This window comes from Novosphingobium sp. BL-S-33 (assembly GCF_056857025.1).
This window is the reverse complement of sequence record NZ_CM166474.1, coordinates 3,082,125-3,193,940: the sequence shown is the minus strand read 5'-3', so window position 1 is coordinate 3,193,940 and position 111,816 is coordinate 3,082,125. Positions and strand designations below refer to the sequence as shown.

Below are 111,816 nucleotides of genomic sequence, written 5' to 3'. Positions count from 1 at the left end.
CGCCAGCGTATCGACGATCGCGGAAATGTCCGGTCCTCGGCGTTCTCCGGAAAGGATCGAACCGAGCTGCGAGGCCGCCAACGGCTGAACGAGCGAGGCCACGAGAGTCATCGCTTCCACACCCAGTCCGGGATCGACCTCACCCAGCTTCTGCGACAGTAATCTGCCGATGTGACGCGGGTCGCGGACCGGGCTGGCCGTCCCTATCCGAATCGCCTGACTGTGGCCGTCGACTCGCTGAAAATAGAGATCAAGCGTGCGCGCACCGATTCCCTCCCGCACCATGAGCGCGGTAATGTCGTCGGCAAGGTCGCCGATTACATGCACGAAGGCCTCGGCAGTGCCGATCGGCTCGAGCAGTCCGCGCCGCACGCGTGGAAGCTCAACGGGAAAAACCGGTTCGATCGGTTCGGGGATCTGCCCGAGTGCCTGGTCGAGGCGTTTGTAAAGCTGGCGACCGAAGCGCTTGGCGAGCGGTGCGCGAGGCGCCGCGATCAACTGCTCCACCCGTTCGAAGCCCATGCGGCGCAGTTCCTCCGACACACCCGGCTCGATCCGTATTGCCGAGACTGGAAGGGTGGAAAGCGCGGCACGCGCGCCGCCTGGCTCGATGACGCTGGGACGACCGGACGGAACGAGGCGTGCGACAGCATGGGCGCATCCGGCCGTATCCGCCACTGCAGCCTGGCAAGCCACGCCAGAGGCCGCAATGCGTCGCATCATGTCCTTGAGCATCGGCTTCTCGCCGTCGAAACGGTGCGCGCAGCCCGTAACATCTATCCAGATGCCGTCAGGCGGATCGGCAGCGACGACCGGCGAGTACCGGCGTCCTGCCCATAGCGCCAGACGGCGCAATCCTTCGAGGTCCTCCTCGTGGGCAGCGTCCGCAACTTCGAGTTCGGGCACCAATGCTCGCGCTCTTGTCACTGTCATGCCCGGGAACACGCCGAGCCGCCGTGCAGCCGCGTCAACGGCGGCAATTACACGCCGGCCGTGATCGGGATGAGCCGTGACGAGGGGAGCGGCTTCGCCTTCAGGCGGCCTCCCGGCCTTGCGCCGGATGCGATCCGTTGGCCAGGTCGGCAGGTATAGCGAGACGACCCTGCGCATCGCATCCCTCCAAAATCCAGAGTTTCGGTTCTCCGCCGCGAACGCGTTCCAGCGCGACCTGCCAGCGGGGACGGGCGAGGCTCGGAATGCCGAGTCGCTCGCTGGGTGCCGCCTTGATCCGCCAGCGGGTCATCGCGGCGGTCCCATCGGCTACAGCATCAGCCGGTAAGCCCCGGCGAAACACGAATGCCGGAACGCCCGATTCCTCGGCTGCAAGCTGCAAGCGGCGTGACGCGGTGAGGGACATTTTCCTTAGCTCGCCAACAACGCCGCCAAGACCGGGATGGCGCAAGCACTCCTCCATGGCGATCAGCACATTCGTGTCGCTGCCCGCCTCGATGAAGATGACGCGGTCCGGATGAAGTCCGGCAAGGTGGAGGGCCGGCGCGAACAAGTCGCGCCAGTGCATGCACCAGAACACAGTGCCTTCCATCCGCGCGAGAATTCCGGCGAGAAAGACGGTCGCTGCCGCGTCGTCGGCCAGTTCGCGGCTGCCCGCCACTTCGTGGAGCGCGCCAGTTGCAAGGCCGCCGTCGGGGAGGCTCTGGTCGACGGCGTCGATGTGGAAGGGCAGGGCAGGATGCCGCGAGGAGACGCCCTCGATCTGCGCAATGCGCTCACGCAGTTCGTGGAGGACGGTGGAATTGGCCATGGCACGGTTGAGACTCGGGTAGGAGGATTTTTGTTCCCTATATGTTCGCTCTTTTCCGACCTCAGAGTCAACGCAAGTTGGAGTTCCGAATTTTCCGTCCGGGGGAAAGCCGGTGTATGGGAGGTGCAGAACTCGAACGCGGCGGCACGGAGCCCACGATGTGTAACTTGTACACGCAGCGCCTCAATCCAGCTGATATCGCAGCGCATTTCGGGGTCTCGGCGATCCCCAATTCCAATGCTGACGGCGAAACCTTTCCTGGAAAACCCGGAATGGTGGTTCGGGAAGAAAATGGTTCGCGCCTGATGCAGACGATGACGTGGGGCTTTCCGCTGCGCCTCAAGTCGATGGCACCCACTTCCAAACCGATTCCCGTCAACAATATCGCGGACCTCCGCAAGAACATGTGGGTCGGTCTGGCCCGCAAGCCGCAGTGGCGTTGCCTTATCCCGCTCACCGGATTTGCCGAAGCGGAAGGACAGAAGGGCAAGAAGACCCGAACCTGGTTCAACATCAGGGGGCAGGAGATTTTTGCCTGGGGCGGGCTCTGGCGTGAAAGCGACGAATGGGGGCCGGTCTATTCGGGAGCCATGACCGATTGCAACGAGGCGATCCAGCCCGTTCATGATCGCATGCCCGTGCTCCTCATGCCGGACGAGTACGATACCTGGCTGCAAGGCAGCTTCGAAGATCTGATGGCCTTCCAGGAAAGGAAGTTCCCGGATGAATTGATTGAGATGGTGCGCACGGACGAACTGTGGTCGGCCAGGAAGGCGCCGGCATCGCCAGCAAATACGTTGCTCTGAGGTACAGGCGAAGTCGCGCGCCACCGTGGGACTCAGTCTGATATTCTGGCGCGGGCAACAGCATTGCCACGGTGCATTGTCGCTCCCCGCGCCACTTTCGCCATGACTAATCCAGTGGCTTGATCGGCCCTTCGGGGATCTCAAGCAATCGCGCGACGCCGCTCTTGTGAGCAATCTCGACGATTTCCGCCTCCCACTTCATGAACCAGGCGGCCTTTTCCTCCTCGAGTTCGTAGCCGTCATAGATGCGCTCCATCCCGACTTTGAGGTGGTTCAGCATCGCTTCGGCAGTCTCGTAATCGACCTTGAGGCGCTTGGTATTGCTCCGGGCAGTGCGCCTGAAATCGTGCGGCACGAAATGATCGATCTCGCGTCCTGCAATCTTAGCCATCAAAGCGAGCGCGCGCTTCTTTGCGGGATACCAGCCGTTCGTGCGGGGGCCCGCGATGCGGGGAGAGGGAAATACCCATTCCCCTTCCGACGAGATCAGATGGCGGCCCCATGGACCCAACTGGATCGAATGCGGAGCACTGTTCTTCGATCGGGCTGCGGGGATCGTCCATACGCCTTCCTCGATCTCGTCCGATCGCGCGCGGATAACTTCTGAGAATCGGGCGGCGGTCAGAAGCCAGAGCAGCATACCTCGCCGGAAATCGCGTTCTTCCTCCTTTGCCACCGCTTCCAGGAACCACCCGATTTCCTCGAGGCTGAGCTTTCTGCTCCGGGGTGTTTCAGGAAACCGAAGATCGGCAAGGCGGCGCGAAGGATCGACTTCAAGGCCGACGATGAGTCCGCGCAGGCTGGCGGCCCACCCGAAAAACACCTTGAGTTCGGCCGCGAGCCGGTTGGCCCGGACCTTGGCGGTACGGCCTTTCGCCAGCACGAGATTGATCAGATCCCTTTCCGTGACCGCGTAGATCGACTTCTTTGCGAGCCGAGGCGCGATGTCGCAGCGATAAATGTAGAGCTTGTCCTGGATCGTACGCGGCTTGTTTTTGCGCTTTGACCGGGAGCCGCGACCTTCGCGGGTGGCTTCCATGTAAAGTTCGTGCGCGCGGGCGACGGTCATCGAATCGCGCGTATCAGCGAGTCGTCTCGCTTCGCGGGGATCGATCCCGGCCTCGACCTCATCATTGAGCCCCTTGGCCCAGTTGCGGGCATCGGCGATGGTATGTGCAGGGTACGTGCCGAGGCGCATCCGGACGAGTTCGCCGTCGCCCGATATGCGGCGCGCGTAACGCCATACCTTCTTGCCGCTCGGCAGCACTTCGAGGCTCAAACCCGGATACAAAGGGTCCCTGATTGAACCCTTGTTCAGCGTGTCGAGCGATGCAGGTGAAAAGGCGATTTTCCGTGTCATTTACCGACTCCGTGGCCGGCCCCGAATCGCAAAAAATCATGATACAAATCGTGATACAAATGCCGTCTAAACCGGTCCTGCCGAGGCAAACCGGGTCTAGCTGGTGGGCAAGGGCCCTTCACGATTTTTAGTAGGATGATCAATGCGATCTGGCCGAATCATGAGGATTCGGCTGGCTGGGGCGGCAGGATTCGAACCTGCGAATGCCGGTACCAAAAACCGGTGCCTTACCACTTGGCGACGCCCCAGCAGGGAATGCGCGCTTAGCGGCTAATGTCGGTGCTGAAAAGGGCTTTTGGGAGAAGTTTTCCGCAGGCTCGTGCACGAAGGCGCGCAAGCGCGGGGAGTAGTGGCACTTCCCCGCGCTTGCTGCGCTTTTACTTGGCTAGCACCGCGTCGATATCGGCGGCTGAGTGCCGTTCGCGGACGAAGCCGTCGCCGTTGCGGTTGACGATGCGGCCGCGCTGGATGCCTTTGCGGGCGGCGAGATCCTCGCCCCAGCGAACGAGATTCGCATAGCTCGGTACGTCGAGGAAAGTTGCCGCGTCGCCATAGGCGTCGCCGCGCAGGAAGCCGCCGAACCAGCCGTAGCAGGCGATGTCTGCGATCGTGTAGTCGTCACCCGCCAGATAGCGGGTCTCGGCGAGGCGCTTGTCGGCGACGTCGAGGATGCGCTTGGTTTCCATCGCGTAGCGGTTGATGGGGTATTCGTACTTCTCCGGCGCGTAGGCGTAGAAGTGGCCGAAACCGCCGCCGATCATCGGCGCTGTGCCCATCTGCCACATGAGCCAGGACATGCATTCGGCGCGCGCCGGCTGGCTGGAGGGCAGGAATTTGCCGAACTTTTCGGCAAGGTGGAACAGGATCGAGCCGGATTCGAAGACGCGGACCGGCTCATTGCCCGAGCAATCGAGCAGGGCGGGGATCTTCGAATTGGGATTGATCGCAACGAAGTCCGACCCGAACTGGTCGCCATTGCCGATGTCGATCAGCCATGCATCGTACTCGGCTTCGGCCACGCCGGCGGCCAGCAGCTCTTCCAGCATGATCGTCACCTTCTGCCCATTCGGCGTGCCGAGCGAGTAGAGCTGCAACGGATGCTGGCCGCGCGGCAGTGTCTGCTCGTGCGTGGCGCCGGACACCGGGCGGTTGGTCTTGGCCCATTCGCCGCCGTTCTCCTTGTCCCAGGTCCAGACTTTCGGCGGTTCGTAGGTGGTTTTGAGCATGGAGGAACTCCGTGAGTGTCGTTCCCGGTCAGGTAGGGTCGGCGATGGCCCGCTACAACCCTTCGACCGGTCTTCGCCGAGCGCTCAGGTAATTGAAATAAGATAAATAAATCAAATTCGTAATCCGAAAGTATGAGGAACTTGCCTATGGGTCAGGCGTTGACAGGCAATGCTCAGGTTGGGCAAGCAGGTCAGGCATGATTCAATCGATTGAAAATGAGCTCTCCGGCCGTTCCGGGGAGACCAGCCGCCAGTCGCGTCGCCGCAACAAGGGGTTCGAAGAAACCCACCTCGTACTGATCGAGACCGCAGTGAAACTGGTCTCGGCAAAGGGAATGGAAGCACTTTCACTTTCGGAAGTCGCGCGTGAGGCCGGTGTGAACCGGACCACCATCTATTATCACTTCGCGGACCGCGAGGCGTTGATTAATGCCATACGCAAATGGTCTGCGCAGCAACTTACCGCGGTGCTCTCGTCCACGGACACGGCCGAGCACCGGGGGCGCAGCGTAATCCGCTATGTGCTTGAGAATCCGGAAGTCGTGGCGCTGTGGACGGAAGATTTCCTGTCCCCGGGCCGGATCTCGGACCGCTATGCGATGTTCGATGGCCTGGCCGATGAATTGCGCGTCCATTTCGAGACCGAGCCCATGGCCGAGGGCTTGGATGCCGAGGTCTTCGCCACGTTCATGCTGACGTGGGTACTGGCAGGCGCGCGCGTCTATCGGAACAGCGTTCAGCCCGAATCTTCGCTTGATGAGGCGGTTGAGCGGCTGACAGGCACGCATATGGCGATCCTGCGCCTATGCGGTCTTGTAAAAGGCTGAAGGCCAGCAATTGCTGGCCCGCGATTTTCAAACGATCGCTTACGGAAACAGGCAGGGGCGTTACCCCTGCCTGCATGCGTTTACTTGCAGTCGATCTTGCGGATCCAGCCGTGGGTATCCGCCGCTTCGCCGCGCTGGATTGAAACCAGGCGGTTCTTGAGCTTGGAGGTCACCTGACCGGGGCCGCCCGAGCCGATGATGAAATCGCCATCGCGGCCGGAAACCTTGCCGACCGGCGTCACGACCGCCGCAGTGCCGCAGGCGAAGGTTTCGATCAGCTTGCCGGAGGCAGCGTCGGCGCGCCATTCTTCGAGGCTGTAACGGCCTTCCTCGACCTTGAGGCCTTCCTCGCGTGCCAGTTGCAGCAGGCTGTCGCGGGTAATGCCGGGCAGGATCGTGCCGGTGAGGGCGGGGGTGAGCAGGGTGCTATCCTCGAACACGAAGTAGAGGTTCATGCCGCCCAGTTCCTCGATCCACTTGTGCTCGGCAGCATCGAGGAAGACGACCTGGTCATGGCCGCGCGCGATGGCTTCGGCCTGCGGCACGAGGCTGGCGGCGTAGTTGCCGCCGCACTTGGCCGCACCGGTGCCGCCGGGGGCAGCGCGGGTATAGTCCGAAACCCAGATCGAGACCGCCGGGGCGCCCGACTTGAAATAATTGCCCGCCGGGCTGGCGATGACGATGAACTTGTACTGCTTGGCCGGGCGCACGCCGAGGAACGCCTCGGTGGCGATCATGAAGGGGCGCAGATAGAGCGAGGCGCCTTCGGCACCCGGGATCCATGCGCTGTCTGCCTGGACGAGCCGCTCGATCGCCTCGATGAACAGCTCTTCGGGCACTTCGGGCATCGCGAGGCGCTGGGCCGAGGTGTTGAAGCGCGCGGCATTGGCGGCGGGGCGGAACAGCGCAACGGCGCCGTCGGCCTGCTTGTACGCCTTGAGGCCTTCGAAGATCTCCTGCGCGTAGTGCAGCACGGCCGCCGCCGGATCGAGCGCGAGCGGCTGGCGGGGGCCTACCACTGCGTCATGCCAGCCCTTGCCCTCGGTCCACTCTACAGTGACCATATGGTCCGAGAAGTGCATGCCGAAACCGGGGTTCGCAAGGATCGCCTCGCGCGTTTCGGCGCTGGTCGGCGCGGGGTGGGGCAGAGTGCTGAAAGTCAGGCCGGCATCGGCGAGCGTCGCCATCGAACGAAATCCTCTAGACTGCGATTGCCTGCGCTCTCTGAACGAAAATTACGCGCAGCGCAACCATATAGTAATTTTGATACGCGGTGTTGTTGCTTTAGCGCGAATTGAGGGCGGAAAGCCGGTAGACTCGCGCAGGAAGCCAGAGCGTGAATGCTCCTAGCGCCTGCTCGCGCGAAAGGGCCAGTGCGAAATGCGCCGGGCGGCTTGCTTCGGGTGATGTTGAGGAGTGCGGCGCGTTCTGGGGCTCAGCGATGTGCAAAGCCGGGAATGCGCCCAAATGAGAAGGGCCGCCCCGGAAATCCGGTGCGGCCCTTCGCATGGTCAGCGGCCGGGAAGTGCCGCCAGCGAAAGCCTTTATCGCTAATTCAACTCAGCGATAATGCCTCGCGACGGAAATTGCCGACCTCTCTGCTGAACCATGAGACATCGGATCACCTCCTTTCGCGCTGTTGAGCCAAAGTACGCCGTGTTACCGGCTGGGGCTTCGGTCCATCCCGGGCGCGTTTCCCAGGGTCCCTCGGCCCTGTTCAAATGTGTGTCTGATTCCGCAGCGCACAACAAGACTTGTATTCGTTTTTTTTGGGATCATTATCGGTGCTTCGGGCTAGTTTTCCCCAGCCTTCGATCCGCTCCGGAACGCGATTGTTGGGGCGCTGGATTGCGGCCTGAAAGCACCCGATTTTAGCTCCGGACAGGCTCTTCAGGCGCCCTGAAAGGCGCCTCGCGAGTCCCGTTCAAAAGTGCACGTTTAGAGAGCGTTCAGCGCCAATCTCAGCGGCAGTCTTCGACCACGCGGGAGACTTCGGTCCAGCTCGGTATATAGAGCGTGGCAGTGCCCGCCGTTTCGATGGCGAAGCGGCCCTTGCTGAAGGCCATGGCATCCAGCAGCGCATCACGCGCCGGCACGTCCACTGCCAGGCCCCCGGCCACGGGCGAGGCGGTTAGGGCGCGCGCAACATCGGATGTGCGCACGGTGAGGGAACCGGGCGCGGATGCAGCATTCCCTGCGCGGATCAGCGTGACCGTTCCCGCCGGCCTGTTGCAGCGCATCGTGAAGAGCCCACCCGCGAACGTGGCAGTGCCCGGCGCGGTCATGCTCCAGTCGCCCGGGGTCTGCGGAGCGTCGCGCCAGTCGGCGGGCGGCGGGGCGGGCCGTGTGACCGGAGCCGGCGCGGGGCGCGGCGCGGGCGCGGGTGGCTGGGGCGCGGACACGCAGGCCGCGAGCAGCGCCAGCGCGGTCAGCGGGGCGCTTGCGACAAGTTTGCGGGGGAACGACGAGACGGCTGCGAGCCGGCGCGGATTTGCCTTCATGCCCCCGGTATGGAATGAGGCGCGCTCCTTCTCAAGTGCACAAAGCCAATGACCGACCCGTCCGAGCCCCGACATATCGAAAACAAGCCCGCCGACAGCAAGCGCCCGGCAAAGGCGCGCGTCGACCAAATGCTGGTCGATCGCGGCCTTGCCGAAAGCCGCACGCGGGCGCAGGCGCTGGTGTTGGCGGGCCTTGTGTTTTCCGGTGAGACCAAGATCGCCAAGCCGGGGCAAAGCCTCAAGAGCGACGCGCCGCTGGAGGTGCGTGGGCGCGATCATCCCTGGGTCTCGCGCGGCGGGATCAAGCTGGCCCATGCCATCGAGCATTTCGATCTCGATCCCACGGGCGCCATCGCCATGGATGTCGGCAGTTCGACCGGCGGCTTTACCGACGTGCTGCTGACCAAGGGCGCGGAGCATGTCTTCGCGGTGGATTCTGGCACCAACCAGCTGGCGTGGAAGCTGCGGCAGGACCCCCGCGTGACCGTGCTGGAGCAGACGAGCGCGCGGATCCTGACGCCTGAGCAGATCGATCGTCCGTGCAATTGGGTGGTCTGCGACGCCAGCTTCATCTCGCTCGCCAAAGTGCTGGAAGTGCCGCTGCGCCTTGCTGCGCCGCAGTGCCGCGTGGTCGCGCTCATCAAGCCGCAGTTCGAAGTGGGTCGCAGCGAAGTGGGCAAGGGCGGCGTCGTGCGCGATCCCGTGCTGCATGAGCGGGTCTGCGGCGAAGTGCGGGATTGGCTGGAAAGCGATGGCTGGACGATTCAGGGCATCGTGGAAAGCCCGATCAAGGGCCCGGAAGGAAACGTCGAATTTCTGGTTTCCGCATCGCGCGGCTAAGCGCGGTGAGCACCGGATCGATGGATCGGCCGACTTTTGCGCTCCACGCGCATTGCGTGTTTGCCCGAGTCGTACCACAAACCGCCGCACTTGATGGTTTTTCCTGATTCGGGGGTTTGCCAGGAAATGAACCCAATTGCCTCACCGGCCCAGTTGCGTGCCAGCCTCTTGCGCTGGTCGCTGGTGCTCGTGCCGTTGATCGTGTTGCTGGGCTTTCTTTCGGGCAAGATCGCGGACAGCGGGCCGGGCAATGCCTGGTTCGACGCACTTGCCAAACCCGGGATCTATCCGCCGCCGATCACGTTCGCGATCGTCTGGACCGCGCTTTATGCCCTGATGGGGCTGGCGCTGGCGATGGTCTGCGCCGCGCGAGGCGCACGGGGGCGCGCGGCGGCGGTCGTGGCCTTCGTGGTCCAGTTCGCGCTCAATCTCGCCTGGAGCCCGATCTTCTTCGCGCTTCACCAGATGACCGTCGGGCTCGTCGTGCTGGGGCTGATGATCGTGGCGGTGATCGTGACGATGCTGTTCTTCGCCCGCGTGCGGCCGGTGGCGGCACTGCTGCTGGTGCCGTATCTCGCGTGGATCTGCTTCGCCAGTTACCTCAACTTCGCTTTCCTCCAGCTCAATCGCGACATGGACGGCGTTGAAGGCCCGCGCGCGGTGGAGCGTTTCGAAATCTGACGGACTGCCTCTTGCGCAGTTTGGCTCAAGCGACCAAATAGCCCCCATGCAAAGCGAAAACCCCTTCGTCGCCGATTTCGTCAAGATGATGAACAGCGCCGCCGGCACGCTCGCCGGCGTCGGCCGCGAAGCGCGCGACAATGCGCGCGAGCGCTTCCGGGAGTTCATGGGCGACATGGACTTCGTCAGCCGCGAGGAATTCGAGGCCGTGAAGGAACTGGCCGCCACCGCGCGTGGCGAGATCGAGGACCTCAAGGCCCGCATCGCCAAGCTCGAAGGCAAGTCGGGCGAGTGATCGCCCGCCGGGGGAGCGTCCTGTGAGGGTGCCCCCTTCCACCTTGTTTCGCGTTTCCTGAAGCTCCACAAGCCGCAGCCATGCAGTTGCGCGCTTCCGCTATCGTCTGTGCGACGCGGTCTCACGGTGAAACCGCCGTCATCGCCCGGCTGCTCACCGAAGAGGCCGGGATCGTTGCCGCCTATGTCGCCGGAGGGCGCGGGCGGCAGCTTCGCCCGCTGCTGATCCCCGGTAATGTGGTGGAAATCGACTTGCGGTCGCGCAGCGAGGACCAGCTTCCTTTCGCGCGCGTCGAACTGCTCGAATCTCGTGGGCCTTGGCTCAGCGAGCCGCTCCCGGCCGCCGCGATTTCGTGGGTTACCGCGCTCGCCGCAACTGCGCTTCCCGAGCGGCAGGCCTTTCCCGCGCTTTATCAGGCGCTCACCGCGCTGCTCGATGCGATCTGCGTCGCGCCGTCCGCGCGGGGCTGGGTCATGCCCTTGCTTTCGTTCGAAGTCCTGCTGCTGCGCGAGCTTGGCTATGGGGTTCCGGTCGGCCGCCCGAACGACGACGACTGGGGGGCGATGCTTGACGTTTTCGACCGCCTCGGGCCCGAGCTTGCGCGCTATCCGCTTGCCGAACGGCGCGGAGACGCTATGGGGGCGCGCGTCCTTCTGCGCGAGCGGCTGGGGCGAATTCACGGCTAAACGCCCAACGGAGAACGTACATGCGCATTGCGGTATTTGCAGGAGACGGGATCGGTCCCGAGGTCACCGAGCAGGCAGTGCGTGTTCTTAAGGCGCTTGAACTTCCCGGCCTCGAACTCGTCGAAGGCGATGTCGGCGGCGTTGCCTATCGCAAGCACGGCCACCCGCTGCCCGCAGAAACGCTGGAGATCGCGCGCTCGGCCGAGGCGATCCTGTTCGGCGCCGTGGGCGATTTCTCGTGCGATCACCTTGAGCGTCACTTGCGTCCCGAACAGGCTATTCTCGGCCTGCGCAAGGAACTGGGCCTCTTTGCCAATCTGCGCCCGGCGCGCGTGTTTCCGGGCCTGGAAGACCTGACCACGCTGCGCGAGGAAGTTGCGGCGAAGATCGACCTGCTGATCGTGCGCGAGCTGAACGGCGACGTGTACTTCGGCGAGAAGGGCATCCGCACGCTGGAAGACGGCCGCCGTCAGGGCTGGGACATGATGTCCTACGCCGAAGACGAAGTGCGCCGCATCGCCCATGCCGGTTTCCAGGCGGCGATGACCCGTTCGAAGAAGCTCTGCTCGGTGGACAAGGCCAACGTCCTCGAAACCTCGCAGCTCTGGCGCGATGTGGTGATCGAGGTTGCCAAGGAATATCCCGAAGTCGAACTCAGCCACATGTACGTCGACAATGCGGCGATGCAGCTGGTGAAGAACCCCGGCCAGTTCGACGTGATCGTTACCGGCAACCTGTTCGGTGACATCCTTTCCGACCAGGCCTCGATGTGCGTGGGCTCGATCGGCCTGCTCGCTTCGGCCAGTCTTGCCGAAGGCTCTTATGGCCTTTATGAGCCGATCCACGGTTCGGCGCCTGACATCGCCGGCAAGGGTCTTGCCAATCCGATGGCGACGATCCTTTCGGCGGCGATGCTGCTGCGCCACTCGCTCGGTCTCGAAGCCGAGGCCGTGCGGATCGAGGCGGCAGTGGCGAAGACGCTGGCCGACGGGATCAAGGGCGGCGACCTTGGCGGCTCGGCAGGCACCCGCGAGATCGGGGATGCCGTGCTTGCGCGGCTCTGATCGCGGATAAGGTTTCTTCAGGTTTACCAAGTAAAACAGGGCGCATGAACATCACCCGTTCCGATCTTGCCGAGGCCGTAGACGTCGCCGCAGCTCAGGCCTCCAAGCCGCTTGAGCTGGCCGTCGTCCTGCCGACGTACAATGAGCGCAAGAACATCGCGACGATGATCGACCGGCTCGACAAGGCGCTCAAGGGCGTCGTGTGGGAAGCGATCTTCGTCGACGACAACAGCCCCGATGGCACCTCGGACGAGGCGCGGAATCTGGCGCTGCGCGATCCGCGCGTGCGCTGCATCCAGCGCATCGGCCGCCGCGGCCTTGCCAGCGCCGCGATCGAGGGCATGTGCTCCACGGCGGCGCCGGTGGTTGCGGTGATGGATGCGGACCACCAGCACGATCCCGAACTGCTGCCGCAGATGCTGAAGGCCGTAAGCTCGGGCGAATACGACCTCGCCTATGCCTCGCGCTTCGCAGAAGGCGCCAGCACCGAGGCCTGGGGCCGTCCGGACCGCGTAAAGGCGTCGGGCTTTGCCAACAAGATTGCCAACAAGGTCACGGGCGTCGATCTCAGCGACCCCATGAGCGGCTTCTTCATGCTCCAGACCAAGATCCTGCGGGCTGACGCGCATCGGCTTTCGGGTGTGGGCTTCAAGATTCTGCTCGATATTCTCGCCACGGTCGATGCACCGTTGCGGGTCAAGGAATTTCCCCTGAACTTCGCCGCGCGCGCGGAAGGCGAAAGCAAGCTGGACAGGACGGTCGTGTTCGAATTCCTCGTTGGTCTTTACGACAAGTGGCTCGGCCGCTTCATCCCCACCCGCTTCGCGCTGTTCGGCACGGTCGGCGGCCTGGGCGCGGTTCTGCACATGAGCGTGCTGGCACTGGTGCTGCACCTGTTCGGCGCCGAATTCGCGATGAGCCACTATCCGAAGGAAACTGCCTTCATCGTCGGCCAGACGATCGCGGCCATCGTCGCGATGACGTTCAACTTCGTGCTCAACAACGAACTGACGTATGCGGACAAGCGCCTGCGCGGGTTCGGCCCGCTGGTGCGTGGCTGGGCGCAGTTCGCGCTGACTTGCGCCTTCGGCATGGTCGCCAACATCGGCGCGTCCACGGCGCTGGTGCGCATCGGCTTCCATGACTATGCGGCGGCGATCATCGGCATCGTGCTGGCTTCGGTCTGGAACTTCGCGCTGTCGTCGAAGTTCGTCTGGGGCAAGTACTGACGATCGACTCGGCCGCTATCGTTACAGTCATCACCATGAACGCGCGCCGCTGGTCGGCGCGCGTTTGTCGTTGTGGGTACTTGATCGACAATAAACTGGCGTTCGCCGGAAACGCTTTGATCGGTGCGAAGCTCTGGCGTCTCTCCCCGCCATAGAACCGGGTAGGGAGAATTTCATGATCTTTCACGTTTCCACCGACGCCCGCGATCCGCAGCGGGTTGCCGAAGTGCTGGCCGAACTGCTGGGCGGCGAGGCGACGCCGTTTCCGCCGGTTGCCGAGGGCAGCTGGGTTGCCCTCGCGGGCGATGAGCGCAACACGCTGGTCGAGGTCTATCCGCGCGGAACCCAGCTTATGGAAGCGCCGGGGAAGGGGGACTTTCTGGGCGTGCCGGGCGATGGCGGGCTCAGTGCCACGCATTTCGCGATGGCGACCAACCTCGGCCCGGCGCAAGTCTTCCTGATCGCCGCGCGCGAGGGTTGGCCTGCCAAGTACTGCAAGCGTGGCGGGGCCTTCGGCGTGATCGAGCTATGGATGGAGGGCGACCGTGTGGTCGAGGTGCTGACGCCCGAAATGCAGGCGGAATACCTTGCCGCCGTCACGCTGCCCAACTGGAAGGCGGCACTGGCGCAAGGCGCAGGCGCGCAACGGGCGTTGGCGTGAGCGAGGCGGGCGGATAAGGGCAGGAGGTCATATTCCAGCCCTGTCCGTGCCCGTTTATCGCCAGCTCGGCAGCCACATCCAGAAGTTGTAGGTCTCTTCGGTCGGCAGCGGCAGGGCCGAGATGATCGGAAAGAACAGCACGAACATCCCCAGCGTCACTGCCATCGACAGCGTGGCGAGGTGGCGCCAGCGATCCTTGCGCTGCCACAGCGCCTCCAGGGCAAAAGCCAGCGGTGCCATCAGGAAGGCGCCGGGCAGCAGGTAGTGGTAATAGAACTGCACCGGCTTGCCGTTCACCGCCCACATCATCAGCGTGGCCGCGTAGAGCATCAGGAAGACGCCGATGTCGCCCCGGCGGCGGAACAGCGCGGCCCACAGGCCCCAGAAGAACGCGACAAGCCCCGCCAGCATCGAGAATGGATTGCCAAGCATGACGATGCCGCGATGGGCGCCGTCGACGTTCTTGAACAGGTACCAGATCACCCGCCAGTCGACCGCCCACTGGTACCAGAAGCTGCGGTAGGGGTGCGGCTTCTTCACGCTGTCCTGCAAACGGACCATCAACTCGTGCTGGCCGATGAAATCGAACGGCGAAAGCGTCAGGCGCGAATAGAACATCGCCGGGGTATAGGTCGCCCAATAGACCGCGATCGGCAGCAGGCCCAGCCAGAAGGCCGCCTCAACCAGCGAGACACCGGGGATCGGCCCGGCATTGCGCTTGCCGATGAACTTCCAGCCGGTTTCCTTCATGCGCAGCACAAGGAAGCACAGGCCCGGCATGATCAGCGCTGGTGCGCTGCTCCACTTGGCGCCCAGCGACAGTCCCAGCGCAATACCGGCGGCGGCAAGGCGTCCGCGCGCGGCGCCGGTGCTTCTGGTGTTCAGCGCGGCGGCGAATTGCCACAGGCCGATCATGCAGAGCGCGGCTTCCACCATATCGAGCATGGCGATGCGGCTCTGCACGAACCACATGAAGTTGGTCGCCAGCAGAACGATCGCCGCGATCGTCGCCACGCGCCGGTGCGAGGCATGCCAGACCAGCCGGCCGAATGCGAAGAGGCCCGCCGTGCCGAACAGCACCGGCCCCAATCGCCATCCCAGCGGTCGATCGCCGATGAAGTGGATGGAGGCGGCAATCACTTCCTTGGCGAACAGCGGATGCTCGCGATTCGTCGGAATCAGGCTGAGCATTTTCAGCGCAGCCGGGACGTAGTGAACCTCGTCGAAGTAATAGATGCTGGGCGTCGTGATCCGCCATAGCGCGAGAGCCAGGAAAAGCCCGGTTACGGCAAGGCACCAGCCGAGCGGGTCACGATTGTTGCGGGAAGCGGTCGGCATCGGAGGCGCGGAATAAGGGGGAAGCGTGTGGACTGCAAGCGCGCCATTTGCGCCGGGCGGACGGGCGCGGGCGCTTGCATCCATCCGCGCGCGATCCTAGAGGCTTGGGCCATGAAACGCACGACCGGACAGGACCGCACCAAGACCCGCAACTGGCGCCCCGCCACCCGCGCGATCCGCGGGGGAACCTGGCGCTCGGAAATGGGTGAGACCAGCGAAGCGCTGTTCCTCACCTCGGGCTATTCCTACGACGATGCCGCCACCGTTGCCGCCCGCTTCATGGGCGAGGACGACGGCATGACCTATTCGCGCCTCCAGAACCCGACGGTGCAGATGCTCGAAGAGCGCATCGCCCTGCTCGAAGGTGCCGAGGCGTGCCGCACGCAGGCATCGGGCATGGCGGCGATGACCGCCGCGCTGCTGTGCCAGCTTTCGGCGGGTGACCACATGGTTTCCGCCCGCGCCGCTTTCGGTTCGTGCCGCTGGCTGGGCGACAGCCTGCTGCCGCGCTTCGGCGTGGACGTGACGGTGGTGGACGCCACCGATCTTTCCGCGTGGGAAGCGGCGATCCGCCCCAACACCAAGGTGTTCTTCTTCGAAACCCCGGCGAACCCGACGATGGACGTCGCCGACCTTGCCGCCATTGCCGAAATCGCCAAGGCGCACGGCATCACCACCGTGGTCGACAATGCCTTCTGCAGCCCGGCGCTCCAGCGCCCGCTCGAATTCGGCATCGACGTGGTCGCCTATTCGGCCACCAAGCTGATGGACGGGCAGGGCCGCGTTCTGGCCGGTGCCGTCTGCGGTAGCGAGGAATTCATCAACGACAAGCTGCTGCCGTTCCAGCGCAACACCGGCCCGAACCTTTCGCCGTTCAACGCCTGGGTGGTGCTGAAGGGGCTTGAGACGCTGGACCTGCGTGCCAAGAAGCAGAGCGAGAATGCGCTCAAGGTCGGACAGTTCGTCGCCGGCCGCGTGCCGAAGATCCTGCACCCCTGGCTGGAGAGCCACCCGGCGCAGGCGCTGGCGATGAAGCAGATGGACGCCTGCGGCCCGATCTTCTCGTTCGTCCTCGATGGCGGCCGCGCGCAGGCGCACGCGCTGCTGGACGCGCTGGAACTGATCGATATTTCGAACAACATCGGCGACTCGCGTTCGCTGATGTGCCATCCTGCCTCGACGACGCACCACAACATGGGGCCGGAGGCACGCGAGGCCATGGGCATTTCGGAAGGCATGCTGCGCATCAACATCGGTCTGGAAGATCCGGATGACCTGATCGCGGATCTCGATCAGGCGCTGGCCAAGGCGGGTCTCTGAACCCGCCCGGGCTCGGGACCGACGCCGGGGCACTCCTCGCGGCGATCGTCGAATCAAGTGACGATGCCATTGTGGGCAAGTCGCTAGACGGGACGATCCTGAGCTGGAACCAGGCTGCCGAGCGCATTTTCGGCTGGAGTTCGGCCGAGATCGTCGGGATGAACGTGCGCACGCTGATCCCCGAGGACCGGCAGGCCGAGGAAGATGCGATCATCGCCAGCATCACGCGGGGCGAGCGCGTGCCCACGTTCGAAACCGTGCGGAAGCGGAAGGACGGCAGCGCCATCGATGTTGCCGTCACCGTTTCGCCGGTGCTCGACAGTGAAGGGCGGGTGGTCGCCGCCAGCAAGATCGCGCGCGACATCAGCCTCAAGAAGGAAACGCAGCGCCGGCTGGAAGAGAGCGAGGCGCGGCTGAGCCTGCTGGCGGACAACATGTCGCAACTCGCGTGGATCGCCGGGCGCGACGGTCGGGTCGTCTGGCGCAACAAACGCTGGTTCGATTATACCGGGACCACGCCCGAGGAGATGGAGGCCAGCGGCCGCCAGACGGTGCAGCATCCCGACTACAGCGAGGCGGTCAATGCCCGGTTCCGCGATCATCTCGCCTCGGGCGAAGACTGGGAGGATACTTTCCCGCTGCGCAGCGCGAACGGCGAATGGCGCTGGTTCCTCTCGCGCGCGACGCCGATCCGCGACGAAGCGCGGAGCATCCTCTATTGGTTCGGCACCAATACCGACGTGACCGAGATGCGCGATGCGGAGCAGCGCATCGAACTGCTGTTGCAGGAGGTCAATCATCGCAGCAAGAACATGCTGTCGATCATCCAGTCGCTCGCGCGCCGGACGGACAAGAACCGGCCGGACTTCATCGAACGGCTGGAGCAGCGCATTCGCAGCCTTGCCGCCAGTCAGGACTTGCTGGTGCGCCGCGCGTGGTCGAGCATTCCGGTGCGCGAGATGATCGATACCCAGTTGCAGACGCTGGTGGATTCGCACGTGCAAGTGCGCCTGGATGGCCCGGAAGTCCTGCTCTCCCCCGGCGCGGCAGAGGCGCTGGCCATGGCTATCCACGAGATGGGCACCAATGCGCTCAAGTACGGCGCGCTTTCGGTGCCGGATGGCCGGGTCGCGATCGAATGGTCGGTCGAACCGGCGCCGGATGGCGAAGCGCCCGGTTTCCGCATCGCCTGGCGCGAGCAGGGCGGCCCGCCGGTGTCGGCCCCGACACGCCCGGGATTCGGCACGCGGATCATCGTCGACGTGCCGCGCGTGAAGCTCAATGCGCAAGTGGAGACCGCTTACGATCCTTCCGGCTTTGCGTGGTACCTCGCATGCCCCGTCTCGGCGATTCTGTGATCCACTGATAATTTTCCAGCGATTTGCGGGAGCAAGGCATTGGGTCTAAGAGTTGTCCATAAGTCGTTAGCCGGTTAGGTTGGCTGCATCATGAAGCAACTCTTCCAGCATACCGCCATCACCGAGGGTGTGACTGTCCGCGTCGCGGTGAACTTTCTGCCCGAACAGTCCCGCATCGAAGCGGGCAAGTGGTTCTGGGTCTACCACATCCGCATCGAGAACGATTCGGACGATTCGCTTCAGCTTCTCACGCGCCACTGGCGGATTACCGACGCCAATGGAGATGTGAATCTGGTCGAAGGCGAAGGCGTGGTGGGTGAGCAGCCGCTGATCCGGCCCGGTCGCAGCCATGACTATGTCTCGGGATGTCCGCTGACGACGCCGCAGGGCTCGATGGAAGGCTACTATACCTTCGTGCGCAGCGACGGCACCGAGCTGGAGGCCCAGATTCCGTTCTTCCCGCTCGCCGCGCCCGCGAAGGTCGGCTGAACCTCGACTTCGCCCCATCTACTTCCCCGTTGCCGCAGCAACGCCAAGCGCTTAGGGAAGCGCCATGAAGCGCACGCACCTGCCTCTCAATGCCTTGCGCGTCTTTGATGCCGCGGCCCGCCACCTCTCCTTCACCCGCGCGGCAGACGAACTGGCGGTGACGCCGGCAGCAGTCGGCCAGCAGATCCGCGCGCTGGAGGACTTGCTTGGGGTCGTGCTGTTCCGCCGCACCAGCAAGGGCCTTGAACTGACCGATGAGGCGGGCGCCGGTCTCGCCGCGCTGCGCACCGGATTCCTGCATTTCGAGGACGCGGTGCAGGCCATGCAGGCCAGCCAGTCCAGCCATGTCTACACCATCGCCGCGCCGCGCGAGTTCTTCGCCGCCTGGCTGGCGCCGCGCCTTGCCGCGTTCCGGGCCGCGAATCCGGAAGTGCGCTATGTGCTCGTCGATGGCGAACTGACCGATTTTACCGAGGCCAATCTCGATCTGGCGGTGCGCTGGAGCGAGGGGCCGGGCGACCTTGAAGGCATCACGCTCGGCGCGCCCGAATGGGTCGAACTGGGCGAGGGCGACTGGATGGGCTGGCCGGGCGATCCCACGCCCGAGGGCCACGAAGGCGCCGATGAGGAAGAGGCCAAGCCGGCCATCCTGCTGGCCGATGCGGGGCAGGCGGTTGCCGCCGCGACATCCGGCCTTGGCCGCGTGCGCGTGCCGGCACTGCTGACTGAGGGACTTCCTGCCGGCACCAGTGTCAAAGTCGGCGCTGCCACATCCTGCCGCCGCGCTTACTGGCTGGTGGCTCCGCTTCCGCAGTGGCGCCAGAAGAAGGTCAAGGCGCTGGTCGCCGCGCTGACCGCCTGACGCGCCCTTTCGCAAGGGTTATGGCGAGACACAGGGGCGCGTGATAGCCTCCGGCGTGCACCACGCTGGAGACGGCCATGTCCTTGAGCGAAGTCCCCCCGGAAAATCAGGATTCCTGCTGCCGCACTTCGCGGCGTGACATCATCGGCGCCGTGGCCGCGCTGGCTGCGGCGCCGGCAATCGGCTTGGTTGCTGGGCCTGTCCGGGCGGCGGAGGCACCCTCCGGCGCCGCGCCAACTGAGACGATTACGCCTGATCAGGCGCTCAAGGAGATCATGGACGGCAATGCCCGCTTCATCGCGGGCGCGCCCAACGCGCATACCAAGGACCTTGCGATCATCAAGGCGCGGGCGGCGGAGGGGCAGTGGCCGATCGTGGGCGTGCTGTCTTGCGCGGATTCGCGGGTGCCGGTGGAAATGGTTTTCGATGAGCCCATCGGCCGCCTGTTCGTGACGCGCGTGGCGGGCAACATCACCACGCCGGAAATCATCGCCAGCCTCGAATACGGCGTCGCGGTGCTGGGCATAAAGGCCGTGGTGGTGATGGGCCATTCGAACTGCGGGGCGATCAAGGCGGCGATGGAGAACCCCGAGGTTCCGGGGCAGATCAGCGCGCTGTTCCCGGCGATCCTGCCCGCCGTCTACATGAGCGGCAGCGATGATCCGATGGTCGTCACTCGCCAGAATGCCGTGATCCATGCAGCGACGCTGATTAATTCGTCGCCCGTGGTCGAGGCTAAAGTGAAGGCAGGCGAACTCAAGGTCGTGCCGGCCGTCTACGACGTTGCGACCGGAAAAGTGGAAATGCTGCCGATCCCGCCGGCCATGCGGACCAAGTCGAAGTAGGCGCGGCAGATAGGCTGGGGCTCGGCATCAACCGAGCCCCAGCTCGCATCGTCAGATGCCGAGGTCCTCGATCGGACCGTCGAAGTTGCCGCCGAGCTTGTGGATCGCCGTGGCGAGCTTTTCCTGCGGCACACCCTTGAGGTAGCCGTCGATGATCCGCTGATAGTTGCTGATCATGCCTTCCACCTCATGCGAGAGGCGCATGAACTCGAACCCGCTGGCGTGCAGGCCCTTCTGCTGGATCGGGATGTTCGAATAGTCCTGCCGCGGAATCGGTGGGAAATCCGGGCTGTTGTAGGGCAGCACCACCGGCTCCATCACCGTTTCGAAGTCGGTGTCTTCGGGCATGTAGGTCAGCGACCAGATCTCGAAGAAGCAGCTTTCCGGACCCGTCGGACGGATGCGGTAGGCCGACATCGAGGTGAAGTAGGGCAGCAGGAAGTAGTGCGGGAAGAGGAACTCCACCGCCTTCACCGGATGCGTCTGAGACACTGCGCAAAGGTCCGGAACCGGCTCGCCACGCGCCTGCAACTGGGCCGAGATCTGGTGCATGACGATGCCCAGCCAGTGGAACATCGCCATGTTCTGGTCTTCGGGCAGCCCTTCCTCGACACCGATCAGGCCGCGCGCGATTTCCACTTCCTTCTCGTGGACCATGCCCGCCATGCCCTCGCTCAGGAGCGCCATGGATTTGACCTGCAGCTCCTGATTCTCGCGATAGGAGAGGTGCGGTTCGGCCATGATCGGTACCGGACCGCGCGGGCTGCGGTACATCGAATCGTACATCATCGGCGCGGCGTGTTGCAGCTGCGGGTGCGTCTGCATCACGTGGTAGCCTTCCATGAAGGCCTCCATCGCGACCTTCCAGTTGGCCGGGAGTTCGGCGCCGTAGCACCATTCCGCGCGCATCTTGTCGAGCCCGCGCGCTTCGAGATTGCCGGCAAGGGGGCCGATCGAATCGCGCACCGAAGGCGCGTCTTCGTCATGGTTGATCCACACGCAGCCGATGAAGGTCTCGGCGCGGCAGGGGATCAGGTTGATGTCGTCTTCCTGAAGCTGACGCTCGGAGAAGAGGTGCTTGCCGTAGACCTGGGTGGATTCGCCATCCATGTTCCAGCGCCAGCCGTGGAACGGGCAGACGAAGCCGGACTTCGCGCAGTTGCCGTGCGAATGGCCGGTGCCCCCCGCAAACGGCACGCCGCGATGGCGGCAGGCATTGTGGAAAGCCTTGATGCCGCTGGCCGTGCGCACGATGATGACGGACTTGCCGACATTCTCGTACTCGATCCAGTCGCCCACTTCGGGGATCTGCTCTTCACGGCAGGCCATCTGCCAGACGTGCGGCCACAAGTGGTCCAGCTCTGCCTGATAGAAATCGGCATCGTAGTAGCGCTTGACCGGGATCCGTTCCGGATCTTCGATCGGGTAGGGGACGGCTCTCAGGCCGCCGTCTGTAGATTTCAGCACTCCGACACCTCTCGGATTGTTCTTCATTCGTGTTGAACGAATGTACAACCCTGTGCGAGGCAGGCAATGGCCGGACGCGCAAGGCGCATCGCAGACGCGCTAAGTGGCGCATGAAGGCATGCGCCAGGCGTCCTTGGCACTCACTTGCGCAGCGGATCGAGCGCCGAAGCTCTCCTGACCGGGGCTGCGGGCCTGCCCGGCGACGTGCCGTCCATCGCCATCAGAGCGGCAATGCGCTTTTCGGTCGCCGGGTGGGTCGAGAACAAGTCGGAAACGCCGGTGGGCACGATATAGAGCTGCGCGGCGGCCGGATTGCGCTCCGAGGCGAAGCTGGGAATCGCTTGCGCCGGGCCCGCGATCTTGGCGAGCGCCGAGGCCAGCGCGCGCGGGTTGCCGCTGATTTCCGCGCTGGCGCGGTCGGCGCTGAACTCGCGGGTGCGGCTGATCGCCATCTGCACGATCATCGCCGCGAAAGGCGCCATGACCATCGCGGCGATGGCGATCAGCGGATTGGGCCGGTTTTCACTATTGCCGCCGAGATGGCCGCCGAAGAACATGCCGAAGTTGGCGATCATCGAGATCGCGCCGGCAATCGTTGCCACCATGGTCATGGTCAGCGTGTCGCGATTCTTCACGTGGCCCAGTTCGTGCGCCATCACTGCCGCCACTTCGTCGCGGGTCAGCATGTTCAGCAGGCCCGTCGTGGCGGCCACGGCGGCGTGATCGGGATTGCGGCCGGTGGCGAAGGCGTTCGGATTGGCGCTGTCGATCAGATAGACGCGCGGCATCGGCAGTTGCGCCCGGCGCGCGAGGTCGGCGACGATGCCGTAGAACTCGGGCGCGGAGCGGGCGTCCACCTCGCGCGCGTTGTGCATCTTGAGCACGATGGTGTCGGCGTTCCAGAAGGTGAACAGGTTCATGCCTGCCGCCGCGATCAGCGCGATCATCGCGCCGCCACCGCCGCCGAACACATAGCCGAGCCCCATCAACAGCGCCGTCAACGCCGCCAGCAGCATGGCCGTCTTGATACCGTTCACTTTCTTCGAACTCCTTGTGATTGCTGTCCCGAATCTAGATAGCGGGCGGCTGCTTTCAATATCCGGAACGGCCCGCTCCGGAGCGAGCCGCCCATCGCCTGCGCGAATTGCTCGATCCCGTGCGTGATCGGGTGTCCCCAAGCGCGCCAATCCCCCCTAGGACCGCCCCAAAGAGCTATTTGGGAGTTGAGTGGAATGGCGTTCAAGACACGCGTCACCGAGATGCTCGGTATCGAGCACCCGATCGTGCAGGGCGGCATGCAGGGCGTGGGACTGGCCGAACTGGCCAGCGCGGTGTCCAATGCAGGCGGTCTCGGCACGTTGACCGCGCTCACCCAACCGAGCCCGAAGGCGCTGCGCGAGGAAATCGAGCGCTGCCGGTCGATGACCGACAAGCCCTTCGCCGTGAACATCACCGTGTTCCCCACGCTGCTGCCGCCTGACTACAAGGCCTATGCCCAGGCGGCGATCGACGGCGGTGTGAAGATCATCGAGACGGCGGGCACCCAGCAAGTGCGCGAGATCTGGGAGATGGTGAAGCCGCACGGGATCACCGTGCTCCACAAGTGCACCGCCGTGCGTCATGCGCTTTCGGCCGAGAAGCACGGCTGCGACATCATCTCGATCGATGGCTTCGAATGCGCCGGTCATCCGGGAGAGGACGATATTCCCGGCCTGATCCTGATCCCCACGGCGGCGGACAAGGTGAAGATCCCGATGCTGGCGAGCGGCGGTTTCGGTGACGGTCGCGGCCTTGCCGCCGCGCTGGCGCTGGGGGCCGAGGGCATCAACATGGGCACGCGTTTCTGCGCCACGCAGGAAGCGCCGATCCATGACAATGTGAAGGCCAAGTACATCGAGAACGACGAGCGCGGCACCAACCTGATCTTCCGCAAGTTCAAGAACACCGCGCGCGTGGGCAAGAACGACGTGTCGGACGAAGTGGTCGAGATCTCGGCCCGCCCTGAAGCGACTTTCGACGACATCAAGCACCTTGTCGCAGGCGCCGTGGGCCGCGAACTGCTCCAGACCGGAGATCTCACCAAGGGGATCTTCTGGGCGGGCATGGTGCAGGGCCTGATCCACGACCTGCCGACCTGCAAGGAACTGATCGACAGGATCGTTGCCGATGCAGAGGAAATCGTCAAAGGCCGTCTCGGGAAGATGCTGGTCTAAAACAATACGGGCCTGAACGGAGCGCCGAACGTCATGACTTACGAGAAAGTCCTCTACAGCCTTGAGAACGGCGTCGCCCGGATCGCGATGAACGATCCGGCCACGCGCAACGCGGGCTCCGCGCAGATGGGCGAGGAACTGTTCCACGCGGTGACCCGCGCCTCGTTCGAGGCGCGGGCAGTGGTGCTGACGGGCGAGGGCAAGGCCTTCTGCTCGGGCGCCAACCTTGGCGATGCGGCAGACATGCTGGCCGATCCGCGCCGCGATGTCGGCACTTTGCTCGACCGCCACTTCAACCCGGTGATCGTGGCCATGCGTGACATGGCGCAGCCGGTGGTGACTGCCGTGCGCGGCGCGGCGGCGGGCGTGGGCGCGGGGCTGGCGATGGCGGGCGACCTGATCCTCTGCGCCGAGAGCGGGTTCTTCCTTCAGGCCTTCCGCCATGTCGGCCTGGTGCCCGATGGCGGTTCCTCGTGGCTGCTGACCCGCGCCGTGGGCCGCGTGCGGGCGATGGAGATGATGCTGCTGGGCGAGCGGCTTCCGGCGGCAAAGGCGCTGGAGTGGGGCCTCGTCAACCGCGTGGTGCCCGATGAGGACCTCGATGCAGCCGCGATGGCTCTGGCGGGCGAACTGGCGCAGGGACCGTGGTCGCTGCGGCGGATCAAGCAAGTGGCCTGGGCGGCGACCGACTGCACGCTGGAACAGGCTCTTACCAATGAGCGCCTCGGCCAGCGCGATGCCTCTCGGACCGAGGATTTCGTGGAGGGTGTGACCGCGTTTTCCGAAAAGCGCAGCCCGGTGTTCAAGGGCCGCTGACCGCAAGGTTACACCCAGGTTTACACAGTTTACACTGTCCAGAGGAAAAACCGTCACCTTGTGGCGGAAGCTGTCACCTTGCGAGGCGAAGTGTAACCTTGCGCGCCCTGCAAGGTGAAGCGGGGCGTGCAACAAAGAGGACGGGGCAGCAGGCATCGCCGGCAACATAACGCGGGCGGCAGTGTGTAGGAAAACGCCTTCCCGTCGTTGACGGCGGGGCGGGCAAAATAAGGCGGGCAGGGCGGCCACCGGGCAACCTGCGGGTTTCTCCCGATTTCGGGCAGCGATCTGGCGCGGATAGTTTGGCAGGTCTGGATAGTCCTGCGCATTCCGCGTCGGATATGCGCGCCGCAAGGTTCCTGCCATGCTCGACCTCGAAACCCTGTTCCGTCATGGTCCGCCGCGCCGAACGGCGCGCTTCGCGCGCGTCGCTCTGCCACCCTTTTCAACCCCGGTGCCGCGCGTTGCGCTGGTGCTGGTATTGGGCTGGCTGCCGCTCATCCTCATGACTCTCGCCACCCAGCCGCGCTTGCTGTCGGATCTGGGGTGGGACATCGCGGTGCACGCCCGCAGCGCGGTCGCGGCGCCGCTGCTGGTGGTGGCCTATGCCTCCTGCGGCAGGCGGCTCGGCCTGATCGCGGGAAATTTCGCGCACGCGGGCCTTCTGGACGAGAAGGGCCGCGAGGCCCTTCGGGCCGAACTGGCGATCAGCCACAGATTGCTCGATTCGCGTGTTGTCGAGGGGATCACAATCCTGCTCGCCGTGGTCATCGCGACGGCGACGTTCCGGGGCATGACGGGCTCCCCGAATATGGCGGCCTGGGCTTTGCAGGACGGCCGCCAGGGCACGCTTTCGATGGCCGGGGCGTGGCAGTTCGCCGTGAGTCTGCCGCTGCTGCTGACGCTCATGCTCGGCTGGCTGTGGCGGATCGCGATATGGGCCCGGTTGCTCATGCGCATTTCCCGGTTCGATCTCAATCTGATTGCATCGCATCCCGACCAATGCGGCGGCCTCGGCTTTCTCGGCCAGTCGCTGCGGGCCTTTGCCGCTTTCGGCATGGCGCTGGGCGCGATTGCGGCCGGGCGGCTGGCGCATGAGCATCTGGCGGGGAAGTCAAATTCGTTCAACGACGGGCTTCTGGCCGGCGGCAGCGTCGTCGTGGTGGCGATCCTGTGCGTCGGGCCGCTCTGTGCGTTTTCCGGCCGCATGATGGATACGTGGCGCCGGGGCTCGATGGTCTATGGCGCGCTGGCGATGCGGCTGGGCACGAAGCTGGAGGCGGCATGGCTGGAGCCGCTTCTGCCGGTTCGGCGGGGGGCGTCCGACGAAGTGCGAGCCAAGGAAGCGCAGCCGGGCGGCGACGATGCCGGAGAGCCTCAGGAGATCCTTAGCGCGCCGGATTTCTCGGCAGCGGCGGATCTCTACACGGTGGTCGCGAGCGTCCAGTCGATGCAGTTCATTCCGGTTGATACGCGCAGTGTCATCATGCTGGCGCTCGCGACGCTGCTACCATTCGTCGCGGCGCTTTTCCTGACGATGCCTTTCGATCTGGTCCTGCAAACGCTCAAGAGTCTGCTGATGTGAGATAGTCGGGGCGGGCCGCGTAAAATCGATTTGGCACGCGGAGGCGCGGAGGCGCAGAGAGGCGGATGCCGCACTGTTTCTCCGCGTCTCCGCGCCTCCGCGCGAACCAGTCTAGCGCCCCCCGCTGCATGGGAGGCGAAGATGGCGTAGGGACGGCCTCTTCAGTCGCCGAAAACCGCCTTGTTCAGATCGCTCCGGCTTCGCGCAATTTCGCCAGTTGCTCCTCGCCGATACCGATTTCGGCCAGCACTTCGGCGGTGTGTTCGCCCAGCATCGGCGGGGCCATGCGGATCGTTGCCGGGCTCTCCGACATCTTCGCAAGCGGGCTGGCGATCAGGTCGACCGAGCCGCTTTCGGCATAGGCATGCGGCGTGGTCGCGCGCAGTTCGCGGTGCTTGACCTGCTCGTCCTCCCACACGTCGGCCAGTTCGTTGTAACGCGCGGCGGGGATGCCGACGCCGTCCAGCATCTCCTGCATCCGGTTGACCGTGAAGCCTTCGCTCCATGTGTTGATGATGTCCATCAGCTCGGCACGGTTGGTCTTGCCGCGCTTGAGGTTGCTGTCGAAGCGCGGGTCGGTGAACAGTTCGGGCTGCTCCATCAGCACGGTGAGGCGGCGATAGTGTTCGTCGGTGCCGGCGGTCAGGTAGATGATGCCGTCGGAGCAGCGCATGAGGTCCGCCGGGCCGCCGCCGTTGCCGCCGTTGCCGAGGCGGGGAGGGGCCTGACCGCTGATCAGGTAGTCCTGCATGATGTGGCTGACCATCGCCACCGAACTGTCGAGCAGAGCAATGTCGATGAACTGCCCCTCGCCGGTGCGGTTGCGATATTGCAGCGCGCCGAGGATGGCGATCGCGGTGTTGTGGCCGGTCACGAAGTCGACCAGGCTCGGGCCGGTCTTGAGCGGGCCGCTGCCGGGCTGGCCTTCGGGAATGCCGGTCACGGCCATCATGCCGCCGGTGGCCTGAAACAGCCCGTCATAGCCGGGGCGTGCTGCCATCGGGCCGGTCTGGCCGAAGCCGGTGACCGAGCAATAGATCAGGCGCGGATTGATGGCTTTCAGGCTCTCGTAGTCGAGGCCGAAGCGGGCGAGATCTCCTACCTTGTAGTTCTCGATCAGCACGTCGGCGGACTTGATCAGTTCGCGCAGGATCTCCTGCCCCTCGGGCTTCGAGTGGTTGAGCGTGATCGAGCGCTTGTTGCGGTTGGATACGGTGAAGAAGCTGGAATGGCGGGTCTCGATCCCGTCCTTGCCCGGCACCCACGAAAAGCCGTAGCCGCGTCCGTCGTCGCCCACGCCGGGGCGCTCGATCTTGATGACGTCGGCGCCAAGGTCGCCCAGAATCTGCGCGCCGACCGGGGCGGCGAAGACGCGGCTCATGTCGATGACGCGGATGCCGTCTAGTGCGGCTTTCGAGGTGCTGTTGTTCGTGCTCATGATGGTGCGACGCTAGCCCCGGCCTCGGGAGCGGCCAAGGCGAGGGGAGGCGCTTATCGCAGCGACGATCAAGCATCGCTGCCCGCGCAGTCAGGCTTTATCCGGCGCCCCGAACGCGCTTAGCCGGGCGGGAAAGACGAACTTGAGAGGAATGCGATGAAAACGGCGATCATCACCGGCGCGGGCAGCGGCATCGGGCTCGAAACCGCGAAGATCCTCCATGCCGAAGGCTTCGCCATCGTCGGCGTCGGCCGCAGCAAGGACAAGCTGGCGACGCTGGAGGCGGAGATCGGCAATCCCGACCATGTGCTGGCGATCTCGGCCGACCTGACCGACCCGGCCGCGCCGGGGCAGATCGTGAAGGCCACGCTCGACCGCTTCGGCCGCATCGACGCGCTGGTCAACAATGCCGGTGTTGGCAGTCCCAAGCCGCTCGACGAGACCGACGACGAGACGCTGGACGATTTCCTCGACATCATGTTGGTCGCCCCGTTCCGGCTTTGCCGCGACGTGATCCCGCACCTTTCGGAAGGTTCGAGCGTGGTCAACGTGACCAGCACCTTCGCCCATATCGGCGGCCGTCGCGGCGGCGCCTATTCGGCGGCGAAGGGCGGCCTGAAGTCGCTGACCGAGCACATGGCCTGCGAATATGGCCCGCGCGGCATCCGTTCGAACTGCGTGGCCCCGGGCGTGACGATGACCGACATGGTGCGCCACCGCTTCGAGGACGAAGGCTTCAAGCGCGCCAACGTCGAGACCACGCCTTATCCGCGCCTTGCTCTGCCCGAGGATATCGCTTCGGTGATCGCGTTCCTCTGCCTGCCCGGCAGCGAGATGATCAATGGCCAGTCGATCGTGGTCGATGGCGGCTGGACGGCAACGAAGTACCTCAGCCCGCGCGTCACGCGCACCACTTGGGTCGAGCCTGAGCAGGGTTGAATGCGAGTATGGGGGTAGGCGCTAAATCAGCAACCTACCCCCTATGCCCGTCATCCCCGCGAAGGCGGGGATCCCGCTTGTTCTTTTTGGCACGCAGAGACGCAGAGAGGACGGTGGCTTGCTGCGCGGTTTCTCTGCGCCTCCGCGTCTCTGCGTGAAACAAGCAAAGCGGGGCCCCGCTTTCGCGGGGGCGACGAGCCTTTGAGTTGCTAGTTCACCGCCAATATTGAGCCGGTATTAATCCGCTGGACGGGTTCCTGCATCAGGGGCGCCGCCTCAGTCCCCGGTGCAGAGATGCCCGCCGCCCTGCCGTTTTGCGCGGTACAGCGCGGTGTCGGCCCGCACGAACAGCGCTTCCGGATCAAGCGATGCGCCCGGCAGGGCAAGCCCGATCCCCGCGCAGGCGCCGAGCGGCAGCAACTGTCCGTCCCACAAGACCGGGGCGAGCACGGCGGGCAATTGCAGCCGCAGCAGCCCTTCCGCACACGGCGTGCGCGGGCAAAGCAGCATGGCGAATTCGTCACCGCCGATGCGCGCGATCAGTGGCGCTTCGGGAAAGGCCTGTCGCAACCGCTGGGCAAAGGTGGCGAGGCAGGCGTCTCCGGCGGCATGGCCCCAGCGGTCGTTGAGCTGCTTGAACGAATCGAGGTCGAACAGCACCAGCGCGGTGATGTCATGCAGCCCGGCGTGGTCCTCGGGCAGATCGAGAAAACGGGCCTGGAACTGGGCGCGGTTGGCCAGGCCGGTAACCGGATCGTTCTCGGCCATGCGTCGCAGCCGTTCCCAGCGCGCGTGCTCTTCGGTCACGTCCTGTTTAGTGCCGTAGAGCGCCACCGTGCGGCCACTTTCCGTGCGCGCAGCGGCTGTCAGGCGGATCCAGCGCGTGCTGCCGTCCGTACGCCGGATCTGCGCATCCATGGCAAAGCCGGTGCCGGTGGCGATGGTGTGGGCGCGCAGGCGCTCCATCGTCTCGCGCGATTCCTCACCATAGAGCGCCACGGCCTCGCGCCGGTCGATCCGGCGGTCGTTGGGCAGGCCAAAGAGGTCGAACACCTCCGCCGTCCATGACAATTGCCCGGAGGCAAGGTCGCAGGACCACGCGCCCAGGCCGACAAGGCGGGTCGCCTCGGCGAACAGGGTGGAATCGGTTGTCAGGGTGGTTCCGAATGCCGACGTTTCAGGCGCCGGGTTCCGGATAGGAGCATGGAACAAGCAGGCGAATCCTCGATCGGGTGGCGGAAGAGTCCTCCGGGAATTCCCCCGATCTCGTAAATGGCAAAGGTAAAGCCCGTGCTAATAGGCAAAAGTTGCCGCCGTCAGCATGTTTCACCCGGACGCACTTCCGATTGCTCCGGGAGGGACAAGTCGCGGCGATTGCCTCAGTCACGGTGCAGGCCAATATTCCCGCTCAAGAAAATGCGGGAGAGCAGGCCATGATCAGGGGTATCCACCATGTCGGCGTCAATTGCCGCGACATCGGCCGGATGAAGCGTTTCTATTGCGAGGCTTTCGGCTTCGAGCCGGTGGACGAGGGATTCGGCTGGTCGGACGAGCCGGTGATGGACCTGATCGTCGATGTGCCGGGCTCCGCCGCCAAGGGCGTGATGCTGCGCGCGGGCCAATGCTATCTGGAGCTTTTCGAATATGCGGCACCGGCTTCGGATATCGACCGCCCGCTGCGCCCCAACGATCGCGGCTACACGCATATGTGCATCGACGTGACCGATATCGCGCAGGACATCGTCCATCTCAAGGCCTGCGGCATGACTTTCAATGACCGCGATTTCGTGGACGTCGGCCATGTCCGCACGCTCTATGGCTACGATCCCGAGGGCAATGTGATCGAAGTGCAGCAGTGCATGCCCGCCAATGGCTTCACGCTGGAGGAATTGCGCGCGGCCAATGCGGCAGCCAGTGCATAGGATGCGGGGTCAGCGCCGCATGGCCTCCGGCATGGATGCCGATGTCCTGACGTAGTCGAGCTTGGCCTGCACCGATCCGCGCAGCACCATCGCGGTTTCGAACGACGGATCGGGCAGCGGGTCGATCAGGCCGCCGGAAACGCGGGCTGCCGCGTCGTGGCCCATTTCTGCCCACGGAACATGCATCGATGTGAGTGGCGGCGCTGTCATCGCTGCAATCGCCGTATCACCGAAGCCCACCACCGAAAGCGTGCCCGGCACCGCAATTCCAGTCGCCGCCGCGGCAGCGATAACCCCGGCGGCCATCTCGTCATTGCAGGCCACGATCACGGAGGGGCGGGGGCTAAGTTCCAGCAGCAACTGTGCGGCTTCGGCGCCCGAGGCAAAGGAATAGTCTCCCGTCACGATCAGCGAGAGACCCCGGTCGAACCCGTGATCGGCCATGGCGTCAAGGTATCCGAGTTCGCGCTGCCGGGCGGTGAGGGAGGCTTCGGGCCCGCCGACCAGACCGATGCGGTGGTGACCTTGCCGGAACAGCCACCCGACGAGCGCGGCCATCGCACCGCGATCATCGCAGGCCTCGTTGCCGGTAGGGTCATGCTCGCCCCGCACCCGGCCCAATCGTGCGCAGCGCACACCGGCCGCCTCGCAGATCGCGGCAAGGTCCTCCCGTTCGGACAGAGGGGGCAGCAGCACGACACCTGTGGGTGTGTGGCGATCGATGAAGGCGCGCAGACCGGCTGCTTCGTCGCGTTCCAGCGGGCGCAGTACCAGCGCCAGTTCACTGCCTTCCATGGCATGCAACATGCCGCTTTCGACGGCTTCGCGCATGCCGCGATCCGAACCGTCGTGAACCAGCGCAACCAGAAAAGTCCGCCGCAGCGCCAGAGCGCGGGCCTGCGCATTGGGCACGAAACCCAGCGCCGCAATCGCTGCTTCAACCCGGGCGCGCATGGCCGTGCTGACATCGGGCGAATTGTTGATGAAGCGGCTGATCGTCTTCTTGGAAACCCCGGCCGCCCGGGCGACGTCATCCATCGTGGGGCGGGGTGAGAGCACGGTCATCGCACGATAATGCGAGATGCTCCGAAGGCCACCAAGCAAAGTCTGGTCGGATCCGGATGCATTTGCCGGGAACATGTGCTATAGGGCGACGAATGCGAAAACTGCGCGAAACCGCGCCGTATACGCGACAGAACGATACAACCCCGTCATTGCGACCGGGGGTACCAATCCCTAAGTGAGCCCGGAATGAGCAGGGTTCCCGCTGGATGGGGCCCGTCCCATCCCCCATGGAGAATGATGAAGCCCGCCCCGACGCAACGCCACTATGGAATGGATTGGCTGCGCGTTGGCGCCTTTGTCTTGCTGATCTTCTACCATGTCGGCTTCTCGTTCACCCCCTGGGGATACCAGACACCCACGCGCGGCGTGATCGGCTGGGCCGAGCTGCCGCTGCTGGGCCTGAGCGCCTGGCGGCTCGCCTTGCTCTTCGCGATTTCTGGCTATGCCAGCGCGGCTCTGCTGAAGAAGGACGGCAACAACAGGGTCTTCCTGAAAAGCCGCCTGATGCGCCTTGGCATTCCGCTGCTGTTCGGCCTGACCGTGGTGGTGCCGCCGCAGCCCTACATGGGGCTGATCAACAGCGGCTATGAGCACGGCTACGGCTACTTCCTGTTCCACGACGCCTTCAGTTTCCGCAAAGTGGGCAATGAAGACCTGCCCGCGACCATGCACTTGTGGTTCGTCATCTACCTGCTGGTCTACACGCTGGTGCTCTGCGCGGGGCTGATGTTCCTTCCCGCGTCATGGCGGACATGGTTGCGCGACAAGTCGGAAAAGCTGCTGTCCGGCCCGGCGCTGCTGCCGCTGGGCATCGGCCTGATCTTCGCGGTCCGCATGTTCTACGACGGCTGGACCGACATCCACAGCCTGTTCGTGGACCGCGCCGCGCACCTTCATTACATGGGCATGTTCCTCTTCGGCTTCCTGCTGCGCGGGTCCGAACCGATGCGGCAGGCCATTGCGAAGCAGTGGAAGCTGGCGCTGGTGCTGGCCGTTCTCGGCTATGCCTGGGTGATCGGCGATACCCTGCTCTGGCCGGGCAACACGCCCACGCCCGCCGCATGGGAACAGCCGCTGTCGTTCGCCAAGTCGGTGCAATGCTGGGGCACGGTGATCGCGCTGTTCGGCATTGCCGACCGCTATTGGAACTTCGACAGCAAGTGGCGCGCGACTTTGGTCGAGGCGGTGTTCCCGATCTATATCGCCCACCAGACAGTGATGGTCTTCGTGAGCTACGGCATCCGCGACATGGGCCTGACAGCGTTGCCGGAATTCCTGACCTTGTGCTTCAGTGTGGCGGGGGGATCCTGGCTGTTCTACCTCGTCGGCCGCGAGATCGGCCCGCTGCGCCCGCTGATCGGGCTGAAGCGGCATCGGGCGCCGCGCAAGTTGACGGAGAAGGTCGCGGTTTCAACCGTGGCCTGAGGGTTTGGCGGGGCAATTCCCGACCAGCCGCGAGGCGTGATTGGCCTCATCCCAACATATGTTTCGTCATTGCGAGCGTAGCGAAGCAATCCAGAGCCGGTTCGGGCTGCTCTGGATTGCTTCGCTACGCTCGCAATGACGAGGAAAAATCGAATCCACGAGGGGCGCAAGTGCCTCGGCGGATAAGCGACAATAGACCCGACGCCCTGCCGTCGCATTATGGGGTTCACGCAGAGACGCGGGGCCCTCGCCTGCGCGGGGGCACCGAGAATATTGGTGTTGAAGTAACGTCGAAAGCCATCCCCGGCCTCGCAGGAGGAGAGCCTGCGAGGCCGGAGCCCTCAATCCCTTGCCAGCAGCAGCGCCGCCGCCATCGGACCGCCGCCCGAAGTCGCCACGGCCACTTTCGGATCACCGGCGATCTGCCGGCCGGTCGCCGTGCCGCGAAGCTGGTTCACCGCCTCATGGGCAAAGCCGAAGCCGTGGAGACGGCCCGCGCCCAGCTGGCCGCCGAAGGTGTTCAGCGGCAGTTCGCCGTCCAGCGCGATGCGTGTGCCGCCTTCGATGAACTTGCCGCCTTCGCCCTTTTCGCAGAAGCCAAGGCCCTCCAGCCAGGTGATCGGCAGGAACGCGAAACCGTCGTAGAACTGGGCGGTGTCCACGTCCTTCACGGTGTAGTCGGTGCGCGTCCAGAGGTCGGCGCCGGTCTCGTAGGCGGCGGGCCATTCCACCTGATCCCACGAGTAGCGATCGACCGATCCGGACATCGCGGCCACGCGGACGGGCGTGGATTTAACGTCGCCCAGCGCATCGCCGGCCGAAACGATCACCACGGTGGAGGCATCGGAGAAACGGTCGCAATCGTAGAGGCACAGCGGCGTGGTGATCATCCGCGCGGACATGTACTTGTCGAGCGTCAGCTCTTCCTTGGTGATCGCCCTTGCGCGCGGGTTGCGCATCGCGTTCTTCGAACCGTTGATGGCGATCTGGCCAAGCTGTTCGCGCGTCAGGCCATAGCGGTGCATGTGCCGCGCGGCGTATTGTGCGGTCCAGCAGGCGGCGGACGTGGCCCAGAACGGGCTGGTCCACTCCGAGGAGCCAGTGACGGTGTCTTGCCGCGCGCCCGACATATAGGTGCCCGGATCGGCCATGCCGCCCGCCTCGTACACGGTGCGGAAGCAGATCGCGTGGCGGACGAGGCCCTGCTTCACCGCCATCACCGCCGCGCCGATGGCGGCAAGCTGGGCGGGCTGTTCGGCAGCGCCGAGGTGCCACTTGGACTTGATGCCCAGCACTTCGATCAGATCGTCGCTGCTGACGGGAGAGAAGGCGGTATAGCCGTTCATCTTGCCGGGGTAGGTGAACACGCCGTCGATCTGCGAGAGCGTCAGCCCCGCGTCGTCCAGTGCCTCGCGCACGGCGTCGACGGTCAAGAGCAGCGGATGGCGCGGCAGGCGCACGCCGACTTCGGACTGGCCGAGGCCGGTGATATAGGCTTCCGTACTGGCCATCAGACGGTCCTCTCGAAGAGGGGGTAGAAAATGCCGTCCTGCTCCTCGAACACGACGCGGACCTTGTCCTCGAAATCGACCGCATCGACGGGGCAATTCACGATGTTGGTGGTCAGGTAGACCCCCGGCGCGCCGTCCAACTTTACGCGGGCGATCACATAGGGGACTTCCAGATCCTTGGCCCAGGGCTGGTGGTTCACCGTGAAGCTGTCGATCACGCCGGTACCGGGCACTGCGTGGGCCGCGATATTCTCGGACTGGCAGTGGCGGCAGAGCAGGCGCGGGGGATGGGTGAACTCACCGCAATCGCCGCACTTCACGATGTTCAGCTTGCCTTCGCTGCCGCCCGTCCAGAACGCCGTGTTTTCCTGGTCCAGCTTCGGCCTTGGCCGCGGTGGATTCATCGTTTCTCTCCCATTCGTTGGGATGAGAAGTCCGGTGCGCGGGCTTTCGCGTCAAGCAGTGCGGCGTATTGATCGTGGCAGCGGTCAGGAGACGGCCGGCATGATCTCCTCGGCGATCCACTGGGTGTAATCGCGGTAGGCATCGACGCCGGAAAGCGGCGGGATCGGCACCGAACTCCACGTTACGCCCAGTTGCGCAAGATGGCTCAGGCGGTCGATCAGTTCCTGCTTCGTCTGGCCGGGCCGGGCGGAGGGATCGTCCTGCACTTTGTGCCCTTCGCCGACGCGGGCGGTGGAGATGCCATAGAACACGTCCGCGAGTTGCTCGTTGTAGTCCGGCTGTGAGCGGATGAAGTCGATCTTGTCGGGGATGGTCTCGGGCTTGGTCAGGAACGGCCACCAGCCTTGCGCATAGCGCGCGGTGCGCTTCAGCACGGCATCGGCATCGCCGCCGAACCACACCGGGATATGCGGCTTCTGCACCGGCTTCGGTTCGAAAGCGACATCGCGGAAGGAGACGTATTTGCCCTCGAACTCCGGGTTTTCCTGGGTCCAGAGGGCAAGGATCGCCTGAATGTATTCCTCCGCCATGGCGCCGCGTTCGTGGAAGGGGATGCCGAGCAGGGCGAATTCGTCCTCCAGCCATCCGACCGCGAACGTGATCGTCACGCGGCCGGAGGACAGCCAGTCCATCGTTGCCAGCGCCTTGGCGGTGACGATGGGGTGCTGCGCGGGCAGGATGGCGATGCAGGAATTGACCCGCACCCGCTCCGTGGCGCCGGCGAAGTGGCTCATCGCGGTATAGGCGTTGAAGTAGAACGGGCCGGAAAGGTCGACATGCCGCTTCGGGATCACGTGATGCTCGGGCACCGCGATCATCTCGAACCCGAGTTTTTCCGCCCATTTGGCAAGGGCGGTCTGGTCCGCGCCGGTGACGGCCAGTTCCCATGGCTGCATCGTCGCCTTGAGTTCCAGCATGTGCGGCATTGCGAATGCGAGTTTCATCTGATCCCTCCCGCGTGACTTCGGACCGACTTCAGTCGATCACTTTGCGGGCTATCAGATCGTCCATTTCGCTTTCCGACAAGCCCAGAAGCTCGCGGTAGACGTAGCCGTTGTGCTCTCCCAGCAGGGGCGCGCCGCGTTCGACCAAGGGGCCTTCGGGGCTGATCCGCCATGACGGGCCGATGATCGGGCGGGTGCCGTTGCGGTGATCGCTGACCATGCGGAAGGCGTCGCGGCCCCAGAGGAAACCGTCCGAGCACAAGTTCAGCGAACTCATCGCCTGGAACGCCGGAACGCCTGCATTTCTGAGCTTTTCGGCAAAGTCCGCGGCATCGTGCGTGCGGGTGAGCGTGGAGAGTTCGGCATCGAGTTCGGCGCGATTGGTCAGCCGATCCGCCAGCGTCGCGAAGCGCGGATCGGAGGCGAGGGCAGGGGCGCCCAGAGTGTCGCAGAGTGCCTGCCATTCCCTCTCGTTCGCCACCGCGATACTTGTCCAGCCGTTCTCGCCGCTGGGGTAGAAGCCGTGCGGGGCCATCTCCGGATGGTAGTTGCCATCGGCCTTGGGCACTTCTCCGGTGACGCTGGCGGCGAAGAGGCTGTCGCCGACGAGGCTGGTCATCGCTTCCACCGCCGACAGGTCGATGAACTGACCTTCGCCGGTGCTCTCGCGGTGGTGGAGCGCGGCCACGCAGGCGAGTGCGGCAAGGGCGCCGGCGGTGGAATCGCCGTAGCGGATGTTCATGCCCTTGGGCGTTTCGCCCTCATGCCCCACCAGCGCGGTAAGGCCGGAGAGCGCGGCGAAGCAGGGGGCGTAGCCGGTCTGATAACCCAGCGGGCCGTCACTGCCCCACATCTTGATCGAGCACTGGATGAGGTCCGGCTTGATCGCCTTGATGCTTTCGTAATCGAGCCCGGACCGTTCCATCGCGCCGGGGCGGATGTTGTCGATCAGAATGTCGGCCTCTGCGATCATGCGCTTCACGAGGTCCAGCCCTTCGGCGGTCTTCATGTTGACCTGAACCGAGAGGATTTCCTGATTGATCGACAGGAAATAGGGGGCGGCGTCGATGTCCACGCCGCCATAGGCGCGCATCTCGTCGAGGTTGGAGCGGGATTCGATCTTGATCACTTCCGCGCCGAGGTGCGCGAGCAGTTTGCCCGCGTAGGGGCCGGCCCAGACTTTGGTGAGTTCGACGACGCGGATGCCGGAGAGGGGGCCTTTTCGGTCAGGAAGCGGCATGGTGGCGCTCCAGGGTTGGGTTCGCGCGGAGGCGCGGAGACGCGGAGAAGAAGAGGGAGGAGAAGGGGATTCGCGCAAAGGCGCAAAGGCGCAAAGATGTCGTGTTTTCGGCGAAGCCCTTTACGTTGCGACGATGGCGCGTGCCGCAGTGTTTGGAAGATGAGGAAGCCTGCGGCGCAGCGTGACTCCTTTGCGCCTTTGCGCCTTTGCGCGAATCCAACCTTCCTACTTCTCTTTTCTTCTCCGCGTCTCCGCGCCTCCGCGTGAAACCAATCATGCTCCCGCCTCCTGTCGGCTGGCGCCCAGTTCCGGCGCGGCAGAGCGAATTCGGACCGGCGTGGCGCTCATGCGGTAGGCGGCGGTGGGATAGGAGACTTCCCCAAACGCCGGATGCACCGCCTGCTGGAAGAAGCCGCGATGGACGAACTGTTCGTGGCGGGGCAGGTCGTCGGCGGTCTGGACCGGCACCATGGCGACGCCTGCCTTTTGTGCGGCCTCGGTAATCGGATGCTTGTCCTGCCGGGCGATCCAGCCGGTGAAGTGTTCGCGGAATTTGGCGACATTGGGCGGCGTGCAATCGAACTCCAGCCAGTCCTCCCGCAGTTCCTGCGTCCATGCCGGATCGCCCATCAGCGCACAGAGTCCCTTCCAGTGCGCGCGGCTGGTCATCAGCAGGAAAACATGCCCGTCGCGGCAAGCGAAGGACGTGCCGGGGCCGCCCATGTCGTAGGCGGTGCGCGCGTCGCTGGGTTCGGCCTCGCCCGCCAGCATGCGGTCCAGCACGCAGTCGATGCGGTTCAATTGCACTTCCACTTCGGAAATATCGACGAACTGCCCCAGACCTTTGCGGCGCAGGCGCAGCAGCGAGGCCATGGTGGCCAGTGCAGCGTCGATCCCGGCTTCGTAGTCGGAGAGGAAGCGGCCCGCACCTTTCAGCGGCGGCTTGTCGGCAGGCGTTTCGCTGGGGCTGTGATAGGCCCAGCCGCCGGCGGCGATGACGTTGATCGGACGGGCGCATTGCCAGCCTTCCGGCGCGTCCTGCCCGAACGGCGTGACCTGTGTGTGCACCAACGCGGGATGCGCGGCAGAGACCGCTTCGGGCGTCAGGCCCATGGCGCGGGACCACCCCGCGTCGTGATCGTCGATCAGCGCGTGGGCGCGCGCCAGCAGGCGGTCCAGCACCTTGCGATCCGCCGCATCGGCAAGGTTCAGCACCACCGATTTCTTGTTGGTGTTGAGGTAGGCGAACAGGGTCGATTCCCCCGCCGCGAAAGGTCCCATCGCGCGCGTCGGAGCGCCGCCGGGGCGCTCCACCTTGATCACTTCGGCGCCGAGATCGGCCAGCAGCTTGCCGGTATATTCGCCGCTCACTCGCTCGGCGGTTTCGATCACGGTCAGCCCTTGGAGCGCACCTCTACTCGTCATAGTGATTGCCCGTCGTCGATCGTGAATGTCGCGCCCGTCACTTGCGCGGAGGCGTCGGAAAGCAGGTAGAGCAGCATCGGAGTCAGCGCCTCGGCATCGAGCAGGCGGCGGCGGTGGAGGCCGGCGATGTCGGCCTGTCCGCGCTCGCTGGCGAACCAGTCCGTGTTGATCTCGGTGGCGATCCAGCCGGGTTGCAGGGTGTTGACGTTGATCCCCTGCCGCACCCATTCGCGCGCCAGCTGTCGGCCCAGGTGGGCAAGACCCGCCTTGGTGGCCGCATACATCGCATCGCCAGTGCCGTTCTGCTGTGCGGTGATCGATCCGATCAGCACCACGCGCCCGCGTTGATGCTCGCGACAGCCGCCCGCGATCAATCGTCGTCCGGCCTCGCGCGCGACCAGCATTGCGCCGAGCAGGTTGGTATCGAGCACGCGGCGCAGCCCGTCTTCCGGCACATCGGTGGAGCGGCCCCCGGTGCCCACGCCGGCATTGCAGATCACGCCGTCGATCACGCCGAACCGGGCCTCTGCCGCATCGAAGGCGGCGCGCACCGAAACCTCGTCGGTCACGTCGAGTTCGACCGCCAGCGCTTCGCCCAGTTCCGCCGCCAGCTCAGCGCAGCGATCCACCCGTCGGGCCCCCAGCACGACGCGCCCGCCCGCAGCGGAAATGGCGCGCGCGAAACCGGCGCCGATCCCGGAGGAGGCGCCGGCCACGAAAACGGTGCAACCCGATAATGAAAACGTCATCAGCGTTGAAGGACCCTAAAATCAGGATGATAGGGCGGCAGCGCCATGTACTTGTCGATGGTCTGTTCGAAGTGGCGCACGCGCACTTCCTGATAGTCGCCCAGAGTGATGCCCGGCTTGGCGCTGGCTTCCAGACCTTCCTGCTGGGCGTAGAGGTTGTCGGTATCCTGATCGAGGATATGGCCGAAACCGGGGTCCATGCCCTGCGCCTCCGCGAAGGACTGGTGATCCTGCAGGATCTCGACCTCGGCCGTTTCCACCTCGCTGCCGTCCTTGGGCTTGGGCCGCATGAACATCACTTCGTAGATCGTGCGGCGATGGTCGCGCGCGTCGGGGCGGAAGCGGTAGATCATCGGCAGCGAGATGCCGGGGAACAGGAACAGGTTCGGGAAGAACGTGTAGCTGTAAGTATCGAGCAGCTCGGTATCCGAAACGTGGCTGAGATCGGTGTTCGTTGCCGTCTCGAACATGTCGCGGAACATGTCCGCCATCACTTGCCGCGCGCGCTCGCCCGCCTTCAGTTCGGGCTTGCTGCCGCCCAGCGAGGAACTGTCGCCCAGCGTGAAGTTGGCGATGATGTCCGCCTCGCTGTACTTGTCGCGCAGCTTGGGGCTGACCACGCCGAGCGTGGAGATGAAGCGGTCCACGTGATCGCCGTAGACATCGTACTGCGAGTTCACGTCGCCATTGGCGGGCGCCACTTGCGGGTGGGTGTCGCCGACGTGATAGGCCTCCATGAAGGCTTCCATCGTCAGCTTCCAGTTGGCCGGATAGCTCTTCTGGACGTGGAGGTAGATGTAGCGATCCTCCAGCTTCCACGCCTTGAGATGGGCTAGGGCCTCGGCGCCGAGGTACTCTTGAAGGCCGGGCGCGGCGGGGTCCATGTTGACCCAGACGAAGCCGCCCAGGCGCTCCACTCGAGCTTCGGGCAGGCACATCTTCTGCGTGGCAGTATGGGCGAAGTCCCACTTTTCGGGGATTTCCTTCAGCGATCCGTCGAGGTTCCAGGTCCAGCCGTGGAACGGGCACTTCAGGTTTGCCGCGAAGCCCGCCGTGCCGGAGGGCTTCAGCTTGGTGCCGCGATGGAGGCAGGCGTTGAAGTAGGCGCGGATTTCATCATCGTCACAGCGGGTGACGACGAACGAGTACGATCCGATGTCGTAGACGTAATAGTCGCCCACTTCGGGGATGTGATCCTCTCGGCAGGCCATCTGCCAGGTGCGCGTCCACATCCGCTCGAACTCCGCTTTGGCGAAGGCGGGATCGGTGTAGCGTTCCTTGGAAACGTCCTCGCTGCCAAGGTAGTGGTAGCTTTCGCTGGCAGCCCAGGCAGGGGCAGCGTTGCGGTCTGCGGCGATGATGTCCTGCGTGGATTCGGCGGGGCAGCGGGCCTCGCCGGGCTGCAGCGTTCCGGTGGCGACGTTCATTCTGAGGCTCCTTATTCCGCCGCTTCGAGCGTCGGCGTGTTCGCGCGCATCGCGAGGGCGGGGCTGATTTTCTGGACCACGCCATCCTTCATCACGAAGGCGACCTTTTCCGGCCCGGCGAGGATGGAAATGTCCGCAAGCGGGTCGCCGTCGACCAGGATCAGGTCGGCCAGCTTGCCCGACGCCAGCGTGCCGAGTTCGCCGCCGTATCCCATGGCGAGGCCGCCGTTGCGGGTGGCGCAGACCAGCGCCTCGGCCGGGGTGTAGCCGTAGAAATCGACGAAGGATTTGAGGTCGCGCCCCTGCGTGCCCTGCGGGCTCCAGCCGAAGCCGTAGTCGCCGCCGATCAGGTGACGGATGCCGCGCTTGCGCAGTTCGGTATGCGTCTTCAGCGAGTTTTCCAGCAGGTCCGGAATGTTCATGTAGCCGCCGACTTCGGGCGAGAGGCCGTGCGCCGAAGCCTCACCCGCCATGATCTGCGCGAAGAGGCCGACGGTGGGCACCACGAAAATGCGGTCCCGCGCCTCCTCCATCATGTCCAACAGCTCCTCGTCCACGTATTCGCAGTGGAACAGGCCGTCCACGCCCGCGCGGACGCAGTGCTTGGAGCCTTCGATGGAGCGGGTGTGGGCGTTGATCTTGCGGCCATAGGCGTGGGCCGTTTCGGCGGCGACGCGCACTTCCTCGAACGTCATCGGTGTCGTGTTGCCGGGGGTGCCGGGGTAGAACGGGTCGCCCGAGACATCGAGCTTCACGTTGTCGATCCCCTCGCGGCAGTGGAGGCGCACGGTCTTGCGCATCTCTTCCACGCCGTCGACGATGGCGGAGGGGCCGATGCGCGGGTTGTGCAGCTTGCTCTCATCCCCCATCGCGCCGGTGACGGAGATTTCAAGGCCGCCGGCACGGATGCGCGGGCCGGGAATGCGGCCGGCGTTGACCTCGTCACGCACGGCGACCGCCAGTTTCAGCTTCGCCTCGGACGCGCCGTAGGCAGAGGTAAAGCCTGCCTCGATCAGGGCCTTGGCCCCGCGCGCGGCGGTGAAGACCTGTGTTTCGGGACTGGGCGTGATCAGGTCCTCGGTCGCGCAGACATTCTCGAATGAGAGGTGCGCGTGGCCTTCGACCATGCCGGGCATCAGGAACATGCCGCTGGCGTCGATCGTGATGTCGTCCGGCTGGGCCACCGTGGCGGTGCCGACCGAGGTGATGCGGTTGCCCTCGACTACAAGGTCGCCCTTGACCGTTGGCTTGCCTGTCCCGTCGAATATCGTGGCGTTCTGGATCAGTGTCCGTCCCACGGTTTTTCTCCTTCCGGCCACCGATGTCCTCGTGGCTCTTGGATCACAGGTTAAGAGCGGCGAGGGGCGCGGCAAATGACGGGCCGGGCAGTGGGCTTGGTCCCTGTAGGTACGTCGCGGGGGCGGTTTTCCCGCTGGGGCAAGTCGCAGGGCACGGGGAGCGCTTTGCGTGGCCCCCCGGCTGCGGCATCACGTGTGAAAATCAAACGAAGAGGACCGGGCCGGATTTATGGGCAACCTTCATGTCACCATGACCGACATCGACGGCGTGAAGCACGAATTTTCCGATGTGGATGACGGCGTTAGCCTGATGGAACTGGGGCGTTCGCGCGGTGTTGCCGGGATCATGGGCGATTGCGGCGGTGGCTGTGCTTGCGCGACCTGCCATGTCTATGTCGCGCAGGAATGGTGGAACGAGGTGGGCGAACCCGACGATGTGGAATTCGCCATGCTCGATATGGTGGCGGACGTCATGAAGGGCACCAGCCGCCTCGGCTGCCAGATCAAGATGAACGACGATCTGGACGGGTTGGAAGTGACCGTGGCGCCTGCCTCGGGGTACTGATCCTTCCCCTCGGGGCAAGCCTTGGTTCGAGGGCGGGCATGGCTGGCCGTCGCCGCCCGGTCCATAGAAGATGACAAGAGGCGGCTATGACCGCAGCATCATTTTACGGGACAGGCTAAATGGCAACACAGGCAAGCGAAGACCGGATCAGCGAACGGCGGGAACTGACCCCCGAGGAACAGGCGCTGCTCGATAGCGGTTCGCTGGCCGATACCACGATCCAGGCGCAGCCGAACCAGTTCTATCGTGCCATGCGCCACGGCGATCCGATACACTATGACGAGCGGCTCGGTTCCTGGCTGGTGACGCGGCACGAGGATATCTCGCAGATCCAGTCGGACCCGGTGACCTTCTCGGTCAAGCACGGCTATTCCGAACAGCAGGCGCGCGGGATGCGGGAGGAGTTTCAGGCCTACCTCGAAGAGCACGGTGGGGGCTATTTCCCGGACGCGATCATGTCCGATCCGCCCTATCACACGCGCATCCGCAAGTTGATGGAGCAGGCCTTCACCGCGCACCGCGTGAAGGAACTGGAGCCGCGCATCACCGAAGTGGTGCGCGGGGTGATCGCCGATGTGGTGGCGCGCGGGGATGGCCAGTGCGATGCGGTGAAGGACATCGCGATCCCGCTGACCATTCGCGTGATCGTGGAGCAGCTCGGGCTCGATCAGGGCATGGAAGAGCAGATTTCGCGCTGGTCGGTCGCGGTCACCGCGCAGATCGGGGCGATGCAGAGCCGCGAGACGATGCTGGCCAATGCCGCGCAGATCGCGGAGCTTCAGCAATACCTGATCGCCAAGATGAAACAGCGCGAGGCGAACCCTTCGGAAGACATGCTTTCCGATCTGGTCCACGCCGAAGTCACCAATGAGGATGGCGGCAAGGAAAAGCTGACGTTCGCAGAGGCCGTCTCGCTGGTACGTGCCACGCTGATCGCGGGCAACGACACCACGGCGACCGCCATCGGCAACTTGTTCTACGTCCTCACCACGCGCCCCGGCATGGCCGAACTGCTGGAAAGCGTGGCCGACGACGATCGCCAGCTCAACCGCTTCGTGGAGGAGCACCTGCGCGCCGAACCGCCGGTGCGCGCGCTCAGCCGCATGACCACGCGCGAAGTCACCTTGAACGGCACGACGATCCCCGCCCATGCGCATATGTTGCTGGTCTACGGATCGGGCAACGATGACGAGACGGTGTTCCCGGAGCCGCGCAAGTTCGACCTGACGCGCCCCAATCTCGGCCGCCACGTGGCTTTCGGTGGCGGTCCGCACCGCTGCATCGGGCTGGCGCTGGCGCGCATGGAAGTGAAGGTGGCCGCGCGCGAGATCGCCCGGCAGATGAAGAACCTGAAGCTGGCCATTCCCGAAAGCGCGATCCGCTACACGCCCACCGTCGCCACGCGCACCATCGAGTCGCTGCCGATCACCTTCGAGGCGCGCTGATGGAACTTGCGGGCAAAGTTGCCGTCGTCACCGGCGGCGCCAGCGGCATCGGCCGCGCCACCGTGGAACTGTTCGCGGCGGAGGGGGCGAAAGTTGTCATCGCCGATATCGCCGACGAGGCCGGGGAGGCGCTGGCGGAAAAGCTGGGCGCTTCGGCGGTCTACCAGCGCACCGACGTATCCGATCCGGCAGCGGTGGAGGCGATGATCGAGGCTGCCATCTCTCGCTTTGGCGGGATCGACGTGCTGTTCAACAATGCGGGCATGTCCTGCGGCGCGTTTCCCAGCTTTCTGGACGACACGCTGGAGGATTTCGACCGGGTGATGCGCGTCAACGTGCTCGGGCCCATGTTGGGTACGCGCAATGCGGCGCGGATCATGGCGAGGCAGGGCAGAGGCGGCGTGATCCTCAACAATGCCTCTATCGCCGGCACCCTCGCAGGCCATGCGATGATGACCTATCGCGCGTCCAAGGCGGCGCTGATCCAGTTCTCCAAGTCCTCGGCCATCGATCTGGCGCGGCATGGCATCCGGGTGAACTGCATCGTGCCGGGGCATGTGCGCACCGAATTGTCTTCTTTCGGCGAGAAGGGCGCGGACACGGGCCTTGCCGCGCGGATCGAGGAGGGGGTGAACGCGGTCTACCTCTCCAACCAGTTGATCAAGCGGCGCGGCGAGCCGGATGACGTGGCGCAAGTGGCGCTGTTCCTTGCCAGCGACCGTTCTCGCCACATGACCGGCGCGGTGATCCCGGTGGAAGGCGGCGTGACAGTGGGCGATCCGGTCAACCATCTGGAGCAGATTTTCGACGCTCGCACCGCGGCATTCGCGGCGATGGAGCGGCTCGACGGCTGAAGACCCCGCAAAGGGGCGAAGACAGCCGACTTGTGGCGGCAAGCTTGGAGCGGCGCCATGCCGTTCCCGGGGAGGAGAGGGAACATGAGGAACTGGCTGAAGGCCGCGCTGGCGGCTGGAACGGTGCTGTCCGGAGCGGACGGCGCTTACGCACAATCGCAGCAGGCGCCGTCCGGCGGCGTGGCGGTCCACGAAGGCGATATCGTCGTGACCGCGCGGCGGCGCGACGAAAGCCTGTCTACCGTGCCAGCAGCGATCACCGCGCTCAGCGGCAGCGATCTGGTCGAGCGCGGGGTGAGGACCGATTCCGACCTGCAACGCGTCGCCCCGGGTCTGACGATCCGCCAGACTCAGGGCAACAACTCGCTGACATACTCGATCCGCGGGCAGACGGCGGACACGTTCTCGGGCTCGCCCTCGGCGGTGATCGCCTATCTCAACGAAGTGCCGCTGACGATCAACAGCGCCTCCTCGTTCTACGATCTTGCGAACGTGCAGGTGCTGAAGGGCCCGCAGGGCACGCTGTTCGGCCGCAATGCCACCGGCGGCGCGGTGCTCTACAACACCGCCAAGCCCACGGACAAGCTGGAGGCCTCGCTGCGTGGGCGCGTCGGCAATCTGGATACGTGGGAAGGCGAGGGCATGCTGAACGTGCCGCTGCTGGAGGACAAGATCCTGCTGCGCGGCGCTTTCGACCTGCTGCACAAGAACGGCTATATCCGCAACCTGCTCAATGACGAGCGGCTGGGCGACATCCGCCGCGAGAGCGGCCGCGGAACGCTGACGATCAAGCCGACCGACACCATCAGCAACACCACGATGCTGCAATATACCAACACGCGCGGCACCAATACCGGCGCTTCGTATACTTACAGCGTCTATTCCTGCGGCCAGACCAACAACGGTTTTGCGCTCACCTGCGGGGCCGGAAGTCTGTTCGGACCCTCGCTGGACGCGATCGCCGGGCCGGGGGCGTGGAACGCCTATCTGGCCGCGCACCCGGACGCCTACGCGCCCGGCCTGATCGACTATGTGAACGAACAGCGCCGCATCGGGCCCTACAAGACGCGGCATCCTGGCGGGGCGAGCCATCACGGCGAGGACTGGTTCGTCACCAACACCACCGAGTTCGAACTGAGCGACAGCGCCAAGCTGCGCAACATCTTCGGCTGGTCGGATTCGAAAACCCGCTCCGAACAGCCGCAACTCGGCGCGCCGTTCGTGACGATCCTGACCGCCAATGCCCCGGCGGGTGAATTCGGCAACCAACTCAAGGTCCGCTCGGTCTCCGACGAACTCCAGCTTGTCGGCGATACGTTGGACGGCAGGCTCGACTACATCGTCGGCTACTACATGCAGCGCCAGCGCAGCGACACGCTCTGGCCGCAGACTTATTTCGACGTTTCGCCGATCATCCCGCCCAGCTACGTCACCAACAACTTCCGCATCCGCAACAAGACCGATGCCGTCTACGGGCAGGTCTCGTACGAAGTGGTGACCGACCTCAAGCTGACGGGCGGCCTGCGTTATACCTGGGAACGCGTCTCGATCGCGCAGCTTCCCGGTGCGACCTACACTTACGGCGCGCCGGACCAGCACAAGACCTTCTCCGATCCGTCATGGGAAGTGGGGCTGGAATACAAGGTCACGTCCGACTGGTTCGCCTATCTCAAGACGCGCGGATCGTTCCGTTCGGGCGGCTTCAACGGCGCCGCCCCGCCGGTCAACGCCACCGCGACCGATGGCGGCAACCTGTTCAATTCGGAACACACGCAGGATATCGAAGGCGGCCTGAAGTTCGCGGGGCAGGTCATGGGCCGTCCCGCCAACTTCGCCAGCGCCGTGTTCATCCAGTGGGTGCAGGACGTGCAGCGCGTGGAGTTTCCCGATCCGGACGGCCCCGGCGGCCTCGCCTCGATCGCGGTGACTGCCAACGTGCCGTCGCAGCGGATCTGGGGTTTCGAGGCGCAGGGCAATATCCGCCCGGCCGAATGGCTCGAACTCGGCGGTTCGGCAGCCTATACCAATGCCACGTTCACCGACGGGCATATCGAACTGTTCGGCACGCCCTATTCCTACGGTCCGGTGGGTGACACGCCGAAGTTCTCCGGCACCGCCTATGCGCAAGTCTTCATGCCGGTCGCAGAGGACGCGGGACAGGTCTCGCTACGCGGCGATCTCTACGGGCAGACCGCGCAGTACTTCTCGAACGCGGCGGACTCGATCGCGCCGGGGACCAAGCTGCCGGGCTATGTGCTGGTCAACGCACGGCTCGACTGGAACGGCATCATGGGATCGGATTTCTCGGCGGCACTGTTTGCCAAGAACCTGACCGACAAGGCCTATTTCGTCGGCGGCATGACGCTCGCCGCCGCGCTGGGCCACAATGCCGCCGCCGTGGGTGAGCCGCGCACTTACGGACTGGAGATCAGCTACAAGTTCTGAAGATCTGCGCGCAATTGCGGCCTCGGCGCCGCAATTGCGCGCATGAAAATGCGTTCATCCCGTTCAATCTGCATCACCAGCGGAAAGCGTTGCTCAATTGCATCGCCTTCTGCGAAATCGTGCGCAGAATCGCCGGTTGAGCCATGCGCAACAAGTTCTTGTAATGACAGCGTCACCCTCCCTTTATAGCTGCGCCGTTCGATTTTACCCAAAGGGGCTATCCGCGTGCGACACATTTTCACCATCCGAACCGCGCTTCTTCTTGGTTGTGGCCTTGGCGCCTTTGGGCTGAGCGATGCCGCCCTGGCGCAGGACGCCGGCGCCAACGCAGCGGCCGAAACCAATGCCGGAGAGGGCCTCGGCGAAATCGTCGTGACCGCCGAGCGCCGCCGCGAGAATCTTCAGGACGTGCCGGTTTCGGTCGGCGTCGTTTCGGGCGATCAGCTCCGCACGTTCCAGGCTGCCGGCGATGACATCCTTGCGCTGTCGGGCCGCGTACCGGGCCTCTATGCCGAAACCACCACGGGCCGCATCTTCCCGCGCTTCTACATTCGCGGCCTTGGCAATATCGACTTCTACCTCGGCGCCTCGCAGCCGGTGTCGATTATTCAGGACGACGTGGTTCTGGAGCATGTCGTGCTCAAGTCGAATCCGGTCTTCGATATGGATCAGGTGGAAGTGCTGCGCGGTCCGCAGGGTTCGCTGTTCGGCCGCAACACCACGGCCGGCATCATCAAGTTCGACACGATCAAGCCCACGACCGACCATTGGACCGGCCGTGCCAATGCCAGTTACGGTTCGTACAACACCGTCTCGTTCGACGGCGGCGTGGGCGGCCCGATCATTCAGGACGTGCTGGCGGTTCGCGTTTCCGCGCTCTACCAGCGCCGCGACGACTGGGTGGACAACACCTACGACGGCCCCAGCGCCGACGGCACTGTCTCGCCCAAGAAGGACGCAATGGGCGGCTTCGAGGAGCGTGACGCGCGCGTGCAGCTCCTGCTCGCGCCGACCGGCAGCGATTTCTCGATGCTGACCAGCTTCCACGCCCGCAAGTATGAGGGCACCTCCACGATCTTCCATCGCGGTGCCTTCACCAAGGGCTCGAACGACGTGTCCGACACGCCGCGCGACGAAGTGGCGCTGGACGAAGCGCACAACAACCCGCAGGCCTATGACACTTACGGTGCCTCCAACCGCATTGCGCTCGATTTCGGGGCGGTCACGCTGACCTCGATCACGGCGTGGGAATCGACCTCGGGCTACAGCCGCGGCGATACCGATGGCGGCGCGGGCGCGAACTTCCCGGTGAACGGCGTGGCCAATGGCTTCGGCCAGTCGCAGGGCAATGTGCGCGATCTCGACCAGCTCAGCGAGGAACTCCGCCTCGCCAGCAATGGCGCCACGCGCTTCAAGTGGCAGGTCGGTGCGATGTGGTTCGATTCGCGTGACATTACCGACTTCTACCAGCGCGCCTATTTCCTGACGCCGCCGGCCAACAACCCCAACAACTGGGTGCGCCTGCGCAACGTCAACACCAGCTGGGCCTTCTTCGGCCAGGGCAGCTACGAACTGGTGGACGGCCTGACGCTGACCGCCGGCGCGCGCTATACCAACGACACCAAGAAGACGCGCCTCATCAAGACCGCCGACACCGTCGACGGCGTGGTGACCTACAAGGGCCGCTATAATGTGCGCCTGTCGGACGAGAAGCCGAGCTGGGACGTCAGCCTGAACTACAAGGTCAACCCGGACGTCAGCGTCTACGCCCGTGTCGCCACCGGCTTCCGTGGCCCGACCATTCAGGGCCGTTCGGCGGTGTTCAACACGGACTTCACCACGGCGGATTCGGAAACGATCCTTTCGGGTGAAGCGGGCATCAAGACCCAGTTGTTCGACAACAAGGTGCGCTTCAACCTTTCGGGCTTCGCGTATCGGGTGAAGGACATCCAGCTCAACGGCAACGATGCCGACGGCAACGGCGTGCTGTTCAATGCCGACAAGGCCGAGGCCTACGGCATGGAAGCCGAACTGGAAGCGCGGCCGGTGCGGAACCTGACGCTGACCGCCGGTCTCAGCCTGCTGCACACCGAGATCAAGGACAAGAACGTCTACGCACAGGTCTGCGCGCTTAACGGCGTGGTGGTCTGCACGGTCGAGAACCCGACGATCACGGTGGCCGGCAAGGGCGTCTTCGCGCAGATCGACGGCAACCCGCTGCCCAACGCGCCGAAGTACACCGCCAACATCACCGCCCGCTACGACGTGCCGCTGGGCAACGGCGGCTCGCTCTTCGCCTCGACCGACTGGATGTTGCAGGGCTACACGAACTTCGTGCTCTACAAGACCAAGGAGTTCTACTCCGACGGTGACTTCGAGGGCGGTTTGAAGGTTGGTTACTCGGCTCCGGGTGGCCAGTACGAAATCGCGGCCTTCGCCCGCAACATCACCAATGAGAAGAACCTCAAGGGTGTGATCGAGAACTACATGGCGGCCGTGTTCAACGAACCGCGCGTCATCGGTGCTTCGATCTCGGGCAAGTTCTGATCTGAGCGCGGGGCCGGAGAGTTCTCCGGCCCCGTCGCATCCTCGTCATTGCTGCGCTATGCTCGCAGCGACGAGGCCTAATGGCGTCTCACACGCCGCTCATCCTGAGCTTGTCGAAGGATAGAGACCAAGGGCCATGCTCCGGACAGCCGGAGGCTAGCCTCCGCTCTTGGCGCTTTCTTCTGTTTGTCGATCAGCACTGCTTGCTGCCACCGGCTAGGCGCCTTGTCGGTGCGGTGAATGCAGCCGGCCCAGCAGCATGGCCGCTTCTTGCCCTCCAGCAATTCCTCGCAAGTCCGTTCGATACGGCGCTGGCGCGTCTTCGCCTGCTTTGCGTCTTCCACCCAGCAGATGAATTCGTTCCGGCCAAGCGGCGTCAGATTTTCCCACAAAAGCAGGATCTTGGGGTCCGATTGCAGGGCCGATTGAAGATCTTCACCAGCCTCGTGGACGGTGCCATGGGAAACCGCATTCACCGCGAAAACCTCCAACCAATCGGCCTGCATGCCAAAGGGCTGAATTTTGGCATACAATACCCGATTGTCCACGACCCGGGGGCAAGTTTCCTCGCCCGTCGGCACAGCGCAATTCCGCCGCGTGATCCCGGTTTTCTGCAGTGGTCTCAGGGAGCAGCAAAACGAAGAACTCCGCTGCCTTCCCGCACTCCGCTCATCCTGAGCTTGTCGAAGGATGGTACCATAGCGCTACGTCGCCGGGGCTTCGACAAGCTCAGCCTGAGCGGGACGGGTATCCAGCGGGATGACGGTCGAATGAGCGGAAGCGGGGTTGTCCGTGCCGAAGTGCCCTAGGCCAGAAATTCCACGACCTCTCCGGCCAGTGTGGCCGGGATTTCCAGGTTGAGCAGGTGACCCGCATCGGCGTGGTCGATGCGCGTCACATCCTGGCCAGTTGCCGCAATGAGATCCGCGATCAGGCGGAAATCCTCAGTATCGCGCGCGCCGGTAAGCAGCAGCGTCGGCACGGAGAGCGAGGTCAACCGGTCCACTTCCGGTAGTTCCGGGCGCTGGTCATCCTGCGCCCACTGGCGGCCGGGGAACGCCGCTATCGATTGCCTGAGGTGCGCCGCCGCTTCCGGAACTTCGCGGGTGCTGTCGAACAGCGGATGATGCCACCAGAGATCGCGCGCGGTGCCGAAGTCTTCGGCGCGGGCAGCGCGGCCCATCGTCTTCCAGCGGTCGATCCAGTCACTCGTCCATGACCAGCCGAGCATCAGTGGGCTCACCAGAACCAGCCGCCGCACACGCTCCGGATGATCGAGCGCGAAGTGCAATACATTGCCGCCACCCATCGAAATACCGCAAAGGTCTGCGCGCTCCACATCCAGCGCATCGAGCAGCGCCAGCAGATCGTCGGCATGGGAGAAGGGTACACCGGGTTCACCGGGAGATTCGCCGAAGCCGCGTGCGTCGTAGGCAATCAGCGGCAAATCTGGGGGCAGGGCCGCGATCACCGGCTCCCAGTCATGCCGTGATCCGCCGAAACCATGGGCCAAGACCAGCGGCGTGCCGGTCCCTTCGCGCCGAACGCCGATCAGCGCACCCCCCGCCAGTTCGACGCGAAAGTCCGGCATGCCCGCGATCACATCCGCTCGGCGAAACCGCCGTAGCGGCCCTTGTGGAACAGCATCGGATCGTCTTCGCGCACGGTTTCCATGCGCAGCACTTCTCCCAGCACGAACCAGTGGTCGCCCGCTTCGGTGACCGAATAGAGCCGGCATTCGATCGCCGCGATGGAATCGGCGATGATCGGCAGATTGTGTGCGGACACCGTGTATTCCACGCCGACGAACTTATCGGCGCCCTTGGCGGTGACCGCGCGGCAGACGTCGCCCTGATCGCTGGCCATCACGTTGACGCAGAAGTGGCCCGCCTTCTCGATCAGCGGCCACGAGGTGGAGCGCTTGTCGGGGAAGAAGCCCACCAGCGGGGGATCGAGCGAGACGGAGGTGAACGAACCCACCACCATGCCCGCCGGGCGGTCTTCATCGAGCGCGGTTATCACGCAGACGCCGGTCGGATAGCTGCCAAGCACCTTGCGGAATTCGGCCGGGTCGAAAGTCGTGATCGTCACTGAGTCTGTCATCCTGTCGGTATGGTGCGGCGGCATCAGGGCTTCAATACTCCCTCCATGCGCCTGACGGTTTCGTCAAGCCACTGCCGGAAAGCGACGACGCGGGGCAGTTTGCGGATGTCCTGGTGTGTGACGAACCAGAAACTGCGCAGGATGCGCCTTTCGGGCAGCACCGGCACCAGCCGGGGATCGTCCTCCGCCATGAAGCAGGGCAGCACGCCAAGCCCGGCGCCGCTGGCGATCAGGCTCTGCTGCGCGGTGATGCTGGGCGAGCGGACCGTGGCGCGCAGGCCGGCGTGGATTTCGTCGAGATAGCGCAGTTCGGGGGCGTAGATCAGGTCGGGGATGTAGCCGACGAGGCCGTGGCCTTCGAGCAGGTCTGCCGGGCGCTGCGGGGTGCCGTGGGCGCTCAGGTAATCGCGGCTGCCGTAGAGCCCGAGTCTGTAGTCGGACAGCTTGTGCGCCACCAGCGGCCCGGTCCGCGGGCGCGAGAGCATGATCGCCACATCGGCCTCGCGCCGCCCCGGGCTGAGGAAGCCGCTGGAGGCTACGAGATCGATGGCAAGGCGCGGATGGGCGGCCTGGAAGGCGGGTAGGTGGCGGGCGAGGAACCAGCAGCCGAACCCTTCCGAAGTGGTGATGCGCAGCGTGCCCGAAAGGCCGTCTCCGCGCTCGGCCTGTTCGGAAATGTGCCCGGCGGCGGTGGCCATGGCCTCCACCGTGGCGAGCAGTGCCTCGCCTGCTTCGGTCAGGTCCTGCCCGCTGCGGGTCTGCTCGAACAGACGCATGCCCAGCGCCGCTTCCAGACGGCGGAGGCGGCGGCCCACGGTGGTCGGATCGACCCCCAGCGCACGGGCTGCGCCCGCCAGTTGCCCCGCCCGGGCGATGGCTAGGAAGGCCTGATAGTCGCTCCAGTCTATGGAAGGCATCGTCACGGCGGGAAATAGTCCTTGGGGCTGCAAATGTGCAGTTATCGATGGCGTATTTTCAGCTTGCCTGCAAATCGAGCCGGGACCACCTAACCCGTGAAAGGGCACGAGCTTGCCCAGGATAGAATTTGCGAAAGGATGAGGAATGCGCCTGATTGACCACTTCGTAGTCGGCGGACCCGGCGGTCCGGCCGCTCGTCTCGGCGACGTTTTCAATCCCAGCACCGGCGCCGTGCAGGCGCAGGTTCCGCTTGGCGACAAGGCCCTGCTGGACCGTGCCGTAGCCACCGCGCAGGCCGTGCAGCCCAAGTGGGCCGCCACCAACCCGCAACGCCGCGCCCGCGTTCTGTTCAAGTTCAAGGAACTGATCGAGCAGAACATGCAGGCGCTGGCCGAAATGCTCGCTTCGGAGCACGGCAAGGTGGTGGACGACGCCAAGGGCGACATCCAGCGCGGCCTTGAGGTCGTGGAATTCTGCTGCGGCATCCCGCACATGCTGAAGGGCGAATACACGCAGGGCGCCGGTCCGGGCATCGACGTCTATTCGCTGCGCGCGCCGCTGGGCGTGGGCGCGGGCATCACCCCGTTCAACTTCCCGGCCATGATCCCGCTGTGGATGTTCGCTCCGGCCGTGGCAGTGGGCAACACCTTCATCCTCAAGCCGTCGGAGCGCGATCCTTCGGTTCCGAACCGCCTTGCCGAGCTGTTCATTGAGGCCGGCGCGCCCGAAGGCGTGCTCCAGGTCGTCCACGGCGACAAGGAAATGGTCGACGCGATCCTCGACCATCCGGGCATCGCCGCCGTCAGCTTCGTCGGCTCGTCCGACATTGCGCAATATGTCTATTCGCGCGGCGTTGCTGCCGGCAAGCGCGTGCAGGCCATGGGCGGGGCCAAGAACCACGCCATCGTCATGCCCGATGCGGACATGGACCAGGCCGTCAACGACATCATGGGCGCGGCCTACGGTTCGGCGGGCGAGCGCTGCATGGCGCTGCCGGTCGCGGTGCCGGTGGGCGATGAAACCGCCGACATCCTGCGCGAAAAGCTGATCGCCGCGATCGACAAGCTGAAGGTCGGTATCTCCACCGATCCCGAGGCGCAGTACGGCCCGGTCGTGACCGCCGTGCACAAGCAGAAGATCGAGAACTGGATCCAGACCGGCGTCGACGAAGGCGCGGAACTGGTGGTCGACGGTCGCGGCTTCTCGCTTCAGGGTTACGAGGAAGGCTTCTTCGTCGGCCCGTCGCTGTTCGATCATGTCACGACCGAGATGAGCGCCTATAAGGAAGAGATCTTCGGCCCGGTGCTCCAGATCGTCCGTGCCAAGACGTTCGAGGAAGCAGTGGAACTGCCGACCCGTCACCAGTACGGAAACGGCGTCGCCATCTTCACCCGCAACGGCCACGCCGCGCGCGAGTTCGTCAGCCGCGTGCAGGTGGGCATGGTCGGCGTGAACGTGCCGATCCCGGTGCCGGTCAGCTACCACAGCTTCGGCGGCTGGAAGCGTTCGGCCTTTGGCGATCACAACCAGTACGGCATGGAAGGCGTGCGCTTCTGGACCAAGGTCAAGACCGTGACGCAGCGTTGGCCCGACGGCGGCGCGGGCGACAGCGCCTTCATCATCCCGACCATGGGGTAATGTAGACAGCGCAGCGGCCAGCGGGCAGGAGCAGGGCGGAAACAGCGGGGTGTTCGGGGCGTTCCTTCGGGAGCGCCCTTGGAACCGGAAAGGACAAGTCATGATGAAGATCAGGACCGTTACCGCACCGCACGTCTCCGCCCGTTGGTCCCTGCCGCTCGCGCTTGCGGCCGGTGTGCTCACTCTTGCCGGGTGTTCGAAGCAGCCGGCAAGCAAGGAGCAGGCTACGGCAACCGGCGAACCGACTGCGGCAGAGACCTCCACGGTCACCGAAGCGCCGCTGCCCTCCGAAATTCCGGAGAGCCTGCGCGGCCGATGGGGCCTTGTGAATGGCGACTGCACAAGCACGCGCGGCGATGCCAAGGGCCTGCTCACCATCGATGCCACGCGGCTGACTTTCTACGAATCGGTCGCCAGCCTCGGCACCGTCAAGTCCGCCGCCGACGATGCGATCGAAGCCGAATTCGCCTTTTCGGGCGAAGGCCAGAGCTGGAAGCTTGACGTCTCGCTCGCCAGTCCCGACGGCGGCCACACACTTGTCCGCAAGGACACCGGGCCCGACGCCGCGCCCGAAACGCTTACTTACACGCGGTGCCCCTAGAGGCGCGCACCAGCCAGCAGCAGGATTGAGATGAGCGCACAGTTTGAAACGGGGCAGTTTGGCCTCACCGAAGACCAACTCGCGATCCAGGAAACGGCGCGCAAGTTCACCGCCGACCGCATCACGCCATACGCTGCCGAGTGGGATGAGAAGCACCACTATCCGGTGGACGTGTGGAAGGCGGCGGGCGAGCTTGGTTTCGGCGCGATCTATGTGTCCGAGGAAAACGGCGGCATCGGCCTTGGCCGTCTGGACGCGGCGCTCATCATGGAGGCCATGTCCTACGGCTGCCCGGCCACCAGCGCCTATGTCTCGATCCACAACATGGTCGCCTGGATGATCGACACGTTCGGCGATCAGCAGCTCAAGGATCGCTACCTGCCCGATCTGGTGACGATGGAGAAGATCGGCTCCTATTGCCTGACCGAACCCGGCTCGGGCTCGGACGCGGCGGCGCTGAAGACGACGGCGCGGCTGGACGGCGATCACTACGTGCTCAACGGCACCAAGCAGTTCATTTCCGGCGGCGGCATCAACGACGTCTACGTGGTGATGGCCCGCACCGGCGATCACAAGTCGCGCGGCGTATCCTGCTTCGTGGTGGACAAGGACACGCCCGGCCTGTCCTTCGGCGCGCCGGAGAAGAAGCTGGGCTGGAACGCCTCGCCCACCGCGCAGGTCGTGTTCGAGGATTGCCGCATCCCGGTCGAAAACCGCGTCGGTGCGGAAGGTGACGGTTTCAAGTTCGCGATGGCCGGCCTTGACGGCGGCCGCCTCAACATCGGTGCCTGCTCGCTGGGCGGTGCGCAGCGCTGCCTTGATGAGGCGATTGCCTATGTGAAGGACCGCAAGCAGTTCGACCAGCCGATCGCCGAATTCCAGAACACCCAGTTCCGTCTGGCCGACATGGCTGCCGAACTGGAGGCCGCGCGCGCGCTGCTCTACCTCGCCGCCGCCAAGGTCACGGCCGGTGCGCCGGACAAGACCCGCTTCGCCGCCATGGCCAAGATGATGGCCAGCGACACCGGCTCGTCGGTTGTCGACCGGGCGCTCCAGATGTTCGGTGGATACGGCTATCTGAAGGATTATCCTATCGAGCGCTTCTGGCGCGACCTGCGCGTCCATCGTATCCTCGAAGGCACCAATGAGGTCATGCGCATGATCATCGGGCGTGACCTCCTGAAGTAACCCGCGCGAGGACGATCATGACCATCGATATCCTGACTGAAGAACTGCTTACGTCCCGCGAAGGTGTGGCCGGTGTGATCGCACTGAACCGTCCGAAGGCGATTCATGCGCTCACTTTGGGCATGTGCGAGTCGATGAGCGATTCGCTGGCCGAATGGGCCGATGACCCGGCCGTGAAAGCCGTGTGGATCGAACACAGCGAGGGCCGTGGTTTCTGCTCGGGCGGCGATATCAATCTCTTGCGCCGCTCGGCGCTGGAGGATGACGGTCATTCGGGCCGCCGGTTCTTCTTCGAGGAGTATCGGCTGAACCACCAGCTCTTCGAATATGCCAAGCCCGTGGTCGCCTTCATGGACGGCATCACCATGGGCGGCGGCGTCGGCATCTCGCAGCCCGCGCATTACCGCGTCGCCACCGAGAACACGCGCTTCGCCATGCCTGAAACCGGAATCGGCCTGTTCCCCGATGTCGGCGGCGGCTGGTATCTCTCGCGGCTGGACGGGCGGCTGGGCCAGTTCCTGGCGCTCACCGGCGCGCGGCTCGACGGGGCGGAGTGCCTCTGGGCCGGGCTCGCGACGCATTACCTGAATAGCGAGGACTTGCCCGAGGCCAAGCGCCGCATTGCTGCCGGTCACGAGATTGGCGCCGTGCTCACCGCGCTTGCCGTCACCCCGTCTGAACCGAAGATTGCCGCCCACGCGGCGCAGATCCGCAAGCACTTCGCCTTCGATACGCTGGAGCAGATCCTCGCCTCGCTCGACAGCGACGATAGCGAGTGGGCTGCCCGCGAACTCGCCACGCTGCACACCAAGAGCCCGCAGGCCTGCAAGGTCTCGCTGCGCCAGCTCGCCACCTCGCTGACGTTCGACACATTCGCCGAGAACATGGCGATGGAATACCGCATTGGCAGCCGCGTGTTGGTCCTGCCCGATTTCGCCGAAGGCGTCCGCGCGGTGATCGTCGACAAGGATCAGGCGCCGAAGTGGAACCCGGCGGCGCCGGAGGGCGTGACCGATGCGATGCTGGATGCGATCTTCGCGCCGCTCGCCCCGGAAGAGGAATGGAGGCCCATTTGACGCCCAGCCGCCGGTTCGAAACGCCGATCGATCTCTACCACGTCGTCAAGAAATCCTGGTCCGCCGATACCATTTCCGATCCGTTCGACCCGGCCAACCCCGCGCGCAATCAGTGCGCGGTGACGTCGCTGGCCGTGCAGCACTATTTCGGCGGTGAGATCTGCAAGACGGCGACCAAAGGCGGCACCCACTTCTACAACAAGGTGGACGGCCGCTTCTGGGATCTTTCGACCGACCAGTTCGACGAGCCGATCCCCTACGACAACACGCCGACCTCGAAGGACGAGGCGCACGAACATGCCAGCCCGGCGCATCTCGCCGCGCTGATCGCCAACATCGAAGCGAATACCTGAAGGAACCCGCGATGAGCTACGAAACGATCCTGGTCGAAACGAAGGGTGCCGTCACCCTCATCACGCTCAACCGTCCGCAGGCGCTCAATGCGCTGAATTCGGTGGTGCTGGAGGAGCTGATCGCGGCCTTCGCCGCGTTCGAAGCGGACAAGACCCAGGGTTGCGCCGTCATCACCGGCTCGGGCGAGAAGGCCTTCGCGGCAGGCGCCGACATCAAGGAAATGTCCGATAAGCCGGGCGCCGAATTCTATTCGGAGGACTTCTTCGCGGGCTGGACCAGCAGCCTGGTCAAGACCACCCGCAAGCCCTGGATCGCGGCCGTCAACGGCTTTGCGCTGGGTGGCGGCTGCGAAGTGGCGATGATGGCGGACTTCATCATCGCATCGGAAAACGCCAAGTTCGGCCAGCCGGAGATCAAGCTGGGTGTCGCGCCCGGCATGGGCGGATCGCAGCGCCTGACGCGCGCGGTGGGCAAGTCGAAGGCCATGGACATGTGCCTCACCGGCCGTCTGATGGACGCTGCCGAGGCCGAGCGTTCGGGCCTTGTCAGCCGTGTCGTCCCGCTCGACCAACTGCTGGATGAAGCGCTCAAGGCGGCCGAGGCGATCGCGGCAATGCCGCCGCTGGCCGCGATGATGAACAAGGAACTGGTCAATATGGCCTTCGAGACCACGCTCGATACCGGCCTCATCATGGAACGCCGCATGTTCCAGGTGCTCACCGCTACCGAGGACAAGGCCGAAGGCATGGCCGCCTTCGTCGAAAAGCGTCCGGGCGTCTGGAAGGGCAAGTAAGTCGGATAGTGCGACGTGGGGCGGCGCGACCTGCCTCCCTTCCGCATCGTCATTCCCGCGAAAGCGGGAATCCCGCTTCCGGCAGGCGACACAAGGGCGGTTTCGCAAGTGGGATCCCCGCCTGTGCGGGGGTGACGGGATAGAGACATGCCTGTCCAACAGGCTGCCGTACTCGGCGTGATTTGGGAGAGAATGTCATGAAAATCGCTTTCATCGGCCTCGGTAACATGGGCGGCGGCATGGCCGCGAACCTCGTCAAGGCGGGCCACGCCGTGAACGCTTTCGACCTCTCTGCCGAGGCCGTCGCCAAGGCGGCCGAACACGGATGCGCGACTTTCGACAGCATCCCGGCTGCGGTTGACGGCGTCGATGCCGTCGTCACCATGCTGCCCAACGGCGCCATCGTGCGCGCGGTCTATACGCAGGACGTTTTCGGCAAGGCTCCGAAGGGCGCGTTATTCCTCGATTGCTCGACCATCGATCTCGCCACCGCACGCGAAGTGGTCGAACTGGCGCAGGCGGAAGGCTATGAGATGGTCGACGCGCCCGTCTCGGGCGGCATCGCGGCGGCCAACGGTGGCACGCTCACGTTCATGGTGGGTGGCAGCGACGCGGCCTTCGAGCGCGCGAAAGCTGTGCTCGAACCGATGGCGAAGGCGGTGATCCACGCTGGTGAGACCGGCGCGGGGCAGGTCGCCAAGATGTGTAACAACATGCTGCTGGCGATCCACATGATCGGCACGTGCGAGGCACTGGCGCTGGCACAGAAGGCCGGGCTCGATCCGCAGACTTTCTATGACATCAGCTCGAAGGCGACCGGCTACTGCTGGTCGCTCAACGATTATACGCCAATGCCCGGCGTCGGTGTGACGAGCCCGGCGGACAATGGCTATGCGGGCGGCTTTGCCTCCGCACTGATGCTCAAGGATCTGCGCCTTGCGATGGCGGGCGCGGAGACTTCGGGCGCGACTGTGCCGATGGGCGAGCACGCGATGAAGATCTACGAAGCGTTCGTAGAGGCCGGCAATGGCGGCAAGGACTTCGGCGCGATCTTCACGACGCTCTGAGGCACCGCAATTATCGCGTCAAATTTCCCTCGTCATTGCGAGCGTAGCGAAGCAATCCAGGGGCAGTCTCACGCCGCTCTGGATTGCTTCGCTACGCTCGCAATGACGAACTAGAGCAATCCGGAGAATGCTACCGGATTGCTCAACGAATAGAGGTGAGGCCCGGCTTGGCCGATTACGCCGCCATGGATTCCGCGCGGCTGTCCAGCACCACGCGGTTGCGGCCTTCGCGCTTGGCGCGATAGAGCGCGGCGTCGGCGACCTTGATCAGGGTCGAGCCGTCGCGCTCCATGTTCTCTTCCCACACGGCGATGCCAAAGGACATCGTGGTCGCGCCCAACGTGCGGCCGCCCTGGTGGATGTTGAGTTCGCCGATAGCCTGCCGCACGGCCTCGACGCGCTCGGCCAGCGCCGCCGCTGATGTGCCGGGGGCGATGATGGTGAACTCCTCGCCCCCGAAGCGGCAGACGACGTCGCCGTCGCGGAAGCGGCTGCGCATTTCGGCGGCTACGGCCTGAAGCACCGCATCGCCGGCCTCGTGGCCGAACTCGTCGTTGAAGCGCTTGAAGTGGTCGACATCGCACATGACAAGGCCGAGCGGCGTGCCCCCGCGCGAGGCGCGCGCGATTTCCAGCGCCAGCGTCTCTTCCATGTAGCGGCGGTTGAACAGCCCGGTCAGCGGATCGCGGATGGTCTGTTCGCGCAGGCCGCGCTGGAGGCGGTGGTTGACGAGGGCCGAGGCGATGTTCTCGGTCAGCACCGTCATGCGGAAGCGGTTCTCGGCCTCGACCACGCCCTTCAGGTAGAGGACACCGATCACTTCGCCGCCTGCGAGCAGCGGTTCGCAGTGGTAATGATCGGTCTCGTTGCCGACATGGGCGCAGACGATGTCCGATTCAGGATCGATCACGAAGTGGCTTTGGCCGCGCCGGAGCGCCCAGCACTGATCAGGTGCGAAGCCGCCAGCCGCGACTTCGATGCCGCCCCATGCCGCGATCGGGATCAGCAGGTTGCGCGAGTTGTTGTGCGCGAACAGCGCGCCGGGAACGTCCGGCAGCACGCGCGGCACGAAGACGCGGATGATCGAGGCCAGTTCCTCGTCGGTGCGGGCGGCCTGCATGCGGTGGGCCATGCCGCCGAGCAGTTCGATCACCTCGCCACGCTCGCGCAGCACTTCGGCATTGAGACTGAGTTCGTGGTTGGCGTGATGCAGTTGCTGCGCGCTCACAACCTGATCGGCGACGGCGGATTCCAGCTCGTCGGCCATCCGGTTGTAGCCTCGGGCAAGGCGCTGGAACTCGCTCGATTCCATGCGTGCGGTGATGCGTGCGCTGCGGTCCCCGGCGCCGAGCTGGCCCATGACCGCCATCATCGCGTCCACCGGGCGTCGGATGCGGCGGATCAGCGCGCTTGCCAGGAAGGTGATCGTGATCACCGTGATCGGCGTGCCGAACAGGACGAGCCAGCGGATGTAGTCGAGGCGCTCCTTCACCGCATCCATGCGGTTGGCGGCGAGCGCGCGCTCGGCTTCGAGCAGGTCATTCGTGCGTGCGGTCACCAGCAGCATGAGGAAGCGCCCGTGGCCGGCCGCGACATAGGCGCGCGCGGCTTCGAAATCGCCGCGGCGGGTGAGGCGGGCGGTTTCCTCCAGGCTTTTCGCGCGCTCGTCGATCAGGTTCTGGACCTGCTTGGCGCGGGTGTTCTGGAGCGGATTGTCGGATGTCAGCGCGACGAGGCCGGCAGCCTCGCGCCGGGCCTCGGCCAGTTCAGTGGGAAAGCTGACTGCGAATTCGGGGTTCTGCGTCAGCGTGAAGCCGCGCTGGCCGGACTCGGCGGCCTGAAGGTGCCGCAAGGCCCGGTCGGCGGTTTCCAGCACTTGCGAGGAATGCGTGATCCACGTCAGGCTCGCGCGCATCTGCGCCGAAGCGTCAAGCAGCAGTCCAGCCAGCCCGGCCAGCACGATGCTGAGAATGACGCACAGGACGACGATGCGCCTGGACAGGGATCCGGCCAAGATAAACTCCGTAGGGACTGGGCATCAGCCCTCCGTCAATCCTAGGATTGTTGCAACCTCAATCGGAACCGACCCGGCATATTTTGCCGCAGATCCGACACAATTTCGACGAACCGAGTTCAATCCGGCGCAATTGCCGACCTGACCGGCGTGATTTCACTCAAGGCGCCTCCGGCTCGCCCTTGCGCCGTTCGCGCTCGAAACGAGGCAGCCGCATGCCTTTGGTGCGGCTCGTCAGGTGATATTGGCGGCACAGCGGACAGCGATAAGGGCGCAGGGCGATCGATGCCCGTGCGGCCACTTCCAGCGCGGCTGCTTCGGTGGGATATCGGGCCTTGCGCTGGCAGGTGCCGGGGCGGGTGCGCATGGCATCAAGACCAGACCGCAAGCGCTATGGAGGCGGCGCCAAGGAGAACTTGCAGTGTCCCGTTGATGCGCATTTTGGTGTCGGATTTCGGGGGAGGATAGGCAAATATGGTACGGCGTTCCTCGAAGAAGGTTTCCTCCGCCCCTGAGTCCAGCTGATCAATTCTCCGGCGTTGGTGCGCCTCGGCCTCGGCACGCTTGCGGCCGGGCCAAAACACCTTTGGTATTCCCGCCGCCAGGCAAACGGCCGCCTGGATGAATAGTATCGGGTTCACAGGTTTTGGCCCGATCAGCCCAGCATTCGCGCGCCGAGCAGGAGCAGCAGCTTCACGTCCAGCGCGTAACCAGCCTTGCGCCATTCGGCGATGGCTTGCTCGATCCCGGCCAGCGGCACGCGGTGGACGATGATGTCCTCGCTGTCGACGCCGCCGCCTTCGCCCACTTTCACAAGGTCATGGGCGCGGAACAGGCTGAAGCTTTCGCTCACCATGCCGGGCGAGGAGTAGAATTCGCCGAGGTTTTCCATGCGGCCGGCGTGATAGCCGGTCTCTTCCTCCAACTCGCGCGCGGCGGCGACGCTGGCGTCCTCGCCCGCGACATCATCATGATCGCCGACGAGGCCGGCGGGAAGTTCGATGCAGCGCTTGCCCAGCGGCACGCGGTACTGGTCCACCAGGATCACGTGGTCTTCGGCGTCCACCGCAAGGATCACGGCGGCATGGATGCCGCGCGCGCGGCTCACATATTCCCAGCGGCCCCGCTTGCGCGTGGTGATGAACTTGCCTTGCCACATGATTTCATCGGGTTCGTCGGCATCGGGGGGCAGGGGCAGGGAGGCCAGTTCGGTCATACTTCGATAATCCTGTCGGGAAGTTCGTTCACGTCATCATCGGCGCGTGGGAAGTGTTCGGAGAGGATGTCACCCACTTTGCCCACGGCGACCACCATGCCGTCAGCCACGCGCTCATCGCCCACGTGGGCGAGCATGGCGGCCATGACATGGCCCCAGATCTCGGGGTCCACTTTGGCGGCGATGGCCTTGTCGGCCACGATCTCGGCGCGGTGTTCGCGCATGGAGAGGTAGATGAGCACGCCGGTACGGCCGGTGGTGCGCTGTTCGGCGCCGATGCGGAAGGCGCGCAAGGCATGGGTGTGCACGCGCATGGTCTTGACCGGACCCGGCACCAGCCAGAACCGCAGCGGCTGCCAGAGCTGGAGCGCCAGCATGGCGCCGAACTTGATTGCGGCAACTCCGCCGGCCAGTCCGATAATCATGCGCGGGGTCCATTCGTGGCCCCAGCTGGCCAGCAGGCGGTCGTAAAGTCCCATGTAGAAGCCGGGCGCGAATACCAGCGCGGCCAGCGCAAGGAAGGCGACCACCGCGCTCCACGCGAGCGCGACATCGGTGTAGCCGTCCGAGCGTTCGGCCAGCACGGTCACGATCTCGCCCGAACTGCGCATCTCGGCCTCGCCAACGGCAGCGGCGATGCGAGCGTGGTCATCCTCGGAAAGGTAGATGGGTGAGGGCATGTCGTTCTCTCCTCTACCAGCTTCCGCTCGCGCCGCCGCCGCCGAAGCTGCCGCCGCCGCCCGAGAACCCGCCGCCTCCGCCGAAACCGCCGCCGCCGCCCCAGCCGCCGCCACCGCCCCAGTGGTCATCGTCGTCACGACCGCCGGGCATCCAGATGATCGGACCGCCCAGACCGCGCCGGCGCCGCCCGCCTGCGCGTGCCTCGTTGATCATCGGCAGGGCGACGAAGAACACGAGGAAACCGATGAAGATGATGGTCCCCACAGGGAATCCGCCTTCCTGCGGCTTGCGCGCGGCGTCGGCATTGGCAGCCACCTGACGCGCCTGATCGGGCGGCAGGGTGAGTTGCTTGGCGATCGCGTCTGTCCCGGCCTCGATGCCGCCGGGCATGTCGCCCGCCTTGAAGCGGGGGAGAATCTGGTTGTTGATGATGAGGAACGACAGACCGTCGGTGATGATCGGCTCCAGACCGTAGCCGACCTCGATCCGCACCTTGTGTTCGTTGGGTGCGACGATCAGCAGGGCGCCGGTGTTCTTGTCCTTCTCACCGATGCCCCAGGCGCGGCCGAGCTGATAGCCGTAGTCGGAGATCTCGTAGCCCTGAAGGCTGGGGAGGGTGACGACGACGAGCTGGCGGCCGGAATTTTTTTCCAGCGCGTCCAGTTTCTGCGTCAGCCGGGCCTCGACATCGTCGGGGATGACATTGGCGTCGTCCACGACCCGGCCGGTGAGCTTGGGGAACGTGGGCTCGGCGGCTGCCTGCTGGGCAAGCAGCACGCCGAGGGCCAGAAGAACGGCCGCAAGGACGGCCCGGAAAGGGTTCACCGGATCACATCTTGCCTTCGAGGCTGGGCGCGACGTCCGCGCCCGGCGTCGACGCCGTGTAGGGCACCAGCGGATCCGCGCCGCGCAGCTTGGCACCGATCATGGTCGGGAACGTGCGGACAGCGGTGTTGTAGGTCTGAACCGCCGCGTTGTAGTCACGCACGGCGATGCGGATGCGGTTCTCCTGCCCTTCGAGCTGGGTTTGCAGCATCTGGTAGTTCACGATCGACTTCAGCTCGGGATACTGCTCGACGCTGACCAGCAGGCGCGAGAGGCTCTGGCCGAGCTGGCCCTGCGCGGCCTGGAACTGCTGCATCTTGGCCGGATCGTTGAGGTCATTGGCGCTGAGCTGGATCGAGGTGGCCTTGGCGCGCGCTTCCACCACGCCGGTCAGGATTTCCTTCTCCTGCGTTGCCGCGCCCTTGGCCACGGCGGCAAGGTTGGGCACGAGGTTGGCGCGTTCCTGATAGGCGGCCTGCACGTCGGCCCACTTGGCCTTGGCGGCTTCCTGCTTGGTCGGTACCGAGTTGAAGCCGCAACCGGCCAGCCACAGCGCGGCCGCAAGGGCAAGGCTGTTGCGTCCGGCACGAGCGGCGAGGGAAAGGCGCATAGGGTGTCCTCCAGGTCGATCGGGCCGAAACGGCCACGTCGCGTCCTTGGCATAGATAGCAGGGGTGGGGGCCGGTTCAAGGACCGTCCGGGGTGCAACCGTGCCCGCAACCGATTGTTACCAAAGGGCCAATGTGGCAACCTGCGGCTTATGCGGCGTGGCAGGCCCGCCCGACAACCATTTGAAAATTCGTAAGAACACCTGAAATCATAGGGGATCAGCGAAAGATGCTTCAGGAATTCAAGACGTTCATCGCGCGCGGCAATGCGCTCGATCTTGCCGTGGGTGTGATCATCGGCGCCGCTTTCGGCAAGATCGTCTCCTCGCTCACCGACGATGTCATCATGCCGTTCATCGGCCTCATCACCGGAGGTATCGATTTCAGCAACAAGTTCGTGGTGCTCGGCACGGTTCCGGCCACTTACCACGGCCCGATGACTTATGCCGCGCTCAAGACGGCGGGCGTTGCCATGCTGGGCTACGGCTCGTTCATCACGGCAGTGCTCAACTTCCTTATCCTGGCTTTCGTGATCTTCCTCCTCGTGCGTCAGGCCAACAAGCTGATGCCGGCGAAGGAAGCCGCGCCCGCCGGGCCGACCGAAGTCGAACTGCTCGCCGAGATCCGCGACTCCCTGAAGAAGGGGTGATCGGGGCAAACCCTTTGTGATCGCGAGAGAAGGGTGGGAGTGATTCCCGCCCTTTTCTTTTGCGCGGCGGACCCTATATGGGTCCCTGCCAGCTTGCTGGCTATGATGATAAACTGCGCCGTTCAATAGGCACAGCGGACCCGGGGGCGGTACCCGGCGGCTCCACCATCACCCGTCCAGCTTATGGCGGGACAACCCTGTTGTCGCAGGGGTGATGACGGGGCCGAACTAGGATCGACGTGTGTTGAAAAGCGGTGTTTTCTTCCGGGCTGAGTAACCCGTTCAAGGCTCAAAACTCACAAGTGCCAACGACAACGAAGCACTCGCTCTCGCCGCGTAATTCTAGGGCCTAACGGCCTGAAGTTACAAAGCTAAAGCGCGGTTGGACCCACCGGGCAACAGAAGGGATTCCAGGGGTCCGGGGTGTACCTTGCAACAGAAACACCCCACCTTCCTTCAGATCGGGCAGGCCTTCAGGTCGGACAGGCACGCACTGCCGTCAGGCGGCGTTGCGGTCCTGCCGTGACGTGTGGCTTTTGGGCTTTGGAGCGGCCGATTCCAGCAAGGGCGCAAGCCTTTGCGCCTTCTCGTATTTGATTGCGTCCAGAATCTTGGCACCCGCCATGAACACCGCGCCGGTGCAGGCCAGGAACAGCAGTTTGCCGCCGAAGCCGGGAAAGCGCGTGAGGTAGACGCTGCCGCGTTCCACCGCGCCCAGCGCGAGGGCGTAGATAATCATGTACGCTTCCCAGTGCGTCTTGATGACGAATAGGCGGGTAATCTTGCGCAGCATGTCCTTACCTTTGCGGACTTCGCCCCCACCTCCACTCACTGACTCTGAGCAACGTCCATGCCAGTCACGGGTTCCCGGCGGACTCGATGGTTGACGAACCGTTGCAATGTAAGCCTTTCCGACGCCAATGTAAGCGGGTCCGACGGACTACTCCCTTTGCGGCACAGTCTCGAACGGCCTGTTGCCATTGTGGCAGCGATCGGGCATAGAACCCGCGATTCCTCCCCGGGACAGACTTGAAAAACAGTGTCACGGACGCGCGCGCCTGCAATCGGCCCGCGTGCATTGGATATGCGAGGAATGATGACTGACAGGATGGAACGTTCGGGCCTGCGGGTCGACACCGCACTGGCGCGCTTTGTCGAGGAGCAGGTCCTGCCCCCGATCGGGCTGGACGCCGCCACGTTCTGGAGCGGGTTTGCCGCGCTGGTGGGGCAACTCGCCCCGCGTAATCGCGCGCTGCTGGCGAAGCGTGACGAACTCCAGTCGCTGATCGACGCCTGGCATATGAGCCGCCCGGGCAAGCCCATCGATCAGGGCGATTATCAGGCCTTCCTGCGTGAGATCGGCTATCTCGTTCCCGAGCCCGGTCAATTCGCCATCGGGACCACCGGCGTCGATCCCGAGATCGCCACGATGGCAGGGCCGCAGCTCGTCGTTCCCGTGCTCAATGCGCGGTTCCTGCTCAACGCCGCCAATGCCCGCTGGGGCAGCCTTTACGACGCCTTCTACGGCACCGACGCGCTCGACGCGGCGCCTGCGCAGGGCAAGGGCTACGACCCGGTTCGCGGCGCGGCAGTGATCGCGGCGGGCCGTGCGTTTCTTGACAAGGCCCTGCCGCTGGCGGCGGGAAGTTGGTCCGATGTGGAGACGGTCGACGCGCCGCTCGCCGATCCCGCGCAATATCTGGGCGAGACGGCGAAGGGACGGCTCTATCGCTCGAACGGGTTGGCCATCGAGATCGTAGTCGACCGCTCGACCGAGGTCGGCGGTGCGGACAAGGCGGGCATCGCCGACATCGTTCTCGAATCCGCGCTCACCACGATCGTCGATCTGGAGGATTCGGTCGCGGCGGTCGATGCCGAGGACAAGCTGGCGGCCTATGCCAACTGGCTGGGCGTGATCCGGGGCGACCTTACCGAAACGTTCGAGAAGGGTGGCCGTACGCTGACCCGCGAACTCGCGGGCGACAAGCGCGTCACCCTGGCCTCGGGCGAAACGGTTGACCTGCCGGGCCGCAGCCTGCTGTTCGTGCGCAATGTTGGCCATCTGATGACCAACCCGGCGATCTTGCTGCCGGACGGTTCGGAAATCCCCGAGGGGATCATGGATGCCGTCCTGACCAGTGCGATTTCGGCGCAGGACGTGAAAGGCCTCACGCGGTTCGGCAACAGCCGCCAGGGCAGCATTTATATCGTCAAGCCGAAGATGCACGGGCCGGAGGAATGTGCCTTCACCAACGACCTGTTCGATGTGGTGGAGGACCTGCTGGGGCTGGATCGTCACACCATCAAGGTTGGCGTCATGGACGAGGAGCGGCGCACGTCTGCGAACCTCGCCGCCTGCATCCACGCCGTCCGGGATCGAATCGTCTTCATCAACACCGGCTTCCTCGACCGCACGGGCGATGAGATCCACACCTCGATGCGGGCCGGGCCGATGATCCGCAAGAGCGCGATCAAGGGCTCGACCTGGATCGCCGCTTACGAGCGCCGCAACGTCGCCATCGGCCTTGCGCATGGGCTTTCGGGTGTGGCGCAGATCGGCAAGGGCATGTGGGCCGCGCCGGACATGATGCGCGACATGCTGGAGCAGAAGATCGGGCATCCCAGGACCGGCGCGAACACCGCATGGGTGCCGTCGCCCACGGCCGCCACGCTCCACGCGATGCACTATCACGAGGTCGACGTTTTCGGCCTGCGCGGAGAGATCGCGGAAGGCGAGATTCCGGGGTTGGACCTGCTGCTGCAAGTTCCGCTGGCCCAGGGTGCGAACTGGTCGGAAGACGAGATCCGCGAAGAACTCGACAACAATGCGCAGGGCCTGCTCGGCTATGTCGTGCGCTGGATCGATCAGGGCGTCGGCTGCTCCAAGGTGCCTGACATCAACGATGTGGGCCTGATGGAGGACCGCGCGACGCTGCGCATCTCCAGCCAGCACATGGCCAACTGGCTGCTGCACGGCGTTTGCAGTGAGGCGCAGGTCATGGAGTCACTGAAGCGCATGGCCGCCAAGGTCGATGCGCAGAATGCCGGCGATCCGCTTTATGAGCCGATGGCGGGCAACTGGGATACGTCCTTCGCCTTCCGCGCGGCCTGCGACCTCGTGTTCCGGGGCGTAGAGCAACCCAACGGCTATACCGAGCCGCTGCTGCATGCCTGGCGGCTCCGCAAGAAGGCCGCGATGGCTGGATCTCCAGCGTTGGCGGAAGTCTGACACGGCGGTTTTGATGTCGTAACGTTTTCAGTTCATTAACTTCCCTCTGCGAGATTGGTAGTTAGAGTAGTCTCATCGGAACGGCTGGGGGGCCTTGTCCCATGAACGAGCAGAGGGTTTTCGTTAGAGACCGGGCACGTGCGATGGTCCAGGCATGTGTGCGCCACGCGACGGCTACCGGAATGGTAGAGGACGAGGCGATAGTGGTCGACGCCAGCGTGCGTGGACTGTGCCTGATGATGTCCCAACCTCCAGCGATGGGTGAAATCGTTGAAGTAATGGTCGGCCGGCAAGCGCTGGTCGGCCAGGTGCGCGGGCGTCGCGGCAAACGTTGCAGTGTTTCCTTGAGCGAGCCGATCTGCGTTATGGCGCTTCTTGAAGGTGGAGCGATGCCGATTGTGCTCAGTGCGGAAGCGGCAGCAGCCTCCGAGCATTGTCGCCCGCTCGCAGCGGCACTGGCGTCAGACGGTCCTTTGTCGGCGCGGCTGCTTCAGGCCTTCCTGATCCTCGGCGTTCTGGTGTGTTCCATTGTCGTTGTGACGCGGATTGTCACGCCGGGTATGGAACCGCTCAACAGCTTGCATATCGCCGCGACGGGCGAAAGCGACCTTGGCGACAAATAGCTGAGCCCGCGCTCAGCGCTTGGTCAGTTCGCGGGCGAGGCTCACGAATTCATCGACGGAGAGCGTTTCAGCGCGGCGTTGCGGGTCGATTCCCAGCCGTTCCAGCGCGTCCAGCGCGCCGGGAACGCCCTTGACGCTCTGGCGCAGCATCTTGCGGCGCTGGCCGAAGGCGGCCTCGGTCGTCCGTTCCAGAACGCGCATGGAGACGCCTTCGGGCGCCTCGCCCGGTTCGACATGGACGATGGCCGACATGACCTTTGGCGGCGGTGTGAAGGCGCTGCGGTGCACTTTCATCGCCAGCTTCGCCTTCGCGCGCCACTGCGCCAGCACGGCAAGGCGGCCATAGGCAGAGATGTTTGGCTCGGCGATGATGCGGCGTGCCACTTCCTCTTGGAACATCAGTGTCAGAGAGCGCCACTGCGGCGGCCATGTCTCGCCCGAGAGCCAGCCGGTGAAGAGCGCCGTGCCGACATTGTAGGGCAGGTTGGCGACGATGTGGTACGGCCCCTCGAACAGCGTCGCAGGGTCGATCTTCATCGCATCCCCTTCGATCACCTTGAGCTTGCCGGGGAATGCCGCTTCGAGTTCGGCGAGCGCGGGCAGGCAGCGCCGGTCCATCTCGATCGCGGTAACCTGTGCCCCGGCGCGCAGCAATGCGCGGGTGAGGCCGCCGGGACCGGGGCCGATTTCCAGCACTTGCGCGCCGTCGAGGTCGCCGGGAATCGCGGCGATGCGGTCGAGCAATTGCTCGTCGAACAGGAAGTTCTGGCCGAGCGCCTTGCTGGCCGAGAGCCCGTGCTTGGCGATGACTTCGCGCAAAGGGGGGAGAGTGGTCATGCCGGAATTCCTTCAGCGGCCCTGCGTGCCGCGCACTCGCCGGCCATCCGCAGCGCCGCGATCATCGCGCCCGCGCTCGCCACGCCCTTTCCGGCGATGGCGAAGGCGGTGCCGTGATCGGGCGAAGTGCGGACGATCGGCAGGCCGAGCGTGACATTGACGCCGGCATCGAAGTCGAGCGTCTTGATCGGGATCAGGGCCTGATCGTGATACATGCAAAGCGCGACGTCGAAGGCATCGCGCTGGTGAGCGGCAAAGAGCGCGTCGGCCGGGTGCGGGCCGGTGACGGCCAGTCCTTCGGCCGCGAGCGCTTCGATGGCGGGAATGATGGTGTCGATTTCCTCGCGGCCCATGCGGCCGTCTTCGCCGGCGTGGGGATTGAGCCCGGTGATGGCGATACGCGCGGGTGACAGGCCGAAATCGCGCGCCAGTGCCTGCGCGACGATCCGCGTCTTGCGCGCGATCAGGTCGCGGGTGAGCAGGGCGGGCACTTGAGTCAGCGCAACATGGACGGTTAGCGGTACGGTCCGCAGGTTCGGTCCCGCCAGCATCATCACAGCATCGTCGTGGGCAACGCCGCAGGCATCGGCGCAGAATTCGGTCTGGCCGGGCTGAGTGAAGCCGATTTCGGCGAGTTTCGATTTGGCGATGGGGCCGGTAACGATCCCCCCCGCTTCACCCGAAACGGCGAGACGCACTGCCTGCGTGAGCGAATGGAGCGCGAGTTCCGCGCCTTCCCGTGAAGGCATTCCGAATGCGGGGGAGGCGTCTTCGTCGCCCAGAACGGGCAATCCGTGCGCGAAAGCGGTGATCGCTTCGGCCGGGCTGGCAATGCGGATCACCGGCAGCGCGATGCCCCGGCTGTGGGCGGCAGCGGCCAGCAGGCCGGCGCCGCCGACGGCGAAGAACGGCGCGAGGTTGGAACCTTCACGGCGCGTCCACGCCTCGGCGATCAGTTCCGGGGCGATCCCGGCAGGATCCCCCAGCGAAACGGCAAGCGGCGCCGCAGACATCGTTACGGTGCCGCTCATGAACGCATCAGTTGTATTCGATGATCGCGTCGCGCCTGAGATCGCGCAGGTACATCTGCGCGCGCTTGTTCACGCGATCGTCCTCGATCTGCGACTGGAGCTGTTCGAAGCTCGGGCCCGAATCGACCTGCGGGTCGTCGCGGCCGCAGAGCATCAGGATGCGCACGCCCTCGGTCAGCGAGCCGAACGGCGGCAGCGTTTCGCCGGGCGAAAGCTGAAGGATCGAGGTCTGGATCGCGGCGGGAAGGTCGCGCGCCTTGACCTGATCGTTGGCGACGACTTGGGCGCCGACGCCGGTGGCTACCTTGTCGACATCGCCGCAGCCCTTGGCGGTGCTGATGGCCTTGGCGAAAGCCTGCGCCTTGGTATTGGCTTCCGCTTCCGAAATGCCCTTCGGGAAGTTGAGCGAGATCTGCTTGAGCGCCAGCACCGCGTCGCGCGGATCGGCGGTGAGGACCTGACGCTTGTCGATCAGATAGATGATGTCGTAGCCGCCGGGCACCTGGATCGGGCCGACGAGCTGGCCGGGCTGCATGTCGTGCGCGGCATTGGCGAGTTCGGCAGGAAGCTGGGCAAGGCGGATCCAGCCAAGGTCGCCGCCGACCGCCGCAGTCGATGCCTGCGAATACTGGCGGGCATAGGCCACGAAGCTGCCGCCCTGCTTGAGCTGCTGCACGATCTGCATGGCATTCTGGTAGACCTGCTGCTGCGAATCGTCCGTCGAGGCGAGGTAGATTTCGCCGATGCGGTACTCGTCCGTGCCCTTGGCCGCCTTGAGACGCGTCAGCATCTCGTTCACTTCATCGTCCGAGACGTTGATGTACGGCTGGACGTTGCGCTGGAGCAGGTGCTGCCACGACAGTTCGCCGCGAATCTGGCGCTTCAGCGAATCGGTGGAGGAGCCGACGCGCTTGAGATAGGCGTCCATGGCCGCAGCGTTCTGTCCGAAGTTCTGCGAGGCGACGCGGCCGTATGTCTGGTCGACATCGGCATCGGTCACTGCGACATCGGCCGCCTTGGCTTCCTGAATCTGGAGCGTTTCGTCGATCAGGTTGCGCAGCACCTGAAGGCGCAGGCGCTTCTTCTCGTCATCGTCGATCTTGCCCTGGTTCGCGGCCAGGATCAGCGCCAGGCGCTGGTCCACGTCCGTACCGGTGATGATGTCGCCGTTGACCACCGCGGTGGCGCGGCGGACGTTCGGGTTGTCGTTGCCGAAGATCTTGACGTCGTCGGGGATCACGATGTCGCCCTGCTCGGTCGTCTGCGTGGCGGCAGCCTGGGCATAAGCCGCGGTCGACACTGCGAGCGGGGACAGGGCGGACGCGATGGCGCCGCCCGCGATCGCGCAATTGCGCACCGCACGCTTGATGGACCTGCTACGTTGGATTGCTGTCACCGTTGATCTCTATCCCGTCTGCGACCAGTCATTTCCGGTCCCCGTTCGCAAGGTGACGGACACCTTGCGGACGTTTTCCGGCCTATGTCGGCCTGCGGCTTAACCGAAACTGAGTGCGTCCGATAGCGGCTTTGACATGACCTGCCAACGCCCCGGGCGTGCCCCAGTCAACTTGTGCCTGTTGGAGGGTTTTTCGCTCAGTGGACGCCGATGTTCTTGAGCGCGAAATGGAGTGCGAAGGAGTTGCCCTTGCGCGCGTCGCCGTTGGAGACGTAGTCGCGACGCCAGGTCAGCGCGATTTCGAGGCAATCGTCCTCATAGGCAACGCCGAACCGCGTGCGCAGCGGCTGGAAGCCGTCCGAGCCGTAAATCGGATCCTCGCTGTGGTTGGTGAGATTGACCACCGCCGAACCGAACATCGACCAGTAGTTCGCGAAGGCGACGCGGCCGGCGGCGCGCACTTCCTCGCGGTTCTGGAGATCCTCGATATTCTCGGTAACGTCGCGGTTGAGCTTGGTATAGCCGAGTTCGAAATAGGTCTGGTTGCTGCCCAGCTCCAGATCGACTTCGTTGCGGCGCACGGCCAGATTGTCCTTGTCTAGCCGGAAGCGGTGGATCAGGCTGACGAAGTTGCGATAACGGATTTCGGTACGGCCGACGATGTCCGAAGTCTTGTCGGAAAGGCCGGTGCCGTCAGGCAGAATCGACTGATCGTTGCTGAGGCGCACCGACTGGCCGAGCGTGCTCTTGATGCGCCAACGCGGCCGCTCGAACATCCAGTCGAAGCCGTACGTGACGCGCACGCCGTCCTCGAAACGGTCGTAGCCGGGGAAGCGGTTGAGCGAGAAGAGGTTGGTGTCCTCCAGCTCGATCGCGCGTGAATCCTCGTTGGGAATCTCCAGATTCTTGATCGACGGCGTCGCCACCAGCTGGACGCGCGGCGTCAGGACCTGGGTGCCGCCTAAGACCTGCCCCACCAGCGGCCACTTGACGTCGACTGCTGCCAGGGCGATCGCGCGGCTCTGCCAGCCGGGCATGCCCTGATAGGCTACCGTGGTGGTCGTGTCATTCTCGTCCGAGTGGTAGACATCCCCGCGCACAAGGCCGGTGAACACCACTTCCTGACCCATTCCGGTGACCTTGCGCAGCGACCACTGGGCGCTGGCGAACGCACGCTGGGTATCCTGCCCGTCGACGCGGGTGATACCCATGGTGTTCACCTGTGTCTCGATCTTGCCGCCCAGCAGCGATTCGTCGAAGCGGCGGCGATAGTCGATCACCGGGATCGCCACGGGCATCAGCCCCTGATCCTGGCCCGAGCGCATAGTTTGCGTGGCATAGCCTGCGAACGAGAAGTAGCTGTCTTCGTCGATATGCTCGACCTCGACGCTCGAACGCAGGCGGTCGTCGCGGCTGATGTCGTAGCGGCGCAGGAACGTGCGGTCGGTGGCGCGGCGGATCGAGGCGGTCACGCTCCAGCCCTCGTCGAGCTGGAACCTGCCATTGGCGAAGATGTAGCCGCGGAACGAGCGCTCGCGGTTGGGATCGGGATTGGTATCGTCGATCGGGATCTTGTTGCTCGACGTGGCGTAGCCGGTGATCTGGTACGCGCCCTTATCGGTGAGAGCGCGGTACTCGAACGAAGCCATCGGCGCGGCTTCGGTATAGACGTGCAGCGTGCCGGTCAGATCGCGGTTCGGGGCGATCTTCCAGTAATAGGGCTGCGCCACCTCGATGCCGTTCGACGGGCTGGACCGGAAATCGGGAACCAGGAAGCCGGACACCGCGCCGCCATTGGTGCTGACCGACATGCCGAACAGCGGGATCTGGACTTTACCGAACAGCTCGAGCCGGGCGTCCGAGAAGCGCACGAGGTTCTTATCCTCGCTGTAGATCACGGACTTGGCGAGCACGCGCCAGGTGGGGCTCTTGGGGCAGCCCGAATCGTCGGACACGGCGCATCCGCTATAGGCGGCGTGCTGGAGTACGACATCGCCATTGGCGAGGCGCTCGCCCTTGTTCGCCGCCAGCCGCGCGCCTTCGCGCAGCACCAGCAGCAGGTTTTCCATCGCCCCGGTCTTCAGCTCGTCGGTAAGCTCGACATGGTCGGAATAGACCTGGTTGCCGTTCTGGTCGACGACGCGCACGTTGCCGGTGCCGACGATCTGGCCGGTCGTCCGGTTCCATGTGACGGTATCGGCGCGAACCGATTGCTTGTCCTTGCGCAGGACGACGTTGCCCTTGGCGGTAACCGTTTCGCCGTGTTCGTCGTATTCGACGGTATCGGCCTCGAAAGCGACCGGCACCAGGTCCGCAGTTGCGGGCGGAGGCGCAGGCGGAGCACCTTGAATCGGCCCGGTATCCACCTGCCGCGACAGATCCTGTGCAAACGCAGTGCAAGGCAATGAAAGAGATACAAATCCGGCAGCCAGCAGCGGCAACGGAAGGTGGTGCAGGCGCAGCTTGCGGGCATGCAGCAGGGTCGGGGCGGCCGGGAGCATGGCTTGCCTATCGCACCGCCTGTGCCTAACTGCAATCCGCTGTTGTGGCGAAGCGCACAAGTCCGTCGCTCGCCCACAAGAATTCAGGAGATCCCATGAATATCCAGTTCCTTGACGCAGCTGCCGCCTCCGCGGCGCGTCTCGTCGCCCGCTTCGTGAATCAGGACGCGATTCCCGCCGACCTTGAGCCGGTGCTGGTCGAGGGTGCCAAGGCATCGCGTTTCACCGCGAAGGCAGGGCAGGTGTTCGAGGGCTTTGTCGAGCGTAACGGCAAAGTCGTGCGCGTCGCGCTGGCCGGGATCGGGTCCGCTGACGGCAAGGACCGCAAGGGCGCCATCGAGCGCGCCGGTGCGGCCGTCGTCGCCAAGTACCTCACTTCGGGCGAGACGGCGGTGACGCTGGACCTCACCGGCGCGGGCCTCTCGGCCGACGAAGCGGCCGGTGCGCTGCTGGGCGCGGTGCTGCGCGCATGGCGCCTCGACACGTATCGCACCAAGCTGGCCGAAGACGCCAAGCCGAGCCTCGTGGACATCGCCGTGGTCGGCGCGCCCGAAGGGACCGAGGCGGTCTGGGCCGTGGAGCAGGCGATTGTAGAGGGCGTGTCCTTCACCCGCGAACTCGTTACCGAACCGGCCAATGCGATCTACCCGGAAACCTTCGTCGCCCGCTGCGAGGCGAAGATGGCGGGCAGCGGCCTGAAGGTCCGCGTGCTCGACGAGAAGGAAATGGCCGATCTCGGCATGGGCTCGCTGCTCGGCGTGGCACAGGGCTCGGTGCGCCCGGCGCGCCTGCTGGTGCTCGAATGGCTGGGCGGCAACGCGGGCGAGGCGCCCGTGGCCTTCGTCGGCAAGGGCGTGACTTTCGACACCGGCGGCATCTCGATCAAGCCGGCGGCCGGCATGGAAGACATGAAGTGGGACATGGGCGGCGCCGGTGCGGTGGCCGGTACCATGCTCGCGCTTGCGCTGCGCAAGGCCAAGGCCAACGTGGTTGGCGTCTGCGGTCTTGTGGAAAACATGCCCGACGGCAATGCCCAGCGCCCCGGTGACGTCGTCACTTCGCTCTCGGGCCAGACCATCGAGGTCATCAATACCGACGCCGAGGGCCGTCTGGTCCTGTGCGACGCGCTGACCTGGGTGCAGCGCGAGTACAAACCTGCCAAGATCGTCGACCTCGCCACGCTGACCGGCGCGATCATCCTCAGCCTCGCGCATGAATATGCGGGTCTGTTCTCGAACAACGACGAGCTGGCAGGCCAGCTCAACGCCGCCGGCGACGCCTCGGGCGACCGCCTGTGGCGCATGCCGATGGGCCCGAACTACGACAAGATGATCGACAGCCCGATTGCCGACATCAAGAACGTCGGCCCGCGCTTCGGCGGCTCGATCACGGCGGCGCAGTTCCTGCTGCGCTTCATCGAGAACGACACCCCCTGGGCGCACCTCGACATTGCCGGTACCGTGTGGACCGACAAGCCGGGCGCGACCTGGGACAAGGGCGCCTCGGGCTTCGGCGTGCGTCTGCTTGACCGCTTCGTGCGCGATACGCTTGAAGCGTAAGTAAAAGGCTCGGGTCGCGACATGCGCGTGGATTTCTATCAGCTCAGTCGCGACCCTGCCGAAAGCGCGCTTGCGCTGATTGCCGGAAAGGTCGCGGGGAATGGCGAGCGGCTGCTTGTCGTCTCCGCAGACCTCGGCCAGCGCCAGCGCATCTGCCAGGCGCTGTGGTCGACCGGATCGGAGAGCTTCCTCGCCAACGGCTTCGCGGGCGACGGGGGCGAGGATCGCCAGCCGATCCTGATTTCCGAAGTGCCGGAGCCTTCCAACGGCGCGAAGTTCATGGCGATTGCCGATGGGCAATGGCGCGAAGGCGATACCCCGTTCGAGCGCATGTTCTTCCTGTTCGACCAGTCCACGCTCCAGCATGCACGCGATACCTGGCGTATGTTGCGGGGCCGTGAGGGCGTGGAACACTATTACTGGAAGCAGGACGGCGGGAGATGGGTTCAGGCTGGATGATTCTCCCCTCTGAGGGTTCATCATTACGCAGCCTAATTCTTGCGATCCGGGCCGTTCCCGGCTAGGGGCCCGCCAACAATTCAAAACCCCTACCTCGCAAGGAACCTACCATGGCGGTTACCCGCACCTTCTCGATCATCAAGCCCGACGCGACCCGCCGCAACCTGACCGGCGGCGTGACCAAGATGCTTGAGGAAGCCGGCCTGCGCGTCGTCGCCTCGAAGCGCATCCAGATGACCCAGGAACAGGCCGAGGGCTTCTACGCCGTCCACAAGGAACGTCCGTTCTTCAACGACCTCGTTTCGTTCATGGTTTCGGGTCCGGTCGTCGTGCAGGTTCTCGAAGGCGAAGACGCCGTGAAGGCCAACCGCGACGTGATGGGCGCCACCAACCCGGCTGATGCCGCCGAAGGCACCATCCGCAAGGTTTACGCCGAATCGATCGAAGCCAACTCGGTTCACGGTTCGGACTCGGAAGAGAACGCGGCGATCGAAATCGCCTACTTCTTCAAGCCCGAAGAAATCGTCGGCTGAAGCATCCGCTTCTCCGAATGAATGAAAAGGCCGCCCGTTTGGGCGGCCTTTTTGTTTTGGGGCGATATGGCTTCGATGGGCGGGCCCGTTGTCCGGGCCGCGCAAAACAATCTTGCGCGCGAAGAGGTAAAACCTGATCGAAGACTGCGCTTTTCGGTTTTGCGGCTGCGGGTTCTGGGTTACTTTGCCCGGAATAGGAGAGCGATAAATGCAAGGCATGGGTGAGACGGGCGAAGCCTGCCCCTTTGAATTCAATTTCGACGCGGCAAGCTTCAAGGTGGGCGATACCGTGAGCTACCGCGTCAACGGCAGCCTTGAGGGGTTCCCGTTCGTGGGCACGCTGGTTGCGGTCCACGACGACCACGTCATGATCGCCGGCGACCCGCGCGAACCTGACAAGCTCTATCGCGGCACGCGCGAAAGCCGGCCGCAGGTGGATTACTCGCAAATCTGAATTTCCCGCCTTGCGCTTTGATCCCGCGCAAGGCGCGGGAAGGGCGAGAGGCTAAAATCGAAGCTCTATCGAGCGTTGAGGAGAGCCGATGACCTACAAGCCCCACGAACTCGTCGAGGAATTCCCGGAGGATATTGCGGTCCTCCACCACCTCAAGGCCACGCGCGGGCACTTCGCCGCGCTCGCGGATCGCTACGGCGAGGTCAACGGCGCCATCAACCGCATCGAGGAGCAACTCGAAGTGGCTTCCGACGCGCGACTGGAAGATCTCAAGAAAGAGCGGTTGACCCTGCTCGACCAGATCGGCCGCATGATCCGCGATGCGCGAGCGGTCGGAGCCTGAGGCGGTAAGTCAGGGCAATCCGTTGGGCACGCATGGGTTCGACAGCATAACACTTCGTCGCCCCTGCGCAGGCGGGGCCCCGCTGCCTTTTCGCTACGGCGCCAGAAAAGCGGGGTCCCCGCCTGCGCAGGGGCGACGAGGTTTGGGGTGCACAGAACGCGGCTCGATATTGATGAGGAGATGGTGAGTGCCCCGTCTCCGATCCTCAGGGCTGACCAATCGGATGCTCCGCGAAGCATGGAGGCATTGAGAGCCGACAACTAATCGGCGGGGCACAGGTTCCGACGTTCCTCACTTCGTCGCCCCCGCGCAGGCGGGGCCCCCGCTGCCTTTTCGCTACGCCGCCAGAAAAGCGGGATCCCCGCCTGCGCGAGGACGACGTGGTTTGGGATTTAGGAATCGGGAGCCGGCATTGAGGTGGAGGCCAGGACGCCGCCAATTCCCTCAAAACTGATCGGCCACATCCAGCAGCGTAGTCAGCTTTTTCGGCGCCACGGCGCGCCATGAGCGGGACAGCCAGTCGGCAATCGCGTCCCAGTCATTGTCGCCAAGGTCGAGGCGGATGCCGACCCAGCCGTCGCCGAAATAGGCGGGGCGATAATAACGCGCCCCGTCCTGTTCGATCAGCATGGCTTGCTCGTCCGGCCCGCTGATCTTGACGAGCAAGGCGGTGCGCCCGTCCCCGTGATGGTCGGCGGTGAAGTAGGCGAACTTCTTGCCTTTGACGATGCCGAAGCACGGCATGCCGTGGCTGGCGATCTCGTCGGTCTCCGGCAGGGCCATGGCCCGTTCGCGAACCCGGGCAAGCAGCCATTCCGGGCTCGTTTCGCGCGTGACCAGTTCGGCAAGGCAGCGCGAGTAGAGCTGATGCTCGGCGATTAGCACGCGTGCGGCAAGGCTCTCCGCCGTGTCGCCGGGCACGATGGCAACCGGGATCTGGCCGAGAATCGGGCCTTCGTCGAGTTCGGGAATGACGAGATGGACCGTCGCCCCGCCATGGCTGTCACCCGCCTCGATGGCGCGCTGGTGGGTATGAAGGCCGGTGTACTTGGGCAGCAGCGAGGGGTGGATATTGACCATCCGGCCATCCCAGCCCGCGACGAATTCGTCGGTGAGGATGCGCATGTAGCCGGCGAGCGCGACCCACTGCGCACCCGATTGGCGAATCGCCGCATCCATCGCCGCGTCATGCTCGGCGCGCGAGAGGCCCTTGTGGCTGAGCGCGAACGTCGCCACGCCCTCTGCTTCGGCAAGGGCAAGGCCCCCGGCCTCGGGCTTGTTGCTGGCGACGAGGACGATCTCGTAAGAACAGTCCTCGCGCCGGCTGGCGTAGAGCAGTGCCGCCATGTTGGTGCCGCTGCCCGAAAGAAGGACGGCGACTTTTGCCTTCTCAGGCAAGATGGACGGCCTCCCAGTCCTCACGGGCGGACCATTCCTCGGCCTTGCCCTGCACGGTGCACCCCTTGTCGCCCGCTTCGATGGCGCCGATCACGAAGACCGTCTCACCAGCGGCTTCCAACTCGCTCTTGAGCGCGGCGGCCTCGTCGGCCGAGACCGCGAGCACCATGCCGATGCCGCAGTTGAACGTGCGGGCCATCTCGCCGGGCTCGATGTTGCCCTGCGCCTGCAGGAACGCCATCAGGCGCGGCTGCGGCCAGGCGCCTACGTCGATGCGGGCATGCAGGCCTTCGGGCAGCACGCGCGGGATGTTTTCCAGCAGGCCGCCACCGGTGATGTGGGCCAGCGCGTGGATGCGGCCCGAGCGAATGAAGGGCAGCAGGCTCTTCACGTAGATGCGCGTGGGCGCGATCAGCGCGTCGATCAGCAGGGTGTCCGAATCGAACAGGGCAGGGCGGTCGAGCTTCCAGCCCTTGTCCTCGGCAAGACGGCGAACCAGCGAGTAGCCGTTCGAATGCACGCCCGAGGAGGCAAGGCCCAGCAGCACGTCGCCGGCAGCAACCTTGTCGCCGGTAAGCTGTTCGCCGCGCTCGACGGCGCCGACGCAGAAGCCGGCAAGGTCATAGTCGCCGGCAGCATACATGCCGGGCATTTCGGCGGTTTCGCCGCCGATCAGGGCGCAGCCCGACATCTTGCAGCCTTCGGCAATGCCGGCGACAACACGTTCGGCAACGCCGTTTTCAAGCTTTCCGGTGGCGAAATAATCGAGGAAGAACAGGGGCTCCGCACCCTGCACGATAAGGTCGTTCACGCACATGGCGACAAGATCGATGCCGATGTGGTCATGGCGATCGTGGTCGATGGCGAGCTTGACCTTGGTACCCACGCCGTCGTTGGCGGCGACCAGCAGCGGATCCTTGTAGCCCGCAGCACGCGGGTCGAAGAATCCGCCGAAGCCTCCCAGCTCGGCGTCGGCGCCGGGGCGCGCAGTGGATTTCGCGAGCGGGCCGATGGCTTTCACCAGCGCGTTTCCGGCGGCGATCGAGACGCCGGCCTGCTCGTAGGAGTAGCTCTTCGTGGAGTTATCGTCGGACATTGCGCGCCCCTATCGCTTTCCGGCTTGGATTTCCATTCCCGTTTAGGCAAAAGGCCCATCGGTTTCGACGATGGCGATGACGTTCCCCCAGAAATTCCGGCAATTGGCCGGCCGTGACAAGGGTCGGCGCTGGACTGCGGCACGCGCAGCCGTGCTTCTCGGCAGTGCGGCCGCGCTTGGCGTGGTCGGATTCGGTGCCTGGCGAATCGCCGCGCAAGTCGAAGGCGATCGCGGGATTGCCCCGCTCGCCAACTCCGAAGACATTCAGGTCAACGGCATTCATGTCGATGTGACGGCCAAGACGGGCGCGGAAGCGCGACTCGAAGGCTGGAAGCAGGCTGAGAAGGAAGCCTGGAAGAAACTGGGCGGGCCGGACATGCCGATCGAATCGATCGATGCCATGGTCTCCTCGGTGGTGATCGGGCAGGAACAGGTCGGCCCGCGCCGCTATATCGCCACGCTGGGCGTGATCTTCGACAAGGGCAAGGCCGGTCAGTTCGTGGGCGGCGGCGGGGCCATGGTGCGCTCGGCGCCGCTGCTCCTCCTGCCGGTGCTCAATTCGGGCGGCGTGCAGCAGGTCTTCGAAGTGCGCGGGCCCTGGCAAAAGGCCTGGGCCGAGTTCCAGGCCTCGCAAAGCGCCATCGATTATGTCCGCCCCGTAGGCGCAGGCGGCGATTCGCTGATTCTCACAGCCGGTCAGGCCACGCGCCGCAGTCGCCTGGGGTGGCGCGGTCTGCTTGACCAGTTCGGTGCGACCGACGTGCTGATCCCGATCGCGCGGCTTGAACGGCAATGGCCCGGCGGCCCGATCCACGGCACGTTCACCGCGCGCTATGGCCCGGACAACACGTTCCTCGACAGTTTCGAGCTGGACGCTGCCAGCGATCAGGAACTGCCCGGCATGATGGCCAAGGCCGTCGAGCGGACGGACGAGATCTATCGCAACGCGTTGGCGAGCGGGCAGCTCAGCCCCGATCCGACGCTGACGATGAGCCAGGTCGCGCTCGACCGGGCGTTTGCCGAATTGCGCCAGAAGCTGATGCCGCAAGGCGGCGCATTGCCGCAAAGTGACGTTGTGCCGGTAATTCCGGCCGCGCCCGTGGGGCCGGTGGCTCCCGTCGCAGCGCCGGTCACGGTGGAAACCGTGTCTGTCCAGTTCGCCAGCCCCGATGCCGCCGCGGTCGATGCTGCGCTGGCTGCCGTGCGCGGCGTGCCGGGCGTGAAGGGGGCGGCCACGGTCAGCCTTGCCATCGGCGGCATTTCGGTGCTGCGTGTCAGCGTCGAGGGCGGCGCCGACAAACTGGCCGCCGCGCTGCGCGCGCAGGGCTGGAAAGTCTCGGCAGGAGGCGGCGCGCTGAGAATCAGCCGCTAGAGGGTTCGGGGGATGAAGCAGATACCACTTCCGCTGTCGACCGCGAGCGACAGCCCGCCGCGCATTGTCGTCGGCAACGCCAATGCGGCGGCGATCGACGCGTTGCTGGAGACGGGCCGCTGGCCGTTCCACGCGGCGATTCTCTCGGGCGCGCCGCGCTCGGGCAAGTCGCTGCTGGCGCGCTGGTTCGTCGAGGCCGGACACGGCGACGCGCTCGACGATGCGGACCGCATGGAGGAAGACGCGGTTTTCCACGCCTGGAACCGCGCGCAGGAAAGCCGTCGGCCGCTGCTGATCGTGTCGAGTCATCGCCGCGGCGAAGGCGAGGGGCGCTGGCAGGTGGCGCTGCCTGACTTGCGCTCGCGCCTCGGTGCGGCGCTGGAGCTGGAGATCGACGCTCCGGACGAGGCGATGATGGCGGACCTGATCGAGGTTCACGCGCAGATGCGCGGCCTTGTTCTCGATCCGGCGGCGCTAGACTATCTTGTACCGCGCGCCGAGCGTAGCCATCTGGGCGTCGAACGACTGGTCGCCGCGATCGATCGTCTCAGCCTGGAGCGCAAGAGTCCGCCGACAATGGCGATCTGGCGCGACGCGCTGGAAGAGGTTAAGGGCGGCGATCCGAAAGGCACCTGAGGCCAGCTTGCCAAGCAGCTTGCCAGACGGGCCGTTTGATGGGAGATTCGCGCGATGCTGGGTAATCTTGTCCGCTATCTGGACTCGGTCGTCGCGCGCGACCCTGCACCGCGTTCGCGGTGGGAAGTGCTGCTCTATCCGGGCGTGTGGGCGCTGTTCTTCCACAAGATCGCGCACCGGCTGTTCCGCGCGGACCTGTTCTTCCTGGCCCGCGTGGTCAACCACGTCTCCCGCTTCCTGACCGCGATCGACATCCATCCGGGCGCCACGATCGGGAAGAACTTCTTCATCGACCACGGCTTTACCGTCATCGGCGAAACCGCCGAGATCGGTGACAATGTGACGATCTACCAGTGCGTGACGCTGGGCGGGTCGAACCCCACCAACGGCAAGGGCGGCAAGCGCCACCCAACTCTGCTCGACAATGTGATCGTCGGTTCGGGCGCGCAGATCATCGGCCCGGTCACGGTCGGCAGGCGTGCGCGCGTGGGCGCCAGCGCGGTCGTCACCGAAGACGTGCCCGAAGGCGCGACGATGATCGGCGTCAAGGCCCGCTCCACGCTGGTCAAGGCAGAGACTTACGCCAAGGAATTCATGCCCTATGGCACGCCCTGCAAGGAGCCGTGCGAGCCGGTGGGCAGCCAGCGGGTGGACGAGCTGGAAGAGCAGGTTGCCGCGCTTCGTGCGCAAGTCGATGCGCTGCTGAAGCTGCGTGAGACTGAGCTGCGCGAAGCGGAATTGGCAACCGAGCCGGCCCGCAAGGGGGTGTGAACGGCGGATGGCGGCAGGCTCCATCGGCAGTCCGAATCCGCTTCCGGCAGGCGTCGTCGCCTTTCCGGCGCGCGTACCGCTCCAGACGGCGTTCGACCGGATTGAACTCCAGCGCATTCTTGATCTCTATGGGCGCATGGTCGCCGCTGGAATGTGGCGCGACTATGCGATGGACTTCGGCAAGGACGCGGCCAATTTCTCGGCCTTCCGCCGTGCGGCCGAACGTCCGCAGGCACGCATAGAAAAGCGTCCGGCACTGCGCGGCAAGCAGGGCATGTGGACGCTGTTCGGAGAAGCGGGGCAAATCCTCAAGCGCGGCCATGAACTGGCGGGTATATTGAGCCCGCTGGAACGCAAGCTGCTGAAAGTAGTCGAGGGCTGAGCGCGGCCTTTTGGCGGCCGCGCGAACGTACTCTCAATCCTGCGATTTGAGCAGGAGCGAGAGCGCGTGATGCGCCTGTTCCATGCCGGTATTCATCACCCGGTCGCCATGACGGTCGGCAATGCGGTCCCACGCTGCCGCGAAACCTTCCACGGTCAATTGCTCCCCCGAAAGCAACACGCCGTCGTTCATGGTGATGAACGCGCCTTGGCAGACGCCGCCTCCGGCCGCGACGATGGCGTCGTTGGGGGCGTCCTTCGAGACGAGGTAGAGCGCGGCGGGGACCACGGCTTCAGGCTCGAAGGCGGCATAGGCCTCGTCCGGGAAGATGTCGGCGGTCATCCGCGTGCCGGCGGTGGGGGCCAGCGAATTGACGCGGATTCCGTACTTGGCGCCTTCCATGCGCAAGGTGCGGGCAAGGCCCAGCACGCCGAGCTTGGCGGCGCCGTAATTGGCCTGCCCGAAGTTGCCGCCCAGCCCGGAGGCGCTGGTGGTCATCAGCACGCGGCCATAGCCCTGTTCGTGCATGGTCGCCCACACCGCCTTGGTGGCATAGGCGCTGCCGAGCAGGTGGACGCGTACCACCAGCTCGAAATCCGCCATGTCCATCTTGGCGAACGTACGGTCGCGCAGGATGCCGGCGTTGTTGATGAGCACGTGGATGCCGCCCCACGCTTCCTTCGCGCGGGCGGCCATGGCCTCCATCTGCGCGAAATCGGAAACGTCGCCGCCATCAGCCATGGCCTCGCCGCCAAAGCTGCGGATTTCCTCGACCACGGCGAGTGCTGCGTCGGAATGCCCCGATCCGTCGCGTTCGGTGCCAAGGTCGTTCACGACCACTTTCGCGCCGCGTCGCGCCAGTTCCAGCGCATAGGCGCGGCCAAGGCCATGACCGGCTCCGGTAACGACGGCGACCTGGCCAGCGAACGAGATGGGATCCTGCATGAAGCGGGAATGGCAGGTTGCCGGCCCCCCATCAAGCGCGCATCAAGTGCCCTTCGATTGCAAAGATGACACGGTTTTGCCCCTCGGATCTTGCCCCGAGGCGCTCTCGGCGTCATAGGCGCTCTGAAACGAATCTGCGCTGTGCAAGCGAAAGGTCCCCAGATGAAAGTCCGCGTCCACGTCAGCCTCAAGTCCGGCGTCCTCGACCCGCAGGGCCGTGCGATCCACCACTCGCTCGAAGGTCTCGGCTTTGCCGGCGTCAACGACGTGCGTGCCGGCCGCCTGTTCGAACTGGATGTCGACGAGAGCGTGACCGACGAAGCGCTTGACGACATGTGCCGCAAGCTGCTCGCCAACATGGTGATCGAGAACTACCGCATCGAGAAGGTGGCCTGATGTCGTTCCGCTCCGCCGTCGTCACGTTCCCGGGCTCCAACTGCGACCGCGATCTGGCGGTGGCGCTGGAAAAGATCTCGGGCAACGAGTGCATTCGCGTCTGGCACGGCGATGCCGATCTGCCGGATAATCTGGACTTCATCGGCCTGCCGGGCGGGTTCTCTTACGGTGACTACCTGCGCTGCGGTGCGATTGCCTCGCGCTCGCCGGTTATGCGTGCCGTGATCGATGCCGCCAATCGCGGCGTGCCGGTGTTCGGCGTCTGCAACGGCTTCCAGGTCCTGACCGAAAGCGGCCTGCTGCCGGGTGCGCTGCTGCGCAACTCGGGCATCCGCTTCGTCTGCCGCGACGTCACGCTCAAGGTCGAGAACGCCCAGTCGCTGTTCACCTCGGGCTACGAAGCCGGGCAGGAAATCTCGATCCCTGTCGCCCACCACGACGGCAACTACCACGCCGACGCGGAAACGCTGGACCGCCTTGAAGGCGAAGGCCGCGTGGCCTTACGCTATGTGGGTGAAGTCAACGGTTCGGCGCGCCAGATTGCCGGCGTGCTCAATGCGGCTGGCAACGTGCTGGGCATGATGCCGCACCCCGAGCGCGCCATCGATGCGAAGCATGGCGGTACCGACGGCCGCGCGCTGTTCGAAAGCGCCATTCGCGGGTTGGTGGGGGCCTGAGGCCGCTACTCTCTACATAACGAATCGAACGAACGCCCCCGGTTTCGGGGGCGTTTTTCGTTTTGGTCAGTGTAGTTAAAGCATCCACGCTCTCAATTTCGCAGCCCTTCCTAATCTCGTCATCCCCGCGAAGGCGGGGATGTGGATTCACATTCGAAGTGCAACGGTTGAAGAGAGCATGCCTCGGCGGGTGTTTTGAAGTCGAGGCATTTTCGCGGTGTATTGTTGTAGCGTTGGATGATGTCCTCAAAGTGGGCAGGCGAGAGATCCTCGATGTTGGTCTTGCGCGGCAGGTCGCGTCTGAGGCGGCCGATGGCGTTTTCGACGCCGCCCTTTTGCCATGGGGCGTGGGGGTCGCAGAAGAACGTATCGATGCCGAGACGGTGCAACCTGTGGTGCTGTGCAAACTCGGTGCCGTTGTCGAGGGTCAGGGTTTGGCGCAAGGCGGCGGGCCAGGGCCGCAGCATGGCGGCGAGCAGGTCGGCGGTGCGCCGGGCCTTTCGGTCGGGCGGATGGCAGATCAGGGTGTAGCGCGAGGAGCGTTCATGGGCGACGAGGATGGCCTGGCCGTATCGGGCGAAGAGCATGAAGTCGGCCTCCCAGTGGCCGGGCCGGGACCGATCCGCGGCCTCGCCCGGGCGCATGGCGATGGGTTGGCGCTTGGCGATGAAGCGGACCGAGGATCCGCCGGGCTTGCGGCGCCATCCGCGGCGGGCCTTGGCGCGGGGCAGATAATGGCGCCATGATCGATCGTTCGTCCGCCTGATCTGGGCATGGATGAAGCGATAGATGCTCTCGTGACTGATGATACGCACGCCGGCCTCGCGGGCCATGCGGCCGGCGATCTGCTCGGGTGACCAGCCGGCCGCGAGGCGGCCCAGCACGCCCTCGCGCAAGGCCTGATCGCGTTCGAGGCGCATGCCCGACCAACGCCGGGTGTTGCGCGGCGATCTGGACGAGAAAGCGCGACAATCAAGATGAGAATCCGGTGTGTCGGGATCGGCGTAGGGCGTAGCCCGTAGCCGGTCCCGACACACCGGAGGCACTCTTTGCCGGGTGCCTGTGATGGTCGTGGTGGCCGCTATGCATCGGGTTTTCCGGGGAGGAGGACCTGACGTGTGGCCGGCCGACACATCAACGATCATCAAGTGAGACTTTTCATGACCAACAGACGTTATGACCCCGTCGCCTTGGCGGCGGCGAAGGCCGGGTTCAGTCCGGCGACGGGCTATCGGGTTCTGCAGGCCACCCAGCTGCCATCGCAGCGGCAAACACCGCGCAGCCGGCGCCGACCCGATCCCCTTGCCGGTATTTTCGATGAAGTTGTCGTGCCGATGTTAGAGGCTGCCCCGGGCCTTCGGCCCATAGCGATCTTCGAGGAGCTGCGGCGCCGATATCCCGAGACGGAGTTCGGCTCCCGGCGAACCCTGGAGAGGCGCATTCGCGACTGGCGCGCCGTCAACGGGCAAGATCGCGAAGTCATTTTCCGGCAAGTGCACGAGGCCGGGCGGCTCGGCCTGTCCGATTTTACGTGCATGGACGATCTGGGAGTTTCCATCGCCGGACAGCCCCTGGACCATCTGCTCTATCACTTCCGGCTTCCATGTGGCGGCTTCGAACACGGGCACATCATCCTGGGCGGCGAGAGCTTTGTCGCCTTGGCCGAAGGGCTGCAGAACGCGCTCTGGTCCGCAGGCGGCGCGCCGAAGCTTCATCGTACCGACAGCCTCTCGGCCGCCTTCCGCAATCTGGACGCGGATGCCAGGGTCGACCTGACCAAGCGTTATGACGCGCTCTGTGACCATTATGGAATGGAGCCCACGAGGAACAACCGGGGCGTTGCCCATGAGAACGGCGCGATCGAAAGTGCCCATGGCCATATCAAGGCTGCCATTAGGGATGCGCTGCTGCTGCGCGGGAGCGCCGACTTCTCCGACCTTGCCGACTATCGCCGCTTCATCGACGAGGTCGTGAATGCGCGCAACCGGCGGCACGGCCCCGGGATCGATGCCGAACGCAAGTTCCTGCAGCCGCTGCCGGACGTGCGCACCACCGACTACGAGGAGATCCTCGTGACGGTCACATCCTCGGGCGGCTTCACGTTGCGCAAGGTGTTCTACACGGTCCCATCCCGCCTGATCGGGCACCGTTTGCGGGCTCGCCTTTATGATGACCGCCTCGACCTCTTCATCGGCGGCACGAGACTCATGACCCTGCCGCGCGGACGCGCAGGCATGAACGGGAAGCACGGCCACGTTGTTGATTACCGGCACGTGATCCATTCCCTGCGCCGTAAGCCCATGGCACTGTTAGGGCTGGTCTATCGCGATAGCCTGTTCCCGCGAGAGGCCTATCGCCTGATGTTCGACCACCTGCTGGAATTTCAGGGCGAGCGGGAAGCCTGCCGCACCACCGTCGAACTTCTGGCCATGGCTCACGAGCGTGCATGCGAGGCCGAACTCGCGGGGCTCCTGACCGAGGACCTGGCGGCGCGCCGAACGCCGTGCCTGACAACCTTGCGGGCCCGGTTCTGTCCGGACCCTGCCGATCTGCCCGAAGTCGTGGTCGAACTGGTGCCGCTCTCGATCTACGACGGACTTATCGAACAGGGAGAAGCCGCATGAACGCAACTCCCATGATTGATGCACAGCGTCTCAGCCTCATGCTCAACGAACTGCGCTTGCCCACCATCAAGCACATCTGGGGGGACTTCGCCGCCCAGGCAGACAAGGAAGGATGGCCCGCCAGCAGATTCCTCGCCGCGCTGGCCGAGCACGAACTTGCCGAACGCGATCGGCGTCGGATCGAACGCCACCTGGCAGAGGCACATCTACCCGCAGGCAAGACCCTCGACTGCTTCGCCTTCGATGCCGTGCCGATGATCTCCAAGGCCCAGGTCATGGCCCTGTGCGCTGGCGATGGTTGGCTCGAGCAAGGTGCCAACCTCATCCTGTTCGGTCCGCCCGGCGGCGGCAAAACCCACCTCGCCGCAGCTATCGGCCTGGCGTTGGTAGAGCGGGGCTGGAGGGTTTTGTTCACCCGGACCTCCGACCTCGTGCAACGCCTGCAGGTCGCGCGGCGCGAACTCGCGCTCGAATCCGCGATGGCCAAGCTCGACAAATACCACCTGCTGGTTCTCGACGACTTCGCCTACATCTCGCGCGACCAAGCCGAGACATCGGTGCTCTTCGAGTTGATCAGCGCGCGCTACGAGCGACGGTCGTTGCTGATCACCGCCAACCAGCCCTTCGGCGAGTGGAACAGGGTCTTCCCCGATCCCGCGATGACGCTCGCCGCTGTCGACAGGCTCGTCCACCACGCCACCATCTTCGAGATGAACGTCGAAAGTTACCGGCGGCGCACCGCTCAGGCCAGACGCACCGGTGCCGGGCGGCCCGCCGCATACACCACGCCAAAGGTTCTCGAGACCATCCGCGACAATCAGGATGAGAACGACGAACTTGCCAGCGACAATCTAAACGGGCACTGATCGACGCGCTGCGACAATCACATTCTCATCCTGATTGACGCGCAATCATCATCCAGTTTGTCGCGCTACACATGCCCGACCAACGCCGGGCGCGCGCCTGCTCTTGCGCATAGCCGGGCCGATAGCCCACCGTGCTGCCGCTGTTGCGCTTCAGCTCCCGAGAGATCGTCGATGCCGAGCGATCCACAGTTGCCGCGATCTGGCGCAGCGATTGCCCGTCTTCATGAAGACGGGCAATCGTACACCGCTCTTCCAGATCAAGCTGTTCGTAAGCTCTTCCCATGACAACACCATAACCTGGTGTTGCACTTCGTTTGTGAACTTGGCGGATCCCGCTTTTCTGGGCGGGCGTGGAGAGAAGAAAGCGGGGCCCCCGCCTTCGCGGGGGCGACGGAGCGTTATTGTGGAAGGTCGTCGCTTCCGCGCTGGGCGCTGGGTTGGAAAGCTACGAGAATTGAAAAACCGCGCCCCGGAGCGGAGCGCGGTTTTTCAATTCGCAGCAGCGTCCCGCTTCAGGCGGCGGTCTGGCCGTGTGCGAAACTGCGGTTATGGAACAGCCCCAGAGCGTCCTTCGCGATCATCGGACGGCCGAAGTAGTAACCCTGGATCTTGCGGCAGCCGAGTTGACGAATCATCTCGACTTCCTTCTCCGTCTCGCACCCTTCCGCCGTGGTCGACATGTCGAGGCTGTCGGCCATGGCGACAACGGCGCGGATGATGGCAAGGCTTTCGGCATTGCCGGTTGCTGCGCCCTGCACGAACGAGCGGTCCACCTTGATCGTCGAAAACCGCAGTTTGCGCAGATAGCCGAGCGAGGAATAGCCGGTACCGAAGTCATCGAGCGCCACCTTGCAGCCCAGCGCCATGACCTGTTCGAGCGCCGAACGCGCCAGCGTGGCGTCGCGCAGGAAGATGCTTTCGGTCACTTCCAGTTCGAGCCGCGCGGCGGACAAGCCGCTCTGGGTGAGGGCGGCGACCACGCTTCCCGCGAAGTTGTGATCGAGCAACTGCTCGCCTGAGACATTGACGGCTACACGCACATGCTCGGGCCAGTTCATCGCTTCGAGGCAGGCTTCCTTGAGCACCCATTCGCCGATGGGGACGATCAGGCGGGTGTCCTCGGCCAGCGGAATGAACTTTGCCGGGCTGACGAAGCCGTGTTCCTTGCTGTTCCAGCGCAGCAGCGCCTCGAAGGAGACAACGCCTTCGGTCAGGGCATCGACCACGGGCTGGTAATTGAGCGTGAACTCGCCGCGCTCAATGGCCGAACGCAGCGAGAATTCAAGCTGGCGGCGCTCCTCGGCATGGGCGTGGAGCGCGGGTTCGTAGGTGTAGTGGGCGTTGCCGCCGCCGTCCTTCGAACGGTAAAGCGCAAGATCGGCATTGCGCATCAGCGTCTCGACCGTCTGCCCGTCGCGCGGGCCAATGGCCGAGCCGACCGAGGCGCCCACATAGAGCGTGTGGTGATCGACGTGATAGGGCTGCGACAGCGAGTGGATCACCCGCTGGGCCACGCGGTTGACGTGTTCCAGATCGCTGGCGTCGCGGATGACGACGGCGAACTCGTCCCCGCCAAGGCGGCCGCAGAGTTCCTTTTCGGTCATCTGCGCCTTGAGCCGTTCCGATACGCGGGCCAGCAACTGGTCGCCGACGAGGTGGCCTAGCGTATCGTTGACGGCCTTGAACCGATCGAGGTCGATCATCAGGAAGGCGCAGCGCGTGCGCCACTTCTCCGCATAGGCGAGCGCTTCGCCCAGCGCTTCGGTAAGCATCAGGCGGTTGGGCAGGCCGGTCAGCGTGTCATAGCGGGCAAGCCAGGCGATTTTGTCGCTGTTCTCGCGTGCTTCGGTGACATCGGAGCCGACGCCCCGGAAACCGTCGAACTGGCCATTTTCGTTAAGCTTGGGCGTGCCGGAAAGCTCCCACCAGCGCGGCTTGCCATCGATGGTGACGCGCACGAGCAGGTTGGAAAAGCTTTCGCGGCGCTTGAGGCGCTCCGCCAAATCGTGAAGGCTGGGCGGGAACTGGCCGCTATCCCAGGCCGACCCGGCAATGAGCTGGATGAAGGGAACACCCTCGATCTCGGTGGCGTCGCGGCCGAGCGCATAGGCAAAGCGCGGCGAGATGGCGCGCACGCGGCGGGCGGTGTCGATCTGCCAGAGCCAGTCGGCCTCGCCTTCCTCGAACTCGCGCAGCAGCATCGAGACGACTTCGTCGCGCTCTGTCATGCCCGCTTCGGCGACTTTGGTGGAGAGGTACTGGCGCGCGCTTTCAACGGCGCCGGCGATGATGACGCCCGCGAAGGCCAAGCCCACCAGTGCCATGTCGTAACTACCGAGCACCACGAAATAGGCGATTGTCGATCCGCCGACGATGCCGGTGAAGATCAGCGTGCCCAGCGGAATGCCCGGCATAAGCACGGTGCAGCCGGTCATCAGCATGGCCACCACGGTCCACAGCTTCACCTGGGCCTGAGGATCGATGAAGGGGCCGAAGGCACAGACCGGGATCGACCAGACCACGGCCCGGGCAACCACGGTGAGCGCATGGCGGCGGATCTCGGCGTGGGTCAGGCGGCGGCGGTCGGCGTCGGCAAGGTCGCTCTCGATTCGCGCGCTCCACCAGAGGGTGGCGCAGACGAGGGCGGCCCAGCCGCCGATGGCGGCGGGGTGAATATGTCCGAACAGCACGGCCACCGCAGCGGCCAGCGCCGCCAGTTGCGTCGCGATTCGCGCCGTCCGCGCTCGGCCGAGGCAGGAATATTGGAGACCGCGAAGACGCGCCCAATCACCTTCCGCCGGTTCGGTGAAGCCGAGGACGGCGAGGACTGGCAGCTCCTTCGGAAGAGCTTGTGGGGGTTGCGACCGTTTGTTCACGTCCCGGCGTTTACCCGCAGAAGGGTTATTACCAGGTAAACCTTTCGCGATCATCCGGCCGCACTTCCCTTATTCGACAGTGACGCTCTTGGCGAGATTGCGGGGCTGATCGACGTCCGTGCCCTTCACGCAGGCGACGTGATAGGCGAGGAGCTGGACCGGCACCGCATAGACCAGCGGCGCGATCAGCGGGTGTACGCGCGGCATCTCGATCGTGGCGATGCAGCCTTCACCGGCTTCGGCAATGCCCTCGGCGTCGGAGATCAGCACGACCTTGCCGCCGCGTGCGCGCACTTCCTGCATGTTGCTGACGGTCTTCTCGAACAGCGGACCCGAAGGGGCGAGCACGATCACCGGCACTGCTTCGTCGATCAGAGCGATGGGACCATGCTTCATCTCGCCTGAGGCGTAACCTTCAGCGTGGATGTAGCTGATTTCCTTCAGCTTCAGCGCGCCTTCGAGGGCCAGCGGATAGTCCGGACCACGGCCGAGGTAGAGCACGTCCCGAGCCGGCGCGATAAGGTGCGCCATCGCGGCGATCTCTTCGTCGAAGGCAAGCGCGGCGTTGAGGCTGGCCGGGGTCTGGAGCAGGTGCTGGACGACCTCGTTCTCTTCCTCACGGTCCATGCGTCCATGCTTGACGGCAAGGTGCGCGGCAAGCGCGGCAAGCACGGCCAGCTGGCAGGTGAAGGCCTTGGTCGAGGCGACACCGATTTCCGGACCGGCGTGGGTCGGCAGCAGCAGGTCCGCCTCGCGCGCCATCGTGCTGGTGGGTACGTTGACGACCACGGCGATGGTCTGCCCGGCGGCTTTGCAGTGCTTGAGTGCAGCGAGCGTGTCGGCCGTCTCGCCGGACTGCGAGATGAACAGGGCAAGGCCGCCCGGCTCCAGCACGGGATCCCGGTAGCGGAATTCGGAAGCCACATCGATATCGACGGGCAGGCGAGCGAATGTCTCGATCCAGTACTTCGCGACCATGCCGGCGTAGAAACTGGTGCCGCAAGCGACGATAGTGATGCGCTTGATCGCCGAAAGGTCGAAATCGATCTGCGGCAGGGCGACCGACTGGTCCACCTGGTGGATATAGCTGCGCAGGGTCTGCGCCACCACGGTCGGCTGCTCGAAGATCTCCTTCTGCATGAAGTGGCGATAATTGCCCTTCTCGATGGCGACCGCAGAGGCGCCCGAGGAGACGATTTCGCGCTCGACCGGGTTGTTGTCGGCATCGAAGATCTGCGCACCTTCGCGGGTGATGACCACCCAGTCGCCTTCTTCAAGATAGGTGATGCGCTGGGTAAGCGGGGCGAGAGCGAGCGCGTCGGAGCCGAGATAAGTCTCGCCGTCGCCATAGCCGACGACCAGCGGCGAGCCGAGGCGGGCGCCGATCAGCAGGTCCGGGTGCTGGCGGAACGCGATTGCCAGGGCAAAGGCGCCGCGAAGCTGCGGTAGGACAACCTTCACCGCATCCTGCGGCGAAAGTCCGGCTTCAACTTGCTCGGACACGAGGTGGGCGACCACTTCGGTATCGGTCTGGCTCTCGAACGTGCGGCCGCGCGATTCGAGGGCTTCGCGCAGCGGGCGGAAGTTCTCGATAATGCCGTTGTGGACGAGGGCGAGATGCTCGGTCGCGTGCGGGTGGGCATTGACAGCCGTGGGCGCGCCGTGGGTGGCCCAGCGGGTATGGGCAATGCCGATCAGGCCGGGCGCGGGATCGCGGGCCAGCTCATTGACGAGGTTGATCAACTTGCCTTGCGCGCGGCGGCGGATGAGTTGGCCGTTTTCGACGGTGCAGACGCCCGCGCTGTCATAGCCGCGATATTCCATGCGCCGCAGTCCGTCGACCAGTCGATCCGCGACCTGTTCCTTGCCGACGATGCCGATGATTCCACACATTGCGCTTACGTTACCTTGTTCGAGCGGAAAGAGCTTTGCCCTACACCGTTAAAGGTTGGCGTTTGCTGGCGCCACCATGAAGGCTTGGTAATGTGTGCAAAGCGAGAGGGTTATTTTAGGGATCGCGAGGCGTGATTGCCACTGGCGTCCGATCCCGCCCCCGGGTTGAAAGCAGTGTGCCCGCGCGACGAGCGGACATCGATCAGCGCCCAGTCGTGAAATAATGCTTCCCGTGATTGGGGCGCGGCGAAACTTCTTGTCAAACCTTGCTCGTCGGATACTCTACCTGCTTCGACGAAGGCCGTTCGATGAAACAGCCCGGCATAGACCGGTGCGAGCGGCTCGATCGGGAGAGGACACTGCCGATGAACTTCGCTTTGAAGTCGGTTTCTTTGATGGCTTTAGGTATCGCGCTGACGGTGCCCGGGATGGCGATGGCCGGTGAGGCTCCCGCGCTGGCGCCCGTTGCGCTGGTTAGCGGAGCGGCCCATGCCGAGTATGTCGGCACGGTGAGTCGCGGGTTCGACATGATCCGCGCGGGTAAACCCGAAAAGGCGGTGAAGCTGTTCGACTCGGTCATTTCCGCCAGCGAGCAGGGCCTTGCCGGGGATGCGCGGCCGCGCCTGTGCCTGTCCGATAACGGCGGCCATGCGGCACCGTCCAACGCGATCATGGTGAGCAGCGCGGTATGCGATGCGCATTTCGGCAAGGGCTATGCCCTCGTCGATCTTGGCCGGGGTGACCTTGCCGAGAACGAATTGCGCCGGGCTACCGAACTCGCGCCCGATAACGCGCATTATGCCAACGAATATGCCGAACTGTTCAAGTCGCGGCGGCAGTTCCAGAAGAGCTATGATCTCTTCGCCCATGCCTGGGCTATCGTCGACAAGAATACCAAGGGATCGGATGCCGGAATCGCCGGGCGTGCGCTGCGCGGTATGGGCTTCAACCTGATTGAACTCGGCCGTCTGGGCGAGGCGAAGCAGATGTTCGAGCAGTCGCTGCTCTATGACCCCAGCAACAGCGGCGCGAAAAGCGAGCTGGACTTCATTGCGCAAAGGCAGGCGATCGGCGCCTGATTGCCATGAATTGACGAGGAGGGCGGTTTTGGCCGCCCTCCCGGTTTTTCACTTGCCGCCGGCTGCCCGTTCGGCCTTTTTCTTCTTCATCGCGTCATGGAAACGGTCGGCCCAGCCGGGCTTGACCAGTTGTTCCCCGCGCACCAGCCGCAGTTCGCCATCGGCGACATCGCGGGTGACCGTGCTGCCTGCCGCGACGATGGCGTCGGCGCCGATCTTCACGGGCGCGACGAGGGCGCTGTTCGAACCGATGAAGGCGCGCTCGCCGATCACGGTGCGGTACTTGAAGTAGCCGTCATAATTGCAGGTGATCGTGCCCGCGCCGATATTGGCTTTCGCGCCCACGCTGGCATCGCCGATGTAGGAGAGGTGGTTGGCCTTGGCGCCTTCGCCCAGTTCGGCGTTCTTGATCTCGACAAAGTTGCCGACCTTGGCGCCCTTGCGGAGCACCGCGCCGGCGCGCAGGCGGGCATAAGGTCCGACCGTGGTGCCGGTGTCCAGCGTGGCGCCCTCAAGGTGCGAGAACGCGTGAATGGTAACGCTGTCCGCCACGGTGACGCCGGGACCGAACACCACGTTGGGTTCGATCGTGACATCGCGGCCGAGCTTGGTGTCGAACGCAAAGAACACGGTTTCGGGCGCGATCAGCGAGGCGCCGTCGGCCATCGCCTGCACGCGGCGGCGGGCTTGCCAGCGGCCTTCCGCCTCGGCCAGTTCGCCGCGGCTGTTGATGCCGCCCACTTCGTGCGGATCGTCGGTGACGATGACCGCGCATGTCCGCTCGTCCAGCGTCGCCACGTTGACGATGTCGACAAGGTAATATTCGCCCTGCGCATTGTCGTTGCCGACGCGCGAGAGCAAGTCGAACAGGTCGGCCGATTTCACCGCCATGAGCCCCGAATTGCACAGGCGGCAGGCGCGCTGCTCTTCGTTCGCGTCCTTGTATTCGACCATCATGACGATGCGTCCGTCGTCATGTGCGAGCACGCGGCCGTACTGAAGCGGATCTTCGGGCTCGAAGCCTAGCACGACCACGGCAGGCGCGTCGGGCGCATGAAGGCGCTCGATCATTGCGCGCATGGTATCGGTGGTGACGAAAGGCACGTCGCCGTAGAGAATCAGCACATCGCCCGAGAAGCCGGCGAGGGCACCTTCAGCCTGCTGCACCGCATGCCCGGTGCCGAGCTGCGGTTCCTGCACGGCAATCGCGGCGCGGCTGCCCAGCGCTTTTTCAAGCTGTTCGCGGCCATGCCCGGCCACCACCACCTGCCGCTCTGGCGAGAGCGCGGCGGCGCTTTCCAGCAGGTGTTCCAGCATCGGGCGGCCGGCGATCGGGTGAAGGACCTTGTGAAGATCGCTCTTCATGCGAGTGCCCTTGCCGGCGGCGAGGACGACGATTGCGAGCGCGTTGGAATTTTCGACCATGTTCATCACTTGCCAGCAAATTGTTGCGGTTTCCACATCGGCAGGCCACGGAAGGGCGGATGACGGATTTCCCCTTCGACGTAGTCGGCTTCGATCTCGACGGTACTCTTCTCGATACGCTGGGCGATCTCGCCCTGGCGCTTAACCATGCGCTGGCGATCGAGGGGCGACCACCCATTGCAGTGGACGCCGTGCGCGATCTTGTTGGCGGCGGCGCCCGGAAGATGCTCGCCAAGGGCCTTGAAGTCACGGGCGGCGGTGTTTCCGACGCGCGTCTGGAAGAACTGCACCAGGCACTGCTTGCCTTCTACTCCGACCATGTCGTCATGACCACGCGGCTCTATCCGGGCGGCGCGGAAATGCTGGACGGCCTTGCCGCGCGCGGGGTGAAACTGGCGATCGTGACCAACAAGCTCGAAGCGCTGGCGGTGCAGATCTTCGCCGAACTCGGGCTGTCCGATCAGTTCTTCACGGTGATCGGCGGCGATACACTGGGCCCGGGCCGCGCGAAGCCCAAACCCGATCTGATCGAACTCATGCTGGAACGCGCGGGCGGCGGCAGGGCCGCTTTCGTGGGAGACACCACTTACGACACTGGCGCAGCGGCGGCTGCGGGCATTCCCTGCGTCGCGGTGAGCTTCGGCTTCAACGACAGGCCACCACACGACCTTGGCGCCACGGCGGTGATCGATCATTTCGACGAGTTGATCCCCACGCTCGAAAGCCTTTGATTCGCGCTCCGGTCAGGGAGCCGAATCAGGCTTCCACGCTGTCGAACACGTAACCGAACGAACGGACCGTGCGCGGCAGGTGCGGAACCTGCATCGAACGCAGCTTGCGGCGCAGGCGGCTGACCCACGAATCGACCGTGCGTTCGTCGCAGACCGCGATGCTCTTGCCGAGCACGCCGATCAGCTCGCCGCGCGTGAACACGCGATTGGGATTGCGTGCGAAGTGATTGAGCAGCCGCTGCTCGTTCGACTGGAGCGGCACGACAAGGCCCTTGTAGCGCGTCAGGTGAGAATCGGGCTGGATGACCAGTTCGCCGATCTGGATCGCGGGAGCTTCCTTGCGGGCGGCCGAAACCGGTTGATAGATGCGGAGCCGCTGCACCAGCGCCTTGGGCGTGAGCGGGCCGATCAGATAATCATCCGCCCCGGCATCCAGCGCACGGGCCTGCGCGCGGGGATCCGGCTCGCCCAGCACCATGGTGATGTGCAGCGGATGATCGTTGATCCGGTCACGCAGCAGGCCGCAAAGCTGCAGGCCCGACATTTCCGGCAGCAACCAGTCCACGAAAACCCAGGTCGGCCCTCGCGGTATGCGGGCGCAAAGCGCGGTCGCATCCATCACTTCCGCCTCGAACGTGAGGAAGTTGTCGCGGACGGCGCTGACGTGGGCAAGGTCGCCCGAAGTCAGCATGATATCGCCGGATTTGATCATGGCATTCCGTAACTCAGTGGCATTTATGCGTCGCATTAGGCCCACTGCGGCCGCCACACACGTGTCAAATTTGTCATGTTCTGCGCGTCACAATATGGTCAAGAAAAGCACAAAAAAGCAACACAGTTCTGACCTGTCCCAACCCTAGTGAGCCTCCATGTCGCCCCAGCGGGCGCATCTTCCACTCTATCCGAGCGGAAGAAATTCAAAAGAATTCAGGGAGTTTCTCATGATTCGCCACGCCATTCGTCTGGCGGCCACCTGCAGCGTCGTCGCGCTGAGCCAGGCGCCCGTCGCTGCTTACGCCGATGATGCCGCCGCCAGCCCTGCTGCCGAAAGCAGCGGAAATACGACAATCATCGTCACCGCCACCAAGCGGGAAACCGACCTTCAGAAGACCCCGATCGCCATCTCGGTCATCGGCGCCGACGATATCGAGAAGCAGCACGTCCAGAGCCTGATCGACCTCGCGAGCGGCAGCGTGCCCTCGCTGCGCGTCGCCACGTTCGAAGCGCGCCAGTCGGCGCTGACCGTCGGCATTCGTGGCATCGTGCCGTTCGACGCCAACCAGACCGCGCGCGACCAGGGCGTGGGCGTCTACCTCGACGGCGTCTACCTCGGCCGCCAGCAGGGTCTGAACGCCGCGCTGTTCGACGTGAAGCGCATCGAAGTGCTGCGCGGTCCGCAGGGCACCCTGTTCGGCCGTAACACCGAAGGCGGCGCGCTTAACATCGTCACCGCTTCGCCCACCGGCGAATTCGGCGGCCGCGTTGTGGCGGGCGTGGGCAACTATGGCCAGCGCAACGGCGAAGCGCACATCGACTTCCCCGAATTCGATCACATCTCGATCAAGGTCGACGGCGTTTACCAGCACCAGGATCCCACGGTTAAGAACCCGCTGGCCGGCGAAAAGGGTTGGAACGCCTACGACCGCGTCGGCGGCCGCGTTCAGGCCCTGTGGAAGCCGATCGACGGTTTCACCGCGAACATCTCGTTCGACAAGTCGCGTGACGAAAACACGCCGAATTACAGCCAGTTGGTGAACTACAACCCGAATAATTATCCGGTTGCGACGCTGGCTCAGATCGCGGCGAACAAGGGCGCTCTGCCGAGCGGATATATCGCTCCGCTTTCGCCGATCGTCGACGTCACCGGCGACAAGCGCGTGAAGACTGCCGATGTCGGCGTGCCGCAGCAGTACAGCGTTGACCGCACGCAGGGCATCATGGGCAACCTCAGCTATGAGATCAGCCCGGAATTGACGGTGCGCTCGATCACGGCATGGCGCCAGGTCGATACCGACCAGTACGACAACTCGGGCGGCCCGGCCCGCACCGTGTTCCTGCCGAACGCCAAGTTCAGCCGTTACTCGCTGTCGTTCCTTGACCAGCACCAGTTCAGCCAGGAACTGCAACTGGTCGGCAGCCTGCCGCAGGTCGATTTCGTGGCCGGCGCCTTCTACTTCAACGAGCATGCCAGCGAAAACGCTGCGACGCCCAGCTCGAACCTGTGGAACGCGGACGGCACCGGCTACACCGTGCTCAGCCCCATCGTGACCGGCCCGGTGACCTCGGGCAATCAGGGTTGGGACGACAGCTCGCTGTTCCTCCAGCGCGACAGCCACGCCAAGGCGCAGAGCATCGCCGCCTTCGCGCAGGCCACTTACACGCCCGCCGGTCTGGACCAGCTGCACCTGACCGCAGGCGGCCGCTACACGCACGACAAGCGTAACGGCGTGCTCGACATGGTCAACGGTGCGACGGTTGACTATACCTTCCACGCCACGAAGGACCGCTTCGACCCGATGGTCACGCTGGCCTATGACGCCACGCAGGACATCAACCTCTACGCCAAGTATGCGACCGGCTACCGCGCAGGCGGTGCCAACGACCGTTCGCAGACCTTCTCGGCTTTCGGTCCGGAATCGGTGAAGTCCTATGAAGTCGGCGCCAAGATGCTGTTCCTCGACCGCATGGTTCGCCTGAACCTGGCCGGTTACATCATGGATCGCACCGGTACCCAGGTGGACTTCGACAACGTCAACACCGATACCAGCAGCCCGTACTTCAACCTGCACACGCAGGAGACGATCAACGCCCCGGGTACGACCAAGATCCGCGGTATCGAAGCTGAACTCAGCGTCCACCCGATGGATGGGCTGACGTTCGGCGCATCCTATGCCTACACCTACACCAAGGTTCCGAAGACGCTGAACCCGTTCCTCAGCACCGATACCAACTCGGTCTACCAGAACGTCTTCATCGTCTACACGCCGAAGAACGCGGCTGCGGGCTATGTCGACTACAGCATCCCGGTGGGCGTGCGTGACGAAAGCGTGCTGTTCCACCTCGACGCGGCCTATTCCGATCCGCAGTACAGCTTCGAGGACGAAAGCACGAAGACGCAGAGCAGCTTCATCGTCAACGGCCGCATTGCGCTGGCGGACATCCCGCTCACCGATGGCGGCTCGAAGCTGACGGTCTCGCTGTGGAGCCGCAACCTGCTCAACGAGACGAATATCTACCGCCGTTCGGCCGCGAACTCGGTCTACACGGTCAACCCGCTCACTGGCGCGAAGAGCTACGCCGGCGTGCTGGGCGATTATGCCAACTTCAACCCGCCGCGGACGTTCGGCGTGGAAGGCACAGTCAGCTTCTAATTCAACCAGTCCTATCCTGGCAGGCCCTACCCTGGGGTCTGCCGGCGGGCTCCTGCCTGCATCCTGCACGCGGCGCGACTTCGGTTGCGCCGCGTGTTCTTTTTGAGGCTCCCATCCTCAGCCGGCATGCTTCGCGGGGCCGATGAACGCAGGGGCGATGGCGGCTCGGCTTGTCGCTGCGCCCCGATCATGCGAGCCATTCGCGGTGACGGACCCTTCCGCGGGATGGGCCGCGAGAATGGGAGACGATGACGATGCCGACACCGGGTGAAAAGCTGCGTGCGCTGATCGAGAACGGCGAGCACTTCGTCGCGGCCGAGGCCTATTCGGCGATCACCGGGCGGGCGGTTGAACATGTCGGCTTCAAGGCGGCCTATCTCGGCGGCCATGCCTGCTCCGCTTTCCACTACGCGGTGCCGGACAATGGCGTGTTCAGCCAGGTCGAGATGATCGAGCAGTCGGGCCGGATCGCGCAGGCCATCGACATCCCCCTGATCGTCGATGCCGACACGCTGGGCGAGACGGTGGCCGATGCCTATCACTTCACGCGCCGCTATGTGGCCGCCGGGATCGCCGGCTACCACGTCGAGGACGAGGTAAACCCGAAGCATTCCAAGCACGTCAACGGCCTCTGCTCGATCGAGGACATGCAACTGCGCATCGAGGCAGGGGTGAAGGCGCGGGGCGATTCCGGCCTTGTAATCATCGCGCGCTGTGACGAACTTTATACCGTGGCCAACGGCGGCGGTGGCAGCGGTTCGGCCGAGGAGGCGATCCGGCGCGGCAAGGCCTATGCCGAGGCGGGGGCGGACGCCATCGTCTTCGCCAGCGCGCCGCCGGAGCAACAGGCCGAAGTGATCCCGCACATGCCGATTCCGGTCTGCACGCTGGGCTTCAACCTGCCGAACACGGCCTTCACGCTTTCGACCGGCTGGGGCTGGGTCTCGGCAGCGGTAGGCCATCTCCGGATGGCGCGCGAACTGATGGAGACCGGTTCAGTGGCGAGCGCGATGAACGCATTCACCAACTTCCCCGAAAAGTACGACCTGATCGACCAGAAGCTCTTCGACGACCTGATCGTCGAATGGGCCGAGCGCACTGGACGGCCGACAAGGCCCAACCACGCGCGCTAAACGGGCAAGGGCTTCCTCATCGGGAAGCCCCCCGTGTTACCACTCCGTCGTCCCCACGCAGGCGGGGATCCCGCTTTTTCTACTTCGCCGGTTCGGCAACGCCTTCAGGCAGTGCCAGAACCTCAAGCCCCTGTGCCGGATCGAGATAACGCTTTGCCTCCGCCTGCACATCGGCGGCGGTCAGGGCAGCCAGCCGGTCGTGCGCCCGGTGGAAGCGGTCGATCCGATCGCTCTCCGTCTGGGCACGGTCAACCAGCGAGAGCCAGCCGCCATTGCTCTTGAGCGCGTTCTGATAAGCTTCGAGCAGCGGCTGGCGCGCGCGCTGGAGTATATCGTCGCTGATCGGCGCCTTCCGCAGCGCGGTCATGACCCCGCTGATCGCCTTGCGCGCGGCGGGAACGTCGGCAACGTCGATCGAGGCGACTACTGCGAACGTGCCGTAGCCCTTCCAGTGGCGTGAGAGCGAGACGCCCGCTGTGGGGGAATAGGCCTTGCCCAGCGCCTGGCGCAGGCTGTCGGTCAATTCGATGCGGACCACGCGTTCGAGCAGCTGGAGCTTCAGCGATTCCACCGGGTCCGAATCGTCGCGCGTCGGCCACGTCACGCGCAGCATGGCCTGGTCGGCGGGGCCGGTGTGGCGGACCACATGCGGGGTGCGGTCTGCCGTGAACGTGCGCGGCGGCTGGTCGTCGTAAGGACGGAATGCGGGGTCACGCGCGGGGAGGGCGCCGAATGTGCCGGCGACCATGGCGATGGTCCTGTCCTCGTCGATGTCGCCAACCACGCCGATCTCGATAGCGCCGTGTACCAGCCTGTCGCCGATATCACGGCGCAACTTATCGAAGGTGAGGGCGCGATAGTCCTCAACCTTGCCGAGGCTGAAGCGGGGGTCGTTGTCCGAGATGATCGTGCTGAGATCGGCCTGAAGTGCTGAGGCGGGCGTTGCGCGCAGTCGGGCGAAGTAGGTGTTGATCTGTTGGCGATATTGCACTTCGCCTTCGGGTCGGAAACCCGGATCGGTGACCATGGCGGCCAGTAACTGAAGCTGGAGTTCCAGATCGCGCGGCGTGGTGCCGTCCTGCGCCACGAAGCTCGCCTCGCCGTTGCTCATGCCGATGCCCAGCGTGTGGCCCGCCATGATCGTATCGAGTTCGTCGCGGCTGTGCTTTCCGAGGCCGCCTTCGTCGATATAGGGCACCATGTCGGTCGCGCGCGGATTGTCCTTGGTGTCGAGCATGTCGCCGCCATCGATGGCCAGGCTGACGTCGACGCGGTCCTTGACGATATCGGTATGCTTGAGGTTGAGCATGACGCCATTGGCGAAGCGTACCTCGCGGATGCCCAGCACCGGATCGCGCGTATCGGACACGACCGCGCCGGGCTTGCCGAAGTCGGTATAGGCGAAGGCGGCCACGGTGCCGGCTTCCTCCGTGGCGATCGGCGCGCGCATGGCCTGCTGCCAGGCATCGCGGATCGTTTTCTCGCCGCCGTTGGGCGCGGTGCGTCCTTCGAACCGGATCAGCGGCTCGTCGAGTGCGATGGCTTCCCGCTTGAGCGCGGCGAGCACGGCGTCCGGCTTGATCTGCGGGGCGAAGGCCACGAAGCGGTCGAGCACCGACTTCGGCGTCCCGGGGACCTGCCGATCGTCGACCAGCGAGAGCGCGGCGGCGGCGAGCGCGCCATTGCTGCGGGTGGCAGCGGAGCCGGCGGCATCGGTGAGCGAGGTCCGCAACTGGGCGACCTGCTCGGCAATCTCGGCCTCGGTGAAGCCTTGGGCAAGGGCGCGGCGATATTCGCGCGCGGCGGCCTCCAGCGCGGTCGCCCACTTGCCGTCGACACTGTCGATGATGAGGCGCGTCGAGCGAGCGGCCTTGAACATGTCGCCGGTGCCGAAGCCGGCGCCCCGGAACGGCGGCTCGGCCGTGCGCGAGAGGCGTTGGAGGCGGCGGTTGATCACATCGTAACCGATCGAACGCAGCAGGTTTTCCTGCCGCTGGGCCACGCTGTCGGGCTCATCGAGCCAGGCGCCGTTGCGCTGGATCACAAGGCGCTCGGAGAGGGCAGGATCGATCCAGATACCGGTGCGGCCCTTGTCTCGGCCGTCGACGGGACCGGCATCGGGCTGCGCTTCCGCCGGTCGCGGTGCCCAGTCGCCGAACCGGCTGCGGATCGCGGCTTCGACCACATTCGCGTCGAAATCGCCGATCACCACCAGCGTGGCATGGGCGGGCACGTATTCTCGCGTGTAGAAGGCGCGCAGGGTCTCTGCCGTGGCGCCGTTCAGCGTCTCGGCTGTGCCGATCGGAAAGCGGCGGACATAGCGCGAGGCGGGATAGAAGAAACCGGACTGGGAGACGACATTGCGGTAGGAAAACGTGTTGCGGTCACGCATTTCCGAGAAGATGACGCCGCGTTCGCGTTCCAGCGCGGATTGCGAGATCGTCAGCTCGCTCGCGGTTTCGCGCATGAGCATGAGCGCCGTGTCGAGCAAGTGCTGGTCGGCGCGGGGCAGGTCGAGCTTGTAGACGGTGCGCTCGAACGTGGTCGAGGCATTGGTGTCGGCCCCAAAGGCCAGGCCCTCGCGCTCCAGCAGCGGCACCATCTGGCCTTCGGGAACGTGCGTGGAGCCCTGGAACGCTATGTGTTCGAGGAAGTGGGCAAAGCCTTGTTCGCTGTCGCTTTCATCCAGCGATCCGGCCGCTACATCCATGCGCACAACGGCGGTGCCCGCAGGAGTGGCATTGTGGCGGATCACGTAGCGCATGCCGTTGGCAAGGCGTCCGAAGCGGAAATCCGGATCCACCGGCACGTCGCTCTTCTCGAAAGCCCAGCTGGTGTCGTCGGGTCGGGGAGCAGACGCGGGGGCAGGCGCTTCCTTCGCGGCCAGCGGAAGCGGCGCAAGAACGATGAGAACGGCGATCAGGGCGGTACGCATGGGCGTTGGAGTGCCCCACTGGGCCGAACTCCACAAGCCGGAGTTCGGCAGCTCCCTGTTAAAAAACGAAAAGGCCCGGCGTGCCGAGGGGCGCGCCGGGCCTTTTCAACGTGTTCGCTTGCGCGCGGCTTACTTGCCGCGCAGCTTGCGGTGCTTCGACAGGTCGAAGACTTCGCTCGGTCCGTTGTCGTCCTGAAGCAGGCCGAGGCGGCGGGCGACTTCCTGATAGGCCTCTTCCTCACCGCCGAGATCGCGGCGGAAGCGGTCCTTGTCCAGCTTTTCGCCGGTGAACATGTCCCACAGGCGGCAGCCGTCCGGGCTGATTTCGTCCGCGAGGATCACGCGGCTGTAGTCGCCGTCCCAGATGCGGCCGAATTCGAGCTTGAAGTCCACGAGGCGGATGTTGATCGCCGCGAACATGCCACACATGAAATCGTTCACGCGGATGGCCATCGCGGCGATGTCCTGCATCTCCTCGTTGGTGGCCCAGCCGAAGCAGGCGATGTGCTCTTCGGCGATCATCGGATCGCCCAGCGCATCGTCCTTGTAGTAATATTCGATCAGCGTATGCGGCAGCGGTTCACCCTCGGGGATGCCGAGGCGCTTGGAGATCGAACCGGCGGCCACATTGCGCACCACGACCTCGATCGGGATGATCTCGACCTGGCGGACCAGCTGCTCGCGCATGTTGAGGCGGCGGATGAAGTGGTTGGGCACGCCGATGTGGTTGAGGCGCGTGAACACGTACTCGCTGATGCGGTTGTTGATCACGCCCTTGCCCTGGATCGTGCCCTTTTTCTGCGCGTTGAACGCAGTGGCATCATCCTTGAAGTACTGGATCAGCGTGCCGGGTTCGGGGCCTTCGTAGAGGATCTTGGCCTTGCCCTCGTAGATCTGGCGGCGACGGGACATGCGTGTTCGTCCTTGAATGGGTAAAAGAGCAAGCCACGGCGCGCGGGGCGTCGCTGGGCGACCGCGCTGCCGGGGCGTTCGAGCGGGCATATAGTTCAATGGGGGGCAAAAGCAAACCGGCTTGGTTGCAAGGGCTGACAGGCCGGTACAATCGATGCGGCGGGGGGTGTTACGGGGCGGGGCAGTGGCAGGGATTGCCGACGCCGGAGGCGGGGGCTATCCACTTGAGAGAACGCATTTTCGGGCCGTGATGACGCAAGGAAAGCAGGGCGCATGACTGTCACGATCCGTGCTCTCACCGGCAGCGAAATCCTTGCCGCAATGGACGATCTGGCGCGCCTGCGGATCGCGGTCTTTGCGGAATGGCCCTATCTCTACGATGGCGATCCCGGTTACGAGCGGGACTATCTTGCCGCCTTCGCCGCCGCTCCTGACGCGGTTCTGGTGGCTGCCAGTGTGGACGGCCGGATCGTCGGCCTCGCTACCGCTTCGCCGCTCGCGGCGCAGGAAGAGGCGCTGCGGATTCCGTTCGAGGACGCCGGGTTCGATGTCGGATCGCTCTATTATTTCGGCGAATCGGTGCTGCTGCCCGCGTGGCGAGGGCGGGGGATCGGCCATGCCTTCTTTGACCTCCGCGAGGCACAGGCGCGCCGCTACGGCGCGGCGGCAGCGACTTTCGCGGCGGTGATCCGCCCGGAGGACCATCCCGACCGGCCGCGAGACTATCGGCCGCTCGACGCGTTCTGGAGCAAGCGCGGATATGCGCCGGTTCCGGGGCTTACTTGCGCACTGTCGTGGAGAGATCACCGCGACAGCGAGGAAACCGCCAAGCGGCTGCAATACTGGATGCGCCCGCTTTAGGAGCGGATCGCGGCGACGAGATTGCGGGCCGCTGCGCTGACTTGATCCCAAGTCGTCACGAAGCCTTCCGGTCCGCCGAAATAGGGATCGTCGATGTCGCGGCCCTCCCAGCCCGGCACATGATCGAGCAGCATCGACAGCCGCGCGCGGGAAGAACGTGGCTCCAGTCGCTTCAGGTTGACGAAATTGCTGCTGTCCATCGCGATGATATGGTCGAAGCGGGTGAAGTCGGCCCTTACCACCTGTCGGGCACGATAGCCCGAAATGTCGATGCCATGGCGCAGGGCTTCCGCCTGCGAGCGCGGGTCGGGGCCCTTGCCGATATGCCATGAACCCGTCCCCGCCGAATCGATGATGAGGTCGAGCCCGGCGGCCTCAGCCTCATGCCGCATCGCCGCCTCGGCAAGAGGCGAGCGGCAGATGTTGCCGAGGCAGACGAAGAGGAACGACGGAAGAACGATCTCATTCATGCTCCGGCCGTACCGCCGGGGCAGATCTGGCTCAACGGCAAATCGAGTGGAGGCGGGCAGATGGTTAATTTCGCGTTTCCCGCACTTGGGAAGACTTCGTGGAGGATGGTGGGCTTAGGCCCACTAAGGGTTTCCTTAAGTAATATCTTCTAGTGAAGCCCTTGAATCCCGCCGAGTTCCCTCCACCACGACTGGTCCACCCATGCGCCACCTGAAACGCCCGATCCACCGCCTGATCCGCGACAACGCGGGCAACATCCTGCCGCTGGCGGCCGCGGGCATGATGGTCGCCGCAGCCGTCGTCGGCTCGGCCATCGACTTCAGCCGCGATTACAAGGTGCGCAATCAGCTTCAGTCCGCCTGCGACGCGGCAGTGCTGGCCGGGCGCCGCTCGACCGATGTTGGCGCGGCGACAAAGCTTAATGGTTTCGATGCTGCGGGGAACACTGCCGCAAACAATTATTTTGCAACCAACTTTAATGATGCGACACAAGAAACGTCGGGCACGACATTTTCTGTCAGCTCGACCGATAGCGGCCAGACCATCACCGGCACCGCGTCGACGACGCTTAACACGCTGATCATGCGACTGTTCGGCTTCAACAGCTTCAATGTTGCCGTGACATGTGCCGCATCGATGGGCGTGGGCAATGCGGATGTGACGATGGTGCTCGACACCACCGGCTCGATGGATACGGTTCTGTCGGGAACTCAGACGCGCATCCAGGCGCTGCGCGCGGCGATGAAGAGCTTCTACACGACGCTGGCCGCCTCTACGACCAACAGCAACGCGCGGATACGATATGGGTTTGTTCCCTACAGCTCGACGGTAAACGTCGGCAGTCTGCTGTACACGCTCAATCCAAGCTATCTTGCGGATAGCTGGACCTACCAGTCGCGCGAGGCAACGTATTTTGACTATACGAACGCGACGAAAAGCTCGTCAACCTCGGTAGGTAAGGGCACCATGGGTGACACCACCCAGTACAGTACCACGAAATACAGCTCCAGTTCAAATTGCAATAAAGCTTTACCGAACCCAAATCCTACTGCTTGGGTGACTGGTAGTGCGCCAGTTATATATTCAATTTCTGGAACGAGCCCCAATATAAGTCTGACTCGTAATGTGACTACCGGTCAAACGAGAACGAATTATACATGCCAACAGTCTGGCGGCAGCTATTATATTTATCAATATACCGAAACGGACAGTTCGTTTACGCGAGAGCAATGGACTAAAGTTTCCCTTGTGGTGGGAACGCCTACGGCAAAGTCGGACTTCTATTATTGGACCTATAAGCCGGTTGTGCGCGACAGCAGCGTGTTCAAGACCGGCTCAGCCGTAACGACTTATACGGGTGACAAGGGCGTAGCTCAATCGACCACATGGGACGGTTGTATCGAAGAGCGTGGTACGACGACCGGCACAGCTTTCAGCTATTCGTCGGTAACTGGATATTCGCCTTCCGCTGCGCATGACATCGACATAGATTCCGCTCCAACCGCAGACGTCACCACGAAGTGGGCGCCGCAGTGGTATCAGGTGAGTTACACGCGCGGACCAGGCGGCAGCAACAATGCCAACTGGACTCAGAGTAACACCAGCGACGGAACCGGTGTGACCGAATATTGCCCGGCCAAGGCCCAGATACTTACAGAAATGACGCAGACTGCGTTTAACGCTTACGCAGATTCGCTCGTCGCCAACGGTGGTACTTATCTCGATATCGGCATGATCTGGGGCGGCCGTTTGAGTTCGCCGAACGGCATTTTCAGTACCAATGTCAACACGGCTCCTTCGAACGGCGGCAAGGTATCGCGGCACATCATCTTCATGACGGATGGCCAGATGGATACGTCCAACTATTCGACTTCGGCCTGGGGCATTGACTGGTGGGATCGCCGGGTCACGACAGATGGAGCGGAAGCCACCGCAGACACGCGGCACACGGCACGCTTCCTGGCGGTTTGCAACGCGATCCGGGCCAAGGGCATACGCATATGGGTGATCGCCTTCACATCCTCTCTGTCGAGCGACCTTCAGAACTGTGCATCTGACGGCAGCTCGTTCACGGCCAACAATGCGGCTGACCTCAATTCCGCCTTTACCGAGATCGCCAAGCAGGTTGGCGCATTGAGGGTCACGCTGTGAGGCGGCCCGTGCGCTCTGTCATCGCCGGTGTTCGCCGGTCCATCGCAACGCTGTGGCTGGAAAAGCGCCTGCGGGCCGATCGTTCGGGCGCCACCGCGTTGGAGTTCGCGATTGCCGGACCGGTCTTGATCGTACTGCTCCTCGGGATCTTTGATATCGGACATATGGCCTATGTCTATTCGGTGCTCCACGGTGCCGTGGAGGAAGCGGCGCGCAATGGCACGCTGGAGACTGCCAACACCGCGACCCAGGATCAGATGATCCAGAAGATCCTGGGCCGTGTCGCGCCTGGCGTGGTCGTGAAGACAACCCGGTCCAGCTATTACGACTTCAGTGATATCGCGCGGCCCGAGGCCTGGAACGACAAGAATAACAACGGCACATGCGACAACGGTGAAACCTACACTGACGAGAACAACAACGGCACTTGGGACGCCGATATCGGCAAGTCCGGCAATGGCGGCGCCAATGACGTGGTGGTCTATACGGTGAATGCGACTTACACGCCGCTGTTCCCGATCCCGGGTATTACCAATCCCAACAATACGCGCACGCTGACTGCGGTCGCCGTCCGCAAGAACCAGCCCTTCGCGCTTCAACAGAGCTACGGGTCGGGTGCAGGGAGCTGCAAATGAACCGGTTTTTGCACACTTGCACGCGCGGCTACTCTCTTGTGACGATAGGTGCGCGCGTCCTCCGCTTAGCTCAGCGCTTTGGTCGGGACAGCAGCGGTGTTTCGCTGATGGAGTTCGCGCTGGTCCTGCCGATCCTTCTCACACTCGGCCTGTACGGCACCGAGCTGGCGTATATGGCCGTGGTAAAAATGCAGGTGGCCGAGATCGCTACATCGGTGGCGGACAATGCCTCGCGCCTGGGTCAGACCGACAACTCCTCGGTAACGCCAACCATCACGGAAACGAACATCGATTCGGTCATGTCCGGTGCGCTCAAGCAGGGTGCTTCGTTCAATTTCAGCACCAATGGCCGGATCATTCTTTCCAGCCTTGAGACGAAGCCTTCGACGACTACGCAGTACATTCACTGGCAGCGCTGTCGAGGCAGCCTTGCGCGCGCGTCGGCCTATGGAGCTGCGTTGCAGACGGTTACGGGGATGGGCGCTAGTGGCCACGTCGTTACCGCTCCCGACGCTTCGACTAATTATGCGGTCATGTATGTGGAAGTCTTCTATGCTTACCAGCCGCTGTTCGGAAACATGTTCGTCCGGAACAACACCGTGTTCAATCAAGAAGCGGCTTATCTGACGCGTGATGGACGCAACCTCAATCCGACCGGAACGCCCGGAGGCATCACCGGAGGTAATGGGCAGTCGCTCTGCACCTGATCCTACAGCGAACGGTCGCGCGCTGATGGCCAATCCGCTTGACTGATGCATGGAGCGGCCGTCAAACGGCCGCTCCATGCATCAGTTTCGGAGTAGCCAGCCCATGTCCGCGTCCCAAACCGGAGCCCAGCCCCGCGAAGCGGTGGGCCCGCATTATGTGATCGAGGATCTTCGCGCGGCGCAGGCACTTTCGTGGCAGGCGCTCGACCGGATCGCCGCATTGATCCGCCCCGGCATGCGCGAGAGCGAGGCCAATGCAGTCGGTCTCGCCATTCTCGAAGAGCTGGGCATGGAGCGATCCTGGCATCCGCTGCTGATCCGCTTCGGCAGCAACACGCTCAAGATCTTCAGCGACCGCTCGCAAGGTGACACCGTCCTTGCCGAGAACGACATCTTCTTCATCGACATGGGCCCGGTTTTCCTGGGGCACGAAGGCGATGTTGGCGCGACCTATACGGTCGGCGACGATCCCGAGATGCGCGCTTGTGCCGAGGCGGTTCGCACGCTGTTCGACCGCGTTCGCGCGATCTGGGACGGAGGGGCGGTCTCTGGCCGCGCGCTCTATGAGCGGGCGGAGGAAGAGGCGCTGGCAATGGGCTGGGTGCTCAATCTCGACATTCGCGGGCACAGGGTGAGCGACTATCCGCATTCGGTGCACAAGGGCGGCAATCTCGGGGATTTCGATGCCGTGCCGGGGACGGGGCTCTGGATCCTCGAAATGCAAATCCGCCATCCGACGCGCCCGTTTGGCGCCTTCCACGAAGATCTGCTGGTCTAACCCATAACGGCAAACGGCCCGCCCCTCGATGAGGGACGGGCCGTTCGTTTTCAAGTGTTGCGGC

The 111,816-nt window shown here is 64.5% G+C and carries 104 protein-coding genes, 1 tRNA gene, 1 other RNA gene and 1 pseudogene (1 of these 107 cut by a window edge); 58 read left to right on the top strand and 49 right to left on the bottom strand.

The features are described from left to right. Both AC1VVM_RS14850 and AC1VVM_RS14845 read right to left on the bottom strand, forming a co-directional pair. Positions 1 to 1,110, bottom strand: the 5' portion of a protein-coding gene (locus tag AC1VVM_RS14850; protein ID WP_482955330.1) for a DUF6504 family protein. Its footprint begins 432 nt before the window's first position; 1,110 of the gene's 1,542 nt are visible here — the first part of the coding sequence; it begins with the start codon at positions 1,108 to 1,110; its stop codon lies beyond the left edge, outside the window. Further along, positions 1,034 to 1,762, bottom strand: a complete 729-nt coding sequence (locus AC1VVM_RS14845) for an ImuA family protein (RefSeq protein WP_482955329.1) — start codon at positions 1,760 to 1,762, stop codon at positions 1,034 to 1,036. The genes AC1VVM_RS14850 and AC1VVM_RS14845 overlap by 77 nt, the downstream gene beginning before the upstream one ends. A gap of 158 nt (positions 1,763 to 1,920) precedes the next feature. Here AC1VVM_RS14845 and AC1VVM_RS14840 point away from each other — a divergent pair, with 158 nt between their 5' ends. Next, positions 1,921 to 2,568 carry an SOS response-associated peptidase gene (locus AC1VVM_RS14840; protein ID WP_482956360.1) on the top strand — a complete coding sequence of 216 codons (648 nt, stop codon included), beginning with the start codon at positions 1,921 to 1,923 and terminating at the stop codon, positions 2,566 to 2,568. 106 nt (positions 2,569 to 2,674) lie between these two features. Here the strand turns inward: AC1VVM_RS14840 and AC1VVM_RS14835 are convergent, their stop codons facing one another. The 3 genes from AC1VVM_RS14835 to yghU all read right to left on the bottom strand — a co-directional run bounded on the left by AC1VVM_RS14835 (position 2,675) and on the right by yghU (position 5,154). After that, positions 2,675 to 3,928 carry a tyrosine-type recombinase/integrase gene (locus AC1VVM_RS14835; RefSeq protein ID WP_482955328.1) on the bottom strand — a complete coding sequence of 418 codons (1,254 nt, stop codon included), beginning with the start codon at positions 3,926 to 3,928 and terminating at the stop codon, positions 2,675 to 2,677. A gap of 173 nt (positions 3,929 to 4,101) precedes the next feature. Then, positions 4,102 to 4,176: transfer RNA gene (locus AC1VVM_RS14830), tRNA-Gln, on the bottom strand. 129 nt (positions 4,177 to 4,305) lie between these two features. Next, entirely contained in the window at positions 4,306 to 5,154 is an 849-nt protein-coding gene (yghU, locus tag AC1VVM_RS14825) for a glutathione-dependent disulfide-bond oxidoreductase (protein ID WP_482955327.1), read from the bottom strand. A 197-nt stretch (positions 5,155 to 5,351) separates the two neighbouring features. Between yghU and AC1VVM_RS14820 the strand changes: the two genes are divergently transcribed. Continuing rightward, on the top strand, positions 5,352 to 5,981 hold the full coding sequence (locus tag AC1VVM_RS14820; protein WP_482955326.1) for a TetR/AcrR family transcriptional regulator: 630 nt from the start codon (positions 5,352 to 5,354) through the stop codon (positions 5,979 to 5,981). A gap of 80 nt (positions 5,982 to 6,061) precedes the next feature. Here AC1VVM_RS14820 and AC1VVM_RS14815 read toward each other — a convergent pair whose 3' ends face one another. Together AC1VVM_RS14815 and AC1VVM_RS14810 are read right to left on the bottom strand one after the other, a co-directional pair. Then, the gene (locus tag AC1VVM_RS14815; protein ID WP_482955325.1) at positions 6,062 to 7,168 is read right to left on the bottom strand and encodes a branched-chain amino acid aminotransferase; all 1,107 of its coding nucleotides are present in this window, start codon (positions 7,166 to 7,168) and stop codon (positions 6,062 to 6,064) included. A 774-nt stretch (positions 7,169 to 7,942) separates the two neighbouring features. After that, entirely contained in the window at positions 7,943 to 8,482 is a 540-nt protein-coding gene (locus AC1VVM_RS14810) for a hypothetical protein (RefSeq protein WP_482955324.1), read from the bottom strand. 48 nt (positions 8,483 to 8,530) lie between these two features. On the opposite strand from AC1VVM_RS14810, the gene AC1VVM_RS14805 reads away from it, so the two are divergent. The 7 genes from AC1VVM_RS14805 (at position 8,531) to AC1VVM_RS14775 (ending at position 13,938) form a co-directional block, all read left to right on the top strand. Beyond that, positions 8,531 to 9,322, top strand: coding sequence for a TlyA family RNA methyltransferase (locus AC1VVM_RS14805; protein WP_243652794.1), 792 nt, complete (start codon positions 8,531 to 8,533; stop codon positions 9,320 to 9,322). Positions 9,323 to 9,448: 126 nt separating this feature from the next. Continuing rightward, positions 9,449 to 10,003, top strand: coding sequence for a TspO/MBR family protein (locus AC1VVM_RS14800; RefSeq protein WP_132391887.1), 555 nt, complete (start codon positions 9,449 to 9,451; stop codon positions 10,001 to 10,003). Positions 10,004 to 10,049: 46 nt separating this feature from the next. Continuing rightward, positions 10,050 to 10,298 (top strand): accessory factor UbiK family protein, encoded by a 249-nt coding sequence (locus tag AC1VVM_RS14795; RefSeq protein ID WP_132391885.1) that lies wholly within the window; start codon positions 10,050 to 10,052, stop codon positions 10,296 to 10,298. An 80-nt stretch (positions 10,299 to 10,378) separates the two neighbouring features. Beyond that, positions 10,379 to 10,984: a DNA repair protein RecO gene (gene recO / locus AC1VVM_RS14790; RefSeq protein WP_482955323.1), complete on the top strand. Its 606-nt coding sequence runs from the start codon at positions 10,379 to 10,381 to the stop codon at positions 10,982 to 10,984. Between the two features lie 20 nt (positions 10,985 to 11,004). Further along, the gene (gene leuB, locus AC1VVM_RS14785) at positions 11,005 to 12,048 is read left to right on the top strand and encodes a 3-isopropylmalate dehydrogenase (RefSeq protein WP_132391881.1); all 1,044 of its coding nucleotides are present in this window, start codon (positions 11,005 to 11,007) and stop codon (positions 12,046 to 12,048) included. A gap of 44 nt (positions 12,049 to 12,092) precedes the next feature. Beyond that, on the top strand, positions 12,093 to 13,277 hold the full coding sequence (locus AC1VVM_RS14780; RefSeq protein WP_482904520.1) for a glycosyltransferase: 1,185 nt from the start codon (positions 12,093 to 12,095) through the stop codon (positions 13,275 to 13,277). Between the two features lie 175 nt (positions 13,278 to 13,452). Further along, positions 13,453 to 13,938, top strand: coding sequence for a hypothetical protein (locus AC1VVM_RS14775; RefSeq protein ID WP_482955322.1), 486 nt, complete (start codon positions 13,453 to 13,455; stop codon positions 13,936 to 13,938). A 54-nt stretch (positions 13,939 to 13,992) separates the two neighbouring features. Here AC1VVM_RS14775 and AC1VVM_RS14770 read toward each other — a convergent pair whose 3' ends face one another. Then, positions 13,993 to 15,360, bottom strand: coding sequence for a phospholipid carrier-dependent glycosyltransferase (locus AC1VVM_RS14770; RefSeq protein ID WP_482955321.1), 1,368 nt, complete (start codon positions 15,358 to 15,360; stop codon positions 13,993 to 13,995). Between the two features lie 27 nt (positions 15,361 to 15,387). On the opposite strand from AC1VVM_RS14770, the gene AC1VVM_RS14765 reads away from it, so the two are divergent. From AC1VVM_RS14765 to AC1VVM_RS14745, 5 genes are all read left to right on the top strand, one after another. Then, the gene (locus AC1VVM_RS14765; protein WP_482955320.1) at positions 15,388 to 16,596 is read left to right on the top strand and encodes a trans-sulfuration enzyme family protein; all 1,209 of its coding nucleotides are present in this window, start codon (positions 15,388 to 15,390) and stop codon (positions 16,594 to 16,596) included. Positions 16,597 to 16,667: 71 nt separating this feature from the next. Further along, a complete protein-coding gene (locus AC1VVM_RS14760) occupies positions 16,668 to 17,954 on the top strand; it encodes a PAS domain S-box protein (RefSeq protein ID WP_482955319.1) in 1,287 nt (428 codons plus the stop codon). A gap of 90 nt (positions 17,955 to 18,044) precedes the next feature. Then, positions 18,045 to 18,443 (top strand): Co2+/Mg2+ efflux protein ApaG, encoded by a 399-nt coding sequence (gene apaG / locus AC1VVM_RS14755; protein WP_132391871.1) that lies wholly within the window; start codon positions 18,045 to 18,047, stop codon positions 18,441 to 18,443. A 64-nt stretch (positions 18,444 to 18,507) separates the two neighbouring features. Further along, positions 18,508 to 19,305 carry a LysR family transcriptional regulator gene (locus AC1VVM_RS14750; RefSeq protein ID WP_482904517.1) on the top strand — a complete coding sequence of 266 codons (798 nt, stop codon included), beginning with the start codon at positions 18,508 to 18,510 and terminating at the stop codon, positions 19,303 to 19,305. A gap of 83 nt (positions 19,306 to 19,388) precedes the next feature. Further along, positions 19,389 to 20,150, top strand: coding sequence for a carbonic anhydrase (locus AC1VVM_RS14745; RefSeq protein WP_482955318.1), 762 nt, complete (start codon positions 19,389 to 19,391; stop codon positions 20,148 to 20,150). Positions 20,151 to 20,201: 51 nt separating this feature from the next. On the opposite strand, the gene AC1VVM_RS14740 is transcribed toward AC1VVM_RS14745, so the two are convergent. Both AC1VVM_RS14740 and htpX read right to left on the bottom strand, forming a co-directional pair. After that, positions 20,202 to 21,617 (bottom strand): aromatic ring-hydroxylating oxygenase subunit alpha, encoded by a 1,416-nt coding sequence (locus AC1VVM_RS14740; RefSeq protein ID WP_482955317.1) that lies wholly within the window; start codon positions 21,615 to 21,617, stop codon positions 20,202 to 20,204. A gap of 140 nt (positions 21,618 to 21,757) precedes the next feature. Continuing rightward, on the bottom strand, positions 21,758 to 22,654 hold the full coding sequence (gene htpX, locus AC1VVM_RS14735) for a zinc metalloprotease HtpX (protein WP_482904514.1): 897 nt from the start codon (positions 22,652 to 22,654) through the stop codon (positions 21,758 to 21,760). Positions 22,655 to 22,849: 195 nt separating this feature from the next. Between htpX and AC1VVM_RS14730 the strand changes: the two genes are divergently transcribed. The 3 genes from AC1VVM_RS14730 to AC1VVM_RS14720 all read left to right on the top strand — a co-directional run bounded on the left by AC1VVM_RS14730 (position 22,850) and on the right by AC1VVM_RS14720 (position 26,231). Beyond that, the gene (locus AC1VVM_RS14730) at positions 22,850 to 23,830 is read left to right on the top strand and encodes an NAD(P)H-dependent flavin oxidoreductase (RefSeq protein WP_132391863.1); all 981 of its coding nucleotides are present in this window, start codon (positions 22,850 to 22,852) and stop codon (positions 23,828 to 23,830) included. Between the two features lie 33 nt (positions 23,831 to 23,863). After that, on the top strand, positions 23,864 to 24,646 hold the full coding sequence (locus AC1VVM_RS14725; RefSeq protein ID WP_132391861.1) for an enoyl-CoA hydratase-related protein: 783 nt from the start codon (positions 23,864 to 23,866) through the stop codon (positions 24,644 to 24,646). 364 nt (positions 24,647 to 25,010) lie between these two features. Further along, entirely contained in the window at positions 25,011 to 26,231 is a 1,221-nt protein-coding gene (locus AC1VVM_RS14720) for a hypothetical protein (RefSeq protein ID WP_482955316.1), read from the top strand. Positions 26,232 to 26,415: 184 nt separating this feature from the next. Here AC1VVM_RS14720 and AC1VVM_RS14715 read toward each other — a convergent pair whose 3' ends face one another. Continuing rightward, complete coding sequence (locus AC1VVM_RS14715) at positions 26,416 to 27,669, bottom strand: CaiB/BaiF CoA transferase family protein (RefSeq protein WP_482955315.1); 1,254 nt, start codon at positions 27,667 to 27,669, stop codon at positions 26,416 to 26,418. Between the two features lie 156 nt (positions 27,670 to 27,825). Here AC1VVM_RS14715 and AC1VVM_RS14710 point away from each other — a divergent pair, with 156 nt between their 5' ends. Beyond that, complete coding sequence (locus tag AC1VVM_RS14710; RefSeq protein WP_482955314.1) at positions 27,826 to 28,608, top strand: SDR family NAD(P)-dependent oxidoreductase; 783 nt, start codon at positions 27,826 to 27,828, stop codon at positions 28,606 to 28,608. Positions 28,609 to 28,884: 276 nt separating this feature from the next. On the opposite strand, the gene AC1VVM_RS14705 is transcribed toward AC1VVM_RS14710, so the two are convergent. Continuing rightward, a complete protein-coding gene (locus AC1VVM_RS14705) occupies positions 28,885 to 29,820 on the bottom strand; it encodes a GGDEF domain-containing protein (protein WP_482955313.1) in 936 nt (311 codons plus the stop codon). A gap of 221 nt (positions 29,821 to 30,041) precedes the next feature. Between AC1VVM_RS14705 and AC1VVM_RS14700 the strand changes: the two genes are divergently transcribed. After that, a complete protein-coding gene (locus AC1VVM_RS14700) occupies positions 30,042 to 30,530 on the top strand; it encodes a VOC family protein (RefSeq protein WP_482955312.1) in 489 nt (162 codons plus the stop codon). A 9-nt stretch (positions 30,531 to 30,539) separates the two neighbouring features. Here AC1VVM_RS14700 and AC1VVM_RS14695 read toward each other — a convergent pair whose 3' ends face one another. Then, a complete protein-coding gene (locus AC1VVM_RS14695) occupies positions 30,540 to 31,595 on the bottom strand; it encodes a LacI family DNA-binding transcriptional regulator (RefSeq protein WP_482955311.1) in 1,056 nt (351 codons plus the stop codon). 234 nt (positions 31,596 to 31,829) lie between these two features. Between AC1VVM_RS14695 and AC1VVM_RS14690 the strand changes: the two genes are divergently transcribed. Continuing rightward, positions 31,830 to 33,020 carry an acyltransferase family protein gene (locus AC1VVM_RS14690; protein ID WP_482955310.1) on the top strand — a complete coding sequence of 397 codons (1,191 nt, stop codon included), beginning with the start codon at positions 31,830 to 31,832 and terminating at the stop codon, positions 33,018 to 33,020. 341 nt (positions 33,021 to 33,361) lie between these two features. Here the strand turns inward: AC1VVM_RS14690 and AC1VVM_RS14685 are convergent, their stop codons facing one another. The 8 genes from AC1VVM_RS14685 to AC1VVM_RS14650 form a co-directional block, all read right to left on the bottom strand. Next, positions 33,362 to 34,531, bottom strand: a complete 1,170-nt coding sequence (locus tag AC1VVM_RS14685; protein ID WP_482955309.1) for a thiolase family protein — start codon at positions 34,529 to 34,531, stop codon at positions 33,362 to 33,364. Continuing rightward, positions 34,531 to 34,935 (bottom strand): Zn-ribbon domain-containing OB-fold protein, encoded by a 405-nt coding sequence (locus AC1VVM_RS14680; protein ID WP_482955308.1) that lies wholly within the window; start codon positions 34,933 to 34,935, stop codon positions 34,531 to 34,533. The genes AC1VVM_RS14685 and AC1VVM_RS14680 overlap by 1 nt, the downstream gene beginning before the upstream one ends. 84 nt (positions 34,936 to 35,019) lie before the next feature. Continuing rightward, complete coding sequence (locus tag AC1VVM_RS14675) at positions 35,020 to 35,940, bottom strand: TIGR03619 family F420-dependent LLM class oxidoreductase (RefSeq protein WP_482955307.1); 921 nt, start codon at positions 35,938 to 35,940, stop codon at positions 35,020 to 35,022. Between the two features lie 31 nt (positions 35,941 to 35,971). Next, the gene (locus AC1VVM_RS14670) at positions 35,972 to 37,180 is read right to left on the bottom strand and encodes a CaiB/BaiF CoA transferase family protein (protein WP_482955306.1); all 1,209 of its coding nucleotides are present in this window, start codon (positions 37,178 to 37,180) and stop codon (positions 35,972 to 35,974) included. A 273-nt stretch (positions 37,181 to 37,453) separates the two neighbouring features. After that, the gene (locus AC1VVM_RS14665; RefSeq protein WP_482955305.1) at positions 37,454 to 38,605 is read right to left on the bottom strand and encodes a CaiB/BaiF CoA transferase family protein; all 1,152 of its coding nucleotides are present in this window, start codon (positions 38,603 to 38,605) and stop codon (positions 37,454 to 37,456) included. Beyond that, positions 38,602 to 39,354, bottom strand: coding sequence for an SDR family NAD(P)-dependent oxidoreductase (locus tag AC1VVM_RS14660; RefSeq protein ID WP_482955304.1), 753 nt, complete (start codon positions 39,352 to 39,354; stop codon positions 38,602 to 38,604). The genes AC1VVM_RS14665 and AC1VVM_RS14660 overlap by 4 nt, the downstream gene beginning before the upstream one ends. Further along, positions 39,354 to 40,781, bottom strand: coding sequence for an aromatic ring-hydroxylating oxygenase subunit alpha (locus AC1VVM_RS14655; RefSeq protein WP_482955303.1), 1,428 nt, complete (start codon positions 40,779 to 40,781; stop codon positions 39,354 to 39,356). The genes AC1VVM_RS14660 and AC1VVM_RS14655 overlap by 1 nt, the downstream gene beginning before the upstream one ends. Before the next feature lie 11 nt (positions 40,782 to 40,792). Further along, a complete protein-coding gene (locus AC1VVM_RS14650) occupies positions 40,793 to 42,079 on the bottom strand; it encodes a metal-dependent hydrolase family protein (RefSeq protein WP_482955302.1) in 1,287 nt (428 codons plus the stop codon). 229 nt (positions 42,080 to 42,308) lie between these two features. On the opposite strand from AC1VVM_RS14650, the gene AC1VVM_RS14645 reads away from it, so the two are divergent. The 4 genes from AC1VVM_RS14645 to AC1VVM_RS14630 all read left to right on the top strand — a co-directional run bounded on the left by AC1VVM_RS14645 (position 42,309) and on the right by AC1VVM_RS14630 (position 47,388). Beyond that, complete coding sequence (locus AC1VVM_RS14645) at positions 42,309 to 42,644, top strand: 2Fe-2S iron-sulfur cluster-binding protein (RefSeq protein WP_482955301.1); 336 nt, start codon at positions 42,309 to 42,311, stop codon at positions 42,642 to 42,644. Positions 42,645 to 42,763: 119 nt separating this feature from the next. After that, positions 42,764 to 44,089 (top strand): cytochrome P450, encoded by a 1,326-nt coding sequence (locus tag AC1VVM_RS14640; RefSeq protein ID WP_482955300.1) that lies wholly within the window; start codon positions 42,764 to 42,766, stop codon positions 44,087 to 44,089. Continuing rightward, positions 44,089 to 44,943 (top strand): SDR family NAD(P)-dependent oxidoreductase, encoded by an 855-nt coding sequence (locus tag AC1VVM_RS14635; RefSeq protein WP_482955299.1) that lies wholly within the window; start codon positions 44,089 to 44,091, stop codon positions 44,941 to 44,943. The genes AC1VVM_RS14640 and AC1VVM_RS14635 overlap by 1 nt, the downstream gene beginning before the upstream one ends. 84 nt (positions 44,944 to 45,027) lie before the next feature. Further along, positions 45,028 to 47,388 (top strand): TonB-dependent receptor, encoded by a 2,361-nt coding sequence (locus AC1VVM_RS14630; RefSeq protein ID WP_482955298.1) that lies wholly within the window; start codon positions 45,028 to 45,030, stop codon positions 47,386 to 47,388. Here the strand turns inward: AC1VVM_RS14630 and AC1VVM_RS14625 are convergent. Beyond that, the gene (locus AC1VVM_RS14625; RefSeq protein WP_482955297.1) at positions 47,376 to 47,600 is read right to left on the bottom strand and encodes a hypothetical protein; all 225 of its coding nucleotides are present in this window, start codon (positions 47,598 to 47,600) and stop codon (positions 47,376 to 47,378) included. The genes AC1VVM_RS14630 and AC1VVM_RS14625 overlap by 13 nt on opposite strands. A 13-nt stretch (positions 47,601 to 47,613) precedes the next feature. On the opposite strand from AC1VVM_RS14625, the gene AC1VVM_RS14620 reads away from it, so the two are divergent. Continuing rightward, positions 47,614 to 49,935 (top strand): TonB-dependent receptor, encoded by a 2,322-nt coding sequence (locus AC1VVM_RS14620; RefSeq protein ID WP_482955296.1) that lies wholly within the window; start codon positions 47,614 to 47,616, stop codon positions 49,933 to 49,935. Between the two features lie 77 nt (positions 49,936 to 50,012). Here AC1VVM_RS14620 and AC1VVM_RS14615 read toward each other — a convergent pair whose 3' ends face one another. The 4 genes from AC1VVM_RS14615 to AC1VVM_RS14600 all read right to left on the bottom strand — a co-directional run bounded on the left by AC1VVM_RS14615 (position 50,013) and on the right by AC1VVM_RS14600 (position 52,955). Further along, entirely contained in the window at positions 50,013 to 50,483 is a 471-nt protein-coding gene (locus AC1VVM_RS14615) for a YdeI/OmpD-associated family protein (RefSeq protein ID WP_482955295.1), read from the bottom strand. A gap of 257 nt (positions 50,484 to 50,740) precedes the next feature. Further along, on the bottom strand, positions 50,741 to 51,526 hold the full coding sequence (locus tag AC1VVM_RS14610) for an alpha/beta fold hydrolase (RefSeq protein WP_482955294.1): 786 nt from the start codon (positions 51,524 to 51,526) through the stop codon (positions 50,741 to 50,743). Positions 51,527 to 51,534: 8 nt separating this feature from the next. Beyond that, on the bottom strand, positions 51,535 to 52,026 hold the full coding sequence (locus AC1VVM_RS14605) for a flavin reductase family protein (protein WP_482955293.1): 492 nt from the start codon (positions 52,024 to 52,026) through the stop codon (positions 51,535 to 51,537). 35 nt (positions 52,027 to 52,061) lie between these two features. Then, positions 52,062 to 52,955: a LysR family transcriptional regulator gene (locus tag AC1VVM_RS14600; RefSeq protein WP_482956359.1), complete on the bottom strand. Its 894-nt coding sequence runs from the start codon at positions 52,953 to 52,955 to the stop codon at positions 52,062 to 52,064. Between the two features lie 145 nt (positions 52,956 to 53,100). Between AC1VVM_RS14600 and AC1VVM_RS14595 the strand changes: the two genes are divergently transcribed. The 7 genes from AC1VVM_RS14595 to mmsB all read left to right on the top strand — a co-directional run bounded on the left by AC1VVM_RS14595 (position 53,101) and on the right by mmsB (position 59,673). Further along, positions 53,101 to 54,594: a CoA-acylating methylmalonate-semialdehyde dehydrogenase gene (locus AC1VVM_RS14595; protein ID WP_482955292.1), complete on the top strand. Its 1,494-nt coding sequence runs from the start codon at positions 53,101 to 53,103 to the stop codon at positions 54,592 to 54,594. 100 nt (positions 54,595 to 54,694) lie between these two features. After that, entirely contained in the window at positions 54,695 to 55,195 is a 501-nt protein-coding gene (locus AC1VVM_RS14590) for a hypothetical protein (RefSeq protein ID WP_482955291.1), read from the top strand. A 30-nt stretch (positions 55,196 to 55,225) separates the two neighbouring features. Then, the gene (locus AC1VVM_RS14585; RefSeq protein WP_482955290.1) at positions 55,226 to 56,383 is read left to right on the top strand and encodes an acyl-CoA dehydrogenase family protein; all 1,158 of its coding nucleotides are present in this window, start codon (positions 55,226 to 55,228) and stop codon (positions 56,381 to 56,383) included. A gap of 17 nt (positions 56,384 to 56,400) precedes the next feature. Beyond that, a complete protein-coding gene (locus AC1VVM_RS14580; protein WP_482955289.1) occupies positions 56,401 to 57,459 on the top strand; it encodes an enoyl-CoA hydratase/isomerase family protein in 1,059 nt (352 codons plus the stop codon). Continuing rightward, positions 57,456 to 57,812, top strand: coding sequence for a YunG family protein (locus AC1VVM_RS14575; RefSeq protein ID WP_482955288.1), 357 nt, complete (start codon positions 57,456 to 57,458; stop codon positions 57,810 to 57,812). Before AC1VVM_RS14580 ends, AC1VVM_RS14575 begins: the two co-directional genes overlap by 4 nt. 11 nt (positions 57,813 to 57,823) lie before the next feature. Next, entirely contained in the window at positions 57,824 to 58,606 is a 783-nt protein-coding gene (locus AC1VVM_RS14570) for an enoyl-CoA hydratase-related protein (RefSeq protein WP_132391813.1), read from the top strand. A 197-nt stretch (positions 58,607 to 58,803) separates the two neighbouring features. Then, positions 58,804 to 59,673, top strand: a complete 870-nt coding sequence (gene mmsB / locus AC1VVM_RS14565) for a 3-hydroxyisobutyrate dehydrogenase (protein WP_482955287.1) — start codon at positions 58,804 to 58,806, stop codon at positions 59,671 to 59,673. A gap of 175 nt (positions 59,674 to 59,848) precedes the next feature. Here mmsB and AC1VVM_RS14560 read toward each other — a convergent pair whose 3' ends face one another. The 6 genes from AC1VVM_RS14560 to AC1VVM_RS14535 form a co-directional block, all read right to left on the bottom strand. Then, positions 59,849 to 61,687 carry a diguanylate cyclase gene (locus AC1VVM_RS14560; RefSeq protein ID WP_482955286.1) on the bottom strand — a complete coding sequence of 613 codons (1,839 nt, stop codon included), beginning with the start codon at positions 61,685 to 61,687 and terminating at the stop codon, positions 59,849 to 59,851. A 160-nt stretch (positions 61,688 to 61,847) separates the two neighbouring features. After that, positions 61,848 to 62,054, bottom strand: a complete 207-nt coding sequence (locus tag AC1VVM_RS14555) for a hypothetical protein (protein WP_132391809.1) — start codon at positions 62,052 to 62,054, stop codon at positions 61,848 to 61,850. Between the two features lie 288 nt (positions 62,055 to 62,342). After that, entirely contained in the window at positions 62,343 to 62,903 is a 561-nt protein-coding gene (locus tag AC1VVM_RS14550) for an NUDIX hydrolase (protein WP_482955285.1), read from the bottom strand. Then, a complete protein-coding gene (locus tag AC1VVM_RS14545; protein WP_482955284.1) occupies positions 62,900 to 63,583 on the bottom strand; it encodes a TPM domain-containing protein in 684 nt (227 codons plus the stop codon). The genes AC1VVM_RS14550 and AC1VVM_RS14545 overlap by 4 nt, the downstream gene beginning before the upstream one ends. A gap of 13 nt (positions 63,584 to 63,596) precedes the next feature. Next, on the bottom strand, positions 63,597 to 64,409 hold the full coding sequence (locus AC1VVM_RS14540; protein ID WP_482955283.1) for a TPM domain-containing protein: 813 nt from the start codon (positions 64,407 to 64,409) through the stop codon (positions 63,597 to 63,599). Between the two features lie 4 nt (positions 64,410 to 64,413). Continuing rightward, positions 64,414 to 65,019 (bottom strand): LemA family protein, encoded by a 606-nt coding sequence (locus AC1VVM_RS14535; protein WP_132391801.1) that lies wholly within the window; start codon positions 65,017 to 65,019, stop codon positions 64,414 to 64,416. Positions 65,020 to 65,246: 227 nt separating this feature from the next. Between AC1VVM_RS14535 and mscL the strand changes: the two genes are divergently transcribed. Continuing rightward, positions 65,247 to 65,666, top strand: a complete 420-nt coding sequence (gene mscL, locus AC1VVM_RS14530) for a large conductance mechanosensitive channel protein MscL (RefSeq protein ID WP_132391799.1) — start codon at positions 65,247 to 65,249, stop codon at positions 65,664 to 65,666. 48 nt (positions 65,667 to 65,714) lie between these two features. Then, positions 65,715 to 66,079, top strand: a transfer-messenger RNA (tmRNA) gene (ssrA, locus tag AC1VVM_RS14525). A gap of 86 nt (positions 66,080 to 66,165) precedes the next feature. Here ssrA and AC1VVM_RS14520 read toward each other — a convergent pair. Next, positions 66,166 to 66,459, bottom strand: a complete 294-nt coding sequence (locus AC1VVM_RS14520; RefSeq protein WP_482955282.1) for a hypothetical protein — start codon at positions 66,457 to 66,459, stop codon at positions 66,166 to 66,168. Positions 66,460 to 66,762: 303 nt separating this feature from the next. Between AC1VVM_RS14520 and AC1VVM_RS14515 the strand changes: the two genes are divergently transcribed. Then, positions 66,763 to 68,895 (top strand): malate synthase G, encoded by a 2,133-nt coding sequence (locus tag AC1VVM_RS14515; RefSeq protein ID WP_482956358.1) that lies wholly within the window; start codon positions 66,763 to 66,765, stop codon positions 68,893 to 68,895. A gap of 203 nt (positions 68,896 to 69,098) precedes the next feature. After that, entirely contained in the window at positions 69,099 to 69,518 is a 420-nt protein-coding gene (locus tag AC1VVM_RS14510; RefSeq protein ID WP_482955281.1) for a hypothetical protein, read from the top strand. A gap of 12 nt (positions 69,519 to 69,530) precedes the next feature. Here the strand turns inward: AC1VVM_RS14510 and rsmA are convergent, their stop codons facing one another. The 4 genes from rsmA to AC1VVM_RS14490 all read right to left on the bottom strand — a co-directional run bounded on the left by rsmA (position 69,531) and on the right by AC1VVM_RS14490 (position 75,283). Then, positions 69,531 to 70,355 (bottom strand): 16S rRNA (adenine(1518)-N(6)/adenine(1519)-N(6))-dimethyltransferase RsmA, encoded by an 825-nt coding sequence (rsmA, locus tag AC1VVM_RS14505; protein WP_482955280.1) that lies wholly within the window; start codon positions 70,353 to 70,355, stop codon positions 69,531 to 69,533. Further along, on the bottom strand, positions 70,352 to 71,386 hold the full coding sequence (gene pdxA / locus AC1VVM_RS14500) for a 4-hydroxythreonine-4-phosphate dehydrogenase PdxA (protein WP_482955279.1): 1,035 nt from the start codon (positions 71,384 to 71,386) through the stop codon (positions 70,352 to 70,354). The genes rsmA and pdxA overlap by 4 nt, the downstream gene beginning before the upstream one ends. A gap of 7 nt (positions 71,387 to 71,393) precedes the next feature. Next, on the bottom strand, positions 71,394 to 72,782 hold the full coding sequence (locus tag AC1VVM_RS14495) for a peptidylprolyl isomerase (protein ID WP_482904474.1): 1,389 nt from the start codon (positions 72,780 to 72,782) through the stop codon (positions 71,394 to 71,396). 197 nt (positions 72,783 to 72,979) lie between these two features. Next, positions 72,980 to 75,283 carry an LPS-assembly protein LptD gene (locus tag AC1VVM_RS14490; RefSeq protein WP_482955278.1) on the bottom strand — a complete coding sequence of 768 codons (2,304 nt, stop codon included), beginning with the start codon at positions 75,281 to 75,283 and terminating at the stop codon, positions 72,980 to 72,982. Positions 75,284 to 75,378: 95 nt separating this feature from the next. Here AC1VVM_RS14490 and AC1VVM_RS14485 point away from each other — a divergent pair, with 95 nt between their 5' ends. From AC1VVM_RS14485 to AC1VVM_RS14465, 5 genes are all read left to right on the top strand, one after another. Further along, positions 75,379 to 76,842 (top strand): leucyl aminopeptidase, encoded by a 1,464-nt coding sequence (locus AC1VVM_RS14485; protein WP_482904473.1) that lies wholly within the window; start codon positions 75,379 to 75,381, stop codon positions 76,840 to 76,842. Between the two features lie 21 nt (positions 76,843 to 76,863). Then, positions 76,864 to 77,301, top strand: coding sequence for a DNA polymerase III subunit chi (locus AC1VVM_RS14480; RefSeq protein ID WP_482955277.1), 438 nt, complete (start codon positions 76,864 to 76,866; stop codon positions 77,299 to 77,301). Positions 77,302 to 77,411: 110 nt separating this feature from the next. Next, positions 77,412 to 77,834, top strand: coding sequence for a nucleoside-diphosphate kinase (ndk, locus tag AC1VVM_RS14475; RefSeq protein WP_132391785.1), 423 nt, complete (start codon positions 77,412 to 77,414; stop codon positions 77,832 to 77,834). A 208-nt stretch (positions 77,835 to 78,042) separates the two neighbouring features. After that, complete coding sequence (locus tag AC1VVM_RS14470; RefSeq protein WP_132391783.1) at positions 78,043 to 78,288, top strand: hypothetical protein; 246 nt, start codon at positions 78,043 to 78,045, stop codon at positions 78,286 to 78,288. Positions 78,289 to 78,376: 88 nt separating this feature from the next. After that, positions 78,377 to 78,631, top strand: a complete 255-nt coding sequence (locus AC1VVM_RS14465) for an HP1242/YdcH family protein (protein ID WP_482904471.1) — start codon at positions 78,377 to 78,379, stop codon at positions 78,629 to 78,631. 444 nt (positions 78,632 to 79,075) lie between these two features. On the opposite strand, the gene purN is transcribed toward AC1VVM_RS14465, so the two are convergent. Further along, positions 79,076 to 79,978, bottom strand: a complete 903-nt coding sequence (purN, locus tag AC1VVM_RS14460; protein ID WP_482956357.1) for a phosphoribosylglycinamide formyltransferase — start codon at positions 79,976 to 79,978, stop codon at positions 79,076 to 79,078. Positions 79,979 to 80,021: 43 nt separating this feature from the next. Continuing rightward, a complete protein-coding gene (gene purM, locus AC1VVM_RS14455) occupies positions 80,022 to 81,125 on the bottom strand; it encodes a phosphoribosylformylglycinamidine cyclo-ligase (RefSeq protein WP_482955276.1) in 1,104 nt (367 codons plus the stop codon). Between the two features lie 70 nt (positions 81,126 to 81,195). Here purM and AC1VVM_RS14450 point away from each other — a divergent pair, with 70 nt between their 5' ends. From AC1VVM_RS14450 to AC1VVM_RS14435, 4 genes are read left to right on the top strand one after another with little or no spacing between them, the layout of a single operon-like run. Continuing rightward, a complete protein-coding gene (locus AC1VVM_RS14450) occupies positions 81,196 to 82,497 on the top strand; it encodes a heavy-metal-associated domain-containing protein (RefSeq protein ID WP_482955275.1) in 1,302 nt (433 codons plus the stop codon). A 12-nt stretch (positions 82,498 to 82,509) separates the two neighbouring features. Beyond that, positions 82,510 to 83,133, top strand: coding sequence for a P-loop NTPase family protein (locus AC1VVM_RS14445; RefSeq protein ID WP_132391773.1), 624 nt, complete (start codon positions 82,510 to 82,512; stop codon positions 83,131 to 83,133). A gap of 54 nt (positions 83,134 to 83,187) precedes the next feature. Then, positions 83,188 to 83,904 (top strand): serine O-acetyltransferase EpsC, encoded by a 717-nt coding sequence (gene epsC / locus AC1VVM_RS14440; RefSeq protein ID WP_132391771.1) that lies wholly within the window; start codon positions 83,188 to 83,190, stop codon positions 83,902 to 83,904. 7 nt (positions 83,905 to 83,911) lie between these two features. Beyond that, positions 83,912 to 84,286: a DUF2794 domain-containing protein gene (locus AC1VVM_RS14435; protein WP_207904925.1), complete on the top strand. Its 375-nt coding sequence runs from the start codon at positions 83,912 to 83,914 to the stop codon at positions 84,284 to 84,286. A gap of 33 nt (positions 84,287 to 84,319) precedes the next feature. Here the strand turns inward: AC1VVM_RS14435 and AC1VVM_RS14430 are convergent, their stop codons facing one another. Beyond that, entirely contained in the window at positions 84,320 to 85,231 is a 912-nt protein-coding gene (locus AC1VVM_RS14430; RefSeq protein WP_482955274.1) for an SDR family NAD(P)-dependent oxidoreductase, read from the bottom strand. Positions 85,232 to 85,393: 162 nt separating this feature from the next. On the opposite strand from AC1VVM_RS14430, the gene purS reads away from it, so the two are divergent. After that, positions 85,394 to 85,627 (top strand): phosphoribosylformylglycinamidine synthase subunit PurS, encoded by a 234-nt coding sequence (purS, locus tag AC1VVM_RS14425; protein WP_132391767.1) that lies wholly within the window; start codon positions 85,394 to 85,396, stop codon positions 85,625 to 85,627. Beyond that, positions 85,627 to 86,304: a phosphoribosylformylglycinamidine synthase subunit PurQ gene (gene purQ, locus AC1VVM_RS14420; RefSeq protein ID WP_482955273.1), complete on the top strand. Its 678-nt coding sequence runs from the start codon at positions 85,627 to 85,629 to the stop codon at positions 86,302 to 86,304. The genes purS and purQ overlap by 1 nt, the downstream gene beginning before the upstream one ends. A 119-nt stretch (positions 86,305 to 86,423) precedes the next feature. On the opposite strand, the gene AC1VVM_RS14415 is transcribed toward purQ, so the two are convergent. Continuing rightward, positions 86,424 to 87,449, bottom strand: a complete 1,026-nt coding sequence (locus AC1VVM_RS14415; RefSeq protein ID WP_482955272.1) for an IS30 family transposase — start codon at positions 87,447 to 87,449, stop codon at positions 86,424 to 86,426. On the opposite strand from AC1VVM_RS14415, the gene istA reads away from it, so the two are divergent. Both istA and istB read left to right on the top strand, forming a co-directional pair. Continuing rightward, positions 87,423 to 88,928 (top strand): IS21 family transposase, encoded by a 1,506-nt coding sequence (istA, locus tag AC1VVM_RS14410; protein ID WP_482955271.1) that lies wholly within the window; start codon positions 87,423 to 87,425, stop codon positions 88,926 to 88,928. The genes AC1VVM_RS14415 and istA overlap by 27 nt on opposite strands. Beyond that, positions 88,925 to 89,794 (top strand): IS21-like element helper ATPase IstB, encoded by an 870-nt coding sequence (gene istB, locus AC1VVM_RS14405; RefSeq protein WP_482955270.1) that lies wholly within the window; start codon positions 88,925 to 88,927, stop codon positions 89,792 to 89,794. The genes istA and istB overlap by 4 nt, the downstream gene beginning before the upstream one ends. A 73-nt stretch (positions 89,795 to 89,867) precedes the next feature. Here istB and AC1VVM_RS14400 read toward each other — a convergent pair. From AC1VVM_RS14400 to glmS, 3 genes and pseudogenes are all read right to left on the bottom strand, one after another. Then, positions 89,868 to 90,077: pseudogene (locus AC1VVM_RS14400) on the bottom strand (helix-turn-helix domain-containing protein); the annotation flags it as partial. A 229-nt stretch (positions 90,078 to 90,306) separates the two neighbouring features. After that, positions 90,307 to 92,670: a putative bifunctional diguanylate cyclase/phosphodiesterase gene (locus AC1VVM_RS14395; RefSeq protein ID WP_482955269.1), complete on the bottom strand. Its 2,364-nt coding sequence runs from the start codon at positions 92,668 to 92,670 to the stop codon at positions 90,307 to 90,309. A gap of 69 nt (positions 92,671 to 92,739) precedes the next feature. After that, complete coding sequence (glmS, locus tag AC1VVM_RS14390; protein WP_482955268.1) at positions 92,740 to 94,563, bottom strand: glutamine--fructose-6-phosphate transaminase (isomerizing); 1,824 nt, start codon at positions 94,561 to 94,563, stop codon at positions 92,740 to 92,742. Positions 94,564 to 94,958: 395 nt separating this feature from the next. On the opposite strand from glmS, the gene AC1VVM_RS14385 reads away from it, so the two are divergent. Further along, positions 94,959 to 95,642 (top strand): tetratricopeptide repeat protein, encoded by a 684-nt coding sequence (locus AC1VVM_RS14385; protein ID WP_482955267.1) that lies wholly within the window; start codon positions 94,959 to 94,961, stop codon positions 95,640 to 95,642. A gap of 48 nt (positions 95,643 to 95,690) precedes the next feature. Here AC1VVM_RS14385 and glmU read toward each other — a convergent pair whose 3' ends face one another. Continuing rightward, on the bottom strand, positions 95,691 to 97,067 hold the full coding sequence (gene glmU, locus AC1VVM_RS14380) for a bifunctional UDP-N-acetylglucosamine diphosphorylase/glucosamine-1-phosphate N-acetyltransferase GlmU (protein WP_482955266.1): 1,377 nt from the start codon (positions 97,065 to 97,067) through the stop codon (positions 95,691 to 95,693). 59 nt (positions 97,068 to 97,126) lie between these two features. Here glmU and AC1VVM_RS14375 point away from each other — a divergent pair, with 59 nt between their 5' ends. After that, positions 97,127 to 97,798, top strand: a complete 672-nt coding sequence (locus AC1VVM_RS14375) for an HAD family hydrolase (protein ID WP_132391757.1) — start codon at positions 97,127 to 97,129, stop codon at positions 97,796 to 97,798. 25 nt (positions 97,799 to 97,823) lie between these two features. Here the strand turns inward: AC1VVM_RS14375 and AC1VVM_RS14370 are convergent, their stop codons facing one another. Then, positions 97,824 to 98,510, bottom strand: coding sequence for a response regulator transcription factor (locus tag AC1VVM_RS14370; RefSeq protein WP_165912334.1), 687 nt, complete (start codon positions 98,508 to 98,510; stop codon positions 97,824 to 97,826). 229 nt (positions 98,511 to 98,739) lie between these two features. On the opposite strand from AC1VVM_RS14370, the gene AC1VVM_RS14365 reads away from it, so the two are divergent. Together AC1VVM_RS14365 and AC1VVM_RS14360 are read left to right on the top strand one after the other, a co-directional pair. Then, positions 98,740 to 101,169: a TonB-dependent receptor gene (locus AC1VVM_RS14365; protein WP_482904461.1), complete on the top strand. Its 2,430-nt coding sequence runs from the start codon at positions 98,740 to 98,742 to the stop codon at positions 101,167 to 101,169. 254 nt (positions 101,170 to 101,423) lie between these two features. Then, positions 101,424 to 102,302, top strand: a complete 879-nt coding sequence (locus tag AC1VVM_RS14360) for an isocitrate lyase/PEP mutase family protein (protein WP_482904460.1) — start codon at positions 101,424 to 101,426, stop codon at positions 102,300 to 102,302. Between the two features lie 79 nt (positions 102,303 to 102,381). On the opposite strand, the gene AC1VVM_RS14355 is transcribed toward AC1VVM_RS14360, so the two are convergent. Both AC1VVM_RS14355 and purC read right to left on the bottom strand, forming a co-directional pair. Then, positions 102,382 to 105,237, bottom strand: a complete 2,856-nt coding sequence (locus AC1VVM_RS14355) for a M16 family metallopeptidase (RefSeq protein ID WP_482955265.1) — start codon at positions 105,235 to 105,237, stop codon at positions 102,382 to 102,384. 129 nt (positions 105,238 to 105,366) lie between these two features. Next, positions 105,367 to 106,149: a phosphoribosylaminoimidazolesuccinocarboxamide synthase gene (gene purC, locus AC1VVM_RS14350; protein WP_054441309.1), complete on the bottom strand. Its 783-nt coding sequence runs from the start codon at positions 106,147 to 106,149 to the stop codon at positions 105,367 to 105,369. Between the two features lie 273 nt (positions 106,150 to 106,422). Here purC and AC1VVM_RS14345 point away from each other — a divergent pair, with 273 nt between their 5' ends. Continuing rightward, complete coding sequence (locus AC1VVM_RS14345; protein WP_482955264.1) at positions 106,423 to 107,010, top strand: GNAT family N-acetyltransferase; 588 nt, start codon at positions 106,423 to 106,425, stop codon at positions 107,008 to 107,010. Here the strand turns inward: AC1VVM_RS14345 and AC1VVM_RS14340 are convergent. Then, positions 107,007 to 107,480: a low molecular weight protein-tyrosine-phosphatase gene (locus tag AC1VVM_RS14340; protein ID WP_482904457.1), complete on the bottom strand. Its 474-nt coding sequence runs from the start codon at positions 107,478 to 107,480 to the stop codon at positions 107,007 to 107,009. The two genes, AC1VVM_RS14345 and AC1VVM_RS14340, sit on opposite strands and share 4 nt — an antisense overlap. 202 nt (positions 107,481 to 107,682) lie before the next feature. Between AC1VVM_RS14340 and AC1VVM_RS14335 the strand changes: the two genes are divergently transcribed. The 4 genes from AC1VVM_RS14335 (at position 107,683) to AC1VVM_RS14320 (ending at position 111,752) form a co-directional block, all read left to right on the top strand. Continuing rightward, the gene (locus tag AC1VVM_RS14335; protein ID WP_482955263.1) at positions 107,683 to 109,632 is read left to right on the top strand and encodes a TadE/TadG family type IV pilus assembly protein; all 1,950 of its coding nucleotides are present in this window, start codon (positions 107,683 to 107,685) and stop codon (positions 109,630 to 109,632) included. Between the two features lie 8 nt (positions 109,633 to 109,640). Further along, a complete protein-coding gene (locus AC1VVM_RS14330) occupies positions 109,641 to 110,267 on the top strand; it encodes a TadE/TadG family type IV pilus assembly protein (RefSeq protein ID WP_482904455.1) in 627 nt (208 codons plus the stop codon). Continuing rightward, on the top strand, positions 110,264 to 110,974 hold the full coding sequence (locus AC1VVM_RS14325; RefSeq protein ID WP_482904454.1) for a TadE/TadG family type IV pilus assembly protein: 711 nt from the start codon (positions 110,264 to 110,266) through the stop codon (positions 110,972 to 110,974). Before AC1VVM_RS14330 ends, AC1VVM_RS14325 begins: the two co-directional genes overlap by 4 nt. A gap of 103 nt (positions 110,975 to 111,077) precedes the next feature. Next, entirely contained in the window at positions 111,078 to 111,752 is a 675-nt protein-coding gene (locus AC1VVM_RS14320; RefSeq protein WP_482955262.1) for a M24 family metallopeptidase, read from the top strand. The last annotated feature ends 64 nt before the right edge of the window (positions 111,753 to 111,816 follow it).

Excerpts from the sequence above, each read along its gene's own strand:
- AC1VVM_RS14845 (WP_482955329.1), bottom strand. The coding sequence starts at position 1,762 with ATGGCCAATTCCACCGTCCTCCACGAACTGCGTGAGCGCATTGCGCAG.
- AC1VVM_RS14840 (WP_482956360.1), top strand. The coding sequence starts at position 1,921 with ATGTGTAACTTGTACACGCAGCGCCTCAATCCAGCTGATATCGCAGCG.
- AC1VVM_RS14835 (WP_482955328.1), bottom strand. The coding sequence starts at position 3,928 with ATGACACGGAAAATCGCCTTTTCACCTGCATCGCTCGACACGCTGAAC.
- yghU (WP_482955327.1), bottom strand. The coding sequence starts at position 5,154 with ATGCTCAAAACCACCTACGAACCGCCGAAAGTCTGGACCTGGGACAAG.
- AC1VVM_RS14820 (WP_482955326.1), top strand. The coding sequence starts at position 5,352 with ATGATTCAATCGATTGAAAATGAGCTCTCCGGCCGTTCCGGGGAGACC.
- AC1VVM_RS14815 (WP_482955325.1), bottom strand. The coding sequence starts at position 7,168 with ATGGCGACGCTCGCCGATGCCGGCCTGACTTTCAGCACTCTGCCCCAC.
- AC1VVM_RS14810 (WP_482955324.1), bottom strand. The coding sequence starts at position 8,482 with ATGAAGGCAAATCCGCGCCGGCTCGCAGCCGTCTCGTCGTTCCCCCGC.
- AC1VVM_RS14805 (WP_243652794.1), top strand. The coding sequence starts at position 8,531 with ATGACCGACCCGTCCGAGCCCCGACATATCGAAAACAAGCCCGCCGAC.
- AC1VVM_RS14800 (WP_132391887.1), top strand. The coding sequence starts at position 9,449 with ATGAACCCAATTGCCTCACCGGCCCAGTTGCGTGCCAGCCTCTTGCGC.
- AC1VVM_RS14795 (WP_132391885.1), top strand. The coding sequence starts at position 10,050 with ATGCAAAGCGAAAACCCCTTCGTCGCCGATTTCGTCAAGATGATGAAC.
- recO (WP_482955323.1), top strand. The coding sequence starts at position 10,379 with ATGCAGTTGCGCGCTTCCGCTATCGTCTGTGCGACGCGGTCTCACGGT.
- leuB (WP_132391881.1), top strand. The coding sequence starts at position 11,005 with ATGCGCATTGCGGTATTTGCAGGAGACGGGATCGGTCCCGAGGTCACC.
- AC1VVM_RS14780 (WP_482904520.1), top strand. The coding sequence starts at position 12,093 with ATGAACATCACCCGTTCCGATCTTGCCGAGGCCGTAGACGTCGCCGCA.
- AC1VVM_RS14775 (WP_482955322.1), top strand. The coding sequence starts at position 13,453 with ATGATCTTTCACGTTTCCACCGACGCCCGCGATCCGCAGCGGGTTGCC.
- AC1VVM_RS14770 (WP_482955321.1), bottom strand. The coding sequence starts at position 15,360 with ATGGATGCAAGCGCCCGCGCCCGTCCGCCCGGCGCAAATGGCGCGCTT.
- AC1VVM_RS14765 (WP_482955320.1), top strand. The coding sequence starts at position 15,388 with ATGAAACGCACGACCGGACAGGACCGCACCAAGACCCGCAACTGGCGC.
- apaG (WP_132391871.1), top strand. The coding sequence starts at position 18,045 with ATGAAGCAACTCTTCCAGCATACCGCCATCACCGAGGGTGTGACTGTC.
- AC1VVM_RS14750 (WP_482904517.1), top strand. The coding sequence starts at position 18,508 with ATGAAGCGCACGCACCTGCCTCTCAATGCCTTGCGCGTCTTTGATGCC.
- AC1VVM_RS14730 (WP_132391863.1), top strand. The coding sequence starts at position 22,850 with ATGGCGTTCAAGACACGCGTCACCGAGATGCTCGGTATCGAGCACCCG.
- AC1VVM_RS14725 (WP_132391861.1), top strand. The coding sequence starts at position 23,864 with ATGACTTACGAGAAAGTCCTCTACAGCCTTGAGAACGGCGTCGCCCGG.
- AC1VVM_RS14720 (WP_482955316.1), top strand. The coding sequence starts at position 25,011 with ATGCTCGACCTCGAAACCCTGTTCCGTCATGGTCCGCCGCGCCGAACG.
- AC1VVM_RS14715 (WP_482955315.1), bottom strand. The coding sequence starts at position 27,669 with ATGAGCACGAACAACAGCACCTCGAAAGCCGCACTAGACGGCATCCGC.
- AC1VVM_RS14710 (WP_482955314.1), top strand. The coding sequence starts at position 27,826 with ATGAAAACGGCGATCATCACCGGCGCGGGCAGCGGCATCGGGCTCGAA.
- AC1VVM_RS14700 (WP_482955312.1), top strand. The coding sequence starts at position 30,042 with ATGATCAGGGGTATCCACCATGTCGGCGTCAATTGCCGCGACATCGGC.
- AC1VVM_RS14695 (WP_482955311.1), bottom strand. The coding sequence starts at position 31,595 with ATGACCGTGCTCTCACCCCGCCCCACGATGGATGACGTCGCCCGGGCG.
- AC1VVM_RS14690 (WP_482955310.1), top strand. The coding sequence starts at position 31,830 with ATGATGAAGCCCGCCCCGACGCAACGCCACTATGGAATGGATTGGCTG.
- AC1VVM_RS14685 (WP_482955309.1), bottom strand. The coding sequence starts at position 34,531 with ATGGCCAGTACGGAAGCCTATATCACCGGCCTCGGCCAGTCCGAAGTC.
- AC1VVM_RS14680 (WP_482955308.1), bottom strand. The coding sequence starts at position 34,935 with ATGAATCCACCGCGGCCAAGGCCGAAGCTGGACCAGGAAAACACGGCG.
- AC1VVM_RS14675 (WP_482955307.1), bottom strand. The coding sequence starts at position 35,940 with ATGAAACTCGCATTCGCAATGCCGCACATGCTGGAACTCAAGGCGACG.
- AC1VVM_RS14670 (WP_482955306.1), bottom strand. The coding sequence starts at position 37,180 with ATGCCGCTTCCTGACCGAAAAGGCCCCCTCTCCGGCATCCGCGTCGTC.
- AC1VVM_RS14665 (WP_482955305.1), bottom strand. The coding sequence starts at position 38,605 with ATGACGAGTAGAGGTGCGCTCCAAGGGCTGACCGTGATCGAAACCGCC.
- AC1VVM_RS14660 (WP_482955304.1), bottom strand. The coding sequence starts at position 39,354 with ATGACGTTTTCATTATCGGGTTGCACCGTTTTCGTGGCCGGCGCCTCC.
- AC1VVM_RS14655 (WP_482955303.1), bottom strand. The coding sequence starts at position 40,781 with ATGAACGTCGCCACCGGAACGCTGCAGCCCGGCGAGGCCCGCTGCCCC.
- AC1VVM_RS14645 (WP_482955301.1), top strand. The coding sequence starts at position 42,309 with ATGGGCAACCTTCATGTCACCATGACCGACATCGACGGCGTGAAGCAC.
- AC1VVM_RS14640 (WP_482955300.1), top strand. The coding sequence starts at position 42,764 with ATGGCAACACAGGCAAGCGAAGACCGGATCAGCGAACGGCGGGAACTG.
- AC1VVM_RS14635 (WP_482955299.1), top strand. The coding sequence starts at position 44,089 with ATGGAACTTGCGGGCAAAGTTGCCGTCGTCACCGGCGGCGCCAGCGGC.
- AC1VVM_RS14630 (WP_482955298.1), top strand. The coding sequence starts at position 45,028 with ATGAGGAACTGGCTGAAGGCCGCGCTGGCGGCTGGAACGGTGCTGTCC.
- AC1VVM_RS14610 (WP_482955294.1), bottom strand. The coding sequence starts at position 51,526 with ATGCCGGACTTTCGCGTCGAACTGGCGGGGGGTGCGCTGATCGGCGTT.
- AC1VVM_RS14600 (WP_482956359.1), bottom strand. The coding sequence starts at position 52,955 with ATGCCTTCCATAGACTGGAGCGACTATCAGGCCTTCCTAGCCATCGCC.
- AC1VVM_RS14595 (WP_482955292.1), top strand. The coding sequence starts at position 53,101 with ATGCGCCTGATTGACCACTTCGTAGTCGGCGGACCCGGCGGTCCGGCC.
- AC1VVM_RS14590 (WP_482955291.1), top strand. The coding sequence starts at position 54,695 with ATGATGAAGATCAGGACCGTTACCGCACCGCACGTCTCCGCCCGTTGG.
- AC1VVM_RS14585 (WP_482955290.1), top strand. The coding sequence starts at position 55,226 with ATGAGCGCACAGTTTGAAACGGGGCAGTTTGGCCTCACCGAAGACCAA.
- AC1VVM_RS14580 (WP_482955289.1), top strand. The coding sequence starts at position 56,401 with ATGACCATCGATATCCTGACTGAAGAACTGCTTACGTCCCGCGAAGGT.
- AC1VVM_RS14570 (WP_132391813.1), top strand. The coding sequence starts at position 57,824 with ATGAGCTACGAAACGATCCTGGTCGAAACGAAGGGTGCCGTCACCCTC.
- mmsB (WP_482955287.1), top strand. The coding sequence starts at position 58,804 with ATGAAAATCGCTTTCATCGGCCTCGGTAACATGGGCGGCGGCATGGCC.
- AC1VVM_RS14555 (WP_132391809.1), bottom strand. The coding sequence starts at position 62,054 with ATGCGCACCCGCCCCGGCACCTGCCAGCGCAAGGCCCGATATCCCACC.
- AC1VVM_RS14550 (WP_482955285.1), bottom strand. The coding sequence starts at position 62,903 with ATGACCGAACTGGCCTCCCTGCCCCTGCCCCCCGATGCCGACGAACCC.
- AC1VVM_RS14545 (WP_482955284.1), bottom strand. The coding sequence starts at position 63,583 with ATGCCCTCACCCATCTACCTTTCCGAGGATGACCACGCTCGCATCGCC.
- AC1VVM_RS14535 (WP_132391801.1), bottom strand. The coding sequence starts at position 65,019 with ATGCGCCTTTCCCTCGCCGCTCGTGCCGGACGCAACAGCCTTGCCCTT.
- mscL (WP_132391799.1), top strand. The coding sequence starts at position 65,247 with ATGCTTCAGGAATTCAAGACGTTCATCGCGCGCGGCAATGCGCTCGAT.
- AC1VVM_RS14520 (WP_482955282.1), bottom strand. The coding sequence starts at position 66,459 with ATGCTGCGCAAGATTACCCGCCTATTCGTCATCAAGACGCACTGGGAA.
- AC1VVM_RS14515 (WP_482956358.1), top strand. The coding sequence starts at position 66,763 with ATGACTGACAGGATGGAACGTTCGGGCCTGCGGGTCGACACCGCACTG.
- rsmA (WP_482955280.1), bottom strand. The coding sequence starts at position 70,355 with ATGACCACTCTCCCCCCTTTGCGCGAAGTCATCGCCAAGCACGGGCTC.
- pdxA (WP_482955279.1), bottom strand. The coding sequence starts at position 71,386 with ATGAGCGGCACCGTAACGATGTCTGCGGCGCCGCTTGCCGTTTCGCTG.
- AC1VVM_RS14490 (WP_482955278.1), bottom strand. The coding sequence starts at position 75,283 with ATGCTCCCGGCCGCCCCGACCCTGCTGCATGCCCGCAAGCTGCGCCTG.
- AC1VVM_RS14485 (WP_482904473.1), top strand. The coding sequence starts at position 75,379 with ATGAATATCCAGTTCCTTGACGCAGCTGCCGCCTCCGCGGCGCGTCTC.
- AC1VVM_RS14480 (WP_482955277.1), top strand. The coding sequence starts at position 76,864 with ATGCGCGTGGATTTCTATCAGCTCAGTCGCGACCCTGCCGAAAGCGCG.
- ndk (WP_132391785.1), top strand. The coding sequence starts at position 77,412 with ATGGCGGTTACCCGCACCTTCTCGATCATCAAGCCCGACGCGACCCGC.
- AC1VVM_RS14470 (WP_132391783.1), top strand. The coding sequence starts at position 78,043 with ATGCAAGGCATGGGTGAGACGGGCGAAGCCTGCCCCTTTGAATTCAAT.
- AC1VVM_RS14465 (WP_482904471.1), top strand. The coding sequence starts at position 78,377 with ATGACCTACAAGCCCCACGAACTCGTCGAGGAATTCCCGGAGGATATT.
- purN (WP_482956357.1), bottom strand. The coding sequence starts at position 79,978 with ATGGCGGCACTGCTCTACGCCAGCCGGCGCGAGGACTGTTCTTACGAG.
- purM (WP_482955276.1), bottom strand. The coding sequence starts at position 81,125 with ATGTCCGACGATAACTCCACGAAGAGCTACTCCTACGAGCAGGCCGGC.
- AC1VVM_RS14450 (WP_482955275.1), top strand. The coding sequence starts at position 81,196 with ATGGCGATGACGTTCCCCCAGAAATTCCGGCAATTGGCCGGCCGTGAC.
- AC1VVM_RS14445 (WP_132391773.1), top strand. The coding sequence starts at position 82,510 with ATGAAGCAGATACCACTTCCGCTGTCGACCGCGAGCGACAGCCCGCCG.
- epsC (WP_132391771.1), top strand. The coding sequence starts at position 83,188 with ATGCTGGGTAATCTTGTCCGCTATCTGGACTCGGTCGTCGCGCGCGAC.
- AC1VVM_RS14435 (WP_207904925.1), top strand. The coding sequence starts at position 83,912 with ATGGCGGCAGGCTCCATCGGCAGTCCGAATCCGCTTCCGGCAGGCGTC.
- AC1VVM_RS14430 (WP_482955274.1), bottom strand. The coding sequence starts at position 85,231 with ATGCAGGATCCCATCTCGTTCGCTGGCCAGGTCGCCGTCGTTACCGGA.
- purS (WP_132391767.1), top strand. The coding sequence starts at position 85,394 with ATGAAAGTCCGCGTCCACGTCAGCCTCAAGTCCGGCGTCCTCGACCCG.
- purQ (WP_482955273.1), top strand. The coding sequence starts at position 85,627 with ATGTCGTTCCGCTCCGCCGTCGTCACGTTCCCGGGCTCCAACTGCGAC.
- AC1VVM_RS14415 (WP_482955272.1), bottom strand. The coding sequence starts at position 87,449 with ATGATCGTTGATGTGTCGGCCGGCCACACGTCAGGTCCTCCTCCCCGG.
- istB (WP_482955270.1), top strand. The coding sequence starts at position 88,925 with ATGAACGCAACTCCCATGATTGATGCACAGCGTCTCAGCCTCATGCTC.
- glmS (WP_482955268.1), bottom strand. The coding sequence starts at position 94,563 with ATGTGTGGAATCATCGGCATCGTCGGCAAGGAACAGGTCGCGGATCGA.
- AC1VVM_RS14385 (WP_482955267.1), top strand. The coding sequence starts at position 94,959 with ATGGCTTTAGGTATCGCGCTGACGGTGCCCGGGATGGCGATGGCCGGT.
- glmU (WP_482955266.1), bottom strand. The coding sequence starts at position 97,067 with ATGGTCGAAAATTCCAACGCGCTCGCAATCGTCGTCCTCGCCGCCGGC.
- AC1VVM_RS14375 (WP_132391757.1), top strand. The coding sequence starts at position 97,127 with ATGACGGATTTCCCCTTCGACGTAGTCGGCTTCGATCTCGACGGTACT.
- AC1VVM_RS14370 (WP_165912334.1), bottom strand. The coding sequence starts at position 98,510 with ATGATCAAATCCGGCGATATCATGCTGACTTCGGGCGACCTTGCCCAC.
- AC1VVM_RS14365 (WP_482904461.1), top strand. The coding sequence starts at position 98,740 with ATGATTCGCCACGCCATTCGTCTGGCGGCCACCTGCAGCGTCGTCGCG.
- AC1VVM_RS14360 (WP_482904460.1), top strand. The coding sequence starts at position 101,424 with ATGCCGACACCGGGTGAAAAGCTGCGTGCGCTGATCGAGAACGGCGAG.
- AC1VVM_RS14355 (WP_482955265.1), bottom strand. The coding sequence starts at position 105,237 with ATGCGTACCGCCCTGATCGCCGTTCTCATCGTTCTTGCGCCGCTTCCG.
- purC (WP_054441309.1), bottom strand. The coding sequence starts at position 106,149 with ATGTCCCGTCGCCGCCAGATCTACGAGGGCAAGGCCAAGATCCTCTAC.
- AC1VVM_RS14345 (WP_482955264.1), top strand. The coding sequence starts at position 106,423 with ATGACTGTCACGATCCGTGCTCTCACCGGCAGCGAAATCCTTGCCGCA.
- AC1VVM_RS14340 (WP_482904457.1), bottom strand. The coding sequence starts at position 107,480 with ATGAATGAGATCGTTCTTCCGTCGTTCCTCTTCGTCTGCCTCGGCAAC.
- AC1VVM_RS14335 (WP_482955263.1), top strand. The coding sequence starts at position 107,683 with ATGCGCCACCTGAAACGCCCGATCCACCGCCTGATCCGCGACAACGCG.
- AC1VVM_RS14325 (WP_482904454.1), top strand. The coding sequence starts at position 110,264 with ATGAACCGGTTTTTGCACACTTGCACGCGCGGCTACTCTCTTGTGACG.
- AC1VVM_RS14320 (WP_482955262.1), top strand. The coding sequence starts at position 111,078 with ATGTCCGCGTCCCAAACCGGAGCCCAGCCCCGCGAAGCGGTGGGCCCG.